The 81844-nt window shown below is 56.4% G+C and carries 75 protein-coding genes, 6 tRNA genes and 1 pseudogene; 22 read left to right on the top strand and 60 right to left on the bottom strand.

The annotated features are described in order from the left end of the window. Positions 1-197 (top strand): hypothetical protein (locus DFO52_RS23175; RefSeq protein ID WP_208110480.1); only part of this gene is annotated, 197 nt, incomplete at its 5' end. A 129-nt stretch (positions 198-326) separates the two neighbouring features. On the opposite strand, the gene hemG is transcribed toward DFO52_RS23175, so the two are convergent. Genes hemG through pepQ form a run of 4 tightly spaced genes read right to left on the bottom strand, consistent with a single transcriptional unit; the run spans position 327 to position 4321 of the window. Continuing rightward, positions 327-872 carry a menaquinone-dependent protoporphyrinogen IX dehydrogenase gene (gene hemG, locus DFO52_RS21570; protein WP_023333780.1) on the bottom strand — a complete coding sequence of 182 codons (546 nt, stop codon included), beginning with the start codon at positions 870-872 and terminating at the stop codon, positions 327-329. A 10-nt stretch (positions 873-882) separates the two neighbouring features. Continuing rightward, positions 883-2334 carry a Trk system potassium transporter TrkH gene (gene trkH, locus DFO52_RS21565; protein WP_023309600.1) on the bottom strand — a complete coding sequence of 484 codons (1452 nt, stop codon included), beginning with the start codon at positions 2332-2334 and terminating at the stop codon, positions 883-885. Positions 2335-2375: 41 nt separating this feature from the next. Further along, a complete protein-coding gene (locus DFO52_RS21560; RefSeq protein WP_029739673.1) occupies positions 2376-2990 on the bottom strand; it encodes an IMPACT family protein in 615 nt (204 codons plus the stop codon). Beyond that, complete coding sequence (pepQ, locus tag DFO52_RS21555; RefSeq protein WP_032662849.1) at positions 2990-4321, bottom strand: Xaa-Pro dipeptidase; 1332 nt, start codon at positions 4319-4321, stop codon at positions 2990-2992. Before pepQ ends, DFO52_RS21560 begins: the two co-directional genes overlap by 1 nt. Before the next feature lie 190 nt (positions 4322-4511). Here pepQ and fadB point away from each other — a divergent pair, with 190 nt between their 5' ends. Both fadB and fadA read left to right on the top strand, forming a co-directional pair. Next, positions 4512-6701: a fatty acid oxidation complex subunit alpha FadB gene (gene fadB / locus DFO52_RS21545; RefSeq protein WP_133551154.1), complete on the top strand. Its 2190-nt coding sequence runs from the start codon at positions 4512-4514 to the stop codon at positions 6699-6701. Positions 6702-6710: 9 nt separating this feature from the next. After that, a complete protein-coding gene (gene fadA, locus DFO52_RS21540) occupies positions 6711-7874 on the top strand; it encodes an acetyl-CoA C-acyltransferase FadA (RefSeq protein WP_008501515.1) in 1164 nt (387 codons plus the stop codon). A gap of 182 nt (positions 7875-8056) precedes the next feature. Here the strand turns inward: fadA and fre are convergent, their stop codons facing one another. Continuing rightward, positions 8057-8758, bottom strand: a complete 702-nt coding sequence (gene fre, locus DFO52_RS21535; protein ID WP_008501516.1) for an NAD(P)H-flavin reductase — start codon at positions 8756-8758, stop codon at positions 8057-8059. A 42-nt stretch (positions 8759-8800) separates the two neighbouring features. Then, complete coding sequence (gene ubiD / locus DFO52_RS21530; RefSeq protein ID WP_161496003.1) at positions 8801-10291, bottom strand: 4-hydroxy-3-polyprenylbenzoate decarboxylase; 1491 nt, start codon at positions 10289-10291, stop codon at positions 8801-8803. 173 nt (positions 10292-10464) lie between these two features. On the opposite strand from ubiD, the gene rfaH reads away from it, so the two are divergent. Further along, the gene (gene rfaH, locus DFO52_RS21525) at positions 10465-10956 is read left to right on the top strand and encodes a transcription/translation regulatory transformer protein RfaH (RefSeq protein WP_033146887.1); all 492 of its coding nucleotides are present in this window, start codon (positions 10465-10467) and stop codon (positions 10954-10956) included. Here rfaH and tatD read toward each other — a convergent pair. The 9 genes from tatD to udp all read right to left on the bottom strand — a co-directional run bounded on the left by tatD (position 10953) and on the right by udp (position 18863). Then, positions 10953-11735, bottom strand: coding sequence for a 3'-5' ssDNA/RNA exonuclease TatD (tatD, locus tag DFO52_RS21520; protein WP_047647022.1), 783 nt, complete (start codon positions 11733-11735; stop codon positions 10953-10955). The two genes, rfaH and tatD, sit on opposite strands and share 4 nt — an antisense overlap. Positions 11736-11776: 41 nt before the next feature. After that, complete coding sequence (gene tatC, locus DFO52_RS21515) at positions 11777-12547, bottom strand: Sec-independent protein translocase subunit TatC (protein ID WP_023309607.1); 771 nt, start codon at positions 12545-12547, stop codon at positions 11777-11779. Positions 12548-12549: 2 nt separating this feature from the next. Further along, a complete protein-coding gene (gene tatB / locus DFO52_RS21510; RefSeq protein WP_047647021.1) occupies positions 12550-13092 on the bottom strand; it encodes a Sec-independent protein translocase protein TatB in 543 nt (180 codons plus the stop codon). 3 nt (positions 13093-13095) lie between these two features. Next, positions 13096-13350, bottom strand: a complete 255-nt coding sequence (gene tatA, locus DFO52_RS21505) for a Sec-independent protein translocase subunit TatA (protein WP_121423311.1) — start codon at positions 13348-13350, stop codon at positions 13096-13098. Between the two features lie 76 nt (positions 13351-13426). Continuing rightward, positions 13427-15067, bottom strand: coding sequence for a ubiquinone biosynthesis regulatory protein kinase UbiB (ubiB, locus tag DFO52_RS21500; protein ID WP_029741825.1), 1641 nt, complete (start codon positions 15065-15067; stop codon positions 13427-13429). Then, positions 15064-15669, bottom strand: coding sequence for a ubiquinone biosynthesis protein UbiJ (gene ubiJ / locus DFO52_RS21495; protein ID WP_133551153.1), 606 nt, complete (start codon positions 15667-15669; stop codon positions 15064-15066). Before ubiJ ends, ubiB begins: the two co-directional genes overlap by 4 nt. Positions 15670-15682: 13 nt before the next feature. After that, complete coding sequence (gene ubiE, locus DFO52_RS21490) at positions 15683-16438, bottom strand: bifunctional demethylmenaquinone methyltransferase/2-methoxy-6-polyprenyl-1,4-benzoquinol methylase UbiE (RefSeq protein ID WP_023309612.1); 756 nt, start codon at positions 16436-16438, stop codon at positions 15683-15685. Between the two features lie 66 nt (positions 16439-16504). Then, on the bottom strand, positions 16505-17962 hold the full coding sequence (rmuC, locus tag DFO52_RS21485) for a DNA recombination protein RmuC (RefSeq protein ID WP_133551152.1): 1458 nt from the start codon (positions 17960-17962) through the stop codon (positions 16505-16507). A 139-nt stretch (positions 17963-18101) separates the two neighbouring features. Next, a complete protein-coding gene (udp, locus tag DFO52_RS21480; protein WP_003860792.1) occupies positions 18102-18863 on the bottom strand; it encodes a uridine phosphorylase in 762 nt (253 codons plus the stop codon). Between the two features lie 255 nt (positions 18864-19118). Here udp and DFO52_RS21475 point away from each other — a divergent pair, with 255 nt between their 5' ends. Next, positions 19119-19925, top strand: coding sequence for a dienelactone hydrolase family protein (locus DFO52_RS21475; RefSeq protein ID WP_133551151.1), 807 nt, complete (start codon positions 19119-19121; stop codon positions 19923-19925). A gap of 84 nt (positions 19926-20009) precedes the next feature. On the opposite strand, the gene metE is transcribed toward DFO52_RS21475, so the two are convergent. After that, complete coding sequence (metE, locus tag DFO52_RS21470; protein WP_133551150.1) at positions 20010-22271, bottom strand: 5-methyltetrahydropteroyltriglutamate--homocysteine S-methyltransferase; 2262 nt, start codon at positions 22269-22271, stop codon at positions 20010-20012. Between the two features lie 115 nt (positions 22272-22386). On the opposite strand from metE, the gene metR reads away from it, so the two are divergent. After that, entirely contained in the window at positions 22387-23340 is a 954-nt protein-coding gene (metR, locus tag DFO52_RS21465) for an HTH-type transcriptional regulator MetR (RefSeq protein ID WP_023309616.1), read from the top strand. Here metR and DFO52_RS21460 read toward each other — a convergent pair. The 3 genes from DFO52_RS21460 to pldB all read right to left on the bottom strand — a co-directional run bounded on the left by DFO52_RS21460 (position 23228) and on the right by pldB (position 26034). Beyond that, positions 23228-24127: a carboxylate/amino acid/amine transporter gene (locus DFO52_RS21460; RefSeq protein WP_032665167.1), complete on the bottom strand. Its 900-nt coding sequence runs from the start codon at positions 24125-24127 to the stop codon at positions 23228-23230. The two genes, metR and DFO52_RS21460, sit on opposite strands and share 113 nt — an antisense overlap. Positions 24128-24209: 82 nt before the next feature. Then, positions 24210-25010, bottom strand: a complete 801-nt coding sequence (gene yigL / locus DFO52_RS21455; protein WP_029741831.1) for a sugar/pyridoxal phosphate phosphatase YigL — start codon at positions 25008-25010, stop codon at positions 24210-24212. 31 nt (positions 25011-25041) lie between these two features. Next, positions 25042-26034: a lysophospholipase L2 gene (gene pldB / locus DFO52_RS21450; protein WP_133551149.1), complete on the bottom strand. Its 993-nt coding sequence runs from the start codon at positions 26032-26034 to the stop codon at positions 25042-25044. Positions 26035-26144: 110 nt separating this feature from the next. Here pldB and rhtB point away from each other — a divergent pair, with 110 nt between their 5' ends. Beyond that, on the top strand, positions 26145-26765 hold the full coding sequence (rhtB, locus tag DFO52_RS21445; RefSeq protein ID WP_008501533.1) for a homoserine/homoserine lactone efflux protein: 621 nt from the start codon (positions 26145-26147) through the stop codon (positions 26763-26765). Here rhtB and rhtC read toward each other — a convergent pair. The 3 genes from rhtC to pldA form a co-directional block, all read right to left on the bottom strand. Continuing rightward, a complete protein-coding gene (gene rhtC / locus DFO52_RS21440; RefSeq protein WP_025757538.1) occupies positions 26762-27382 on the bottom strand; it encodes a threonine export protein RhtC in 621 nt (206 codons plus the stop codon). The genes rhtB and rhtC overlap by 4 nt on opposite strands. A 61-nt stretch (positions 27383-27443) precedes the next feature. Continuing rightward, positions 27444-29273 carry an ATP-dependent DNA helicase RecQ gene (gene recQ / locus DFO52_RS21435; protein WP_133551148.1) on the bottom strand — a complete coding sequence of 610 codons (1830 nt, stop codon included), beginning with the start codon at positions 29271-29273 and terminating at the stop codon, positions 27444-27446. A 90-nt stretch (positions 29274-29363) separates the two neighbouring features. Next, positions 29364-30233, bottom strand: a complete 870-nt coding sequence (gene pldA / locus DFO52_RS21430; protein ID WP_023333803.1) for a phospholipase A — start codon at positions 30231-30233, stop codon at positions 29364-29366. 163 nt (positions 30234-30396) lie between these two features. Between pldA and yigI the strand changes: the two genes are divergently transcribed. Next, positions 30397-30864, top strand: coding sequence for an acyl-CoA thioesterase YigI (gene yigI / locus DFO52_RS21425; RefSeq protein ID WP_008501538.1), 468 nt, complete (start codon positions 30397-30399; stop codon positions 30862-30864). 51 nt (positions 30865-30915) lie between these two features. Continuing rightward, entirely contained in the window at positions 30916-31812 is an 897-nt protein-coding gene (gene rarD / locus DFO52_RS21420) for an EamA family transporter RarD (protein ID WP_023309622.1), read from the top strand. A 77-nt stretch (positions 31813-31889) separates the two neighbouring features. On the opposite strand, the gene corA is transcribed toward rarD, so the two are convergent. From corA to DFO52_RS21380, 8 genes are all read right to left on the bottom strand, one after another. Then, positions 31890-32840, bottom strand: coding sequence for a magnesium/cobalt transporter CorA (gene corA, locus DFO52_RS21415; protein ID WP_008501540.1), 951 nt, complete (start codon positions 32838-32840; stop codon positions 31890-31892). A 151-nt stretch (positions 32841-32991) separates the two neighbouring features. Then, positions 32992-33048, bottom strand: coding sequence for a YsgD/CorL family protein (gene ysgD / locus DFO52_RS23340; RefSeq protein ID WP_212743980.1), 57 nt, complete (start codon positions 33046-33048; stop codon positions 32992-32994). A gap of 149 nt (positions 33049-33197) precedes the next feature. Then, positions 33198-35360: a DNA helicase II gene (uvrD, locus tag DFO52_RS21405; protein ID WP_033146899.1), complete on the bottom strand. Its 2163-nt coding sequence runs from the start codon at positions 35358-35360 to the stop codon at positions 33198-33200. A 107-nt stretch (positions 35361-35467) separates the two neighbouring features. Further along, complete coding sequence (yigB, locus tag DFO52_RS21400) at positions 35468-36184, bottom strand: 5-amino-6-(5-phospho-D-ribitylamino)uracil phosphatase YigB (RefSeq protein WP_133551147.1); 717 nt, start codon at positions 36182-36184, stop codon at positions 35468-35470. Beyond that, complete coding sequence (gene xerC, locus DFO52_RS21395; protein ID WP_047647007.1) at positions 36184-37086, bottom strand: tyrosine recombinase XerC; 903 nt, start codon at positions 37084-37086, stop codon at positions 36184-36186. The genes yigB and xerC overlap by 1 nt, the downstream gene beginning before the upstream one ends. Beyond that, positions 37083-37790, bottom strand: coding sequence for a DUF484 domain-containing protein (locus tag DFO52_RS21390; RefSeq protein WP_023309626.1), 708 nt, complete (start codon positions 37788-37790; stop codon positions 37083-37085). The genes xerC and DFO52_RS21390 overlap by 4 nt, the downstream gene beginning before the upstream one ends. Then, entirely contained in the window at positions 37787-38611 is an 825-nt protein-coding gene (gene dapF / locus DFO52_RS21385) for a diaminopimelate epimerase (RefSeq protein ID WP_008501545.1), read from the bottom strand. The genes DFO52_RS21390 and dapF overlap by 4 nt, the downstream gene beginning before the upstream one ends. Positions 38612-38646: 35 nt before the next feature. Beyond that, positions 38647-38850, bottom strand: coding sequence for a lipoprotein (locus tag DFO52_RS21380; protein ID WP_014885650.1), 204 nt, complete (start codon positions 38848-38850; stop codon positions 38647-38649). Positions 38851-38985: 135 nt separating this feature from the next. Here DFO52_RS21380 and cyaY point away from each other — a divergent pair, with 135 nt between their 5' ends. Next, a complete protein-coding gene (gene cyaY / locus DFO52_RS21375) occupies positions 38986-39306 on the top strand; it encodes an iron donor protein CyaY (protein WP_023333807.1) in 321 nt (106 codons plus the stop codon). A 95-nt stretch (positions 39307-39401) separates the two neighbouring features. Here the strand turns inward: cyaY and cyaA are convergent, their stop codons facing one another. Beyond that, on the bottom strand, positions 39402-41945 hold the full coding sequence (cyaA, locus tag DFO52_RS21370; RefSeq protein WP_133551146.1) for a class I adenylate cyclase: 2544 nt from the start codon (positions 41943-41945) through the stop codon (positions 39402-39404). A 350-nt stretch (positions 41946-42295) separates the two neighbouring features. Between cyaA and hemC the strand changes: the two genes are divergently transcribed. The 5 genes and pseudogenes from hemC to DFO52_RS23140 all read left to right on the top strand — a co-directional run bounded on the left by hemC (position 42296) and on the right by DFO52_RS23140 (position 47770). Continuing rightward, a complete protein-coding gene (gene hemC / locus DFO52_RS21360) occupies positions 42296-43237 on the top strand; it encodes a hydroxymethylbilane synthase (protein WP_047647005.1) in 942 nt (313 codons plus the stop codon). Further along, the gene (hemD, locus tag DFO52_RS21355) at positions 43234-43974 is read left to right on the top strand and encodes a uroporphyrinogen-III synthase (protein ID WP_048976898.1); all 741 of its coding nucleotides are present in this window, start codon (positions 43234-43236) and stop codon (positions 43972-43974) included. The genes hemC and hemD overlap by 4 nt, the downstream gene beginning before the upstream one ends. Before the next feature lie 20 nt (positions 43975-43994). After that, entirely contained in the window at positions 43995-45185 is a 1191-nt protein-coding gene (gene hemX / locus DFO52_RS21350) for a uroporphyrinogen-III C-methyltransferase (protein WP_133551145.1), read from the top strand. 2 nt (positions 45186-45187) lie between these two features. Further along, a complete protein-coding gene (gene hemY / locus DFO52_RS21345; RefSeq protein WP_008501551.1) occupies positions 45188-46387 on the top strand; it encodes a protoheme IX biogenesis protein HemY in 1200 nt (399 codons plus the stop codon). 172 nt (positions 46388-46559) lie between these two features. Then, positions 46560-47770 (top strand): annotated as a pseudogene (locus tag DFO52_RS23140) (MFS transporter). A gap of 507 nt (positions 47771-48277) precedes the next feature. On the opposite strand, the gene DFO52_RS21335 reads toward DFO52_RS23140, so the two are convergent. The 17 genes from DFO52_RS21335 to trxA all read right to left on the bottom strand — a co-directional run bounded on the left by DFO52_RS21335 (position 48278) and on the right by trxA (position 63438). Continuing rightward, positions 48278-48354, bottom strand: a tRNA-Pro gene (locus tag DFO52_RS21335). Between the two features lie 46 nt (positions 48355-48400). Next, positions 48401-48486, bottom strand: a tRNA-Leu gene (locus DFO52_RS21330). A 22-nt stretch (positions 48487-48508) separates the two neighbouring features. After that, positions 48509-48584, bottom strand: a tRNA-His gene (locus DFO52_RS21325). A gap of 67 nt (positions 48585-48651) precedes the next feature. Next, positions 48652-48728: transfer RNA gene (locus tag DFO52_RS21320), tRNA-Arg, on the bottom strand. Positions 48729-48830: 102 nt separating this feature from the next. After that, positions 48831-50216: an amino acid permease gene (locus tag DFO52_RS23135; RefSeq protein WP_047646996.1), complete on the bottom strand. Its 1386-nt coding sequence runs from the start codon at positions 50214-50216 to the stop codon at positions 48831-48833. A gap of 197 nt (positions 50217-50413) precedes the next feature. Next, complete coding sequence (wecG, locus tag DFO52_RS21310; RefSeq protein WP_059347443.1) at positions 50414-51154, bottom strand: lipopolysaccharide N-acetylmannosaminouronosyltransferase; 741 nt, start codon at positions 51152-51154, stop codon at positions 50414-50416. A gap of 12 nt (positions 51155-51166) precedes the next feature. Next, positions 51167-52519, bottom strand: a complete 1353-nt coding sequence (gene wzyE, locus DFO52_RS21305; RefSeq protein WP_023309637.1) for an ECA oligosaccharide polymerase — start codon at positions 52517-52519, stop codon at positions 51167-51169. Beyond that, positions 52516-53595, bottom strand: a complete 1080-nt coding sequence (locus DFO52_RS21300; RefSeq protein ID WP_133551144.1) for a TDP-N-acetylfucosamine:lipid II N-acetylfucosaminyltransferase — start codon at positions 53593-53595, stop codon at positions 52516-52518. The genes wzyE and DFO52_RS21300 overlap by 4 nt, the downstream gene beginning before the upstream one ends. Then, the gene (gene wzxE / locus DFO52_RS21295; RefSeq protein ID WP_133551143.1) at positions 53592-54842 is read right to left on the bottom strand and encodes a lipid III flippase WzxE; all 1251 of its coding nucleotides are present in this window, start codon (positions 54840-54842) and stop codon (positions 53592-53594) included. The genes DFO52_RS21300 and wzxE overlap by 4 nt, the downstream gene beginning before the upstream one ends. Before the next feature lies 1 nt (position 54843). Then, a complete protein-coding gene (gene rffA / locus DFO52_RS21290; RefSeq protein ID WP_047646990.1) occupies positions 54844-55974 on the bottom strand; it encodes a dTDP-4-amino-4,6-dideoxygalactose transaminase in 1131 nt (376 codons plus the stop codon). 4 nt (positions 55975-55978) lie between these two features. Then, entirely contained in the window at positions 55979-56656 is a 678-nt protein-coding gene (gene rffC / locus DFO52_RS21285) for a dTDP-4-amino-4,6-dideoxy-D-galactose acyltransferase (RefSeq protein ID WP_047646989.1), read from the bottom strand. Continuing rightward, on the bottom strand, positions 56653-57915 hold the full coding sequence (gene wecC, locus DFO52_RS21280) for a UDP-N-acetyl-D-mannosamine dehydrogenase (RefSeq protein WP_133551142.1): 1263 nt from the start codon (positions 57913-57915) through the stop codon (positions 56653-56655). The genes rffC and wecC overlap by 4 nt, the downstream gene beginning before the upstream one ends. Continuing rightward, positions 57912-59042, bottom strand: a complete 1131-nt coding sequence (gene wecB / locus DFO52_RS21275; protein ID WP_029739565.1) for a UDP-N-acetylglucosamine 2-epimerase (non-hydrolyzing) — start codon at positions 59040-59042, stop codon at positions 57912-57914. Before wecB ends, wecC begins: the two co-directional genes overlap by 4 nt. A gap of 56 nt (positions 59043-59098) precedes the next feature. Then, positions 59099-60145 (bottom strand): ECA polysaccharide chain length modulation protein, encoded by a 1047-nt coding sequence (gene wzzE, locus DFO52_RS21270; protein WP_029739566.1) that lies wholly within the window; start codon positions 60143-60145, stop codon positions 59099-59101. 13 nt (positions 60146-60158) lie between these two features. Beyond that, complete coding sequence (gene wecA, locus DFO52_RS21265) at positions 60159-61262, bottom strand: UDP-N-acetylglucosamine--undecaprenyl-phosphate N-acetylglucosaminephosphotransferase (protein WP_029739567.1); 1104 nt, start codon at positions 61260-61262, stop codon at positions 60159-60161. Between the two features lie 241 nt (positions 61263-61503). Then, on the bottom strand, positions 61504-62763 hold the full coding sequence (rho, locus tag DFO52_RS21260; RefSeq protein ID WP_008501566.1) for a transcription termination factor Rho: 1260 nt from the start codon (positions 62761-62763) through the stop codon (positions 61504-61506). A gap of 345 nt (positions 62764-63108) precedes the next feature. Further along, complete coding sequence (gene trxA / locus DFO52_RS21255) at positions 63109-63438, bottom strand: thioredoxin TrxA (protein WP_006179218.1); 330 nt, start codon at positions 63436-63438, stop codon at positions 63109-63111. 144 nt (positions 63439-63582) lie between these two features. Here trxA and rhlB point away from each other — a divergent pair, with 144 nt between their 5' ends. Both rhlB and gppA read left to right on the top strand, forming a co-directional pair. Further along, positions 63583-64851, top strand: coding sequence for an ATP-dependent RNA helicase RhlB (gene rhlB, locus DFO52_RS21250; RefSeq protein WP_023309646.1), 1269 nt, complete (start codon positions 63583-63585; stop codon positions 64849-64851). Positions 64852-64857: 6 nt separating this feature from the next. Beyond that, positions 64858-66342: a guanosine-5'-triphosphate,3'-diphosphate diphosphatase gene (gene gppA / locus DFO52_RS21245; RefSeq protein ID WP_121930903.1), complete on the top strand. Its 1485-nt coding sequence runs from the start codon at positions 64858-64860 to the stop codon at positions 66340-66342. Positions 66343-66401: 59 nt separating this feature from the next. Here the strand turns inward: gppA and rep are convergent, their stop codons facing one another. Beyond that, on the bottom strand, positions 66402-68426 hold the full coding sequence (gene rep, locus DFO52_RS21240; RefSeq protein ID WP_133551141.1) for a DNA helicase Rep: 2025 nt from the start codon (positions 68424-68426) through the stop codon (positions 66402-66404). Between the two features lie 112 nt (positions 68427-68538). Here rep and ppiC (DFO52_RS21235) point away from each other — a divergent pair, with 112 nt between their 5' ends. Then, entirely contained in the window at positions 68539-68820 is a 282-nt protein-coding gene (gene ppiC / locus DFO52_RS21235) for a peptidylprolyl isomerase PpiC (RefSeq protein WP_004886860.1), read from the top strand. A gap of 50 nt (positions 68821-68870) precedes the next feature. Further along, entirely contained in the window at positions 68871-69152 is a 282-nt protein-coding gene (ppiC, locus tag DFO52_RS21230) for a peptidylprolyl isomerase PpiC (protein WP_023309650.1), read from the top strand. A gap of 93 nt (positions 69153-69245) precedes the next feature. On the opposite strand, the gene ilvC is transcribed toward ppiC (DFO52_RS21230), so the two are convergent. After that, positions 69246-70721, bottom strand: a complete 1476-nt coding sequence (gene ilvC, locus DFO52_RS21225; RefSeq protein WP_133551140.1) for a ketol-acid reductoisomerase — start codon at positions 70719-70721, stop codon at positions 69246-69248. Between the two features lie 152 nt (positions 70722-70873). On the opposite strand from ilvC, the gene ilvY reads away from it, so the two are divergent. Beyond that, positions 70874-71764, top strand: a complete 891-nt coding sequence (gene ilvY, locus DFO52_RS21220; protein WP_032641403.1) for an HTH-type transcriptional activator IlvY — start codon at positions 70874-70876, stop codon at positions 71762-71764. Positions 71765-71809: 45 nt separating this feature from the next. Here ilvY and ilvA read toward each other — a convergent pair whose 3' ends face one another. The 7 genes from ilvA to ilvL all read right to left on the bottom strand — a co-directional run bounded on the left by ilvA (position 71810) and on the right by ilvL (position 78360). Further along, on the bottom strand, positions 71810-73354 hold the full coding sequence (ilvA, locus tag DFO52_RS21215) for a threonine ammonia-lyase, biosynthetic (RefSeq protein WP_133551155.1): 1545 nt from the start codon (positions 73352-73354) through the stop codon (positions 71810-71812). A gap of 2 nt (positions 73355-73356) precedes the next feature. Next, positions 73357-75207, bottom strand: a complete 1851-nt coding sequence (gene ilvD, locus DFO52_RS21210) for a dihydroxy-acid dehydratase (protein WP_023333831.1) — start codon at positions 75205-75207, stop codon at positions 73357-73359. A 60-nt stretch (positions 75208-75267) separates the two neighbouring features. After that, positions 75268-76197 (bottom strand): branched-chain-amino-acid transaminase, encoded by a 930-nt coding sequence (gene ilvE / locus DFO52_RS21205; RefSeq protein WP_023326297.1) that lies wholly within the window; start codon positions 76195-76197, stop codon positions 75268-75270. An 18-nt stretch (positions 76198-76215) separates the two neighbouring features. Then, positions 76216-76479, bottom strand: a complete 264-nt coding sequence (ilvM, locus tag DFO52_RS21200) for an acetolactate synthase 2 small subunit (protein WP_006179206.1) — start codon at positions 76477-76479, stop codon at positions 76216-76218. Further along, positions 76476-78122: an acetolactate synthase 2 catalytic subunit gene (ilvG, locus tag DFO52_RS21195; RefSeq protein ID WP_133551139.1), complete on the bottom strand. Its 1647-nt coding sequence runs from the start codon at positions 78120-78122 to the stop codon at positions 76476-76478. Before ilvG ends, ilvM begins: the two co-directional genes overlap by 4 nt. A gap of 2 nt (positions 78123-78124) precedes the next feature. After that, positions 78125-78175 carry a peptide IlvX gene (ilvX, locus tag DFO52_RS23170; RefSeq protein WP_166792073.1) on the bottom strand — a complete coding sequence of 17 codons (51 nt, stop codon included), beginning with the start codon at positions 78173-78175 and terminating at the stop codon, positions 78125-78127. 86 nt (positions 78176-78261) lie between these two features. Continuing rightward, positions 78262-78360 carry an ilv operon leader peptide gene (gene ilvL, locus DFO52_RS21190; RefSeq protein WP_001311244.1) on the bottom strand — a complete coding sequence of 33 codons (99 nt, stop codon included), beginning with the start codon at positions 78358-78360 and terminating at the stop codon, positions 78262-78264. Between the two features lie 341 nt (positions 78361-78701). On the opposite strand from ilvL, the gene DFO52_RS21185 reads away from it, so the two are divergent. Then, positions 78702-80222, top strand: coding sequence for a YifB family Mg chelatase-like AAA ATPase (locus tag DFO52_RS21185; protein WP_133551138.1), 1521 nt, complete (start codon positions 78702-78704; stop codon positions 80220-80222). 29 nt (positions 80223-80251) lie between these two features. On the opposite strand, the gene DFO52_RS21180 is transcribed toward DFO52_RS21185, so the two are convergent. Next, complete coding sequence (locus tag DFO52_RS21180) at positions 80252-80590, bottom strand: DUF413 domain-containing protein (RefSeq protein WP_023309658.1); 339 nt, start codon at positions 80588-80590, stop codon at positions 80252-80254. 118 nt (positions 80591-80708) lie between these two features. Here DFO52_RS21180 and hdfR point away from each other — a divergent pair, with 118 nt between their 5' ends. Then, a complete protein-coding gene (hdfR, locus tag DFO52_RS21175; protein WP_047646979.1) occupies positions 80709-81530 on the top strand; it encodes an HTH-type transcriptional regulator HdfR in 822 nt (273 codons plus the stop codon). Between the two features lie 98 nt (positions 81531-81628). On the opposite strand, the gene DFO52_RS21170 is transcribed toward hdfR, so the two are convergent. Next, a tRNA-Trp gene (locus DFO52_RS21170) sits at positions 81629-81704 on the bottom strand. A gap of 53 nt (positions 81705-81757) precedes the next feature. Continuing rightward, positions 81758-81834: transfer RNA gene (locus DFO52_RS21165), tRNA-Asp, on the bottom strand. Positions 81835-81844: the final 10 nt, after the last annotated feature.

The raw sequence follows: 81844 nt of genomic DNA, 5'->3' as shown, positions 1-81844 counted from the left end.
AGAGACTTGGTATTCATTTTTCGTCTTGCGACGTTAAGAATCCATGTCACTTTGAGTGCCCACACAGATTGTCTGATAAATTGTTAAAGAGCAGTGCCGCTTCGCTTTTCGCTGCGGCGCGGGGTGTGCATATTACGCTTTCCCGCTTCAGAGTCAAGCGTTTATTTTCGCTTTTCTCTGCTGGTGTTCATCTCTGAACCCCGCTAACCCGGCGGCCTGTAAGCCGTTGTTCCGTGTCAGTGGAGGCGCATTATAGGGAGTTATTCTGACGTGACAAGCACAAAATACAAAAAACTTTTCGTTCGCTCACTTTTCAAACTTAACGCTTATTTAAGTCGCGAATCGCCCGTTAAATGTGCGATTTCCCGCGCAAAACTGGCCACCTGCGACCAGTCGGTATAAACCACTTCTTTACGCGTATCGGTTTCCCCCCCGGTCATCTTCATAATCAGGCGGATCATAAAGCGGTCATACCAGCGGTAGCGAGGGTAGCGCAGCGCGCCGGCAAAGACGGCGCAAAGGTCTGGCTGCCACGGCGAGCTGAGTAAAAACTTGCGCGTGTAGCTGTTGGTCTGCGGCGTACGCTTCTCGGCTTTACGAGCGACAAGATTGACCGAGTAAAAGGCACCGGGCAATTTGTTGAGCACCGCGGTGTGCTTTTTCACAAAGCGATCCAGCGCCGGATGGAAATGCCCGTAACGAATTGACGCGCCAATCACCACGCGATCGTACTCCTGCCAGGCTATCTGCTCCGCACGGTTCAGGTTCACCACATCAGAGTAAATACCCAGCTCTTTTAATTCCGACGCCAGATAAGCGGCAATCTCACGCGTTTGTCCGTCTCGCGTAGAGAAAAGAATCAATGTTTTCATCAACGGCTCCTTACTCGCGCCAGAATGTAGGGGTGAACAGCACCAGCAGCGTAAAGACCTCAAGACGACCAAACAGCATATTGGCGATGAGGATCCATTTCGCGACCGGGTTCATGCTGGCAAAGTTATCCGCCACAACGCCCAGGCCGGGCCCGAGGTTATTCAATGTTGCTACGACGGACGCAAAGGCGGAGAAATCATCCACCCCCGTCGCGATAATCGCCAGCATACTGACGATAAAGACCAGCGCATACGCCGAGAAGAATCCCCACACCGCTTCGAGGATACGTTCCGGCAGCGCGCGGTTCCCCAACTTAATGCTGTAAACCGCGTTCGGGTGGACCAGGCGCTTCAGCTCACGGTTGCCCTGCTTAAACAGCAGCAGAATACGAATTACCTTCAGGCCGCCGCCCGTAGAACCCGCACAGCCCCCGATAAATGCCGAGCATAACAGCAGCACCGGCAGGAACAGGGGCCAGCGCGCGATGCTGTCCGTGGTAAACCCGGCGGTCGTCGCCATCGATACCACCTGGAAGAACGCCTGATTTAGCGTGGTCAGCGCGGAGTTGTAGACATCATGGAACCACAGCACCAGGGTACAGATGATTACCAGCGTAAGCTGGACGCCAATAAACATGCGGAATTCCGGGTCACGCCAGTACACCTTCAGGCTGCGCCCGCTCAGTAAAGAGAAGTGCAGACCGTAGTTACAGCCTGAAATCAGCAGGAAAATGGCAATAATCGTGTTAATCGTTGGGCTGTCGAAGTAGCCGACGCTGGCATCGTGGGTGGAGAACCCGCCGATAGCGATCGTCGCAAAGCTGTGTCCGATGGCGTCGAAAGCGGGCATCCCGGCGAACCATAGCGCCAGCGCACAGGCCACCGTCAGTAATACATAGATAAGCCAGAGGGTTTTCGCCGTCTCGGCAATACGCGGGCGCATCTTGTTATCTTTCAGCGGTCCGGGCATTTCGGCGCGATAGAGCTGCATGCCGCCAACGCCCAGAATAGGGAGAATAGCCACTGCCAGGACGATGATCCCCATCCCCCCGAACCACTGCAGCATCTGGCGATAAAAGAGAATGGCGTGCGGGAGTGAATCCAGCCCCACCAGCGTCGTCGCCCCGGTGGTTGTTAAACCGGAGAACGATTCAAAAAAGGCATCCGTGATGCTCAGGTTAGGCTGTTCAGAGAAGATAAAGGGCAGCGAACCGACGCTCCCCAGCACCGTCCAGAACAGCACCACAATCAGAAATCCTTCGCGAGATTTCAGCTCACCTTTCTGACGACGGTTTGGCCACCACAGCAGCGAGCCAATCGCCAGCGCGACAAAGAAGGTCTGGGTAAATGCCCGCCCCGCGCCGTCCCGGTAGATAAGCGCCACCAGTCCTGGGAGAATCATCGTCCCGGAAAAGAGTATGACCAGTAGTCCAACGATTCGGGTTATGGCACGAAAATGCATCTCTGCCGCTTCCTTTGGTATTCAAAAAAGTGAGGTGGGGATTATTCTTCAATCGGCAGCAATTGCAACGAACCACGACTAAAATCAGCCAGTTTTGCTGAAAAAGCAGCCAGCTCCGCCTGAGGAAGCGCCACGCGTAATTGCACCATTGCCTGGTAATCACTGTGCGCAATCACGCCGTTAAACTGTTTGAGCAGCGTTTCAATGCCCGATAGCTGAGCGTAATCGCACAACAAAGTATATTCAGTGAGCGGCGTTTTGCGGATAGTTGTGAGCATATTCAGTGCCTGCTGAACTCCGCCGCCATACGCTTTTACCAGCCCACCCGTGCCCAACAGGATACCGCCGTAGTAGCGCACCACCACGGCGGTAATTTCACCCACGCCGCTGCCCATCAGCTGCGAAAGCATGGGTTTACCGGCCGTGCCCGCCGGTTCACCGTCGTCGGAAAACCCCAGCTGTTGTGAATCGTCCGGCGGCCCTGCCACCCACGCCACGCAGTGGTGACGCGCGTCAGGATGCTCAGCCCGAACGGATTCGACAAACGCCTTTGCCGCCTCTACGCCGTCGGTATGCGCCAGCAGCGTAATAAAGCGGCTTTTCTTGATTTCCTCAACAAAGGTGACCGGTTCAGCCGGTATCAGCCAGCTTTCCATCAGGCCAGCTTCAGGTCTCGCGTCATGTTCTCAATACCGTTTTCGTGAACCACCACGTTATCTTCGATGCGAATGCCGCCAAACGGCTTCAGCGCGTCAATTTTTTCCCAGTTGAAGTGTTTGCTGAACTGGCCTTCACGCCACGGCGCCAGCAGGGATTCGATAAAGTAGATCCCCGGTTCAATCGTCAACACCATACGCGGCTCCAGAATACGGGTGCAGCGCAGGTAAGGATATTTAGACGGTGCCGCCAGGTGCGTCCCGGTGTCATCCTGCATAAAGCCCGCAACGTCGTGAACCTGCAGGCCCAGCGGGTGACCGATACCGTGCGGCATGAATGGCCCGGTCAGATCGTTCTCGACCATCGCCTCTTCGCTCATGTCTTTAACAATCTGATGCTTACGCAGCAGTTTTGCGATGCGCTGATGGAACTGGATGTGGTAATCCACATAGCTGGTTCCCGCCTTCATGGTGGCAATCAGCGCCAGCTGTTCATCGTTCACGTCTTTAATCAGCTGCGCGAAATCGGTATCCGCATTCGCCGCCCAGGTACGGGTCAGGTCGGCCGCGTAGCCGTTGTACTCTGCCCCTGCGTCCAGCAGGAAGCTGCGCATTTCCGACGGAACATGGTGATCCAGTTTGGTGTAGTGAAGCACAGACGCGTGCTCGTTCAGCGCGACGATATTGCTGTACGGCACGTCGGTATCACGGTGGCCTGTCGCGGTCAGATAGGCCTGGTTGATGTCGAACTCGCTCATGCCGGACTGGAACGCTTCATGCGCCGCACGGTGACCGTTCACCGCCGTTTTTTGCGCTTCACGCATGCAGTAAAGTTCGTAGTCGGTTTTATACGCACGGTAATAGTGCAGGTAATCAAGCACCCCTTTCGGGTTGAGTTTGTCTGCCGGAATATCCAGACCCAGCGCGCGCTCCGGAACAGGGCCAATGTAGCCGATATTGCCACGCGCCGCAGGCAGCTGGCTGCCAATGCCGTCCGCTTTCGGCAGCGCAATCACGTCGATCTCTTCGGTCCAGAAAGAGGTCGGCAGCGGCTCTACGTTGTGCCAGTAATCAACAGGCAGGTAGAACCACAGTTTCGGTTTGTTCACGCCGTCCACCAGCAGCCAGCAATTTGGAACCTGAGTTACCGGTACCCAGGCTTTAAACTGCGGGTTCACCTTAAACGGATACGCGTGGTCATCCAGAAAGGTATTCATCAGCTCGCCGGAGTGGATCAGCAGCGCATCCAGCTTAAAGCGGGCCAGTACATCGCGGGTACGTTCCTGTAGGGTAACGATATGATTTTTATAAAGCGAAGCCAGTGAGTCCATCATTCTTCCTTTCGTTTTTTTGACCTCAAGTCATCGCATCTTAGCACACCTCACTCCGGCTGCGTGATTTCCACCGACCGTGATCAATGCAGCATTTTCTTAATGAGTAATTTGCATTTTATTAACATAAATCCCACACTCCGATTCATCTGGTATGACCAGATCCAATTGCTGGATTCAGGAGACTGACATGCTCTACAAAGGCGACACCCTGTACCTCAACTGGCTGGAAGATGGCATTGCCGAACTGGTGTTCGATGCCCCCGGCTCAGTGAACAAGCTTGATACCGCGACGGTGGCCAGTCTTGGCCAGGCGCTTGATGTTCTTGAAAAACAACCTGAATTAAAAGGGCTGCTGCTGCGTTCGAACAAAGCGGCCTTTATTGTCGGTGCCGATATCACCGAGTTCCTTTCGCTGTTCCTGGTCCCGGAAGAACAGCTGAGCCAGTGGCTGCACTTTGCCAACAGCGTCTTTAATCGTCTGGAAGATCTGCCTGTCCCAACCATTTCCGCCGTTAACGGCTACGCGCTGGGCGGCGGCTGCGAGTGCGTGCTGGCGACCGACTACCGTCTGGCGACGCCGGACCTGCGCATCGGCCTGCCGGAAACCAAGCTGGGCATCATGCCGGGCTTTGGCGGTTCCGTACGTATGCCGCGCATGCTGGGTGCCGACAGCGCCCTTGAGATCATTGCCGCAGGTAAAGACGTCGGCGCCGAACAGGCGCAGAAAATCGGCCTGGTCGACGGCGTCGTGAAACCAGAGAAACTGGTTGAAGGCGCACTCGCCATTCTGCGTCAGGCCATCAACGGCGATCTCGACTGGAAAGCCAAACGCCAGCCGAAGCTGGAGCCGTTAAAACTCAGCAAAATTGAAGCCACCATGAGCTTCACCATCGCCAAAGGCATGGTCATGCAGACGGCGGGTAAACACTACCCGGCGCCGATCACGGCGGTGAAAACCATTGAAGCCGCGGCCCGCCTCGGTCGCGACGAGGCGCTGAAGCTCGAAAATCAGAGCTTTGTCCCGCTGGCGCACACCAATGAAGCCCGCGCGCTGGTCGGTATCTTCCTCAACGATCAGTTCGTGAAGGGTAAAGCCAAACAGCTGACTAAAAACGTTGAGACGCCAAAACATGCGGCGGTACTCGGCGCGGGCATTATGGGTGGCGGCATCGCTTACCAGTCGGCCTGGAAAGGCGTGCCGGTAGTGATGAAAGACATCAGCGAGAAATCTCTGACGCTGGGCATGACCGAAGCGGCCAAGCTGCTGAATAAACAGCTGGAGCGCGGAAAAATTGACGGGCTGAAGCTTGCAGGTGTGATCTCCACCATTCAGCCCGTGCTGGAATACAGCGGTTTCGACCGTGTCGACGTGGTAGTCGAAGCCGTCGTCGAGAATCCGAAAGTCAAAAAAGCGGTGCTGGCGGAAACGGAAGACAAGGTTCGTCCTGAGACCGTGCTGGCCTCTAACACCTCCACCATTCCAATCAGCGAACTGGCGAGCGTGCTGAAGCGTCCGGAAAACTTCTGCGGGATGCACTTCTTCAACCCGGTACACCGTATGCCGCTGGTCGAAGTGATTCGAGGGGAAAAAACCTCTGACGAAACCATCGCTAAAGTGGTGGCATGGGCGAGCAAGATGGGCAAAACGCCGATCGTTGTTAACGACTGCCCGGGCTTCTTCGTCAACCGCGTGCTGTTCCCTTACTTCGCCGGTTTCAGCCAGCTGCTGCGCGACGGTGCGGACTTCCGCAAAATCGACAAAGTAATGGAGAAACAGTTCGGCTGGCCGATGGGCCCGGCGTATCTGCTGGATGTGGTCGGCATTGATACCGCCCACCACGCTCAGGCGGTAATGGCGGCAGGCTTCCCGCAGCGTATGCAGAAAGATTATCGCGACGCCATTGACGCTCTGTTCGACGCTAACCGCTTCGGACAGAAAAACGGCCTGGGCTTCTGGCGCTATAAAGAAGACAGCAAAGGCAAACCGAAGAAAGAAGAAGATGCCGTGGTGGACGGCCTGCTGGCCGACGTTAGCCAGCCGAAACGCGACTTCACCGACGATGAAATCATCGCCCGGATGATGATCCCGATGGTCAACGAAGTGGTGCGTTGCCTCGAAGAAGGCATCATCGCCAGCCCGGCAGAAGCGGACATGGCGCTGGTGTACGGCCTGGGCTTCCCTCCGTTCCACGGCGGCGCGTTCCGCTGGCTGGACACGCTCGGCAGCGCCCGCTATCTCGATATGGCTCAGCAGTATCAGCACCTCGGCCCGCTTTATGAGGTGCCGGAAGGGCTGCGTAACAAAGCGCGCCATAACGAACCCTACTATCCAGCAGTTGAGCCAGCCCGTCCGGTTGGCGAGCTGAAAACGGCTTAAGGAGTCACAATGGAAAAGGTTGTCATTGTTGATGCTATTCGCACCCCGATGGGCCGTTCAAAAGGCGGTGCATTCCGTAACGTGCGTGCAGAAGATCTCTCCGCGCATCTGATGCGTAGCCTGCTGGCGCGTAACCCGGCGCTGGATCCTGCTGCGTTGGACGATATCTACTGGGGCTGCGTGCAGCAGACTCTGGAGCAAGGTTTCAACATCGCCCGTAACGCGTCGCTGCTGGCGGAGATCCCGCACTCGGTTCCGGCCGTCACCGTGAACCGCCTGTGCGGTTCGTCAATGCAGGCGCTGCACGACGCGGCGCGCATGATCATGACCGGTGATGCGCAGGCCTGCCTGGTGGGCGGCGTCGAGCACATGGGTCACGTGCCGATGAGCCACGGGGTCGATTTCCACCCGGGCATGAGCCGTAACGTGGCGAAAGCCGCGGGGATGATGGGCCTGACCGCCGAGATGCTCTCTCGGCTGCACGGCATTAGCCGTGAAATGCAGGATGCCTTTGCCGCGCGCTCTCACGCTCGCGCATGGGCGGCGACGCAGTCCGGCGCCTTTAAGAATGAGATCATCCCGACCGGCGGCCACGACGCAGACGGCGTACTGAAGCAGTTCAGCTACGACGAAGTCATCCGCCCGGAAACCACCGTAGAAGCGCTTTCCACACTGCGCCCTGCGTTTGATCCGGTCACCGGTACGGTAACGGCAGGTACTTCGTCGGCGCTGTCAGACGGTGCCGCCGCGATGCTGGTGATGAGCGAAAGTCGCGCCCGCGAGCTGGGCTTAACTCCTCGCGCTCGGGTACGTTCGATGGCGGTCGTGGGCTGCGATCCTTCAATCATGGGTTACGGCCCGGTTCCGGCCTCGAAGCTGGCGCTGAAAAAAGCGGGATTAACCGCCAGCGACATCGACCTGTTCGAAATGAACGAAGCGTTCGCCGCGCAGATCCTGCCGTGCATTAAAGATCTGGGGCTGATGGAGCAGATCGACGAGAAGATTAACCTCAACGGCGGCGCGATCGCCCTTGGTCACCCGCTGGGCTGCTCCGGGGCGCGTATCAGCACGACGCTGATTAACCTGATGGAACGCAAAGATGCCCAGTTTGGTCTGGCAACGATGTGTATCGGGCTGGGTCAGGGTATCGCGACGGTGTTTGAGAGAGTGTAAATCAGGAAAAGTATCTCAAAGCCAATGGCGTCAGAACAAGGCGGCAAGCGAGCGAATCCCGATGAGCTTACTCAAGTAAGTGATTCGGGTGAACGAGCGCAGCCAACGCAGTTATGGCGTCATTGGCGAAGAGAAAGAGTTTAGTTGCCGTTCTTCCCGCCTGTCAGGGGCGGGTTTTTTATTTAAATGAAGGCAAACGCATCGCCAAACAGGCGGTCTTCACGCGCGTCACGTTCGTTGCAGAACAGGTCGCGGGCAATTTTCGCCATCTCAAAACGGCCAGCAATGTAGATATCGTGCCCTGCCAGCGTGCCGTGATCCTGCAGCACCGCCGTCAGCACCGTCCCGCTACGACCACGCCAGCCCTCTTCCGGCTGCTCAACCACCGGCTCAATGCGCAGGTTAGGATGGGTTACGCTCAGCGCTTCCAGCTCAGACAGGTCGTACAGATGTTTCTCTTCGCGGCCACCCCAGTAAATGGTGATGTCGCGGTCAGGGTTACGCGCCAGTGCTGTCAACAGAATAGAGCGCACATAAGAGAAGCCCGTACCGCCAGCGATCAGGATCAGCGGACGGTCTTCGTCATCGCGCAGCCACGCATCGCCGTGCGGAATATCCACCACGATTTCACGTTCCTTCAGGATCCGATCCATCACCGCCATCGCATACAGGTTAAGCTCTGACGCACCAATATGAAGCTCAATAAATTCCTGCTCTGCTGGCGTTGAGGCCATAGAGAAAGGACGCTTATCACGCTCATCCATCACAACCATCAGGTACTGACCCGCGCGGAAAGAGAATGGCGCTTCTGGCACTAAACGGACGCGATATACGGTGTCGGTGATGGCATCTACCGAGGTCACTTTACAGCTTAAGGTTGTCATTCGCTCTCTCTGTCGGGAAGTCTATAGGGCTTAACGGTCAGCTCAGGGTTTACCGTTATTCATTATGGCCAGCTCGTCCCAGATCGCGTCAATTCGCGCGGTCACTGCAGGATCTTTTTTGATCGGGCGACCCCATTCACGGTCGGTTTCGCCAGGCCATTTATTTGTGGCATCCAGTCCCATCTTTGAGCCAAGGCCGGAAACCGGCGAGGCAAAATCCAGGTAATCTATCGGCGTATTTTCGACTAACACCGTGTCGCGCGCCGGGTCCATTCGCGTGGTAATGGCCCAGATTACGTCATTCCAGTCGCGGGCGTTAACGTCATCATCGCAGACAATAACAAATTTGGTATACATAAACTGGCGCAGGAAAGACCATACGCCCATCATCACGCGTTTAGCATGACCAGGATACTGCTTCTTCATCGTGACCACCGCCATGCGATACGAGCATCCTTCAGGCGGCAGATAAAAATCAACAATTTCCGGGAACTGCTTTTGCAGAATCGGCACAAACACTTCATTCAGCGCCACGCCCAGCACAGCCGGTTCATCCGGTGGACGTCCGGTATACGTAGAGTGATAAATCGCATCTTCACGCTGCGTAATGTGCGTCACGGTGAACACCGGGAAGTTATCCACTTCGTTGTAATAGCCGGTGTGGTCGCCGTAAGGGCCTTCTGGCGCCATTTCACCCTGCTCAAGGTAACCTTCCAGCACAATTTCTGCACTGGCCGGAACTTCGAGATCGTTAGAAATACACTTCACGACTTCGGTTTTCGTTCCGCGCAGCAGGCCTGCAAACGCATATTCAGAGAGCGTATCCGGCACGGGGGTGACGGCTCCCAGAATGGTGGCCGGATCGGCGCCTAAGGCGACAGACACCGGGAAACGTTCCCCGGGATGCGCAGCGCACCACTCCTGGAAATCCAGCGCGCCGCCGCGATGCGACAGCCAGCGCATGATGAGTTTATTCTTGCCAATCAACTGCTGGCGGTAAATACCGAGGTTTTGCCGCTCTTTGTGCGGGCCGCGCGTAACGGTCAGCCCCCATGTGATCAGCGGAGCGGCATCTTCAGGCCAGCACTGCATGATAGGGATTTTAGTCAGATCTACCGCATCGCCTTCCAGCACTTTCTGCTGGCACGGCGCGCCGCGCAGGCGTTTGGTGGGCATGTTCAGCACCTGCTTAAACTGCGGCAGCTTGTCGAACAGATCGCGGAAGCCCTTCGGTGGCTCCGGCTCTTTCAGAAACGCCAGCAGTTTACCGACTTCACGCAGCGCAGAGACGTCTTCCTGCCCCATTCCCAGTGCAACACGACGCGGTGTACCAAACAGGTTGCACAGCACCGGCATTGAGTAACCTTTTGGATTTTCAAACAGTAATGCGGGGCCACCGGCACGCAGGGTGCGGTCAGCAATTTCTGTCATTTCCAGATAAGGATCGACAGGAAGTGTAATACGTTTGAGTTCACCCTGCTTTTCCAGCAGCGTCAGGAAGTCGCGGAGATCGTGGTATTTCATGCAGTTAATCATGGCCTCTCTGTAAGCGCTTCATTATACGGCGTATGCCTGCTTGATGCTGTAATTTTGTTAAATAAGCGTGAACTTATGCGTTCTGTTCCATTTTCCCCCATTATAATCAACTTAGCGATCCCGCCAGGGTTTTGATATGCTTGCGCCCCGAACTAAGGGAAAGAGTGATTATGCAGGCCTGGTATTTACTGTATTGCAAACGCGGGCAACTTCAGCGCGCGCAGGAACATCTTGAACGTCAGTCTGTAAATTGCCTGACGCCCGTGATCACGCTTGAAAAAATGCAGCGCGGGAAGCGCACAACCGTCAGTGAGCCGTTGTTCCCGAACTACCTGTTCGTGGAGTTCGACCCGGAAGTCATCCACACCACCACCATCAGCGCAACGCGCGGCGTCAGCCACTTCGTTCGTTTTGGTGCCCACCCGGCAACGGTTCCGTCGACGGTCATTCATCAGCTGTCGATTTATCAACAGCCTGAAGGGATCACTGACCCTGAAACCCCTTACAGCGGCGATAGCGTCGTGATTACCGAAGGCGCTTTCGAAGGCCTGCAGGCGATTTTTGCCGAACCGGACGGGGAAGCGCGCTCTATGCTGTTGCTCAATCTGCTGAACAAGCAGGTACTGCAGAGCGTTAAAAACACCGACTTCCGCAAACTTTAAACGTTTATCCCGAACAGATTACGCACATTGTCATCCGTCTGCGCCGAAAGCCAGTGCGGATCCTCTCCGCGCCACTTCGCGACGCTCTCAACAATGTGCCCCAGATACGCGGGCTCATTTCGCCGCGATGCCGGTTTGGGTTTCATATCGCGCGGTAGCAGATAAGGCGCATCGGTTTCGAGGAGCAGCCGGTCAGCCGGGATTACCGGCAACAGCTCACGAAGTTCAAGCCCGCGGCGCTCATCGCACACCCAGCCGGTAATACCCAGATAAAGCCCTCGCGCCAGGCAATCCAGCGCTTCCTGCCGTGAACCGGTGAAGCAGTGCAGTACCGCGCCGGGCAGTTTCTCTAGCCACGGATCCAGAAGCGCCAGGAAACGCTCATGCGCGTCGCGGCAGTGCATAAACACGGGCATTCCAAGCTCTGCCGCCAGCGCAAGCTGAGCAGTGAACGCCTTTTCCTGCTCTTCAGGCGTGGAAAAGTTACGGTTGAAATCGAGACCGCATTCGCCGATCGCCACAACGTCTGGCGTCTTCGCCAGCCTGTACAGGGTGTCGCCACTTTCCGCGGTCCACTGGCTGCTGTCGTGAGGATGCACGCCAGCAGTAGACCAACAGCGATCGTAGCGTTGCGCCAGCTGCTGCGCCTGCTCGCTCTCATGCAGGTTGGTGCCCGTCAGCAGCAGCCCTTTCACCCCGGCGGCAAACGCACGCGCAACCACCTCATCACGATCTTTCGCAAACTGCGAGCTGGTCAGGTTGAGTCCGATATCAAACATGCAAATCCCCATATAACAACCGCCCTGACGGGCGGCTGGTTTTACTCTTCAGTGGTCTTGTCGGACGTATCGTCTTCGTCATCCGCTCGACGTCCTTTACCCACGTAGAAACGCGAGAAGAATACGCCGACCTCAAACAGACAGTACATTGGTATGGCCAGCAGCGTCTGCGAGAACACATCCGGCGGTGTCAGCAGCATGCCGACCACGAAGGCGCCCACCAGAATATATGGACGCTTCTTACGCAGGTCATCCGGGGTCGTAACCCCTACCCAGCAAAGCAGCACAATGGCCACCGGCACTTCGAATGCCACGCCAAACGCCATAAACAGCGCCATCACAAAGCTGAGGTAGCTGGCGATATCCGTCGACACCTGGACCCCTTCAGGCGCGGTATGCGTCAGGAAGCCGAAGGCCAGCGGGAAGACAACGAAATAGGCAAACGCCATGCCGATATAGAACAGCAGAGAGCTGGACACCAGCAGCGGGATCACCAGCTTGCGTTCATGCTTATACAGCGCTGGCGCCACAAACGCCCACACCTGGTAAAGAATGACCGGTGCAGAGGCAATCAACGACACCCAGAAGGTCAGCTTGATGGGGGTAAAGAACGGAGAAGCAACGTCTGTTGCAATCATCGTTGCGCCCAGCGGCATCTGCTTGATCAGCGGCGCAGAGACCACCTGATAGATGTCGTTGGCAAAATAGACCAGGCACAGGAATATGAGTAAAACCGCTATAATGCAGTTTAACAGGCGCTTACGCAGCTCAATGAGGTGCGTAATCAGCGGTTGAGTATCATCTACTGCCATGTTTACGCTTTATCACTCGACGAGGGGGAGGGTTCGGAAACGGACGCAGCGGGCTTCACTTCCGCCGTTTTTGCTACCGGCTCTTCCGGCTGCGCCTGTTTTTTCACTTCGGTTTCCTGCGGCGTCTGCTCTGGCGCGGCAGCCTGATGTTCAGCGCTGGCAGGCGTTACGCCCTCGCGCTGCTCCTCGCTGCCCTTCACCACCGGGTTATGGATGGTGTTCGCTTCATCGCTCGCTTTTTCAGGATCGTTAACGCTATAGGAGCGCTTCATCGATTCCGCCGCTTCGCGCAGCTCATCCATTGACGCTTTCAGTTCCGGCGTCAGGTTATCCATGCTCGCCTTCTCGACCTTTTTCAGGCTTTCCTGAAATTCCTGCAGCTTAAGCTCCTGCGCCAGTTCATTCTGAACGGTCGATGCCAGCGATCTCAGCGCACGAACCCAGCCCGCAACGGTTTTCACTGCCACCGGCAGACGCTGCGGCCCCAGCACAATCAGGCCAATCACAAAGACCAGCAGGAGCTCACTAAAACCAATGTCGAACACGACTTACACCTGCTCTTTATCGTGGCGTTTAGCGTCTTCCTTTTTAGCTTCTTCTTGCTTATCGGCGATGGTTTTAGCAGTAAAATCAGCGTCCTGGCTGGTTTTATCCTGCTTGTTCTCATCATCGCTCATTGCTTTCTTGAAGCCTTTGATAGACGCGCCCAGATCGGAACCAATAGAACCGAGCTTTTTGGTGCCAAACAGCAGCACGACGATGACGGCAATAATGACTAATTGCCAGATACTGATTCCACCCATACATGTTCCTCAGGGATAGATGATTAATGAGTCAGGTCGCATTATACGTATGCGACCCGTCGATAGCGACGCACGCTCAGCGCGTTTTTCGCCAGCCTGCCAGCCAGACTACTACTCCGCCAGCCATCAGCCAGGCGGGCATCATCTGCCAGTCCGGACGGTTGATCAGCAGCAGCGTACCGCTCAGCAGCAGCGTTGCGCCAATCCCAAAGAGATAGCGTGACTGTCCCTGGCGAACACGGCTGGACTGAAGCTCGCGGGCGATTTTATCCATGCTGTGCTGAAGGTTCTTGCTCTGACGCAAACTGTCATAAACCAGTTCAGGAATTTCAGGCATTTTTTCTATCCAGAACGGGCCTTTCTCTTTCAGCGAGCGCACCAGCGCCGGAATGCCAACCTGATCCTTAATCCAGGATTCAAGGAAAGGTTTCGCGGTCTTCCACAAGTCTAACTGAGGATAGAGCTGTCGGCCTACACCCTCAACGTAAAGTAATGTTTTCTGAAGTAAAACTAGCTGTGGCTGAACTTCCATATTAAAACGGCGAGCCGTGTTGAACAGGTTCAACAGCACGTGCCCGAAGGAGATTTCCGCCAGCGGTTTTTCAAAAATCGGTTCACAAACGGTCCGGATCGCGAACTCAAACTCTTCGACGTTGGTATCCGGCGGCACCCAGCCGGAATCGACGTGCAGCTCGGCCACCTTACGGTAGTCGCGGTTGAAGAACGCAATGAAGTTCTCAGCCAGATACCGTTTATCTTCCTTGTTCAGTGAACCCACAATTCCGCAGTCGATACCGATATACTTCGGATCCTCAGGATGCTCGTAGCTCACGAAGATATTGCCCGGATGCATGTCCGCATGGAAAAAGCTGTCGCGGAACACCTGGGTAAAGAAGACCTGTACCCCACGCTCGGCCAGGAGCTTCATGTTCGTTCCCTGTTTCTCCAGGGCCACCACATCCGAAACCGGAATACCGTAGATACGCTCCATTACCATCATGTTCTGGCTGCAGTAGTCAGAATAGACTTCAGGTACATAGAGCATCGGGCTGTTTTCAAAGTTGCGACGCAGCTGAATGGCGTTTGCCGATTCGCGCAGCAGGTTAAGCTCATCAATCAGCGTTTTTTCATATTCCCGCACCACTTCCAGTGGACGAAGGCGACGCCCGTCCGGCAGAAGGCGTGGCACCCAGCGCGCCAGACGATAAATCAGCTTCATATCCGCTTTGATGACTGGCAGGATGTCCGGACGAATGACCTTAATAACGACTTCTTTGCCGTTTTCTTTCAGACGCGCGGTGTGCACCTGCGCAATAGAGGCCGATGCCAGTGGCTTAATGTCGAAATCGTCAAACCAGGTCTCGACGGGTACATTTCCCATCGCCTCTTCAATTTGCTTTTTCGCGCGCGCGCCGTCAAACGGTGCGACGCGATCCTGCAGCATCGCGAGCTCATCGGCAATCAGAGGCGGGAAGAGATCGCGGCGGGTCGACAGCATCTGTCCGAATTTAATCCAAACCGGACCGAGCTCCTGCAGCGCCAGGCGCAGACGCTCACCCAGCGGTTGACCTTTATGGCGATTGGGCATCCAGAACAGCATCCGCCGCCAGATACGAAGCGGCAGCGTGATACGCATTTTGGGGATAAGCTCGTCGAGCCCGTAGCTCAAAAAGGTGCGAATAATAAAATAGAGGCGCCGAATTTCACCAGGCGTCATTTGCCCTCCAGTTTTTCCAGCCGTTTGGTTAACGCATCAACCGCACGTTCAACAGCAGCGGTCTCTTCCGCAAACCATGCAACTTCCAGTGGCCCGGGCGCCATTCGCCACTCTTCTGTCAGCACTTCCGCCGCATAGCGTTGCTGGCGCTGAAGGCTTTTACGCGCAAAGGAGGCGCCACCATGAATGACTTTCCCGATGCCTTCGGCGGCGATGTCGCCGATAAAAGGCGCGAGCAGCTCTGCCGGATCGAACTCCGCCAGATCGGTGAGCGCAACGAAGTTCTGCACGACCTGAATGTCGCCCTCCACTTCCAGCTCACCGCTGCGGATAAGCGCCGTTAACTGCTGGCGATCGCGCAGTTTTGGCAGCACGCTCATGTGTGTAATGACCGAGCAGTCTGCTTCACCTTCCCACGCCCCCAGAACGTCAAGCTGGCGTTCGCTGAATACCAGCACAAGCGGCGTCGAGAACTCTTTTAAAACAATGCGCAATACCTTCCCGTTAAGCCGCTGACGTGCAGCTTTCAGCGCCGGAGCGCGATACAGAAAAGCGTTCAGTACATTCTCGATGCCTGCGGAGACTAAGGGTTTAAAGGGCACGGGACACCTCCACTCAGAATTTGTAACCGCGATGCAGCGCGACGACGCCCGCCGTCAGGTTGAAATATTCAACGTTCTCAAATTCTGCATCCTGCATCATGGCTTTTAATGTGTCCTGATCCGGGTGCATACGGATAGATTCCGCCAGATAGCGGTAGCTTTCAGCGTCGTTAGCCACCAGCTCACCAATACGCGGCAGCACGTGGAAGGAATAGGCGTCGTAGGCTTTGCTCAGCGGCTCAATGATCGGTTTAGAGAACTCGAGCACCAGCAGACGTCCACCCGGCTTCAACACGCGGTACATGGAGCGCAGCGCTTTTTCTTTATCGGTCACGTTACGCAGACCGAAAGAGATCGTGATGCAGTCAAAGGTATTGTCCGGGAATGGCAGCGCTTCGGCGTTTGCCTGCACATACTCCACATTCCCCACCACGCCGATGTTACGCAGCTTTTCGCGTCCCATTTTCAGCATGGAGTCATTAATATCGGCGAGAACAACGCGACCGGTTTCGCCCACCAGACGGGAGAATTTCGCGGTTAAATCGCCCGTACCACCGGCTAAATCCAGCACCGTTTGTCCACGGCGAACGCCGCTACAGTCAATGGTGAAGCGCTTCCACAAGCGATGAATGCCGAACGACATCAGGTCATTCATCACATCGTACTTCGCCGCCACGGAATGAAATACGTGGGCCACCATGTCAGCTTTCTGCGCTTTGGCGACAGTCTGAAAGCCAAAGTGCGTTGTGTCTTGTGAATCGTCAGCCATCTCAGAGCCTGCTTATCAGTAAAATGTTCGTGAAGTGTAACAGATTGGGCGCGTTTGCCCTACGTTTCAACCACCGCGAAAGAAACGCGCTGGAGTCTCGCCTGGTGATAAATCCGCCGCTAACGTATTGTCTTCACTGTTTGTATTTTGTTCGTCCGCACCTTCTCGCAGGCGAAACTCGTCGTCCTGGGCGGTGGCCTGTTCGACCAATTCCGGATTAATCTCGCGTTTAACCTCAACCCCCAGGCTGCGGAATGATTCGGCCTGAGCCAGCAAATTGCCGCGTCCGGAGGCGAGTTTTTTCATCGCCTGGCGGTAGTTATCCTGCGCACGATCCAGGCTCTGCCCGACGGAAGACATGTCGTCCACGAAAAGGCGCATTTTGTCGTAAAGCTTGCTGGCGCGATCGGCAATCTGCTGAGCGTTGCGGCTCTGGTGCTCATAGCGCCACAGGTTCGCAATGGTGCGTAACGCCACCAGCAGCGTGGTGGGGCTGACCAGCATAATGTTATTTTTGAGCGCTTCGGTGATAAGTTCAGGCTGTCTGTCGAGTGCCAGCAGAAATGCGGGTTCTACCGGGATGAACATCAGAACATAGTCCAGCGAGCGCAGCCCCGGCAGCTGCTGGTAGTCTTTTCTGCCAAGCAGGCGAATATGGTTACGCACGGAGGCAATGTGCTCCTGCAGCGCAGACTCGCGCGTGTAGTCATCGTCCGCGTTGAAGTAACGTTCATACGCCACCAGCGTCATTTTGGCGTCAATCACCACATCTTTACCCTGCGGCAGCCGCACAATCACATCCGGCTGCATGCGAGAGCGGGCGTCGTTCTCAATGCTGACCTGCGTTTCGTATTCATATCCTTCCCGCAGGCCAGAGGCCTCCAGCACGCGGGTCAGCACCACTTCTCCCCAGTTGCCCTGGGTTTTGTTATCCCCTTTCAGCGCGCGGGTCAGGTTGACCGCTTCCTGCGCCATTTGCGCATTCAGCTGCTGGAGATTGCGAATCTCATGCGCCAGCGTGTGCCGCTCGCGGGCTTCCTGACCAAAGCTGTCCTGCACCTGACGGCGAAAACCGTCCAGCTGTTCGCGCAGCGGCGTCAGCAGGCTGTTGAGGCTCTGGCGGTTCTGTTCGTCAACGCGGCGGTTGCTGTGCTCAAAAATTCGGTTGGCGAGGTTCTCAAACTGTTCGCTGAGGCGCTGCTCGCTGTTGATCATCTGGCGGATTTTGTCTTCCGCATGCAGCTGGGTGGATTCAAGGCGGGTGGTCACTTCGCGGAGATCGGCCTCCAGTGACGTATTGATATCTCGCAGGTTACGCAGCTCGTTGTTGAGCAGTTCGCACTCGTCGCGCCAGTGTTCGCTAAGAGCAAGCTGCTGTTTTGTCGCGCTTAAATCGGCGACCATCTCTTCTCGCTCGGCCAGCTGGTCGGCCTTCTGCTGCGCATGCTGGTAGCTGGAAATCAGCCAGCCAATCCCTAAGCCCACCAGCGCAATCACCGCGTAAATCAGGATTGAGATATCCACAAAACCCCCTGCATCAACGTATTACCCGCACAAAATAGAATTGTGCTGTATAAACGTCCAGTTTGAAAGGCTTTTCCTGCGAGGTGCTACGCAAAAAATAAAGGCCGAACGCGTCGGCCTTTGATTTCAGAAGAGAGGATTAGATCAGGCGACGCGCTGCTTCCACCACGATTTTCACTGCATGACTTTCGGTCTGCTTCATGGTTTCGGCGTTCGGGATCTCCTGCTGGGTACGGTTGACGATAACGCCCGCCACCATACCGGCACGCAGACCCTGGCTTGCGCACATGGTCAGCAGCGTTGCGGATTCCATTTCGTAGTTCATCACGCCCATGGACTGCCACTCTTCCATTGAGCCTTTGAAACGGCTTACCACGCGGCCTGAGAAGGTGTCATAACGCTCCTGGCCCGGGTAGAAGGTGTCGGAAGAGGCGGTTACGCCCACGTGGGTGGTTGCGCCCACGGATTTCGCAGCTTCAACCAGCGCGGTGGTGCATTCGAAATCAGCCACTGCCGGGAATTCCATCGGTGCAAAGTGCAGGCTTGCGCCGTCCAGACGAACGGACGCGGTCGTGACCAGCACGTCACCGACGTTGATGTGCGGCTGGATAGCGCCGGTGGTGCCGATACGCAGGAAAGTACGGATGCCCAGCTGTGCCAGCTCTTCAACAGCAATAGAGGTAGACGGACCACCGATACCGGTAGAGCACACGATCACCGCTTTGCCATCCAGCTCTGCGCGCCAGGTGGTGAACTCACGATGTGCAGCCAGCTTGACCGGCTTATCCATCAGCGCGGCGATCTTTTCCACACGCTCAGGATCGCCAGGGACGATAGCGAGCGTAGCCCCTTGTAAATCGTTTTTGGTGAGGCCGAGATGAAAAACATCAGACTTAGACATAGGTGACTCCTCTGTGGGTCGGTTAGTCAGAAGAAGTAAAACGGTACTTTACAGAAGCAGTAAGCATATTTTCGTGACACACCTCACCATGAATGAAAATGATTACATTGAATTTCCATAAAAAGGTGATTCACATCACATTAACAAGTTATATCGCCAGGTGCTGCACAAAAGATAGACCGTTTAAGGCACTGTGAGTTGTTAACCTGGTGTCTATATTTACCTTTGCGCTAACTCATTGGTACGGAGAATGCCATGACTGAAAAAACCGGTTTTGCACCTGCTGCGGCCCCACATGCTTCAACCATCGTGTCGACGCCAGAAGCGGCAATTACCGCGGGCGAGACCTCCATTCCCTCGCAGGGGGAGAATATGCCTGCCTGGCACGCACGGCCAAAATCGGCAGACGGTCCGCTGCCCATCGTGATTGTGATTCAGGAGATATTTGGTGTTCACGAACACATTCGCGACCTCTGCCGCCGGCTGGCGCTGGAAGGGTATCTGGCCGTTGCGCCAGAGCTCTACTTCCGCCAGGGCGATCCGAACGACTACAGCGATATTCCAACATTGCTCAGCAACCTGGTCAGCAAAGTCCCGGACGCGCAGGTGCTGGCCGATCTCGACCACGTCGCCAGTTGGGCGGCGCGCAACGGCGGGGATCCGCATCGTCTGCTGGTCACCGGTTTCTGCTGGGGCGGACGCATTAGCTGGCTGTATGCCGCGCATAACCCGCAGCTCAAAGCCGCTGTCGCCTGGTACGGCAAACTGGTGGGTGAAAAAACGCTGAATTCACCGAAACATCCCGTCGATATCGCCACCGAGTTAAATGCCCCCGTGTTAGGGCTTTACGGCGGTCAGGACACCGGTATTTCGCTGGATTCGGTAGAGACCATGCGCCATGCGCTTCGTGCAGCAAATGCGAAGGCGGAGATTGTGGTCTACCCGGATGCCGGGCACGCGTTTAACGCCGATTATCGTCCGAGCTATCACGCAGAATCAGCCAAAGATGGCTGGCAGAGAATGCTGGCGTGGTTTAGCCAATACGGCGGTAAGAAAGCGTAATAAAAAAGCCCGGTGGCGGCTATGCCTTACCGGGCCAACAGGTAGGCCGGGTAAGCGTTGTCGCCACCCGGCAATCCAGCACCGCTACGCCTGACGCAAATTCTGCGCCGCCTTCACCATGTTGGCGAGCGCCGCGCGCGTCTCCGGCCAGCCGCGGGTTTTCAGTCCGCAGTCCGGGTTCACCCACAGGCGCTCTGCCGGAATGCGCTGGGCCGCTTTTTTCAACAGGGCTTCAATCCACTCCACGCTCGGCACGTTAGGGGAGTGAATGTCGTACACGCCCGGCCCGATTTCATTCGGGTAGTCAAACTCTTCAAACGACTCCAGCAGCTCCATGTCCGAACGCGAGGTCTCGATGGTGATCACGTCGGCATCCAGCGCGGCAATCGAATCCATGATGTCGTTAAATTCGCAGTAACACATGTGGGTGTGGATCTGGGTGTCGTCCTTCGCCACCGCGGCGTTGATGCGAAACGCCTCCACGCCCCACTGCAGGTAGGCATCCCAGTCGCTGCGGCGCAGCGGCAGGCCTTCGCGCAGGGCCGGCTCGTCAATCTGGATAATGCCAATGCCTGCCGCTTCCAGATCCGCCACCTCATCACGCAGCGCCAGGGCGATCTGTTTGGCGATGGTTTCACGAGTCACGTCTTCACGCGGGAACGACCAGCAGAGAATGGTCACCGGACCGGTCAGCATCCCTTTTACCGGCTTCTCGGTCAGGGACTGGGCGTACTTCGCCCACTCCACGGTGATCGCTTCCGGACGGCTGACGTCACCAATGACCACAGGCGGCTTCACGCAGCGGGAGCCGTAGCTCTGCACCCAGCCGTTCTGGGTAAAGACGAAGCCGTCCAGGTGCTCACCGAAGTATTCCACCATGTCGTTACGCTCGGCTTCACCGTGCACCAGCACGTCCAGGCCCAGGCGCTCCTGCTCGATAATCGCCTGCTTGATGTGTTCCGCGATGCCGGTGCGGTAGTGATTCGCATCCAGATTGCCCTTCTTAAAGTCCAGACGCAGGCCGCGGATCTCCGTAGTTTGCGGGAAAGAACCTATCGTCGTTGTTGGCCACGCGGGCAGATTGAAGCGTGCGCGCTGCGCTTCAGCGCGCACTTCGTACGGGCTCTGACGCTGGCTGTCCCGGGCGGTGATGGCCGCCAGGCGTTTTTCCACCGCCGGGTTGTGCACGCGCGCCGAGTGACGACGCGCCTGGATCGGAGCGCTCCATTCGGTAATCGCCGCCGTGTCGCCGCTGTTCAGCGCGTCGCGCAGCAGCGTTAGCTCTTCGCATTTTTGCAGGGCGAAGGCAAACCAGCTTTTCACCTCGGCATCCAGACGCGTTTCCACGCTCAGATCGATCGGGCTGTGCAGCAGGGAACAAGATGAGGCCACCCACAGCTCACGTTTGCCGACGATGTCTTTGATTTGTGCATATTTTTCGGTGAGATCGGCGCGCCAGACGTTACGGCCGTTAATCAGCCCGGCAGAGAGCAGCCAGTCCGCTGGCAGGCGCTTGTGCAGCTCCGCGACATCGTCTTTACCGTGTACGAGGTCAACGTGCAGGCCCTGAACCGGCAGCGCGGTAATGGTCTTCAGGTTCGACGCCACGCCTTCAAAATAGGTCGTCAGCAGGAGTTTTACCTGACCGGTGAGCGCGTCATACGCCGGTTTAAAGGCATCTAGCCAATCCTGCGGCAGCTCAAGCACCAGCGCCGGTTCATCGATTTGCACCCACTGAATGCCGCGTTTGCCCAGCTCACTCAGCACCTGTTTGTAGACCGGCAGAATATCCTTCAGCAGGCTGAGTCGGTCAAACGGCTCACCTTTCACTTTGCCCAGCCACAGATAGGTTACCGGCCCGAGCAGCACCGGCTTCACCTGGTGGCCCAGCGCCAGCGCTTCATCCACTTCGTCCAGAAGCTGCGTCCAGGCCAGCCTGAACTGCTGGCCTTTGACAAACTCCGGCACCATATAGTGATAGTTGGTGTTAAACCACTTGGTCATTTCCGCCGCTGCCGCTGGCTCCCCCGTTGGCGCGCGGCCACGGCCGATGCGGAACAGAGTATCGATATCTACCGATCCATCTTTGTTCTGATGACGAGCCGGTACGTTGCCAAGCAGCAGGCTGGTCGTCAGAACATGGTCGTACCAGGCGAAATCGCCCACCGGCAGCAGGTCAATGCCCGCCTGTTTTTGCTGATCCCAGTGGCGGGCGCGCAGCTCGCGTCCTACCGCCAGCAGCTCTTCGCGGGTGGCATTACCCGCCCAGTAGCTTTCTTGCGCTTTTTTCAGCTCGCGACGCAGGCCTACGCGAGGGAAACCGAGAGTGTGATTGCGGATTGTCATGGTATGCCCCTTGTGAAATTCGTTATTTAGACGTCCAGATGTTTACACATCTATAATTGGCAGGTACTGTATATTCCTCAAGCGCAATATGTTCATGGCGAAGTGAAGGACTTTCATGATCGAGATTAAACACCTGAAAACGCTACAAGCGTTGCGGAACTGCGGTTCGCTCGCGGCGGCTGCGGCCACGCTGCACCAGACCCAGTCCGCCCTTTCTCACCAGTTCAGCGATCTGGAACAACGCCTCGGCTTCCGTCTTTTTGTGCGTAAGAGCCAGCCGCTACGCTTTACGCCGCAGGGTGAAATTCTTCTTCAGCTGGCGAATCAGGTACTGCCGCAGATCGCGAGCGCGCTGCAGGCGTGTAACGAACCGCAGCAGACCAAACTGCGCATCGCCATTGAGTGCCACAGCTGTATTCAGTGGCTGACCCCCGCGCTTGAGAACTTCCGTCAGAAGTGGCCGCAGGTGGAGATGGACTTCAAATCCGGCGTGACCTTTGACCCGCAGCCGTCGCTGCAGCAGGGCGAGCTGGATCTGGTCATGACCTCTGACATCCTGCCGCGCAGTGGCCTGCACTATTCGCCGATGTTTGATTATGAAGTGCGCCTGGTGCTGGCACCGGACCACCCGCTGGCCGCCAAAACGCGCATCACGCCGGAAGACCTGGCGACAGAAACGCTGCTGATTTATCCGGTCCAGCGCAGCCGCCTGGATATCTGGCGCCACTTCCTGCAGCCAGCAGGCATTAGCCCGCAGCTGAAAAGCGTGGATAACACGCTGCTGCTGATTCAGATGGTGGCGGCCAGAATGGGTATCGCGGCGCTGCCGCACTGGGTGGTGGAGAGTTTTGAACGCCAGGGTCTGGTGCAGACCAAAACCCTGGGTGAAGGACTGTGGAGCCGACTGTACGCCGCCGTGCGCGATGGCGAGCAGCGTCAGCCGATTACGGAGGCGTTTATTCGCTCAGCGCGGAACCACGCGTGCGACCATCTTCCGTTTGTGCGGAGCGCGGAGCGACCCATCGGCGATGGACCCACAGCGAAGCCAGGATCACCGCTCCCCCAATAATAAAGCTCGGCCAGTGCGGCTGTTGCTGCCAGATGGCGAGGTTGACCAGCAGCCCTGCCGGGACATGCACGTTGTTCATGATCCCCAGCGTACCGGCGTCTACCTGCGTAGCGCCGTAGTTCCACATGAAGTATCCCAACCCTGACGCCACTACGCCCAGCCAGACCAGAACGCCCCACTGCACGGCGGTGGTCGGCAGCTTTTGCGGATTACCGAGCATAAACCACGCCGCCACCGCGACAATCGCGGCGCCCATATAGAACCAGGCAAACGCGTTATGCTGCGGCATCGGACGGGTTTCCATCAGGCGTTTGTAGCCCACCATGCCGATGGCGAAACTGATGTTGGCGAGCTGGACGAACATCAGCCCGGTCCAGAAGTGATCGCTGACTTTGTCATAGCGAATAATCGCCGCGCCGATCACCGCCAGCGCGGCGCTCAGCAGGTATCCCCAGCGCAGACGGCGTCTGCTGAGCAGGTCGTAAATCAGCGTGATATAGAGCGGCGTCAGCACGGTAAAGAGCAGGAATTCGGAGACGGACAGGTAGACGTAGGCCCGGAAGCTGAACAGGTACATGATGCCGAGCTGCATCGCTCCCACCAGCATATAAAGCACAATCGTTTTCAGCGATTGCCCGCGCGTGCGTAGAAACGGCAGGAACACCAGCGCCGCCAGCCCCACGCGCATCAGCACCGAGAAGTAGCTGTCGACCGAACCGGCAAGGTATTCGCCAATCAGGCTAAAGGAGAAGGCCCACAGGATAGTGGTGATAATGAGTAGCGCCACAATGCTTGTCTCTCAGAAAGAAGGAGAGGCATTGTAGCGAACTCTTTAGTTGACAACTGAGCAATAAACAACCGAATGAAGATTATTCAAGGAACAGTTTGCGCAGATACTTCGGTACCGCGTTGTCAGCGTTAGAACCAATCACTTCCAGCTCAGGGTGCAGATCCTTCAGACGCTGGTGCGCGTTCTGCATGATGCAGCCCTTGCCCGCCATCGAAAGCATCTCGGCGTCGTTCATGCCGTCACCGAAGGCGATACAGTCTTTCAGCCCGAAGCCCAGACGTTTCGCAACCGCTTCCAGCGCGTGACCTTTGGAGACGCCACCCGCCATTACTTCCAGACAGGTCAGGGTTGAGAAGCTCACGTTGACGCGATCGCCCCAGCGGGCGTTGATCGCCTGTTCCAGCGGGAGCAGCTCTTCGTGGCTGTCACAGGTGAAGAACACCTTGCTGATCCCTTCCGGCTCCAGCAGGCCCGGTTCGTAAAGGGAGTAGTTGAATACCGCTTCCTTGAAGAAACGCATTTCATCCGGGCGGTGGCGGTTCATAAACCAGTCGTCGTCGCGGTAAACGTTAGTAACGATAGCCGGGTTGTTATGCACCACGCCGAACAGATCGGCGGCAATATCGCGATCCAGATTGTGGGTAAAGATCAGGTTGCCGTCGGTATCATGCACGCGCGCACCGTTGGAGGTGATCATGTACGATTTGATCTCAAGATTATCGCGGATCTGCCCCACGTCCACGTGGTGGCGGCCGGTGGCGAACACAAAGTTCACGCCACGGGCAGTCAGGAGTTTTAAGGTCTCTTTCGCGTAAGGCGACAGGGTGTGGTCGGGGGAAAGCAGCGTGCCATCTAAATCAGATGCAACAACCTGGTACATAGGGATTTCAACCTCTGGTGGAAAACAAGAATCAATTATGCCTGTTGAAAAATTCAACAATGGCGTTGAGCGCGACTGAGCGCATAGCGTCCTTTTCAAAAAGGATCTCATGGAACGCGCCGTTAATGACCAGCGGTTTACCCCCTTCACAAGGGTGACCGGCTGCAGCGCGCAGTTCACAATAGCGGTCATGCATGCGGTTATCCACCACACGCTCTTCTTCCGCCTGGATCAGAAGCGTCGGCGTGTCATCATCGCCTACGCCCGCCAGCACCTGCTCACCGGCCAGAATCCCCTCCCGCACCCAGTGCCAGGTCGGGCCGCCGACGCGCAAGCGCGGTTCATCGGCATAAAAGCGCAGATTGCGGCGATAACGCTGCCGGCTATGGGTTAAGACGTTGATGGCGAACGGCAGCGCGCGCCAGCGTCCTGTGCCAATGGCATAACCTTCACGAATGCGCTGATGGCCCTCAGCCCAGTCAAGAAGATGGCGCACCATCCAGTCAGGAAAACGGATGACGATACCGTACATCGGCGCAGTGAGCGCAATGGCGTCGCACTCGTGCTCATAACGCTGCAAAAACAGCGTCGAAATGGCGCCGCCCATGGAGTGCGCAAGAATATACCGCTTGCGCCAGGGGCCGGGCTGAACGTCCTGCTGCCAGAACGCGGCAAAATCGTCGACGTAATCGCTGAAGCGATCGACGTGCCCACGGTGCGTGTCCGGCAGCATACGTCCGGACAGCCCCTGTCCACGATGGTCGATGATCAGGACATCGAACCCCATATGGACCAGGTCATAGGCCAGCTCGGCGTATTTAACGTAGCTTTCAATACGCCCGGGGCAGACCACAATCACCCGGTCATTTTTTTCATTTCGGAAACGAACGAAACGCACCGGGATGCCCCCGACGCCCGTAAACTCATCTTCCTCACGCTGCCGCCAGAAATCGGTCAGCGGCCCCATAGAGAAAGCAGCAAAAGCGTTTTCTCGTGTTTCCCAGTCCTTTTTCTGCTGAAACATTGGGTTTCCACTCACGTAATCCAGGGAATATCGTTTTTTTCGTCACCGGTCACAAAATGACTCAATAATAGCGTATTGTGGCATAAAAATAGACGGTTCGGGAGTTTCAAATGACCTTTGAATGGTGGTTCGCCTACCTGCTGACATCCATTATCCTCAGCCTTTCTCCGGGTTCGGGGGCTATTAACACCATGACCACCTCCATCAATCACGGCTATCGCGGTGCGGCGGCGTCGATTGCCGGTTTGCAGACCGGGCTGGGCATTCATATTGTGCTGGTCGGGATCGGTCTGGGGACCCTGTTCTCCCGCTCCGTGCTGGCCTTTGAGGTGCTGAAATGGGCCGGGGCAGCGTATCTGATTTGGCTCGGCATCCAGCAGTGGCGCGCGGCGGGCTCCATCAACCTGAATACGCTCGCCCAGACGCAAAACCGCGGCCATCTGTTTAAGCGCGCGGTGTTCGTCAACCTGACCAACCCGAAGAGCATCGTTTTTCTCGCCGCGCTGTTCCCGCAGTTTATCGTTCCGCATCAGCCCCAGGTGATGCAGTACGTGGTGCTGGGCGCGACCACCATTATCGTCGATATCATCGTGATGATTGGTTACGCGACGCTGGCGCAGCGAATTGCGGCGTGGATTAAAGGGCCTAAGCAGATGAAGGCCCTGAATAAAGTCTTTGGCTCGCTGTTTATGCTGGTTGGCGCGCTGCTTGCGTCAGCGCGTCATGCTTAGCGAGAAATGATGAGATGAATGCCGAAGCCGGCGAACAGCGCGCCGGCGAAGCCGTCAATCCACTTCGCGATACGCTGATAGCCGCGGCGCATCGCCGGTAAGGCAAACAGGCTGGCCACGATGGTAAACCAGGCAAAGGTTTCAACGACGATCAGCAGGAAGATGCCCCAGCGTGCGCCCGCGCCGACGCTATCGCCGACAAACAGCGAGAACACCGAGCCGAAATAGATAATGGCTTTCGGGTTCGCCAGATTGGTCAGCAGCCCTTTTACAAAGCTGCGGCCGCCCGTTGCCAGCTCCACCTTTGGCTCTTGCGGCTTTTTCTCTTCTTTCTTCAGCGCCCCGCGCAGCATCTGGTAGCCCATCCAGCACAGGTACAGACCGCCGCCGACCATAATGATGTTATGCAGCCAGGCCATCTTCGCCAGGATAAGGTTCAGACCGAGCAGCGCAACGGCCGCCCAGACCATAACGCCCATGGTGATACCGAGCACGCCCATCATCGCCTCTTTGCGGGAGCGGCTGACGGCCGTTTGTGATACGAAGAAAAAGTCCGGGCCGGGGCTCATCAGCGCAACGATGTGCACTAACGCCACGGTGAGAAATAGCATTAACATAATTAGCTCGCGAGGAAATAATTTAGTGAGTCATCATCCTGGCACTTTTTCGCCCGGCTGACTACTCCTCATCATCACCGTCGGCGTGAGAGCGGATGAGCGCCATAAACTCTTTACCGAAGCGCTCCAGCTTGCGTGTTCCCACGCCGTTGACGCTGAGCATCTCGCTGGCGCTGAGCGGCATTTGCTCGGCCATCTCGATCAGCGTCGCGTCGTTAAACACCACGTAAGGTGGGATGTTTTCTTCGTCGGCGATGGCTTTACGCAGCTTGCGCAGTTTGGCGAACAGCTTGCGGTCGTAGTTGCCGCCGTAGGATTTCTGCATCACGCGCGGCTTCAGGGCGATGACGCGCGGTACGGCGAGCTTGAGTTGGACGTCTCCGCGCAGGACCGGACGCGCCGCCTCGGTCAGCTGCAGGGCGGAGTGCTGGGCAATGTTCTGCGTGGCGAAGCCGAGGTGGATCAGCTGGCGAATGATACTCACCCAGTGCTCGTGGCTCTGCTCCTTGCCAATACCGTAGACCGGCAGCTTGTCGTGGCCCATATCGCGGATACGCTGGTTATTGGCGCCGCGCAGCACCTCCACCACGTAGCCCATCCCAAAGCGTTGATTCACACGGTAAATGGTCGAGAGTGCCTTACGCGCGTCCATCAGGCCATCGTACTGCTTTGGCGGATCGAGGCAGATATCGCAGTTGCCGCACGGCTCCTGGCGCCCTTCACCAAAGTAGTTGAGCAGCACCAGACGACGGCAGGTTTGCGCTTCGGCAAACGCGCCCATCGCGTTGAGCTTGTGGCGCTCGATATCCTGCAGCTGTCCCTGCGGTTTCTCTTCCAGACAGCGGCGCAGCCACGCCATATCGGCCGGATCGTAAAACAGCATCGCTTCCGCAGGCAGCCCGTCACGCCCGGCGCGGCCGGTTTCCTGGTAGTAGGATTCGATATTGCGCGGGATGTCGAAATGCACCACAAAGCGCACGTTGGGCTTGTTGATGCCCATTCCGAACGCCACCGTCGCGACGACGATTTGCAGGTCGTCACGCTGGAATTTTTCCTGCACGTCGGCGCGGATGTGGTTCTCTAACCCGGCATGATACGCGGCGGCGCTAAAGCCGCGGTTTTGCAGACGCGCGGCGGTGTCTTCCACCTTCGCACGGCTGTTGCAGTAGATGATGCCGGACTTGCCGCGCTGCTCCTGGACGTAGCGCAGGAGCTGATCCAGCGGCTTGAACTTTTCCATCAGCATATAGCGGATGTTAGGGCGGTCGAAGCTGCTGACCTGAATATAGGGGTCGTTCAGCCCGAGCAGGCGAACGATATCGAGCCGCGTGGTGTCATCCGCCGTGGCGGTAAGTGCCATAAACGGCAGCTCGGGGAAGCGCTGACGCAGCTGGCCGAGGGCAGCGTATTCCGGGCGGAAATCGTGTCCCCACTGGGAAATACAGTGCGCTTCATCCACCGCCAGCAGCACCGGGTTCCAGTGCGCCAGGTGATCGAGGAAGTTATCCAGCATCAGGCGTTCCGGGGCGATATACAGCAGGCGGATCTGCCCGGTGCGGCACCCGGCCATCACCTCTTGCTGCTGCTCCCGGGTTTGCGTGGAGTTAAGACAGGCTGCCGCCACGCCGTTGGCGAGCAGCTGGTCAACCTGGTCTTTCATCAGAGAAATGAGAGGGGATACCACGACCGTCAGGCCGTTAAGCACCAGCGCGGGCACCTGATAACAGAGGGACTTACCGCCGCCGGTCGGCATTACCACCAGACAATCACGACCTTCCAGCACCGTTTCAATGATGGTTTCCTGGCCGGGGCGGAACTGCTGGTAGCCAAAGGTTTCATGCAAAACCTGTTTAGCCAGCGACTCCTGATTCAATACTTCCGCCTGCGCCACGTTAACCCCATATGCCAGAAATGAAACAGGCGCTATTTTCAGCGCCTGAGAGAGAAACTTCAACGTTTAACGCAAAAACATTCGAACAGCCTAGAGAATATCGTTCAGCATCACGCCCACGCCGACGCGGGTCTGGTTGAAGTTGTAATCGATAAGCGACTCGCCGTAACCGCTGTACACCTGAGTATAGATGCGGACATGCTTCGTCATTGGATAGCTTAAGCCCACTTCCGCACCGCCGTAGCCGGTGTTCCAGTTGTACTGGCCTTTGGCGCTGAGCACGGCATCACCCAACTGATAGCCGACTTTGAGCTGGTAGTAGCCCATATATTTGGTGATATCCGGGTTATCATCGGTTTCGCCCACCACATACCACGGCTTCACTTCCACCATCCAGTTACCGTTCTGCGCCATCAGACGCGTATAGGCGCGGTTCCAGCTGCGGGATGTCGGGTCAGAGCGACCGTTGGAATCGTGGTTAAAGCCCACTTCGACGTCACGCAGCGTCCAGCCCGCAAACTCATAATCCGTTGCAAAACCGAGGAACAGCTGCGGCTCATAGTTGGTTTCACGGAACGGCGAGGACTCTCCGCTGTTAGACAGCTGCCACCAGGATTTCTGGGTGTAAGACGCCCCGAGCACCGAGTTCGGCCCCAGAATACCGCGCCAGAACGGGAACGCGAGGCTGAGCTGGAACTTCACCTCATCTTTACGCGCATTATCAGACCAGTTATAGGAGCTTATCGCCTCTTTGTTGAGATCGCTGGTCTGGGTATAAATTACGTAGTTGGTGTCATACGGATAGAGCGTGAACGGATTGTCATGCTCCTGAAGAAGGTTCGCGATAATGCTACCGTGAACGGCAGGTTTATCATGCACCTCTTTAATCGTCGCTTCCTGCGCATATGCTGTGAGGGGCAGCGCAACCGCCGCCAGTAACCAGGCCAGATACGTCCGCATCGGTGGTGTTCTCCTGCAAAAGAGTAAAATTAGCTGAATAGTTATGTGGCGAACATTCTACAGACTTCTGCGACAACTGCTGCATCCTCGTTTCTGAAAGTGGAATTCCTTGTTGCCGAGGCATAAAATCAACATTTCGTTAACAATAAGGATGTGATGCCTCATGTCAGCCATGCTTACCGCCGAAGAAGTGTTAAAACTCGTGGGCGAGATTTTTGTTTACCATATGCCGTTTAACCGCGCGCTGGGACTGGAGCTGGAGCGTTACGAGAAAGACTTTGCCCAGCTGAGCTTCAACAACCAGCCGATGATGGTGGGTAACTGGGCGCAAAGTATTTTGCACGGCGGCGTGATTGCCTCCGCGCTGGACGTGGCGGCAGGTCTGGTCTGCGTGGGCAGCACGCTGACCCGCCATGACACCATCAACGAAGACGAACTCCGCCAGCGTCTGGCGCGTATGGGCACCATTGATTTGCGCGTCGACTATCTTCGCCCGGGGCGCGGAAATCGCTTTACCTGTACCAGCAGCCTGCTGCGCGCGGGAAATAAAGTTGCCGTGGCGCGCGTTGAATTACACAACGAAGAACAGGTGTATATCGCCAGCGCAACCGCCACTTATATGGTGGGTTGAGGCGGCAAAATCGGGTAAAATTAATTCACTTTTTTGTAACGGATTTTCCCGATGGATGCTAAACAGACGCGGCAGGGCGTTTTACTCGCCCTTGCCGCTTATTTTATTTGGGGTATCGCCCCGGCGTATTTCAAGCTTATCGCCTACGTTCCGGCCGATGAGATCCTGACTCACCGCGTTATCTGGTCATTCTTCTTTATGATTGCGCTGATGAGCCTCAGCCGTCAGTGGTCGGGCGTCAAAACGCTGCTGCAAACCCCGAAAAAGATTTTCCTGCTGGCGCTTTCAGCGGTGCTGATTGGCGGCAACTGGCTGCTGTTTATCTGGGCGGTGAATAACCATCACATGCTCGAAGCGAGCCTGGGGTACTTCATTAACCCGCTGGTGAATATCGTGCTGGGGATGATTTTCCTCGGTGAGCGCTTCCGCCGGATGCAGTGGGTGGCGGTGATTCTGGCCTTCTGCGGCGTACTGGTGCAGCTCTGGACCTTCGGCTCGCTGCCGATTATTGCCCTCGGCCTGGCGTTCAGCTTTGCGTTCTACGGCCTGGTGCGTAAGAAGATTGCGGTGGAAGCGCAGACGGGGATGCTGTTTGAAACCCTGTGGCTGCTGCCCGTGGCGGCGATTTATCTCTTCGGCATCGCCGACAGCGCCACCAGCCATATGGGCAGCAACCCGTGGTCGCTGAACCTGATGCTGATGGCGGCGGGCGTGGTGACCACCATTCCACTGCTGTGCTTCACCGGTGCCGCGACGCGTCTGCGTCTCTCCACGCTGGGCTTCTTCCAGTACATTGGCCCGACGCTGATGTTCCTGCTGGCGGTGGTGTTTTACGGCGAAGTGCCGGGGGCGGATAAGATGGTGACGTTCGCCTTTATCTGGGTGGCGCTGGCGATTTTCGTCGCCGATGCGATTTATACCCAGCGCAGGGTGCGCAAAGGGCTGTGATGTTGCCCTCACCCTCTCCCACAGGGAGAGGGAATTCGATCGTAGGGCGGGTAAGCGCAGCGCCACCCGCCAGATTTTTACAGCCAGTTCCGGCGCTTAAAGTACAGATACGGCGCCAGCCCCGCGAGGATCATAAAGATAATCGCCCCCGGGTAACCAAAGCTCCATTTCAGCTCCGGCATAAACTCAAAGTTCATCCCGTAGCTGGACGCCACCAGCGTCGGCGGCAGGAACACCACGGACACTACCGAGAAGATCTTGATGATGCGGTTCTGCTCGATGTTGATAAAGCCCATCGCCGCCTGCATCAGGAAGTTCACCTTCTGGAACAGAGATTCGTTGTGCGGCAGCAGGGATTCGATATCTCGTAAAATCTCCCGCGCCTGCTCCAGCTGACCGCCCGGCAGACGCGCCTTGCGCACCAGGAAGTTCAGCGCGCGCTGGGTATCCATCAGACACAAGCGCACCTTCCAGCCGATATCTTCCAGCTCCGCCAGCGTGGAGAGCGCTTCGTCGTACTCATCGCCCTGATGGCCTTCCATGATCACGCGGCTCAGCTTTTCCAGATCGCTGTAGATGTTTTCGATTTCGTCCGCCAGCTGTTCAATTTTGGTCTCGAACAGATCGAGCAGCAGCTCGTAAGCGTTACCGTCCACCATTGCCTGGCTGCGGGCGCGCATGCGGTAGAGACGGAATGCCGGCAGCTCGCGCTCGCGCAGGGTAAACAGACGGCCGTCGCGAATGGTAAACGCCACGGTGGAGTTACCCGCGTGGTCTTCCGCATCTTCAAAGAAGAAGAAGGAGTGAATGTGCAGACCGTCTTCGTCTTCAAAAAAACGCGCGGATGCTTCGATGTCTTCCAGTTCCGGGCGAGTTGCCAGGCTTTGCCCCAGTTCAGATTGTACGCGAAGGCGTTCATCGTCGTCCGGCTCGACCAGATCCACCCATACGGCATCAATGAGGGGCTGTGACTCTTCGGCTTCAAGCCGAGTCAGTCGGTTATTTTCGAGTTGAAATGCGCTCAACATGACCGGGACTCCCAATGCAAAAAATATCGGACAGTTCGGTGGGCACACAGAAACAAATTGGGTTTCAGACCATTAAACAGCCTGACTCAGCGCGACGGGAATAATGCAGGTCGCTGACAACCACTAAGGCCATCAGCAAGAGGAGATAGCCTTAGGAGTTGTTCCTGGATGACAGGGAATTGAGCCAGTATCTACTGGGTGTGTCCAAGGCGAATGTCCTCTTAGCGTAATCGTGCGCGCATGTTACGCCAGCTATAACTGTGGCGTCAACACGCAACGGAACGCTGAAGGGCATTAATTGACCTTCACTGTATAAGGCTAGCAGATTATTACAAAATAATGATATTTTTCTGAATGTTAGACTGTTTCCAGCTTCGCATAGGCCGCCACCAGCCATTTGATACCCTGCCCCTGGAACGCTACCTGCAGGCGGCTGTGCTCGCCGCTGCCTTCCAGATTCACAATGGTGCCTTCGCCAAACTTCGAATGGCGCACGCGCTGGCCCAGCTTGTAGCCGGTGTCGGTTTCCGCAATCGGCGAGCCCATGCGCTGATGGCTGACCGGACGGCTGATGCTCGCCCGCAGACGCACCTCTTCTACGCACTCTTCCGGCAGTTCGCCGATAAAGCGCGACGGACGGTGATAAACCTCTTTACCGTACAGACGGCGTGTTTCGGCGTAGGTTAGCGTCAGCTTTTGCATCGCGCGCGTCACGCCCACGTAGGCCAGACGACGTTCCTCTTCCAGACGGCCGCCTTCATCCAGCGACATCTGGCTCGGGAACATCCCCTCTTCCATCCCGACGATAAACACCTGCGGGAACTCCAGGCCTTTGGCGGAGTGCAGGGTCATCAGCTGAACCGCATCCTGCCAGGTGTCCGCCTGCCCTTCGCCCGCTTCCAGCGCGGCGTGGGACAGAAACGCCTGCAGCGGCATCAGGTCTTCGTCTTCTTCGTTGTAGCTGAACTGGCGCGTTGCCGTCACCAGTTCCTCTAAGTTCTCAATACGGGTCTGGCCCTTCTCGCCTTTCTCCTGCTCGTACATGGTGCGCAGGCCGGAGTCTTTAATCACCCGGTCGGTCTGCACGTGCAGCGGCATATCGGCCGTTTCCTGCGCCAGGGCGTCAATCAGCTCGAGGAAGCGCTGTAATGCGCTGGCGGCACGTCCGGCGAGGGCTTTTTCCTGCAGCAGCTCGCGGCACGCCTGCCACAGCGTCAGCTGGCGATCGCGCGAGGCCTGGCGCACCACGTCCAGCGTGCGGTCGCCAATCCCGCGGGTCGGCGTATTGACCACGCGCTCAAACGCCGCGTCATCGTTACGGTTCGCAATGAGGCGCAGATACGACAGCGCATCTTTGATTTCCTGACGTTCGAAGAAGCGCATACCACCGTAAATGCGGTACGGCATGCTCACCTGCAGGAGCGCCTCTTCCAGCACGCGCGACTGGGCGTTGCTGCGGTAGAGAATGGCGCACTGCTCCAGCGCGCCGCCGTTGTCCTGCCAGGTTTTTATGCGGTTCACCACGAAGCGGGCTTCGTCGAGCTCGTTGAAGGCGCAGTAAATCGAAATCGGTTCGCCGTCGACGCCGTCGGTCCACAGCTTTTTACCCAGACGCCCGTTGTTGTTCTCAATGAGGGCGTTGGCCGCGCTCAGGATGTTGCTGGTTGAGCGGTAGTTCTGCTCCAGACGGATGGTTTCCGCACCTGGGAAATCGTTGAGGAAGCGCTGGATATTCTCCACCTGCGCCCCGCGCCAGCCGTAGATCGACTGGTCATCATCGCCCACGATCATCACCTTGCCGGTATCACCGGCCAGCAGGCGGATCCATGCGTACTGGATGTTATTGGTATCCTGGAACTCGTCCACCAGGATATTGGTGAAGCGTTCACGGTAGTGCTGCAGGATGTGCGGTTTGTTGAGCCACAGCTCGTGAGCGCGCAGCAGCAGCTCGGCAAAATCCACCAGGCCGGCGCGATCGCACGCTTCCTGATAGGCCTTGTAGACGTTCTGCCAGGTCTGCTCGACCGGGTTGCCGAAGCTCTGAATGTGGTGCGGGCGCAGCCCCTCGTCTTTCTGGCCGTTGATGTACCACATCGCCTGACGCGGCGGCCACTGCTTCTCGTCGAGGTTCATCGCCTTGATCAGGCGCTTCAGCAAGCGGAGCTGGTCTTCGCTGTCGAGGATCTGGAAATCCTGCGGCAGGTTGGCGTCCATATGGTGCGCGCGCAGCAGGCGGTGCGCCAGACCGTGGAAGGTGCCAACCCACATGCCGCCCTGGCTGGTGCCCATCAGCTGGGCGATACGGTGGCGCATCTCTGCCGCCGCCTTGTTGGTAAACGTCACCGCCATGATGGAGTACGGGGAGCAGTTCTCCACGCTCTGCAGCCAGGCGATACGGTGAACCAGCACGCGCGTCTTACCACTGCCCGCCCCAGCCAGCACCAGCATGTTGGTGCGCGAGGCGGCAACCGCGTCACGCTGTTTGTCATTAAGGCTGTCGAGCAGGTAAGAAACGTCCATTGGCACCGTCACATAGTATTCAGGAACACAGCAAAGCGCCCGGTGGCGCTTCGCTTACCGGGCCTACAACTGCAAACCCCTGGTAATTTATACAATATTACTGGTGATTATATCAGCGTCGTGAGGGATGCCAACCGTGAAATTTCCACGTGCGGCAGAAGACGGCTGTCGGTTGCGGTCATCAGCTCCGCATTTTCCGGCTTGATCCAGCAGGTCTGCATCCCGCAGCGGATAGCACCGGCCACGTCCGTGGTCAGGTCATCCCCCACGTGCAGAATGTTACCCAGCGGCAGGTTAAGCTTATCCGCCGCCAGATGGTACATATCGCTGAACGGCTTCGCACGCCCGTGCGGGCCTGCGCGCAGCACAAACTCAAAGTAATCGCTAAGGCCAAACAGCTCGGGCTGTGCATTGCCGTTGGTGATGGCCACCAGCGGCCACTTTTCGGCAAGCTTCGCCAGCGTGTCGTGAGTCTCCTGCGGCACGTCGATACGGCTGCGCCATTTGGCGAAGTTTTCCATGGCCGCTTCGGCACCGATGGCCGCATCCTGCGCGCTCAGGCCAGCATTGAGCATCGCCTGCTCAACCGCACGACGACGCCATTCGGTCACGTCGTGGTAAATGTCCGGCTCGGTTTCCCGCAGGGACTGACGGAGCTTCTGAAAGTCCTTGTTCTGTATCGCTTTCAGCGCGGGATGGTAGTTCTGCACAAACGCCAGCGACTCCTGCTCGGTACGCAGGATCACCTCGCGGTTGTCGTAAAGGGTGTCATCAAGGTCAAACGTCAGGGCTGAGATCTGACCAAGTGGGCGGTAAAAACGCATTATTTCCCCCGTTTGGCGCGTGGATGCGCCGCGTCATACACCGAGGCAAGGTGTTGGAAGTCTAAGTGGGTATAGATTTGAGTGGTCGACAGATTTGCGTGGCCAAGCAGTTCCTGCACGCCGCGCAGATCGCCGCTCGACTCAAGCATGTGTGTCGCAAAGGAGTGGCGCAGCTTGTGCGGGTGAACGTGGCTATTCAGCCCCTGCTTAATGCCCCACTCCGCAAAGCGCTTCTGGACGTTACGCGCCGAGATCCGTTTGCCGAGCTTCGACAGGAACAACGCATCCTCTTCGCTGCCAAACAGCCCGCGCAGGTCAAGCCAGTGCTCAATCCAGGAAACCGCATTGCGGCCAATCGGCAGGCGGCGCTCTTTGCTGCCCTTGCCCATCACCCACACTTCACCGGACTCCAGATCGAGGTGTTTGATATCAAGATTAACCAGCTCGGACAGACGCAGCCCGGCACCGTACATCACCTCCAGCATCGCGCGGTCGCGCACGGCGAGCGGATCGTTAAGGTCGATATCCAGCAGGCGGTTTACGTCGTCAACGTCGATATTTTTAGGCAGATGGCGCGGCGCTTTCGGCGTGGCGATCCCCTTTGCCGGGTTGGCTTTTAAGGCCCCCTGGCTGACCAGCCAGTCGAAGAAACTGCGCAGCGCTGAGAGCCTGAGCGCCAGGCTTGCCGGGCTGAGATTTTTTTTACGGCTACGCACGACGAACCCGCGTACCGTCGCAGCGTCACATTGTTGCCAGCTTTTCAGGCCGATTTCGTCGGCAATCTGCATGATGGCATCAAGCTGACGCTGGTAGTTGAGCAGGGTAATGGGGCTAAGCTGACGCTCCACGCCCAGATAGCGCAGAAAGCGCGAGACGTCAGTGGCGAGCAGTCCGTCCGTCATACGCGCTCAATCCAGCGCTCCAGCAGCTCGGGCAGCATCAGGGCGATCTCCTGCAGCAGGTGCGTGGCTTGCCCCTGCTCATAGTGATGCGCATCGCGGCTGGTAAATAACATGACACCCAGATCGCCATCGCGCCCCATCAGCGACATCGCCACCGAGCCAATCGCTTTGGCTTCCGGTAACACCACCAGCAGTTCAGGCCCGTTCAGCGGCCCCAGATAGTGGTGCTCATGGCCCAGACGCTGAATGCGCAGCGGTTCAAACGCCTGACGGCTGAGCGCCAGATGGGTGAACCCCGACGGTGCGCCAATACGCCAGCGGTCAGGGAAAAGACGAATCGTTGCGCCCGCCAGCCCCAGCTCGCGAGCCCAGCGGTGGAAGCGGCTGAGGAACTCGTCAAGGCTGTGCGCCGACGCCAGACGCGCCTGCAGATGCAGCAGACGATAGAACAGGCTTTCGTTGGTGCTGGCCTGCTCCATCAGCAGCGTCATGTTCTCTTCTAACTGATTGATGTGGTTGCGCGAGCGCGCCATGTGCCATTCGACCAGCGACACGGTCCCGCGAACCGGATGCGGCACGCGCATCTCTTCGACGACGCGTGCATTGCGAATAAAAAACTCAGGATTGCGCAGCAGATAATCAACAACAGCTCTGTCGTCCAGTTCCGTCACTGTTTCCTGCAGTTCTTCCCCTGGTTGTTTCATAGATGGATAAACCCGTCATAGACATGTGCCGCCGGGCCAGTCATATAAAGTGGATGACCCGGTCCTTTCCAGGCGATATCAAGCCGACCGCCCGGTAACTCCACGCGAACCTCTTCTGCCAGTAACCCCTGAGAGATGCCCACGGCCACCGCAGCACAGGCGCCGCTTCCGCAGGCCTGAGTCTCGCCCGCGCCGCGCTCGTAAACCCGCAGGCGAATGTGCTCGCGCTTCACCACCTGCATAAAGCCGATGTTCGCGCGCTCCGGGAAACGTTCGTGGCTTTCCAGCACCGGGCCGAGCGTTTCGACCGCGGCGGTTTCCACATCATCAACCTGAATCACGCAGTGTGGGTTACCCATTGAGACGACGCCGCACAATACTGTCTGCTCGGCCGCACGCATAATATAGGTCTTTTCCGCTTTGTTTGCGCGAAACGGCACGACGGAGGGCTCGAAGTTAGGCTCGCCCATATTCACGCGCACCAGCTCATCATCGGTGACGCTGAGCACCATGCGACCATTGGCCGTGCTGACGCGAATATCACGCTTGTTGGTCAGCCCTTTCAGGCGGACAAAGCGGGCAAAACAGCGCGCGCCGTTGCCGCACTGGTTAACTTCGCTGCCGTCCGCGTTAAAAATACGGTAGTGGAAATCGAGGTCGGGATCGTACGGTGGCTCGACCACCAGCAGCTGATCGAACCCCACGCCCAGATGCCGATCCGCCAGGCGACGGATCAGTTCCGGGGAGAAAAACACATTCTGCGTTACCGCGTCGACGACCATAAAATCGTTGCCAAGGCCATGCATTTTAGAGAACTGCATCATTTGCTCCATTGCGCGGGTACAGAACGTTGTCGTCAGAGATTAACCTGAGTCGGGCCACCGTTGTCGCCACGATCGTTAGTATTTGGCGTGGTGGACTCAATGCCGCTTTGCACGGGTTTCGTCGGCGGCGGCGCGGTTTTATCCGCAGGTGGGAAGTACAGTGGTCCCTTCAGTCCGCAGCCAGTCAGGCTAAACAGCGTGATGAGAACGGCAAGCGTTCGGAAAGCGTTTTTCATTATAAAGTTGCCCGTAAGTTCAAATCTGTTTCTATCATCGCAGGAGAAGACACAAAAGCAAGAGTTTGCCGCTTTCCTGCAACGGGAATTATTTAGGGTTATACTGCCGGCATCACGAAAAACAGGAACAAAACCATGAACGACAGTGAATTCCATCGCCTTGCCGACAACCTGTGGATGACCATCGAAGAGCGTCTTGACGACTGGGACGGCGACAGCGATATCGATTGTGAAATCAACGGCGGCATTCTGACCCTGAGCTTCGAAAATGGCAGCAAAATTATTATTAACCGCCAGGAGCCGCTTCACCAGGTGTGGCTGGCCGCGAAACAGGGCGGCTATCATTTCGATCTGAAGGACGGGGAATGGGTTTGCGACCGTAGCGGCGTACCGTTCTGGGATCTGCTGGAACAGGCGGCGACCGCGCAGGCGGGTGAGGCTGTGAGTTTCAGGTAGTTTTGTTGCCGGGTGGCGCTGCGCTTACCCGGCCTACGGGTTCGAGCTGTTGTAGGCCCGGTAAGGCGTAGCCGCCACCGGGCGAGCGAAAAGGCTCAGGAGAAATACTGCTGCAACAGCGGCGCGGTGTCCTGATTGGCAGGCGTGGCAGGCGTTACGGCCTGGGTACGGAACGGGATCACCTGCGTACGTCCGTCGACGTTCACAATCTGGTAGAACTGCGGCAGGTTAAAGTTGATAAAGCTTGAGCCATAGGTGAAACGGTCGTGCGAAGAGGAGTAGAAGCGGCTGACGTCGCGCACCAGCTCCTCTTTACTGCCTTCACAGTGGTGATACACCTCGGCGCGGTTGGTTTCATCCAGAATGTAGATGTTGAACCCGGCATCGTCGCCCGACTCTTCAAAGAAGAACTGAATAATCCCTTCGCTGGCGAATCCGTCCACCACCTGCGGGAGCTTAACGTGGTTGGTTTCCACCTGCACCGACAGGCCATGCAGCTTGTTATGTGAAATCGCGCCGTAGAACTCGATGGCGTTTTCCAGTTTCTGTACCGACACGTTCAGACGTTCGAAGAACAGGCCCCAGGTCTGGCCGGAGACGCGCAGCGCTTTAAAGCGTCCGGTTTCCTGGCGGGTACTGGAGAGACGCAGTTCGATACACTCAGAAACCAGCTGCTGCACGCGGGTACGAATTAAACCGCGCAGGTGCTGGCTGTAGCAGAACACCTCAACGCTGTCAGGCGGTGCGGCATCCTGGTGCATCTTGCCGAGAATGGTTTTCAGCGCTTCGATCATCGCCTGCTCGCCGTTGAAATGCAGGGTACGCACTTCGTTCCACGAGTTGCGGTACAGCAGATCCACGCTGCCCACCAGGCAGTTTTGCTGCTCGCCAAAGCTGAAGACGTCCAGCTTGCGGAAGTCAAAATGAACCACCTGATTGCGGAAGGCCGCCGTCGGGTCGTATTCCAGGTTGACGATAATCGCCAGATGGCGAATTTCGCACGGGCTGTAGAGCGCTTTCGGCGTTGGGGCAGGCAGACGCAGCGGGAAGTGGTGCGACACATCCGCGACCATCTCCTGCAGCTTAGCGAGATCAACCACCTCGTTGCCTTTGATAAACAGGCGCGTGCGCGAGGTCAGCAGGCCGTTAAACCAGGCCCAGGCCACCAGCTTGTTCAGGTAGCGGTTATACTCCAGCGGCTGATGGCTGATGATTGAGTCCATGCTTGGCGCACGGTTATACAGATACCACCCGGTGCGGTTTGCGCGGCCCGGCGGCACATAGATAAAGGTCAGATTCGGTTCTGACAGGTCTGGCGAAATCTGCGGGTTAACCAGGGTGACTTTACCCGGCAGCGCTTCAAACGCGGCATACAGCTTACGGGTTAATACCCCGATGTCCTGCGGGCTGGCGGAAACGCTGAGGTTGTTACGGCGCGCAAAGCGGATCAGGTTACGATAGCTTTGCATCATCGCATCGAGCAGTTCGTTGTGCGCTTCACGCACCTGATCGATTTTCCAGTTGGCCCGGTTGTCGAGCATGGACAGACGCGCTTCGTCCCATCCCCACTCTTTCACTAACTGACTGACCACTTCACGACGCCAGCCCACGCAGGCGCGCTCGCGGCTCAATTTCTCACAGACTTTGAGATAGAAACATCGACGCACCAGGTCAAGACGCGTGGTGTCATCAATGGCTTTCAGGTATTCGGTCACGCGCTCCAGCATCATGCAGTAGGCGTCCAGCCCGAAGGAGACGATCTCCCCGTCGTGCAGACGCTGCTTGATATCTTTCGCCAGCAGGCGCGGCGTAGGGTATTCCCAGGAATAGGCTTCCAGCAGCAGCGTTTTCAGCACCGCTTTGTACGGTGAGTCGATACTTTTATAGAGCTGCCAGAGGCTTGCGCCAAAGTATTCTTCGGCTGACAGAGAGCTCAGACCGCCGAGGTCCAGCCATTCGTTTGGCGTCAGTACGCCCTGCGCGTAAAGCGACATGACGTAGTCATCGTAATGCTCTTCTTCTTCGCAAGGGACCATATTCCACAGAATACGCTTCCCGGCCAGACGCACGGCAGTACGGTAAAATTCATCCAGCAGTAAGATGTGCTGAGTCGAGCCGCAGTCTTCACCACCCAGACTGCCGCTTTCGTTATGGCGGAAACGGTTTTCATCAATCAGGAAGAAGCTTACTTCCACGCCGAGCGAGGCCGCCCAGCTCTCCAGCAGGCTGCACTTGCGCTGCAGCAGCTGACGCTCGTCGTTATCGAGCCATGACTGATGGCAGACCCAGATGTCCAGGTCCGAAGAACAGCTTTGCCCTACCGATGAGGTGCTCCCCATAGAGTAAACGCCGGTAATCGGCAGTTCACCTTTTGGAGACTCCTGTGGCGGCATGCCGCGGTAGAGTTCCAGTTCGTTGAGGTAATGCTGTTGGGTTTCATCAGGCGTGAAAAGGCAAATGCCCTGGGGAACGTTACCGTCAAGGTAGCCAGGCATCAGCGGATGGTGATAGTGCAATAATGTCGGCAGCAGACTGTATACCTGCTGGAAAGCAGGGCCCATGGCAGCAAGCGCGCGATCCACACGCAGTTGATTAATGGCATCCAGTCTCTGTTTCAGAGTCTCAATATAGAGGTACAAGACGTATCGCCTGATGTTTCCGGGTGTCGCAAGCTATTCAAAATACGAATAACAGCGGACCCGCAGTATTTCAAAAAGATAACCGTTACCCTTTTTCGCCCTTATCATTTTTGGTGGTAGCGACGAAAAAATGGTCTAAAACGTGATCAATTTAACACCTTGCCGGTTGACCGTAAAGAAAGATGCGCTACATACAAGTGTAGCACCGTTCTGTACGTGTAAATTCCTGAATACGGCTATGGCTGACGAATACGCCGCCTTGTCCCTCTCACGCTTCATCAACCGTAAAACTGCCATCCCAGAGTCAACAATGTTAGGATGGTTAGCGATTGATAATGACGGTAACAAGCATGTTAGACAATGTTTTGAGAATTGCCACACGCCAAAGCCCTCTCGCGCTCTGGCAGGCACATTATGTGAAGCAGCGCCTTGAAGCCTGCCACAGTGGATTGCGCGTCGAGCTGGTGCCGATGGTCACGCGCGGTGACGTGATCCTCGATACGCCCCTGGCGAAAGTGGGCGGCAAAGGCCTGTTTGTCAAAGAGCTGGAACTGGCATTGCTTGAGAACCGCGCCGATATCGCCGTACATTCGATGAAAGACGTCCCCGTCGAGTTCCCGGAAGGGCTGGGGCTGGTGACCATCTGCGAGCGCGAAGATCCGCGCGATGCGTTTGTCTCCAACCACTATGACTCGCTCGACGCGCTGCCGGAGGGTAGCGTGGTTGGCACGTCCAGTTTACGCCGTCAGTGTCAGCTGGCGGAACGTCGTCCTGACCTGAACATTCGCTCGCTGCGCGGTAACGTCGGCACGCGTCTGGGCAAGCTGGATAACGGCGATTACGATGCCATTATCCTCGCCGTTGCCGGCCTGAAGCGTCTGGGGCTGGAGTCGCGCATTCGCGTGGCGATGCCGCCAGAGCTGTCGCTACCGGCCGTGGGCCAGGGAGCCGTCGGCATCGAGTGCCGTCTGGACGATGCGCGTACCCGCGAACTGCTCGCGCCGCTGAACCACGACGAGACCGCTATTCGCGTAAAAGCCGAGCGTGCGATGAATACCCGCCTCGAAGGGGGATGCCAGGTGCCGATTGGCAGCTATGCTGAATTAACAGATGGCGAACTGTGGCTGCGCGCGCTGGTGGGCGCCCCGGACGGTTCGCTGATGGTACGCGGCGAACGTCGCGGTAAAGCGCAAGATGCCGAGCAGCTTGGCGTGTCGCTGGCTGAAGAGCTGCTGGATAACGGCGCCCGCGAGATTCTGGCTGACGTTTACAATGGAGAGCCCCCTGCATGAGTATTCTCGTCACCCGCCCTTCTCCCGCAGGAGAGCAGTTAGTGAGCCGTCTGCGCGCACTGGGGCAGGTGGCCTGGAGTTTTCCGCTCATTGAATTCTCCCCCGGTCGGGAGCTCTCTGCGCTCGCCGACCAGATGAATACCCTTCAGGAAGGCGACCTGCTGTTTGCGCTGTCGCAACATGCCGTGGAATTTGCCCACGCGCAGCTGCAACAGCAGGGTTTGACCTGGCCAACCGCCCCCCGCTATTTCGCGATTGGCCGCACAACGGCACTGGCGCTGCATACCGTAAGCAGCGCGGACGTTCGTTACCCGTTAGATCGGGAAATCAGCGAAGTCTTGCTACAATTACCTGAATTACAAACTATTGCCGGAAAGCGTGCGCTCATTTTGCGCGGTAACGGTGGTCGCGAGCTGCTGGGCGAAACGCTGCGTGAACGTGGTGCAGACGTGACGTTCGTTGAGTGCTATCAGCGCTGTGCAAAACACTACGATGGCGCGGAAGAGGCGATGCGCTGGCACGCGCGCGGCATTAATACGCTGGTGGTCACCAGCGGTGAAATGTTACAACAGCTTTGGTCGCTGATACCGCTCTGGTATCGCGAAAACTGGTTACTCCGCTGTCGGCTTTTAGTCGTCAGTGAGCGTCTGGCGAACCAGGCCCGGGAACTGGGCTGGCAGGATATTCGGATCGCTGATAACGCCGACAACGATGCGCTGCTGCGCGCATTACAATAACTCTCAAATGGGAAGCCATAATGACGGAACACGACAAATCCTCCGCCGTGGTTGAAGAGACCAGGGAGACTGTGGAGACGACGCCACAGCCAGAGACGACAGAGAAAACCGCTGAGAAGAAAAACGGCAGCAACAAAACGAGCCTCGCGCTGAGCGCGATTGCCATTGCCATTGCGCTGGCAGCAGGGGTTGGCCTGTACGGTCTGGTGAAGCAACAGGGTGCTAATCAAACGTCGACCAGCGACGCGCTGGTGAATCAGCTCACCGCCCTGCAAAAAGCGCAGGAGACGCAGAAAACCGAGCTGGAAGCGGTGATTAAGCAGCAGGCCGCCGCGCTTGCCGAGGCGAACAGCAAACAGGAAGAGCTGACCAAACAGCTGGGCGACGTGCAGCAGAAAGTCGCCACGATTTCCGGTACCGATGCCAAAACCTGGCTGCTCTCGCAGGCTGACTTCCTGGTGAAGCTCGCCGGACGTAAGCTCTGGAGCGATCAGGACGTCACCACTGCCGCCGCGCTGCTGAAAAGCGCCGACGCGAGCCTGGCAGACATGAACGACCCGAGCCTTATCACGGCCCGTCGCGCGATCACCGAGGACATCGCCAGCCTCTCCGCCGTCTCGCAGGTGGATTACGACGGCATTATCCTTAAGGTGAACCAGCTGTCGAATCAGATTGATAACCTGCAGCTGGCGGATAACAACGACGACGACTCCCCGATGGATTCCGACGGTACCGAGCTTTCCAGCTCCCTGAGCGAATGGCGCATAAACCTGCAGAAAAGCTGGCAGAACTTTATGGACAGCTTCATCACTATCCGCCGTCGCGACGAAACCGCCGTGCCGCTGCTGGCGCCGAACCAGGATATCTATCTGCGCGAGAACATCCGTTCCCGCCTGCTGGTAGCGGCTCAGGCCGTGCCGCGTCATCAGGAAGAGACCTATAAACAGGCACTGGATAACGTTTCAACGTGGGTACGCGCCTACTACAACACCGATGATGCGACGACCACCGCCTTCCTCGAAGACATTGATAAGCTGAGCCAGCAGAACATCACCATGAACGTGCCGGATAAGCTGGCCAGCCAGCCGATTCTGGAGAAACTGATGCAGACGCGCGTACGTAACCTGCTGGCGCAACCGGGCGTGCCGGCAGAGCCGTCGGGCGAAGCGGCTCCGGCTCCAGCGCCTGAAAGCGCACCACAAGGAGAGTAATGATGCTTAAAGTCCTCTTACTCTTCATCCTGCTGATCGCCGGGATCGTGCTGGGACCTATGCTTGCGGGTCATCAGGGTTACGTCCTGATCCAGACCGATAACTACAACATTGAAACCAGCGTAACCGGCCTGACGATCATTCTGATCCTCGGCGTGGTGGTGCTGTTTGCGATCGAGTGGATCCTGCGCCGCATTTTCCGCACCGGTGCCCACACGCGCGGCTGGTTCGTTGGCCGCAAGCGCCGCCGCGCCCGTAAGCAGACCGAACAGGCGCTGCTTAAGCTTGCCGAGGGTGACTATCAGCAGGTTGAAAAGCTGATGTCGAAAAACGCCGATCATGCCGAACAGCCGGTGGTGAATTATCTGCTCGCTGCCGAAGCGGCGCAGCAGCGCGGTGACGAAGCCCGCGCCAATCAGCATCTGGAGCGGGCGGCAGAGCTGGCTCATGGCGACCCGATTCCGGTAGAAATCACGCGCGTTCGCCTGCAGCTGGCGCGCAATGAAAATCACGCGGCGCGTCACGGTATCGATCGCCTGCTGGAAGTTGCGCCACGTCATCCGGAAGTGCTGCGTCTTGCCGAGCAGGCGTATATTCGTACCGGCGCCTGGGGTTCACTGCTGGACATCATTCCGTCAATGGCGAAGGCCGAGGTGGGTGACGATGAACATCGTGATGAGCTTCAGCGTCTGGCATGGATTGGCCTGATGGATCAGGCGCGCGCCGACCTGGGCAGCGACGGTCTGAAAACGTGGTGGAAGAATCAGAGCCGTAAGACGCGTCAGCAGGTTCCTCTGCAGGTCGCCATGGCGGAACATCTTATTGAATGTGACGATCATGACACGGCTCAGGAGATCCTCCTCGACGGCCTGAAGCGCCAGTATGACGATCGTCTGGTGATGGTGATCCCACGCCTGAAAACCAATAATCCTGAGCAAATCGAAAAAGTGCTGCGTCAGCAGATTAAAACCGTCGGTGACCGCCCGCTGCTGTGGAGCACGCTCGGTCAGTCGCTGATGAAGCACGGAGAATGGCAGGAGGCGAGCCTCGCCTTCCGCGCGGCGCTGAAACAGCGTCCGGACGCGTTTGACTACGCGTGGCTTGCCGATACGCTGGACAAGCAGCATAAGCCGGAAGAGGCAGCCGCCATGCGTCGTGATGGGTTGCTGCTAACGCTGCAAAATAACGGTACGCAGCAGTAAATAAAAAGGAGGCCAGCGGGTCTCCTTTTTTTATCGCCTTTCTCCTGCTACATTCTTTGCACCCACATCCGCAAACGAATCCGCCAATGTAACGATCTCTTTTCATTAACCTTTTTTCACACACGCGCACATTTTGCAGCGTGGACTAAATCGTTTTTGAAAGGAAATCTCAATGAACTCGCTTTTGTATGCGCTTATCCAGGCGCTGCGCTGCCACCGCTGGCTGCGCCTGCTTGCCTGCGCTTTTATCTTTTCTTCGCTGGGGAATGGTCTAACCCAGGTTGTGGTCTTCGGTTTGCTCTTAGCATGGTCAGCCCCGCCCGCTCTGCTGACTCTCGCTTTTCTTTTCGCTACGGTACCCGGATTCATCGGCAGCACGATCGGTGAAAAGCTGTGCTCACGCTGTACTCCGATCTCCCTGCTGATACTGACCGAGGTGCTGGGCCTGCTCGCCCTGCTCTTTCCCCTGCTTGGCGTGGGTTACCACAGCGTTGCCGCATTGCTCGCCGTGCAATCCACCGAAGCGCTGCTCAGCGGGATGAGCTGGCCCGCGTTAACATTGCTCTTTAAGCGCGGACTTAGCGAAGCAGAGCTGCCTGCTGCGACCTGTCTGGAAAATGTGATTTTTGCTTCTCAGGTGTTGTTAGGGACCGGCCTCGGCGTGGTGCTGTTTCAGAAGACATCCGTGTTTACCCTGCTGGCCATTGATGCCGCGAGCTTTTTCGGGTCACTGTTACTGCTATGGATGGCTGGACGCCGGTTTTCTCCGGCACCAGGCCCTACTACTATGGAAAAGGGGGATTCTGCAACATTACGCTGGCAGGCGTTGGCCGTTCGGCAGAAACGCAGCCTGCTCATCCTGCCGGCGCTGGCCGCCGTCGGCTCACCGGCCATGGCGCTTCTTCCTGCACTGGCCCAACAGCTCCGTCCTCTGGATGCGGCGGGTCTTGCTTTGCCCCTGCTTTTCGCGAGGAGTCTGGGGCAGCTTTGTGGCCCCCTGCTGCTAAAAAAAGAGAGCCTGATGCGCTTTGAGGCCCACACGCCGCGAATAATCGTTTGTCTGAGCATCTTTCTGGCCGCTTATGGCATGCTGCCGTTTTTGTCCGGGTGGACGGTATGTGCGCTGGGGATGATCTTTATCGCGCATCTGGCCTCGAATGTTCTCTTCGCAGCGGGCACGTTTGGCGTACTCAGTAGTTTTCCTCTCACGCAAACCGCTTCTGCCAGCGGTAAAGCCTGGCGCTGGCAAACGCTCAGCGCCTCTCTTTTCACCGGCATTGCAGCGGCGGTGGCTTCAGGTTTGGCTCAGTACAGGCGCTATATGCTGTCTCTGCATCGGCCCTGCTGATTGCTGGCCTGATCATGCGCTTGTATCGGGAATAAGGCATAAAAAAACGCCTGCTAAAAAAGCAGGCGTTAAAACAGGTCTGTAAGACAACATATTTGGTGCTTCACTCAACGTTGTGTCCATGGTGTCTGATGAGGCCGAAGCGACATCTGTCAGTGGACGATAAGCACCGTAAATGGCTCTGCGTCATTCCTGAGTTTATGAGGCACTAAGGCGAACATAAGAGATGGAATGAGCATCTACACGCATATTATTGCACGTAACGTGCCAACATAACACCCAGAACTTTTACATGACGCAACATTTTAAGATAAAAGGAAATTATGCTGCTAAGCGCCGTCTTAAGCGCTACAACGTAGCGGGAAAAGGCGGGAATATGTCGCCAGGAGGAGACGGCAAAACCCATAAATGGTTTTTTATATGACTTTCAATGAGTTGCATGTCGCTGGATTGCGACAATGAAAAAGGACGTGGTTGGGGAATAACGACAGGGATGAAGAATCGCAGAAAACAAAAAACCCCGCCGAAGCGGGGTTCAAAATTGGTCGGCGAGAGAGGATTCGAACCTCCGACCCACTGGTCCCAAACCAGTTGCGCTACCAAGCTGCGCTACTCGCCGATGTACTGCTTTTTTGAATTTTTAGTTCAATTCATTTAAAAAGTCGTGGTGCGAGGGGGGGGACTCGAACCCCCACATCCAAAGGACACTAACACCTGAAGCTAGCGCGTCTACCAATTCCGCCACCTTCGCAATTCACAACTCTTTCAAATAATGGGGTGGCTAATGGGATTCGAACCCACGACAACTGGAATCACAATCCAGGGCTCTACCAACTGAGCTATAGCCACCACTGTATTCTTTCACGCGGTACTGACTACTTCTCAGACCACCGCAGCTCTAGCGCCGGGACTAAAATGGCGCGCCCGACAGGATTCGAACCTGAGACCTCTGCCTCCGGAGGGCAGCGCTCTATCCAGCTGAGCTACGGGCGCTTAGCGCCGTTGCGGGGCTGGATATTACGTACCTCCGTCCCCGCTGTCTAGTGCTTTTTTGAAAAAAATGCGCGTTTGGTTATGGTTTGCACATTTTGCCGCTTATTCCTCCACTTTCTGCGTGGTGCCGCGGCGACCCAGGCCAAAAAGCTTATATGCGGCCGTCACAGCCGCCAGGAAGATCATCCCGACAAACAGCGACATGCGGGTATCTTCATTAAAGTACATGCCGATTAATACGCAAATCAGGAACGCCATCGTCAAATAGTTCGCATAGGGGAACAGAATTGAGCGGAACGGATGACTTTCGATCGCTTTTTTATGCGCATGGCGGAAACGCAGCTGGCTGATGAGGATAACAAACCACGGCACCATGCCCGGCAGCACACTGGCGCTATAAACGTAAACGAACACGCGTTGCGGATTCGGGATGATGTAGTTCAGACACGAACCAATCAGCAGGATCGCAATGGAGACCGCCACACCCGCCACCGGTACGCCGGCACGTGAGACTTTACTCATCGCCGCAGGCAGCTGGTTATTCTTCGAAAGCGCATAGAGCATACGCCCGCAGCTGTACATCCCACTGTTACAGCCTGACAGCGCTGCCGTCAGGACCACAAAGTTGATGATACCCGCCGCCGCCGTGATACCAATTTTGGCGAAGGTTAAAACAAACGGGCTACCCGTCGTGCCAATTTCGTTCCATGGGAAGATGGTCACGATGACGAAGATCGCACCCACATAGAAAATCAGGATACGCCACAGCACTTTGCCCACCGCGCTACGCAGCGTGACCTGCGGGTTTTTCGCTTCACCGGCGGTAATACCGATCAGCTCCACGCCCTGATACGAGGCCACAACGATACACAGCGCCGTCAGGAAGCCCTTCCAGCCGCCGGCAAAGAAGCCGCCGTTTTCGGTCAGGTTGCCAAAGCCGATAGCGTGTCCACCGTTGCCAAAGCCGAAGAAAATCACGCCCAGGCCAACGACAATCATCACAATAATCGTGGTGACTTTGATCATTGCGAACCAGAACTCAATTTCACCGTAAAGGCGCACGGCTGCCAGGTTTGCCAGCGCCACCAGCCCCACGGCAATAAGCGCGGGTATCCACTGGACCATGTCCGGGAACCAAAACTGGACGTAGACCCCTATCGCGGTGATCTCTGAGATGCCCACCGCCATCCACATAAACCAGTATGACCAGGCCGTCAGGTAGCCGAAGAACGGGCTCATATAGCGATGCGCGTAGACGGCGAAAGAGCCGGTTACCGGCTCCAGGAAGAGCATTTCGCCCATGGAACGCATAATGAAGAAAACAAACAGCCCGGCGATAATATACGCCAGTAATACGGAAGGGCCTGCCCATTTGAGCGTGCTTGCGGAGCCCATAAACAGGCCCACGCCGATAGTGCCGCCCAGCGCTATCAGTTCAATATGACGAGCTTCCAGTCCACGCTGTAGCTCCGGTTGTTTCTCTGCCATAGATCCTCGATTGTGTTTGCTGTTTCCCGGCTTAATACCGGGTATTGTTTTTTAGGGGTACTAAAATACGGAGCGAATGGTTTCCTAAAATCTGCCAAATGGCAAACGATGCATTAAAAAAATGAATGCATTGCACAGATTATCAGCAGTTTTGCAGGCGAGTTGCAGCGCGAATAGCATATCGCGCTACATTTTGATTACATTTTCCCGGTGTAATGCCAGGCGAGGTAGCGAAGCAGACGGATCTGTCGTTTAATGCGCGTCGGTTGTGATAGCAGGCGGTACAGCCACTCCAGCCCCAGATTTTGCCAGATCTTTGGCGCACGCTTAACGTGGCCAGTAAAGACGTCGTACGTGCCGCCGACGCCCATGTAGAGGGCATCAGGACAGACCAGACGGCAGTCACGCATCAGGATCTCCTGGCGCGGGGAGCCCATCGCCACGGTGACAATTTTCGCCCCGCTGTCACGAACGCGCTCAAACAGAGCCTGTCGATCTTCCGGTTTGAAGTAACCATCCTGGCTGCCGACGATATTAACATTCCATTGACGACGCAGTTTCTCCTCCGTCTGGGCCAGTATCTCCGGCTTCCCGCCAATCAGGAACACGGGCGTACCCTGCGCACCTGCGCGGGCCATAAGCTGCTCCCAGAGATCGGCCCCCGCCACGCGGGATACATTAGCGTCAGGATACTTTTTACGGATAGAGCGGACCACGCTGATCCCGTCCGCGTATTTAAATTCAGCCGCTTCAATCAGGCTTTTGACTTCCGCATTATCCTCAACCGCCAGCATTTTTTCCGCGTTGATGGCCACCAGCGTACCGGATTTCATCTGGCCGTCGGCGAACAGAAAGTCCAGCGCGTGCTGCATATCGCGCCAGCCAATTAGCTGCAGGCCACGTAGCGCGTAGCGCGGTGCAGAAATTTTATCAGTCATTACTATCCTTACTCAGACTTGCGACAGCGTTGTGCTGCCCTGCCGCTCGCGCTTGTGCACAAGTCCTGCGCTGTCAAACAGCCAGTACAACAGTTTGGCCAGCAACAGGCAGAGGCCGAACACGACCATGAAGAACACCACGCGCGAAACGAACGAGTCCAGCCCTTCGCGCGCCAGAACGATCATATTGAAAATGGCACCAAAGCAGAAACTGTGCAAAATGGCGGCTTTATAGCGGTTGGTCTCTTCGTTGCCGCGCAGATAAAGCCAGTCAAACCACTTGATAATCAGCCCAACGGCAACTGCACCGGGCAGAATGAACCACGCGCCCCCCATCACCACCAGGGAACCAATCAGCGTTGGCGAGATTGCCAGACCGGAATGGTTGTTCAGCACTTCCCAGGTAAAGTAATTTGCCGTGTTAAGCACCACGCCAGGCCGGTCCGGCCATAGCCAGGAAGGGATAAAGACGTAGAAGTCGCGAACAATCGGCGCCAGCCCCTGGAAATCAATCTTGTCGTAGTTTTGCAGCAGCAATGCCAGGTTTTCCCACGGCGAGAAGGTATCGCGCGTCAGGTAGAGGAACGTGTAAAACGCCTCATCGCCCGCCACGTTCATCCCGTAGCGTTTCAGCGCCAGCCAGAACATCCCGACAATGCCAAACACGCCTGCTGCAACCAGCATCCACAGCGAGATCCAGCCGCGGATGATGCCGATAAACAGGAAGATGGCGAAGGCGATGATAATGTTCGCGCGCGTGCCGCCCACAATCATGTAGGTCAGAATGCCAAACGCGACGGTGCTGACCAGAAAGAACAGCCACGCTTTGCTGTCCTGGCGCAGGAAAAAGACCACCAGCATCGCCGGAATGAAGAAGTAGAAGAAACGCTTAAGCGCCACGCCCGAGACTTCGGCCGAAAAAATCTGGCTGTAGGAGTGGAGCTTAAACAGCAGAAAGCCGTTATGCATGAAGAAGATACCGACGCTGACCAGGGCGATGGTCATCAGCATCACCCACGTCAGGTGGGTTTCCACCCGATTCATGGTAAAAAGCGGCCGGCGCGGGGCAGCAGCCTGCGCTGAACGCAGACGCGTTTTATAGGTGACGTAGTAGACGGCATAGAAGCAGGTTGCCGCCAGAAGCGCCTGGAGCAGGATTTCCGGCGGCGCGACGCTCACGTCAAAACGGAAGACCAGAATACTGGTCAGCGGGAAGCCGAAAAAGAAGGTCAGCAGAAACAGTAACGAGAAGAAAACGTTAAAGTTGAAACGCACCCGGCGGAATTCAAACCAGGTAAGCGTGGCAATAAACAGGGTGCTCAGAAGCCAGACAACCAGTAAGCCGCTGAATTGCAACTGACTCATGCTTTGTCTCCTGAAGCGATACTCAGCGCGCGGTGCCACGGCGTGAGATAATTCGGGCTGAAAAAATCGATGCTATTCTTATCCACCAGCGTGAGCTGGCGTTGGGCTTCCCGTACCACCTCGACATTCAGCGTGTCAGAGGTAAACAGCACCGGAATATGCTGCTCGGCCATGTCCTGCCAGAACGGGTTGTCGCGGTTGAGCACGCACGGTACACCCGCCTGAATCAGCAGACATAGCGTGCCGATTCCCTGCTGTCGGGCGAAGATGAAATAGCCGAGATCGCATTTTCTCAGCAGCGCAAGATACTCATCAAATTCCAGCTTATCGCTGAGGATGTGCAGATTTTCTGCACTAAACAGCGCAAGCCCTTGTTGGCGAACGTCAGCAATATAGGCGTCGTTGTTGGTGGGATAGCCCATCGGCACCACCACGTTCACCGTGTCGCCAAACTGCTGATGCACAGCCCTCAGCGCCGCGACGTGTTCGTTACTGCGATCGCCGGAATTCCCCACCAGGATCGTCAGCTTGCCTTCACGCACCGCGTCATTCGCCATGGCGTTCAGCGCCGGATCCATGCGGGTTGGGAAATAGAGTAGTTCTCCGCGCACGTTCGGGTGCTGTTTAGCAAAATAGTTGAGATCGCCTCGGGTGGCAAACACACAGCCTACGCGCCCCTGCGCCATGCGCCGCAGCGGATAGAAAAGACGGAATTTCCAGCCGCGGGAGACTTCGTAGAGATCGGCTCCCCAGATATGCCAGCTGCACTGGGAGGGTGTAATCCCCCCGCTGAGCAGTGCCAGCCACAGGCCGGTATTGAACTGCCCGTGGAAAAAGAAACGTTGCTTACGATCCGCTTTGGCTTTGGCAACAACCGCCTTCGCCAGCGCGGCCTTATCCGGCCAGAAGCGAATCGTCAGCGCCGGAAACGCCTCGCTCAGGCCCTTATCCTGACCTGCAACCATAAACTCACGCGCATCAGGGTTACCCGATGCCAGCTCGTCGTTGAAGAACCGCAAAACGGTCTGGTTATGGTGTGGGATATCCGATCCCAGGATGTGAATCAGTGCAGTCATGCGCGTTTATGCCACAATAAAAATACGCCGCAACAGGCAGCGAAATAAACGATATAGGTTGCCATGTAGGCCTGAGCCGCCCCCAGCGCACCGTGCACGGGTATCAGCCAGTGTGAAAATGCTGTCAGTAACGCAAACTGGCTAATTTCCGCCAGGATATACAGCCGCAGGGACGCTTTTGCAATCACCAGATAGCCAAAAACGTAAGCACCCACTTTCAGCACATCACCCACCAGCTGCCAGGCAAAGAGATCGCGCATGGCGGTGAACTTCGCCGAGAACAGCAGCCAGATGGCAACATCGCGCAGTAACCAGACGGTAAAGCTGGCCGCCGCGACGGCCGGCAGCACAAAGCGCAGCGATCGGAAAATCTCACGGGTAATATCCTGTCTGGACGTCAGACGCGATAAGGTTGGCAGCAGGTAAACGCTAAAGGAAGCCGTAATAAACTGGAGATAGGCGTCGGAAATACTGCTTACGCCCTGCCAGATCCCCACTTCATCCCAGCTATAATGCGCCGCCAGCAGGTTTCGCATCATCACGTAGGCCACCGGCAGCGTGACGGAGGTGATGAGCGCCATCAGGGTAAATTTACCCAGCTGGCTGGCAAGCATCGTGTCCCATTGCGGTTTCAGGTAGCTCAAAGGGATGACGCCCCGACGCATCAGCATAAATGCCGCAGGCACAACAACCAGGGCCGGGACCAGCGCCAGCCCCAGCAGTGCGCCTTCATAGCCGCCAAGGCGATAGCAGAAGTAATAGGCAATCACGCCGATGACGCTGCCCAGGATTAAGGCAAGCGCGTTCCCGGCGGCATCACGAAAACCTTTCATCAGCGCCAGCAGCAGGTTTGCCCAGGCAATGCCCATCTGAACCAACGCGACCAGACGCACCAGCCCCTCATAATGGGTGTGCCCGAACAATCCCTGGCTGATGGGCGCCGCCGCCAGCAGAAAGACAACCGCCATCAGGGTCGAAAAACCCGTGACCATCGCCGAAGAGGTGCCCACCACCCTGCGCAGCTGAGCCGCATCATCGTGATACTGCGCAACGTATTTGGTGACGCCGTTGAAAATACCGGCGCCGGCCAGCACCCCAAGGACGGTAACGAGCTGGCGGAAATTACCCGCCAGCCCCACGCCAGAGGGGCCAAATGAGACGGCCAACAGCTTGACGACCAGTAGCCCGGCGCCAATTTTTACAAGCGTGGACGCGGCGGTCCACACCGATGCTTTTGCCAGAGACATATCAGCCGAAATAACTCAGAAGGGTATTAATCACCGTACGCTGGTTAACAGGCGCGAGGTTGTAGAACAGTGGCAGGCGAAGCAAACGCTCACTTTCTTTCGTGGTGTAACGATCTTCACCCGCGAACGTGCCAAACGCTTCGCCGGCCGGGCTGGAGTGCAGCGGGATATAGTGGAACACCGCCATAATCTCGGCCTCTTTCAGCCAGGCGATGAGCTCGCCGCGGTCGTCGTTATCGCGCAGCTTGATGTAGAACATATGCGCATTGTGGACGCAATCCGCCGGGATGGTTGGCAGCTCAATACGCCCGGCTTTGGCGAGCGGCTCAAGCGCATCGTAATACGTTTGCCACAGGGAAAGACGCTGAAGGTTGATACGTTCCGCCGCTTCCAGCTGCGCCCACAGATATGCCGCCTGCAGATCCGCCATCAGATAGCTGGAACCGATGTCGCGCCAGGTGTATTTATCTACCTGACCCCGGAAGAACTGGCTGCGGTTAGTGCCTTTTTCGCGGATCACTTCCGCCCGCTCCACGAGAGCCCGGTCGTTAATCAGCGTCGCGCCACCTTCTCCGCCCGCCGTGTAGTTTTTGGTTTCGTGGAAGCTAAAGCAGCCAATGTGGCCGATAGTGCCCAGCGCGCGTCCCTTGTAGGTGGACATCACGCCCTGCGCGGCATCTTCCACCACGAACAGATTATGTTTTTTGGCGATGGCCATGATGGTGTCCATTTCACAGGCCACGCCCGCGTAGTGAACCGGCACGATCGCGCGCGTTTTGTCAGTGATCGCCGCTTCAATCAGCGTCTCATCAATGTTCATGGTATCCGGACGGATATCCACAAAGACGATTTTCGCTCCGCGCAGCACAAAGGCGTTCGCGGTGGAAACGAAGGTATAGCTCGGCATAATCACTTCATCACCGGGCTGGATATCCAGCAACAGTGCCGCCATTTCCAGCGATGCCGTGCAGGACGGGGTCAGCAGCACTTTGGCGCTGCGAAAACGCTGTTCCATCCACTGCTGACAGCGACGGGTAAAACCGCCGTCACCACAGAGTTTGCCGCTGCCCATGGCAGACTGCATATAGTCAAGTTCAGTTCCGACAACGGGTGGTGCGTTAAATGGAATCATCTTGTCACCTGTATAACCAGTAGGCGGTGGCGTCGATGTTGGCACCACTCGCAATATAACGTTTAAGCGCGGCGGTGTTGCCCAGTTGGGTCGCGACCCGCAGCGTCACAAGCTGTTGCTGCTGCGCCCAGTGCAGCGCCGCCTGCATGAGTTTCTCACCCATGCCGCGCCCGGCTAATAAGCCAATACGCGCCTCGCGCTCGTTGAGCTTACGCAGCGAGACGAACCCCTGGATTTGACCGTCCCCTGCACGGAAAACCAGGCAGACGTGGTCAAAGGTGCCTTTGACTGCATTCTCTATCCACTGGGCATAGAAACGTCCGCTATCGTCAGGTGCATACCAGGGCGCACGAAAGCGGCTCTGCGCAAATGCCTGGGCCGCCATCTGACGCAGCACGGGGATGTCCTGTTCGTTTGCAACTTCCGCGCCGGACGCATCGTGCCGGATAAGGGTAATGGAAAGGTCTACCTCACCTTCAACCAGCTGAAAGCCGTACTGCTGGAGCGCGTCAAGCAGATCGGCGCGCTCCGCCGGGATCTTAGCCTGCACCCTTTGCCAGGCGATAAAATCTGATTCAGCCAGCACCGGCGCATCATCGCGCAGACGTACGATGGCCGACGGCAGGCCGAAAAAGGCACTCTCCCACTGCAGGGACTCAAGCACCCCATTCAGGCTGTTCAACGCCAGACACCTTTGGTATCCACAATATACTGCTGACGAACAGCATCGCCGGACGTCGCTTTAAATTCTTTATGATCTACCAGCAGCACCAGCACGTCCGCCGTCGCCAGCGCGTCGTCCAGCGCCGTCAGCGTGCAGTGTCCCGCCAGTTTTGCCGGTAATTCATGGATATTCGGCTCAACCACCAGCGTTTCACCCTTGTGCCATTCGGCAATCATCTCGGCAATTTCCATCGCCGGGCTTTCACGCAGATCGTCAATATTGGGTTTAAATGCCAGACCAAAGCAGGCAATTTTCAGCTCGCTGGCGCGCTTGCCGCTCTCTGCCAGGCAATCCGCTACCGTCGCTTTAACCTGATTGAGCACCCAGTGAGGCTTGCTGTCATTCACTTCACGCGCGGTACGAATCAGACGCGCTTGCGCCGGATTCTGCGCCACGATAAACCACGGATCGACGGCGATACAGTGTCCACCCACGCCCGGGCCTGGCTGGAGAATGTTCACGCGAGGATGGCGATTCGCCAGGCTAATCAACTCCCAGACGTTAATCCCCTGGTCGGCGCAGATCAGGGACAGTTCGTTCGCAAAGGCGATATTGACGTCGCGGAAGCTGTTCTCCGTCAGCTTGCACATCTCGGCGGTGCGGGAATTGGTCACCACGCACTCGCCTTCCAGGAAAATCTTGTACAGCGCGCTGGCACGTTCGGAACAGACGGGCGTCATACCGCCAATGACGCGGTCGTTTTTAATCAGTTCGACCATCACCTGGCCCGGCAGCACGCGCTCCGGACAGTAGGCGATGTTGATATCCGCCTGCTCCCCCGCCTGCTGCGGGAAGCTTAAATCAGGACGCGCATCAGCCAGCCACTGTGCCATCTGCTCGGTAGCGCCGACCGGAGAGGTCGATTCCAGGATCACCAGCGCTCCTTTCTTCAGCACAGGCGCTATGGATTTTGCCGCCGCCTCGACGAATGCCATGTCGGGCTCGTGGTCACCTTTAAACGGGGTAGGGACGGCAATCAGGTAGGCATCCGCTTCAACTGGGCTCGTGCTGGCACGCAGGAAGCCCCCCTCCACCGCCTCTTTCACCACGCGGTCAAGATCGGGCTCCACAATATGAATCTCGCCACGGTTAATGGTTTCTACCGCCCGTGCGTTGATATCCACACCAACAACCTGTTTCTGACGAGAGGCAAACGCGGCCGCAGTAGGCAAGCCAATGTAGCCAAGACCAATGACAGAGATGGTAGTAAAACTCATAGCGATACCCGATTGTGTTTAAGTGCATGCAAGATACGGCCACAAGCCTGCCCGTCTCCATACGGATTATGGGCCCGACTCATCGCCTGATACGCTTCATCGTCATGCAGCAGGCGCGTGACCTCTTCGACGATGAGCTGCGCGTTGGTGCCGACCAGACGCACCGTACCGGCTTTGACGGCTTCCGGACGTTCGGTCGTTTCACGCATCACCAGTACCGGTTTGCCGAGGGATGGCGCTTCTTCCTGAATGCCGCCGGAATCGGTGAGGATCAGCCAGGCGTGGTTCATCAGCCAGACAAACGGCATGTAGTCCTGAGGTTCAATCAGAAGGACATTTTCGACATGGCCCAGGATCCGGTTAACCGGCTCGCTGACGTTAGGGTTAAGGTGTACTGGATAGACAATTTGCACATCGTCATTCTGCGCGGCGATTTCAGCCAGCGCGTGACAGATTTGCTCAAAACCCCGGCCAAAGCTCTCGCGACGGTGGCCAGTGACCAGAATGGTTTTTTTACCGTTGTGAAGGAACGGATAGCGTGCAGCGAGCTCTTTCTGAAGATCGCTGTTTGCCAGGACGCGGTCACGTACCCAAATTAACGCGTCAATGACCGTATTGCCGGTCACAAAGATTTTGTTATCGGCGATATTTTCACGCAGCAGGTTCTGACGAGAGTTTTCCGTTGGCGCAAAGTGGTACATCGCCAGATGACCCGTTAACGTGCGGTTGGCCTCCTCCGGCCACGGCGAATAAAGATTGCCGGTACGCAGACCCGCCTCAACATGCCCCACGGGAATTCGCTGGTAAAACGCGGCCAGGCTTGTCGCCACGGTTGTGGTGGTGTCACCGTGTACCAGCACGACGTCGGGCTTAAATGACTCCAGGATCGGCTTGAGATCTTGCAGTATGCGGCAGGTTATTTCGGTCAAGCCTTGCCCTGGTTTCATAATATTAAGGTCGTAATCCGGGGCGATGGAAAAGAGCGTTAAAACCTGGTCGAGCATCTCACGGTGCTGTGCCGTAACGCAGACTTTCGCTTCAATATCAGGATCGCTGGCCAGCGCATGAACCAGAGGCGCCATCTTAATGGCCTCCGGCCTGGTGCCAAATACGGTAAGTACTTTCACATCGATTCTCTTCGATTAGGCGATGAAGGCCATAGCCTTCATCGTAAACGGCGTTCTTAGTTTTTGCGGCGACGCGCTAACGCCACGCCAGCGCCCGTCAGTGCGCCCACAATCCCCCACATGATCATCAGGAATGCGCGGCGCGGACTGTCGCGTTTTACAGGTTCTTCAGGCGTTCGCAAATAACGATAGGTCTGAAAACGCGGGTCCAGGGATGGGCCGACATTAAGCGTATTGAGCATCGCGCGATTTTGATCGTAATCGAGGTCAAAATCAGGCCCGACGGCCTTCAGGTTTTCCAGACGCGCCTGCAGCATGGGGCGGCCAAGAAGGAACATTTCTGAATCAGGCAGCTCATCGGCCGGCACGTCCGTCTCAGTACGGGAAATATTGTGCTGTTCCGCAATTTTCAGCGCCTGCTCAATGTTATGCACGCGGCGACCGAAAATGGTATTCGCCACCTCTTCCTGACGTTTCACCTGGGCTTTCATCTGGATTGTACGAGCCGCCCAGGCACCTTTAAGCTCTTCGTTAAGATGGCTTGCGGCACGCTGGCTGGCAAATGCGACATACTGACGCAACAGGTTGTTGGCATCCGGCGCGGTTTCTGCAATCAGCTTGACGCTGTCATTCACGCTACGCAGCGCGTCGCCCGGCATAAACTGAATATTGTTAATCAGATCGTCCAGCAGGGCGGCATCGGCTTTTGTATTATCAACCCGGCGCTGCTTGTAGTAATCCGTCTGGGACCAGAAATCGCGGCGGGTATCCCACGAGGCCAGCTGCATCACAAACTCTTTATAGGCTTCATCCATAACGGAAGCCTGGTCTGGCGTAGCAAGACTGGCTTTGATGTCCAGGTTACGCAGGAATTGCTGCTGGGAATAGTATCCCCCGAGCATGTTAACCGTTGGCTTGTCTGTGATTGCCGTGGCGCTCCACTCTTGCTTTGCAAAGAACGTATAGGCCAGCGCTAACAGGGCAAACCCCAGCGCGATCCCCGCAATCCAAAGTTTGCCTGCCCATAACACGCGAAACAAACCCCGAATATCCAGCTCATTCTCTGTTACCACTGATTTCGCTCCCGCCAACGGTTGAGTCATCATAGTCCCGGTTTTACTTAGTTAATGTTGTATGTTTGCCACTGTTACGACGCATCCTGCGCTTAATACGTTTAATGAAGCGTGCTACCTTCCATGCACGCTTGATGCAGTAGCCGTAGAGAGAAAAAGCTAGCAAGAACAATACCAACATAGCCCATTCGGGCACAAAATGTGTATATTCCGCCGTCACGCCAATCCCCGCTAGAATAGCAGCCGCCAGCGTAATAAGCACAAATGCTTGCCGGGAAGTGAATCCGGCTCGCATGATCAAATGATGAATGTGCTGACGGTCAGCAGAGAAAGGACTCATCCCTTTACGCAGGCGGCGATACATAATCGCAACCATGTCCATTAACGGGATAGCGATAATCCATAATGCCGTTACTGGGCTAATGGGGTGTACATCACCCTGAGTGGTTTCCAGCAAGATCCAAATGATAGTAAAGCCGATAAGTGTGCTACCCGCATCACCCATGAATACTTTATAGCGCCGGCCCAATGCGCCGAGATTCAACAGGATATAAGGCAGGATGGCCGCAATCATGGCAAAACACCACATAGCAAGGCTATATTGCCCATCGAACCATAAAATGAAACCAATTGCGGCAAATGAGACGCAGGACAAGCCTCCCAATAAACCATCGATACCGTCAACCATGTTGAACGCGTTAATTGCCACCCACACGGCAAAAAGTGTCAGGAAATAACCGAACGGACCGAGTTCCATCTCCCAGGAGCCAAAAATATAGCCCAGGCTACTCAAGTGCAGCTTAGCGAACACCATCATAGCGATAGCTACAGCAGCCTGAACGAAGGCGCGGATTTTAACGCTAATATCATAACGGTCGTCAAGAGCGCCAACCACCACAAGCACTGTCGCACAGGTCAGGTACAGCCTGGCATGTGGAATATAGTAATCCGCGATGGCAAACGTGAAGCAGATCCCCGCGAAAACAGAGATACCGCCGACCAAAGGAATCATACCTTGATGACGCTTACGGAAGTTGGGTTTATCCACTAACCCCAGATATTTCGCCACCTTACGTGCCAGAAACAAAAAGCAGGTGGTAAACAAGAAAATACTGGTTAGTTCAGTAAACGTATCAAGTAGGTTCACAATGGATGTTCTCAACAAATGTTAGTCAAGGAAGTATAACCATCAAGGCGCTGAGCCTGAAGTTATAAAGCAAACCTCTTACAATTCCATTTGTTTATTATTCAAGCTATTAATGTTTTTACTGTGCGAATTATCTTATTGTCGCACTGACCAGTCAAAATTGGGAGTTGGTGGTACTAGCGTATAGTCCATAAAAGGAAAACGCCACGTAAAAACGTGGCGTTCGCTGGCTTTATTTGCGTTACGAGCGCTTCATCATGTCGAAGAAATCGTCGTTGGTTTTGGTCATCGCCAGTTTATTAATGAGGAACTCCATCGCGTCAATTTCACCCATTGGATGGATGATTTTGCGCAGGATCCACATTTTCTGCAGCTCTTCCTGCGTGGTCAGCAGCTCTTCTTTACGGGTACCGGAACGGTTGTAATCAATAGCAGGGAAGACGCGTTTTTCAGCGATTTTACGAGAAAGGTGCAGTTCCATGTTACCTGTACCTTTAAATTCTTCGTAAATCACTTCGTCCATTTTAGAACCGGTATCGATCAGCGCCGTCGCGATGATGGTCAGGCTACCGCCCTCTTCCACGTTACGTGCGGCACCGAAGAAGCGTTTCGGACGATGCAGGGCGTTAGCATCCACACCACCGGTCAGCACTTTACCGGAAGCTGGAACCACGGTGTTATAGGCACGCGCCAGACGGGTGATGGAGTCAAGCAGGATGATCACGTCTTTCTTGTGCTCAACCAGGCGTTTCGCCTTCTCGATAACCATTTCCGCAACCTGAACGTGGCGAGATGCTGGCTCGTCGAAGGTAGAAGCAACCACTTCACCTTTAACCAGACGCTGCATCTCGGTCACTTCTTCCGGACGTTCGTCAATCAGCAGCACCATCAGCACGCAGTCTGGATGATTATAGGCAATGCTCTGCGCGATGTTCTGCAGCAGCATGGTTTTACCCGCTTTTGGCGGTGCTACAATCAGACCACGCTGGCCGCGACCAATTGGTGATGCCAGATCCAGAACACGCGCGGTTAAGTCTTCAGTAGAACCGTTACCACGCTCCATGCGCAGGCGAGAGTTCGCGTGCAGCGGCGTTAAGTTCTCGAAGAGGATCTTATTACGCGAGTTTTCCGGTTTGTCGAAGTTAACTTCATTGACTTTCAACAGCGCAAAGTAGCGTTCACCCTCTTTAGGAGGACGAATCTTACCTGAAATGGTGTCACCAGTGCGGAGGTTGAAACGGCGGATTTGGCTGGGGGATACGTAGATGTCGTCAGGGCCGGCGAGGTAGGAGCTGTCTGCAGAGCGGAGGAAACCAAATCCGTCTTGCAATATCTCCAGCACACCGTCGCCAAAGATATCTTCGCCACTCTTAGCGTGCTGCTTCAGGATGGCGAAAATGATGTCCTGCTTGCGCATACGAGCCTGGTTTTCCAGCCCCATATTTTCGCCGAGAGTGATCAGCTCAGAAACCGGCGTATTCTTTAATTCGGTAAGATTCATAATGGTGTGGGTTCTTAAACTCGGGGTGATTCTCGAACTTAATGTTGTGAATGGTATGGCAGGGTCATCCATGCCTGTTTAGCGGCCATCAACTCATGTCTGTTCGCTGTCTGGTCACAGGGAAAGAACGCAGAACTGAAACGACAAGACGGATTGAGTGACAAGCCCGGAATTTAGCCACTTCACGCACTGTTCATGTTAACAACGGGAAGTATCGGGTAAAACAAGATTCAAACAACAAGATATGTTTAAAACGAAGTCATAGCTAACTTAGCACGACTTCAGCCGGGCGTCCAGAGTTCCACATCATTTAGCCGGGAGCTCTGAACGCACAGCGGAGAAACCTTACGCCAGGTTAGCGTCCAGGAACTCTTTCAGTTGACCTTTGGACAGCGCGCCCACTTTGGTCGCTGCCACTTCGCCGTTTTTGAACAGCAGAAGGGTTGGGATGCCACGGATACCGTATTTTGGTGCGGTGCCCGGGTTCTGGTCGATGTTCAGCTTGGCAACGGTCAGTTTGCCCTGATATTCGTCGGCGATCTCATCCAGAATCGGGGCGATCATTTTGCAAGGACCACACCATTCAGCCCAGAAATCGACGAGGATCAGCCCGTCAGCCTTAAGTACGTCCGTGTCAAAACTGTCGTCAGTCAGGTGAATAATTTTATCGCTCATATATAACTCCACAGGAATAAGCCTGGTACGTTGGTTTTGTCTCCACCAACGACGTGTTGATGTCGCATTAACCAACTAAAGGTTGACTTTATTTCACCGGATACGCTTTCGTAAAGCAATAGTAAGCTGATATTCTACCACACTATGAGCAAAACACATTTAACAGAACAGAAGTTTTCCGACTTCGCGCTGCACCCGAAGGTGATTGAAGCCCTTGAAAATAAAGGGTTTCATAACTGCACGCCCATTCAGGCCCTCGCGCTGCCGCTGACGCTGGCCGGTCGCGATGTTGCCGGGCAGGCGCAAACCGGTACCGGCAAAACGATGGCGTTTTTAACGTCAACGTTTCATTATTTACTTTCTCACCCAGCGATTGCAGACCGCAAAGTTAACCAGCCGCGCGCGCTAATTATGGCCCCGACGCGAGAACTTGCGGTACAGATCCACGCAGACGCTGAACCCCTGGCGCAGTCTACCGGACTGAAGCTTGGCCTGGCCTATGGCGGCGACGGCTACGATAAACAGCTGAAAGTGCTGGAAAGCGGTGTGGATATCCTGATCGGTACCACCGGCCGTCTTATCGATTACGCCAAACAGAACCACATTAACCTCGGCGCAATCCAGGTTGTGGTGCTCGATGAAGCTGACCGCATGTACGATCTGGGCTTCATTAAAGACATTCGTTGGCTGTTCCGCCGCATGCCGCCGGCCAATCAGCGTCTGAACATGTTGTTCTCCGCTACCCTTTCTTATCGCGTACGCGAGCTGGCGTTCGAACAGATGAACAACGCCGAATATGTAGAAGTGGAACCGGAGCAGAAAACGGGTCACCGCATTAAAGAAGAGCTCTTCTATCCTTCCAATGAAGAGAAAATGCGTCTGCTGCAAACTCTGATTGAAGAAGAGTGGCCAGATCGCGCCATTATCTTTGCGAACACCAAACACCGTTGTGAAGACATCTGGGGCCATCTGGCTGCAGACGGTCACCGTGTTGGTCTGCTGACCGGCGACGTGGCGCAGAAAAAACGCCTGCGTATTCTGGAAGAGTTTACCCGTGGCGATCTTGATATTCTGGTCGCAACCGACGTAGCGGCTCGTGGTCTGCACATTCCGGCCGTGACGCACGTCTTTAACTACGATCTGCCAGACGACTGCGAAGACTACGTACACCGTATCGGTCGTACCGGTCGTGCGGGCGCAAGCGGTCACTCGATTAGCCTTGCGTGTGAAGAGTATGCGCTGAATCTCCCGGCCATTGAGACGTATATCGGTCACTCTATTCCGCAGAGCAAATACAATCCGGAAGCGCTGTTGAGCGAACTGCCGCCGCCTAAGCGTCTAACCCGCCCACGCTCCGGCAATGGTCCGCGTCGTTCAGGCGGCGCGCCGCGTAATCGTCGTCGTTCAGGTTAAGAAAATATGCTCAGCTCCACCTCGCTTTATGCGGCAATTGATCTCGGTTCGAATAGTTTTCATATGCTGGTTGTGCGCGAGGTGGCGGGAAGCATACAAACGCTGACGCGCATCAAGCGCAAGGTCCGCCTCGCGGCGGGCCTGAGCAGCGATAATCACCTCTCACCTGAGGCCATGGAACGTGGCTGGCAGTGTCTGCGGCTCTTTGCCGAACGTCTGCAGGATATCCCGCACGCCCAAATCACCGTGGTCGCCACTGCGACACTCCGCCTGGCGGTTAACGCCGTGGATTTCATTGCCAGAGCGCAGGAAATTCTGGGTTGTCCGGTACAGGTTATCAGCGGTGAAGAAGAAGCTCGCCTGATTTACCAGGGCGTTGCGCACACCACGGGAGGTGACGATCGCCGTCTGGTGGTGGATATTGGCGGTGCTAGTACCGAGCTTGTGACCGGCACCGGCGCGCAGGCAACGTCGCTGTTCAGCCTGTCGATGGGCTGCGTGACCTGGCTTGAGCGCTACTTTACCGATCGGAACCTGGCGAAAGAGAACTTCGACGAGGCAGAAAACGCCGCGCGCGAGGTGTTACGCCCGGTGATGGACGAGCTGCGCTATCACGGCTGGAAAGTCTGCGTGGGTGCCTCGGGTACCGTGCAGGCTCTGCAGGAAATCATGATGGCGCAGGGGATGGACGAGCGGATTACGCTTGCCAAGCTTCAGCAGCTGAAACAGCGCGCTATTCAGTGCGGGCGCCTGGAAGAGCTGGAAATTGAAGGCCTGACGCTGGAACGCGCGCTGGTCTTCCCGAGCGGGCTGGCTATTCTTATCGCTATTTTCACCGAGCTGAACATCCAGTGTATGACCCTGGCCGGCGGCGCGCTGCGCGAAGGTCTGGTCTACGGGATGTTACATCTGTCGGTCGATCAGGACATCCGCAGCCGTACCCTGCGCAACGTTCAGCGTCGTTTTCTGGTTGATATCGATCAGGCAGGACGCGTATCGCAGCTGGCGTCACGCTTCGCCGATCGGGTTGCTAACGTCTGGGATCTTGATCATCTGAGCCGGGATTTACTGCTGAGCGCCTGCGCGCTCCATGAAGTCGGACTGAGCATTGATTTTAAGCAGGCACCGGCTCACGCAGCGTATCTGGTACGCAACCTTGATTTACCGGGCTATACACCCGCGCAGAAAAAATTGCTGGCAACGCTGCTGCTGAACCAGACCAATGCCGTCGATCTCTCCTCTTTGCATCAGCAAAACGCCGTCCCGCCGCGCGTGGCCGAGCATATGTGCCGCCTGCTGCGTCTGGCGATCCTGTTTGCCAGCCGCCGCCGCGATGATTTGCTGCCCGCCATTAATCTGGTGGCCGATGACGAGAAGCTTTCGCTGACGCTGCCGGAGAACTGGATTGATCGTCACCCGTTAGGGGCAGAAATGATCGAGCAGGAATGCCAGTGGCAGAGCTATGTGCACTGGGTGCTTGAGGTAAAGTAATACACTAAACATTGCCGGGTGGCGGCTTCGCCTTACCCGGCCTACAGATCCCTACGGCCTTATCCTTTCTCTTTGGCTTTTGCCAGCATGGCGCGGATGTTCGCCACGTTAGCCTGACCCTTGTGCATCCGCTCTTCCGCGGTAATCACTTTGCGCTCCTGTTCCCAGATCACGTCATCCTGCGGCAGTTCCAGCAGGAAACGACTCGGCTCCGGGCGTACCAGTTCACCATACTGGCGGCGCTCTTTACACAGCGTGAACGTTAGCTCTTTCTGCGCGCGTGTGATCCCCACGTAGGCCAGACGGCGCTCCTCGTCGACGTTATCTTCATCAATGCTGCTCTGGTGCGGCAACAATCCCTCTTCCATGCCGACCAGATAAACATACGGGAACTCCAGCCCTTTTGACGCATGCAGCGTCATCAGCTGAACCTGATCGGCCTCTTCTTCGCTCTCGCCGCGCTCCATCATGTCGCGCAGGGTAAAGCGAGTGACCACCTGCGTCAGGGTCATTGGCTCGTCGATTTCAGAGCCCTCGAGCATTTCGGTCATCCAGCTGAAGAGCTGGTTAACGTTTTTCATGCGCATCTCTGCCGCCTTCGGGCTGGCTGAGGTTTCATACAGCCAGGACTCATAGTCGATGCCGTGAATGAGATCGCGCACTGCCGCCACCGGCTCGCGCTCCGCGAGACGCTGCACTTCGCCGAGCCAGTGGGTGAAGCGGGTTAACGAGTCATACCCGCGTCCGGTTAACGTCTGGCTCAGCCCCATGTCGAAGCTGGCGGTAAACATACTTTTGTTGCGGGTCATCGCCCACTCGCCGAGCTTTTGCAGCGTCGCCGGGCCAATCTCGCGTTTTGGCGTATTCACTATGCGCAGAAACGCGCTGTCGTCATCCGGGTTCGTGAGCACGCGCAGGTAGGCCAGCAGATCTTTGATTTCTGGTCGTGAGAAGAACGACGTGCCGCCCGAGATTTTGTACGGAATGCGGTTCTGCATCAGCATCTTTTCAAAGACGCGCGACTGGTGATTGCCGCGATAGAGGATCGCGTAATCCTTATATTCGGTTTTGTTGACGAAGTGGTGAGCGATGAGCTCGCCCGTCACGCGCTCCGCTTCATGATCCTCATTGTTGGCGCTGAGCACTTTCAGCTCCGTGCCGTAGCCCAGTTCGGAGAAGAGACGCTTCTCAAATACGTGCGGGTTATTGGCAATCAGGATGTTTGCCGCCTTCAGGATACGCCCGGAGGATCGGTAGTTTTGCTCCAGCTTAATCACCTGCAGGGCCGGGAAATCTTGGCTCAGCAGCACCAGGTTTTGCGGGCGCGCGCCGCGCCAGGAGTAAATCGACTGGTCATCGTCGCCTACCACGGTGAAACGCGCGCGCTGCCCCACCAGCAGCTTCACCAGCTCATACTGGCTGGTGTTGGTGTCCTGATATTCATCCACCAGCAGGTAGCGGATTTTGTTCTGCCAACGCTCGCGCACTTCTTCATTGCGCTGCAGCAGCAGCGTGGGCAGCAGGATCAGATCGTCAAAGTCCAGCACGTTGCACGCTTTCATATGCGCATCGTACAGACCGTAGCAGTGGGCGAAGATCCGATCCCGTTCGCCTTTGGCGATCGCCGCGGCCTGGGCCGGCGTCATCAGATCGTTTTTCCAGTTCGAGATCGTCGAGATCAGCTGCTGCAACAGCACTTTGTCATCTTCGATCAGCCCCTCGGTGAGCTCTTTGAGCAGCGCCACCTGATCGGTGTCATCGAAGAGCGAGAAGTTGGACTTCATTCCCAGCGCCGCATACTCGCGTTTGATGATATCCAGCCCCAGCGTGTGGAAGGTGGAGATCATCAGGCCGCGCGCCTCTTTACGGCCCAGCGTCTGAGCGACGCGCTCTTTCATCTCGCGCGCCGCTTTATTGGTAAAGGTGACCGCCGCAATGTGTCGCGCCTGATACCCGCAGTTGTGGATCAGATGGGCGATTTTGTTGGTGATCACGCGGGTTTTACCCGAACCGGCCCCTGCCAGCACCAGGCATGGTCCAGTAACGAATTCGACCGCTTGTTGTTGTCCAGGGTTTAAACGCATGGGAGTGTTGCTCAATCTTCGAACGGGGTGTGGATTGTAGCAGAAAGCCGGGCGCAGATTTACCGGCTAATGATAAAGTGGAGAAATCGCGTTTAACCCGTAGAGCAGAACCATGAAAAAGACCGCAGCAGCCCTGCATATTCTGGTAAAAGAAGAGAAACTGGCCCAGGAGATCCTGGCCAAGCTGGAGCGCGGCATCAGCTTTGATCATCTGGCGAAGCGTTACTCTAAATGCCCTTCCGGGCGCAATGGCGGGGATCTCGGCGAGTTTCAACAAGGTGCGATGGTCGGCCCGTTCGATCAGGCGGTCTTTAGCTGCCCGCTTCTGAAGCCCTACGGCCCGGTAAAAACCAAATTTGGCTACCATATCATTAAGGTGCTTTATCGCCGCTGACGCGTGGTATATTGCGCCCCGATTTATTTCAACCTATTCAAGGTACGATCATGGCAAAAACAGCAGCAGCAGTGCACATCCTCGTTAAAGAAGAGAAACTGGCTTTAGATCTTCTGGAGCAGATTAAAAACGGTGCCGACTTCGGCAAGCTGGCTAAGAAGCACTCCATCTGCCCGTCAGGCAAACGCGGCGGCGATCTGGGTGAGTTCCGCCAGGGCCAGATGGTTCCGGCGTTCGATAAAGTGGTGTTCTCCTGCCCGGTGCTGGAGCCAACCGGCCCGCTGCATACCCAGTTCGGGTATCACATTATTAAGGTTCTGTATCGGAAATAAACAGCAAGGCCTTCTCTAAGAGAAGGCCTTTAATGTTTGCCCCCTCTCCCTGTGGGAGAGGGTCGGGGTGAGGGCATCAGCCCGCACCTGGTATTAACCCGCGACCGCGATACGCTTCATATCGGTCATGTAGCCACGCAGTTTGTGGCCCACTTTCTCGATCTGGTGGCTGCGAATCGCTTCGTTCACATCGCGCAGCTGCGCGTTATCCACGGCACCTTCCGCAATCGCTCTGCCCAGATCGCCCGTCTGCAGAGTGGTCATAAACTCTTTCAGCAGCGGTACGCAGGCGTAAGAGAACAGGTAGTTACCGTATTCTGCGGTATCAGAGATCACCACGTTCATTTCGTACAGACGCTTACGGGCGATGGTGTTCGCAATCAGCGGCAGCTCGTGCAGAGATTCGTAGTACGCAGACTCTTCGATAATGCCGGAATCCACCATGGTTTCGAACGCCAGCTCAACGCCTGCTTTCACCATCGCGATCATCAGTACGCCTTTATCGAAGTACTCCTGCTCGCCGATTTTACCTTCATACTGTGGCGCGGTTTCGAACGCGGTTTTACCGGTCTCTTCACGCCAGGTCAGCAGGTTTTTATCGTCGTTCGCCCAGTCCGCCATCATGCCGGAAGAGAATTCGCCGGAGATGATGTCGTCCATGTGTTTCTGGAACAGCGGTGCCATGATGGTTTTCAGCTGTTCAGACAGCGCGTAAGCACGCAGTTTTGCCGGGTTGGACAGACGGTCCATCATCAGCGTAATACCGCCCTGCTTCAGCGCTTCGGTGATGGTTTCCCAGCCGAACTGAATCAGTTTTTCCGCGTAGGCCGGGTCGGTACCTTCTTCCACCAGCTTGTCGAAGCACAGCAGCGAACCGGCCTGCAGCATACCGCAGAGGATAGTCTGCTCACCCATCAGGTCAGATTTCACTTCGGCAACGAAGGAGGATTCCAGCACGCCCGCACGGTGGCCGCCGGTCGCCGCTGCCCATGCTTTGGCAATCGCCATGCCTTCGCCTTTCGGATCGTTTTCCGGGTGAACCGCGATCAGGGTCGGCACGCCGAAGCCGCGCTTGTACTCTTCGCGCACTTCCGTACCCGGGCACTTCGGTGCCACCATCACTACGGTGATGTCTTTACGGATCTGCTCGCCCACTTCAACGATGTTGAAGCCGTGGGAGTAACCCAGCGCGGCGCCGTCTTTCATCAGCGGCTGTACGGAACGCACAACGTCAGAGTGCTGCTTGTCCGGGGTCAGGTTAACCACCAGATCCGCCTGCGGGATCAGCTCTTCATAGGTACCCACTTTGAAGCCGTTTTCGGTCGCTTTGCGCCAGGAAGCACGCTTCTCAGCAATCGCTTCTTTACGCAGGGCGTAGGAGATATCCAGACCGGAGTCACGCATGTTCAGGCCCTGGTTCAGACCCTGTGCGCCACAGCCGACGATGACCACTTTTTTACCCTGAAGGTAGCTCGCGCCATCGGCAAATTCGTCGCGCGCCATGAAGCGGCATTTGCCCAGCTGCGCCAGCTGCTGGCGCAAGTTCAGTGTATTAAAGTAGTTAGCCATGGGTGATACCTCGTGATGTTGTGTGTCTTATTGTTCGGTTCGCGTTTCAGCGAGAATGTACCCACATTACAACAGGAAATTTATTGCGGAAATTGATATATTCACAACGTCATGTTGCAATTTTTGCAATATAAAAAGAGGGAGTGGAATCGGTGGATTTACGCGATCTGAAAATGTTCCTGCACCTGGCGGAAAGCCGCCATTTTGGCCGCAGCGCCCGGGCGATGCACGTTAGCCCCTCCACGCTTTCACGCCAGATCCAGCGCCTTGAGGAAGACCTCGGCCAGCCGCTGTTCGTACGCGACAACCGCACCGTCACCCTCACGGAAGCGGGTGAAGAACTGCGCATTTTTGCCCAGCAGACGCTGTTGCAGTACCAGCAGCTGCGGCATTCGATTGATCAGCAGGGGCCGTCACTTTCCGGCGAACTGCATATTTTCTGCTCCGTGACCGCCGCCTATAGCCATCTGCCGCCGATTCTCGACCGCTTCCGCGCGGCGCATCCGTCGGTTGAAATTAAGCTCACGACCGGCGATGCCTCCGACGCAATGGAAAAAGTGGTGACGGGCGAAGCGGATCTCGCCATTGCCGGGAAACCTGAAACCCTGCCGGGCGCGGTGGCATTCTCAATGCTGGAGAATCTGGCGGTTGTACTGATTGCCCCGGCGCTGCCCTGCCCGGTGCGTAACCAGGTATCGGTGGAAAAACCGGACTGGTCCACGGTGCCGTTTATCATGGCCGATCAGGGGCCGGTGCGCCGCCGCATCGAGCTGTGGTTCCGCCGTCAGAAAATCAGCAACCCGTCGATTTACGCCACGGTCAGCGGCCATGAGGCGATGGTGTCGATGGTGGCGCTGGGCTGCGGCGTGGCGCTGCTGCCTGAAGTGGTGCTGGAAAATAGCCCTGAACCGGTGCGCAATCGCGTGATGATTCTGGAGCGCAGCGACGAGAAGACGCCGTTTGAGCTTGGCGTGTGCGCACAAAAAAAGCGGCTGCATGAGCCGCTTATTGATGCGTTCTGGCAGATATTGCCGAACCACTAAAGCCGGGTGGCGCTGCGCTTACCCGGCCTACACGCAGCTCAGCCCTTAGCCCGCGAGGAAGAAGCGGAAGGCAGGGTTATGGGTTTCGTCATGACACTCATAGCCCAGCTCGTTCAGCCGCGTTTCGAAATCCGGCTCGTGCTCGCCCAGTTCGAACGCCGCCAGCACGCGGCCGTAGTCGGTGCCGTGGCTGCGGTAGTGGAACAGAGAGATGTTCCAGTGCGTGCCCAGCGTGTGCAGGAACTTGAGCAGCGCGCCCGGCGATTCCGGGAACTCGAAGCTGAACAGACGTTCCCGGAGCGGCTTCGATGGACGCCCGCCGACCATGTAGCGCACGTGCAGCTTCGCCATCTCGTCGTCAGAGAGATCGACCACGCTGTAGCCGCCCTCATGCAGCAGGTTGAGGATCTCTTTGCGCTCCTCCACGCCGTGGCTCAAGCGCACGCCGACAAAAATACAGGCGTCTTTGGCATCGGCAAAACGGTAGTTAAACTCCGTCACCGAACGACCGCCCAGCAGCTGACAGAACTTCAGGAAGCTGCCCTTCTCTTCCGGAATGGTCACCGCCAGCAGCGCTTCCCGCTGTTCGCCCAGCTCGCAGCGCTCGGAAACGTAGCGCAGGCCGTGGAAATTCACGTTGGCACCAGACAGCACGTGCGCCAGCCGCTCGCCGCGAATGTTGTGCTGCGCGACGTATTTTTTCATCCCCGCCAGCGCCAGCGCGCCGGAAGGTTCCGCTACCGCGCGCACATCCTCGAACAGATCTTTCATCGCCGCGCAGATAGCATCGCTATCAACCGTGACGATATCGTCGAGATATTCCTGGCACAGGCGGAAGGTTTCATCCCCAATGCGCTTCACCGCCACGCCCTCGGCAAACAGCCCGACGCGCGGTAGATCTACCGGGTGACCCGCATCCAGCGCCGCTTTCAGGCAGGCAGAGTCTTCCGCTTCAACGGCGATGACTTTGATCTGCGGCATCAGCTGTTTGATCAGCACCGCGACGCCCGCAGCCAGGCCACCGCCGCCGACCGGCACAAACACGCGATCGAGATGGGCATCCTGCTGCAGCAGTTCCAGCGCCAGCGTGCCCTGCCCGGCAATCACCATCGGGTGGTCGAACGGCGGCACCCAGGTGAAACCCTGCTGCTGCGCAAGCTCAATCGCTTTGGCTTTGGCTTCGTCAAAGTTGGCGCCGTGGAGCAGAACTTCGCCGCCGAAACCGCGCACCGCGTCGACTTTGATATCTGCGGTAGCGACCGGCATCACGATCAGCGCCTTCAGCCCCAGACGAGCAGACGAGAACGCAACGCCCTGGGCGTGGTTGCCCGCAGACGCGGTAATCACGCCGCGTGCTTTCTGCTCATCGGTCAGCCCGGCCATCATCGCGTAGGCGCCGCGCAGCTTAAAGCTGTGCACCGGCTGACGGTCTTCGCGCTTGACCAGAATGACGTTGTCGAGGCGCGAAGAGAGTTTTTCCATTTTCTGCAGGGGCGTAACCTGCACGGCTTCATAGACCGGCGCGCGCAGCACCGCTCTCAGGTATTCCGCCCCCTCGGGGGCGGCGGATAAGGGTTGTGACTCGGCCATCATTAGCCCCCAAGTTTAGATTTATCGCGCACCGCGCCTTTATCTGCACTGGTGGCAAGGCTCGCGTAGGCGCGCAGGGCAAAGGAGACTTCACGCTGGCGGTCTTTCGGCGTCCAGGCTTTATCGCCGCGGGCTTCCTGCGCTTCACGACGGGCCGCAATTTCCTGGTCGCTCAGCTTCAGCTGAATACCGCGATTCGGAATGTCGATTTCGATCAGGTCGCCGTCTTCGATGATGGCGATGTTGCCGCCGCTTGCCGCTTCCGGGGAAACGTGGCCGATAGAGAGGCCGGAGGTGCCGCCGGAGAAACGCCCGTCGGTGATCAGCGCACACGCCTTACCGAGTCCCATGGATTTCAGGAAGGTGGTTGGGTAGAGCATCTCCTGCATGCCGGGACCGCCTTTCGGCCCTTCGTAGCGAATGACAACCACGTCGCCTTCCACTACTTTGCCGCCGAGAATTGCCTCTACCGCTTCATCCTGGCTTTCGTATACTTTCGCCGGACCGGTGAATTTCAGGATGCTGTCGTCCACGCCTGCGGTTTTCACGATGCAGCCGTTTTCCGCGAAGTTACCGTACAGCACGGCCAGACCGCCGTCTTTGCTGTAGGCGTGCTCCAGCGAGCGGATGCAGCCTTCGGCGCGGTCATCGTCCAGGGTATCCCAGCGACAGTCCTGCGAGAACGCCTGGGTGGTACGGATACCGGCAGGACCGGCGCGGAACATCTTTTTCACCGCGTCGTCTTTGGTCAGCATGACGTCGTACTGGTCCAGCGACTCCGGCAGCGTCAGGCCGAGCACGTTTTTCACGTCACGGTTCAGCAGCCCGGCGCGATCCAGCTCGCCCAGAATGCCCAGCACGCCGCCGGCACGATGCACGTCTTCCATATGGTACTTCTGGGTGCTCGGCGCGACTTTGCACAGCTGCGGGACTTTGCGGGAGAGCTTGTCGATGTCGCTCATGGTGAAGTCGATTTCGGCTTCCTGTGCGGCGGCCAGCAGGTGCAGAACGGTGTTGGTAGAGCCGCCCATGGCGATATCCAGCGTCATGGCGTTTTCGAACGCCGCTTTGCTGGCGATATTGCGCGGCAGCGCGCTGGCGTCGTCCTGCTCGTAGTAGCGTTTGGTCAGCTCAACGATGCGCTTACCGGCATTGAGGAACAGCTGCTTACGGTCGGCGTGGGTCGCCAGCAGCGAGCCGTTACCCGGCTGAGAAAGACCCAGCGCTTCGGTCAGGCAGTTCATGGAGTTAGCGGTGAACATCCCGGAACAGGAGCCACAGGTCGGACACGCGGAGCGTTCCACCTGGTCGCTCTGCTCGTCAGAGACTTTCGGGTCCGCGCCCTGGATCATCGCATCGACCAGGTCGAGCTTGATGATTTTGTCGGAGAGCTTGGTTTTCCCCGCTTCCATTGGGCCGCCGGAGACGAAGATCACCGGAATGTTCAGGCGCAGGGAGGCCATCAGCATCCCCGGGGTGATTTTGTCGCAGTTGGAGATGCAGACCATCGCATCGGCGCAGTGGGCGTTAACCATATACTCTACGGAGTCGGCGATCAGCTCGCGCGACGGCAGTGAATAAAGCATGCCCCCGTGCCCCATCGCGATACCGTCATCCACCGCAATGGTGTTGAACTCTTTTGCCACGCCGCCGGAGGCTTCGATTTGCTCGGCAACCAGCTTACCGAGATCGCGCAGGTGCACGTGGCCCGGTACAAACTGGGTGAAGGAGTTCACCACGGCGATAATCGGCTTGCCGAAATCGGCGTCGGTCATTCCGGTGGCGCGCCACAGCGCGCGGGCTCCCGCCATATTACGGCCGTGGGTGGTGGTGGCTGAACGATACTTAGGCATGCTTTATTGACTCCCGTCTGACTATTTAATGGGACGGTGCGTGCCGTCCCAAATTTATGCTTAGTGATTAACCTGATCCAACCAGCCGTATTTATCTTCTGTTTCGCCGGTGAAGAGGCCAAAGAACGCTTGCTGAATACGTTTGGTGACCGGACCGCAGCGGCCTTCGCCCACCTGGATACCGTCTACGCTGCGTACCGGCGTGATTTCAGCCGCCGTACCGGACATAAACACTTCATCCGCCAGATAGAGGGATTCACGGGACAGCACCTGCTCGCGCACTTCGATACCCAGATCTTTCGCCAGCTTGATGATGGCGTCACGGGTGATGCCCGGCAGCGCGGACGAGGTGAATGGCGGCGTGAACAGGATACCGTCTTTCACTTCAAACAGGTTTTCGCCCGCGCCTTCAGAGATGTAGCCATTCACGTCCAGGGCGATACCTTCCTGATAGCCGTGGCGGCGCGCTTCGCTACCGACCAGCAGGGAAGAAAGGTAGTTACCGCCTGCTTTCGCGGCGGTCGGAATAGTGTTTGGCGCAACGCGATTCCAGGAAGAGACCATTGCGTCGATCCCCTGCTCCAGGGCTTCTGCACCCAGGTAGGCACCCCATGGGAACGCGGCAATGATCACATCGGTGTTATAACCGGCTGGCGGGTTCACGCCCATGCCGACGTCGCCCACGAACACCAGCGGACGAATATAGGCGCTGGTCAGGTTGTTTTTACGGATCACGTCGCGACAGGCTTCCATCAGCTCGTCAACGCTTTGTGAAACCGGGAAACGATAAATTTTGGCTGAGTCATGCAGACGCTGCATGTGTTCGCGATGGCGGAACACCACTGGCCCTTTGTGAGAATCGTAGCAACGGATGCCTTCAAATACGGAGGTACCGTAGTGCAGCGCGTGGGACATCACGTGGACCTTCGCGTCCTCCCAGCGAACCATCTCACCGTTGAACCAAATGTAATCAGCTTTTTTTGTCGTCATTTTTTCGTCCTGTCACGCTTAAGCGCGGATTTGTTGTGATGTGGTTGTGCTCTGGCAGATGGCAACATGGGCAACGTCTACCAGCTTTGATAACTGACTAAACAGTAAGTCGACCGACCGCGGGCTGGCAACGGTTAATTCGATACTGATGTTTTGGGCGTCTGTGGCCGTTTCCATATTCATAGAGCAAATCTGAAAACCACGATGACGCACCACACGCAAAACGCGTTCTAAGGTTTCCGGGTTGAAGCGAGCCTGTACGGCGACCTGATGCTGCATCATGATAATTTCTCCATCATTTGTGAGTTACTGGCACCAGGCGGTACCAACGGCCAGACGTTCTCGAGTTCGTCGATTGAGACATGAAGCAGGTAAGGCCCATCGCTGTTCAGCATGGTGTCGAGCGCCGCTTCAACCTGATCTTTACGGGTGATGTGCTGGCCAGGGATGCCAAAGGCGCTGGCCAGGGTGAGGAAATCGGGGTTATCGGTGAGCGTCGTTTCGCTGTAACGCTCCTGGAAGAACAGCTGCTGCCACTGGCGAACCATCCCTAAACGCTGGTTGTCGAGCAAGACGATTTTCAGCGGCAACTGCTTGCGCTTAACGGTGCCGAGCTCCTGAACGTTCATCATGAAGGAGCCGTCACCGGAGATACAGATAACGGTATCGTTAGGGCGAGCAACCTGCGCACCAACGGCTGCTGGCAGACCGAAGCCCATGGTACCCAAGCCGCTGGAGGTGATGAAGTTTTCCGGGCGGGTGTAGGTCATGTGCTGCGCGGACCACATCTGGTGCTGGCCTACGTCGGTTGTGACGACGCTGTCAGCCGGTTTACGGTCGGACAACTGCTTCAACAGCAGCGGCGCGTAGATGGCCTCGCCGGGGTGGTCGTAACGCCAGGCGTGCTCGGCGCGCATGTCTGCGGTGTGCTGACGCCATGCGTTGATATCCAGCGGCTGCTGCAATGCCGGTAACAGCGCGTTGAGATCGCCCTGCAAGGCGACATGCGCCTGACGCAGCTTGTTCATCTCCGCCGGGTCGATATCCATATGAATGACTTTGGCGTTCGGCGCAAAGGTATTCAACTTGCCGGTAACGCGGTCGTCAAAACGGGCACCGACGGCGATGAGCAGATCGCACTCCTGCACCGCCAGGTTTGCTGCTTTGGTGCCGTGCATCCCCAGCATGCCCAGATAGTATGGGTAATCCGCGTCGACAGCACCGAGACCTTTCAGCGTGCAGGTCGCTGGCATCTGCGTTGTTGCGATAAATTCGCGCAGGGCTGGAACGGCCTGCGCCATGCCGACGCCACCGCCGACGTACAGCATCGGCTGTTTCGCCTGCGCCAGCATCTGGCGGGCCTCATCAACCTCCGCATCCGGAAACGCATCGTCGCTTTCAACGGTGGAGAAGTGCGGTTCCAGATCGCCGAGAGCCACCTGGATATCTTTCGGGATATCGACCAGAACCGGACCAGGACGGCCGGAGCTTGCCACTTCGAATGCTTCTGCCATTACGCGCGGCAGCTCTTCCAGAGACTGGACGAGGAAGCTGTGTTTGGTACAGGCCAGCGATAAACCGAGGACGTCGACTTCCTGGAAAGCATCGGTACCGATGAACGGAGACGCCACCTGCCCGGTGATGGCGACAACGGGAACGGAATCCAGCAGCGCGTCAGCCAGACCGGTGATCAGGTTCGTTGCGCCCGGGCCTGACGTCGCCATACACACGCCGGTTTTACCTGTCGCGCGGGCATAGCCAATAGCTGCCATCGCTGCGCCCTGCTCGTGTCGGCACAAGAGATGTTCCACGCCGCCGTCATACAGTGCATCGTAAATCGGCATAATTGCGCCACCCGGATAACCGAATACGGTTTCGACTCCCTGCGCGCGCAACGCATGTACTACCCACTGTGCCCCATTCATAGTCAGTTCCCCGTCATAAATCGGGAGAAACAGAATTTTGTGCTAGTCGTCATTCTCTGCTCCTCATTTACGTTTTTTAGTCATAAAAAAACCCCCGGACCTTTCGGTGCGGGGGTCTTAGTTCGTTAAGGCTTGATTTCTAAGCCTTTCCTCGTCCAAGTGCAGCCCCGCACGGTGGGATAATAATCACCACCACGCTAATCACGACCAGGCTAATCACTCGTAGAAGGGCTGTCATTTTCAGTTCTTTTTGCATCTTGTTCGAAGGAATACCTAAAGAGTTATCACAGTTTTTAAATCAAACACAAGATTTATTTATGACGGATTTGATTAGGCAGCGAATCATATTTCTTAAAAGCGTTGTTTTATATACGGAAATTAGAAAATGAATATTTTTCATTTTTTTACTGCGGTTCTTAACGTCAAAACGGGGCTTTTTACATTCTGCGAGGAGGCTTCCACGGTTATGCAATGGTTTCATTGTGCGCTTAAAATCTCTGAACAGGCGGCGTAAATTCGCAAAATGATGCTAAACAGACAAAAGAGACGCTGGCATAGTCACACCAGGAGGTAGTGCAAATGTCACTGTCAGTTGTTTATACGCGTGCGGCTCTCGGGGTAAAGGCACCGCTTATTTCCGTCGAGGTTCATTTAAGTAATGGGCTACCGGGACTCACGCTTGTCGGGTTACCTGAAACGACGGTTAAAGAGGCCAGGGATCGCGTTCGCAGCGCAATAATAAATAGCGGTTATACCTTCCCCGCGAAGAAGATCACCATCAACCTTGCTCCTGCCGATCTGCCTAAAGAGGGGGGACGATACGATTTACCTATCGCAATTGCCCTTCTCGCGGCTTCTGAGCAGCTTAATACGACACGGCTAGGCTCGTATGAGTTCGTTGGCGAACTCGCGCTTACAGGCGCGTTAAGAGGCGTTCCCGGTGCGATATCGGGAGCGCTGGAAGCCATACGAGCAGGACGGCAAATCATTGTCGCCAATGAAAACGCATCAGAAGTGAGTCTTATCGCCGAGAAGGGGTGTCTCATCGCGGGGCATTTACAGGAAGTTTGTGCCTGGCTGGAAGGGCGTCATGAACTGTCCGAGCCGGAGGAGTGCGATGATGCTATAGCGGATGCTCCAGAGGATCTCAGCGAGATTATGGGACAGGAGCAAGGGAAACGGGCGCTGGAGATTACGGCGGCTGGTGGACACAATCTTCTGTTAATTGGCCCGCCGGGTACGGGTAAAACAATGCTGGCAAGCAGGTTAAGTGGGTTGCTTCCACCGCTCAATAATCATGAAGCGCTGGAAAGTGCCGCCATATATAGCCTTATCAGTTCGACGTCGTTGCAAAAACAGTGGCGCCGCCGTCCTTTTCGTTCCCCACATCATAGCGCTTCACTGACGGCAATGGTTGGCGGTGGGTCTATCCCCGGGCCGGGTGAAATCTCGCTGGCACACAATGGCATTCTGTTTCTCGATGAGCTGCCTGAGTTTGAGCGCCGCGTGCTGGATGCACTGAGGGAACCTATTGAATCCGGTGAGATACATATCTCACGCGCACGAGCGAAAATAAGCTATCCCGCGCAGTTTCAGCTGGTCGCGGCGATGAACCCCAGCCCGACGGGTCACTACCAGGGCAACCATAACCGCTGTACGCCAGAGCAGACGTTGCGCTATCTGGGTAAGTTATCCGGCCCGTTCCTCGACCGTTTCGATTTATCCCTCGAAATCCCCCTTCCCCCGCCGGGTCTGCTCAGGCAAACGGGCATAACGGGTGAAAGCTCAACGGAGGTACGCGAGCGGGTGATTGCAGCCCAGACGCGGCAGTACGCTCGTCAGAACAGGCTGAATGCGCGGCTGGATAATGCCGGGATCCGACAGTTCTGTTCTCTTAACGTCGAGGATGCGGGATGGCTGGAGGAGACGTTGACGCGGTTCGGGCTGTCCATACGTGCGTGGCAGCGTTTGCTGAAGGTGGCCAGAACCATTGCTGACGTGGAGGGATGCACTGACATTGAGAGGAAACATTTGCAGGAGGCGCTGAGCTACCGCGCTATCGATCGTTTACTGCTGCATTTGCAGAAATTGCTGGCATAAAAAAAGGGGCCGTAGCCCCTTCTTTTCATTTAGTCATCAGACTCGGTGTAGTCTTCTGCACCTTCCATCTGCGGCTTGCCGCCAGAAAGCGTATGGAAGCGTTTTGGACGCTTAATGCGCGCCATGTATTTGATCCATACACGTTCCGCTTCAGACTCCGGCTCACGCTCACCACGGCAAACAGAAACAAACTGTTTTTCGTCTTCGGTTGCAGGTTCACGCTTACCAAGATCCAGCTCGTTAAAGGCATAACCATGGCGCTCAAGCAGTTGAGCTTCTTTGATGGTGAAATCGCCGTGACGAGAGAACCCGCGCGGATAATGTTTATTGTCGAAAAAACGATTAGTCGTCGTAAAGCTTTCCGCCATCCTACACGCTCCTAATTCTTTGGCCGAGCTATTTATGGCGCGGAGTATTAGTTACGCTTGACAGAGTGTAAAACAAAACATTTAAATCATAACGACAAATAATTTTGCGGAGAAAGATGTGGATACGGAATTGCTTAAAACTTTCCTTGAAGTGAGCAGAACACGCCACTTTGGGCGAGCAGCTGAGGCCCTTTACCTGACGCAGTCAGCAGTCAGTTTTCGTATTCGACAGCTGGAAAATCAATTGGGTGTGAATCTTTTTACCCGCCATCGTAACAATATTCGCTTAACGCCTGCCGGCGAGAAACTGCTGCCGTACGCAGAAACGCTGATGAATACATGGCAGGCGGCACGTAAAGAGGTCGCACATACTTCAAGACATAATGAATTTTCGATAGGGGCCAGCGCTTCTCTGTGGGAATGCATGCTAAGTCAGTGGCTTACCCGGCTGTATCATTCACATGGCCACCTGCAATTTGAAGCCAGGATTGCACAGCGGCAGTCGCTGGTTAAGCAACTTCATGAACGCCAGCTTGATCTTCTGATCACAACCGAAGCCCCCAAGATGGACGAATTTAGCAGCCAGATTGTGGGCCAGTTTGGCCTGGCGCTTTATGCGTCTGAACCTTCGATGATGAAGGCAGACCTGACCTATTTACGCCTGGAATGGGGACCGGATTTTCAGCAGCACGAGACGGGACTGATTGCACCTGATGATGTTCCGCAGTTAACGACCAGCTCGGCAGAGATCGCCTGTCAGCAGCTGTCTCTGCTGAAAGGTTGTACCTGGTTACCTGTTCGCTGGGCAGATGCTAAAGCAGGGCTGCACACCGTGCTGGATTCCACCACGCTTACCAGGCCGCTGTATGCAATTTGGCTGCAAAACAGTGATAAGCAATCTCAGATAAAAGATCTGTTAAAAATCAATGTAATGGATTGATGCATCAGCCAGCAGGGATGCTGGCTGAAAATTAAGAAGAGAATTTTCTGCAGTGTTTCAGGCAAAAAAAATCCTTTGCCGAAGCAAAGGATTCTATATGGCAGGGGCGGAGAGACTCGAACTCGCGACACCCGGTTTTGGAGACCGGTGCTCTACCAACTGAGCTACGCCCCTAAAGTTTTTTGCCATTAAGCCTGCCAACAAGGCAGGCTTAATGTCTTAATAAGTGGCGGAACGGACGGGACTCGAACCCGCGACCCCCTGCGTGACAGGCAGGTATTCTAACCGACTGAACTACCGCTCCACCGAAGACT

It is taken from the genome of Enterobacter sp. AG326 (genome assembly GCF_004362415.1).
In the GTDB taxonomy this organism is placed as follows: Bacteria; Pseudomonadota; Gammaproteobacteria; order Enterobacterales; family Enterobacteriaceae; genus Enterobacter; species Enterobacter asburiae.
Note: the sequence above shows the minus strand (reverse complement) of the source record. Positions and strands in the feature narration are given on the sequence as shown.

Coding starts and splice junctions, on each gene's coding strand:
- hemG (WP_023333780.1), bottom strand. CDS start 872: ATGAAAACATTGATTCTTTTCTCTACGCGAGACGGACAAACGCGTGAG.
- trkH (WP_023309600.1), bottom strand. CDS start 2,334: ATGCATTTTCGTGCCATAACCCGAATCGTTGGACTACTGGTCATACTC.
- DFO52_RS21560 (WP_029739673.1), bottom strand. CDS start 2,990: ATGGAAAGCTGGCTGATACCGGCTGAACCGGTCACCTTTGTTGAGGAA.
- pepQ (WP_032662849.1), bottom strand. CDS start 4,321: ATGGACTCACTGGCTTCGCTTTATAAAAATCATATCGTTACCCTACAG.
- fadB (WP_133551154.1), top strand. CDS start 4,512: ATGCTCTACAAAGGCGACACCCTGTACCTCAACTGGCTGGAAGATGGC.
- fadA (WP_008501515.1), top strand. CDS start 6,711: ATGGAAAAGGTTGTCATTGTTGATGCTATTCGCACCCCGATGGGCCGT.
- fre (WP_008501516.1), bottom strand. CDS start 8,758: ATGACAACCTTAAGCTGTAAAGTGACCTCGGTAGATGCCATCACCGAC.
- rfaH (WP_033146887.1), top strand. CDS start 10,465: ATGCAGGCCTGGTATTTACTGTATTGCAAACGCGGGCAACTTCAGCGC.
- tatD (WP_047647022.1), bottom strand. CDS start 11,735: ATGTTTGATATCGGACTCAACCTGACCAGCTCGCAGTTTGCGAAAGAT.
- tatC (WP_023309607.1), bottom strand. CDS start 12,547: ATGGCAGTAGATGATACTCAACCGCTGATTACGCACCTCATTGAGCTG.
- tatA (WP_121423311.1), bottom strand. CDS start 13,350: ATGGGTGGAATCAGTATCTGGCAATTAGTCATTATTGCCGTCATCGTC.
- ubiB (WP_029741825.1), bottom strand. CDS start 15,067: ATGACGCCTGGTGAAATTCGGCGCCTCTATTTTATTATTCGCACCTTT.
- ubiE (WP_023309612.1), bottom strand. CDS start 16,438: ATGGCTGACGATTCACAAGACACAACGCACTTTGGCTTTCAGACTGTC.
- udp (WP_003860792.1), bottom strand. CDS start 18,863: ATGTCTAAGTCTGATGTTTTTCATCTCGGCCTCACCAAAAACGATTTA.
- DFO52_RS21475 (WP_133551151.1), top strand. CDS start 19,119: ATGACTGAAAAAACCGGTTTTGCACCTGCTGCGGCCCCACATGCTTCA.
- metE (WP_133551150.1), bottom strand. CDS start 22,271: ATGACAATCCGCAATCACACTCTCGGTTTCCCTCGCGTAGGCCTGCGT.
- metR (WP_023309616.1), top strand. CDS start 22,387: ATGATCGAGATTAAACACCTGAAAACGCTACAAGCGTTGCGGAACTGC.
- yigL (WP_029741831.1), bottom strand. CDS start 25,010: ATGTACCAGGTTGTTGCATCTGATTTAGATGGCACGCTGCTTTCCCCC.
- pldB (WP_133551149.1), bottom strand. CDS start 26,034: ATGTTTCAGCAGAAAAAGGACTGGGAAACACGAGAAAACGCTTTTGCT.
- rhtB (WP_008501533.1), top strand. CDS start 26,145: ATGACCTTTGAATGGTGGTTCGCCTACCTGCTGACATCCATTATCCTC.
- rhtC (WP_025757538.1), bottom strand. CDS start 27,382: ATGTTAATGCTATTTCTCACCGTGGCGTTAGTGCACATCGTTGCGCTG.
- pldA (WP_023333803.1), bottom strand. CDS start 30,233: ATGCGGACGTATCTGGCCTGGTTACTGGCGGCGGTTGCGCTGCCCCTC.
- yigI (WP_008501538.1), top strand. CDS start 30,397: ATGTCAGCCATGCTTACCGCCGAAGAAGTGTTAAAACTCGTGGGCGAG.
- rarD (WP_023309622.1), top strand. CDS start 30,916: ATGGATGCTAAACAGACGCGGCAGGGCGTTTTACTCGCCCTTGCCGCT.
- corA (WP_008501540.1), bottom strand. CDS start 32,840: ATGTTGAGCGCATTTCAACTCGAAAATAACCGACTGACTCGGCTTGAA.
- uvrD (WP_033146899.1), bottom strand. CDS start 35,360: ATGGACGTTTCTTACCTGCTCGACAGCCTTAATGACAAACAGCGTGAC.
- yigB (WP_133551147.1), bottom strand. CDS start 36,184: ATGCGTTTTTACCGCCCACTTGGTCAGATCTCAGCCCTGACGTTTGAC.
- xerC (WP_047647007.1), bottom strand. CDS start 37,086: ATGACGGACGGACTGCTCGCCACTGACGTCTCGCGCTTTCTGCGCTAT.
- DFO52_RS21390 (WP_023309626.1), bottom strand. CDS start 37,790: ATGAAACAACCAGGGGAAGAACTGCAGGAAACAGTGACGGAACTGGAC.
- dapF (WP_008501545.1), bottom strand. CDS start 38,611: ATGCAGTTCTCTAAAATGCATGGCCTTGGCAACGATTTTATGGTCGTC.
- DFO52_RS21380 (WP_014885650.1), bottom strand. CDS start 38,850: ATGAAAAACGCTTTCCGAACGCTTGCCGTTCTCATCACGCTGTTTAGC.
- cyaY (WP_023333807.1), top strand. CDS start 38,986: ATGAACGACAGTGAATTCCATCGCCTTGCCGACAACCTGTGGATGACC.
- hemC (WP_047647005.1), top strand. CDS start 42,296: ATGTTAGACAATGTTTTGAGAATTGCCACACGCCAAAGCCCTCTCGCG.
- hemD (WP_048976898.1), top strand. CDS start 43,234: ATGAGTATTCTCGTCACCCGCCCTTCTCCCGCAGGAGAGCAGTTAGTG.
- hemX (WP_133551145.1), top strand. CDS start 43,995: ATGACGGAACACGACAAATCCTCCGCCGTGGTTGAAGAGACCAGGGAG.
- hemY (WP_008501551.1), top strand. CDS start 45,188: ATGCTTAAAGTCCTCTTACTCTTCATCCTGCTGATCGCCGGGATCGTG.
- DFO52_RS23135 (WP_047646996.1), bottom strand. CDS start 50,216: ATGGCAGAGAAACAACCGGAGCTACAGCGTGGACTGGAAGCTCGTCAT.
- wecG (WP_059347443.1), bottom strand. CDS start 51,154: ATGACTGATAAAATTTCTGCACCGCGCTACGCGCTACGTGGCCTGCAG.
- wzyE (WP_023309637.1), bottom strand. CDS start 52,519: ATGAGTCAGTTGCAATTCAGCGGCTTACTGGTTGTCTGGCTTCTGAGC.
- DFO52_RS21300 (WP_133551144.1), bottom strand. CDS start 53,595: ATGACTGCACTGATTCACATCCTGGGATCGGATATCCCACACCATAAC.
- wzxE (WP_133551143.1), bottom strand. CDS start 54,842: ATGTCTCTGGCAAAAGCATCGGTGTGGACCGCCGCGTCCACGCTTGTA.
- rffA (WP_047646990.1), bottom strand. CDS start 55,974: ATGATTCCATTTAACGCACCACCCGTTGTCGGAACTGAACTTGACTAT.
- wecC (WP_133551142.1), bottom strand. CDS start 57,915: ATGAGTTTTACTACCATCTCTGTCATTGGTCTTGGCTACATTGGCTTG.
- wzzE (WP_029739566.1), bottom strand. CDS start 60,145: ATGACTCAACCGTTGGCGGGAGCGAAATCAGTGGTAACAGAGAATGAG.
- rho (WP_008501566.1), bottom strand. CDS start 62,763: ATGAATCTTACCGAATTAAAGAATACGCCGGTTTCTGAGCTGATCACT.
- trxA (WP_006179218.1), bottom strand. CDS start 63,438: ATGAGCGATAAAATTATTCACCTGACTGACGACAGTTTTGACACGGAC.
- rhlB (WP_023309646.1), top strand. CDS start 63,583: ATGAGCAAAACACATTTAACAGAACAGAAGTTTTCCGACTTCGCGCTG.
- gppA (WP_121930903.1), top strand. CDS start 64,858: ATGCTCAGCTCCACCTCGCTTTATGCGGCAATTGATCTCGGTTCGAAT.
- rep (WP_133551141.1), bottom strand. CDS start 68,426: ATGCGTTTAAACCCTGGACAACAACAAGCGGTCGAATTCGTTACTGGA.
- ppiC (WP_004886860.1), top strand. CDS start 68,539: ATGAAAAAGACCGCAGCAGCCCTGCATATTCTGGTAAAAGAAGAGAAA.
- ppiC (WP_023309650.1), top strand. CDS start 68,871: ATGGCAAAAACAGCAGCAGCAGTGCACATCCTCGTTAAAGAAGAGAAA.
- ilvC (WP_133551140.1), bottom strand. CDS start 70,721: ATGGCTAACTACTTTAATACACTGAACTTGCGCCAGCAGCTGGCGCAG.
- ilvA (WP_133551155.1), bottom strand. CDS start 73,354: ATGGCCGAGTCACAACCCTTATCCGCCGCCCCCGAGGGGGCGGAATAC.
- ilvD (WP_023333831.1), bottom strand. CDS start 75,207: ATGCCTAAGTATCGTTCAGCCACCACCACCCACGGCCGTAATATGGCG.
- ilvE (WP_023326297.1), bottom strand. CDS start 76,197: ATGACGACAAAAAAAGCTGATTACATTTGGTTCAACGGTGAGATGGTT.
- ilvM (WP_006179206.1), bottom strand. CDS start 76,479: ATGATGCAGCATCAGGTCGCCGTACAGGCTCGCTTCAACCCGGAAACC.
- ilvG (WP_133551139.1), bottom strand. CDS start 78,122: ATGAATGGGGCACAGTGGGTAGTACATGCGTTGCGCGCGCAGGGAGTC.
- ilvL (WP_001311244.1), bottom strand. CDS start 78,360: ATGACAGCCCTTCTACGAGTGATTAGCCTGGTCGTGATTAGCGTGGTG.
- DFO52_RS21185 (WP_133551138.1), top strand. CDS start 78,702: ATGTCACTGTCAGTTGTTTATACGCGTGCGGCTCTCGGGGTAAAGGCA.
- DFO52_RS21180 (WP_023309658.1), bottom strand. CDS start 80,590: ATGGCGGAAAGCTTTACGACGACTAATCGTTTTTTCGACAATAAACAT.